Raw genomic sequence first — 113911 nt, 5'->3', positions numbered from 1 at the left:
CCCCGCCAACGGCAAGCTGGGCGACCAGAAACGCGTCGTCACCCCGGCCGAGGCGATGGCCGACGGCGCCTCGATCCTCGTCGTCGGACGCCCGATCAGCCAGTCCGACGACCCCGACCTCGCAGCGCGCGCGATCGAGGCGACGCTTTAAGGTCTGTGGGCATTCAGAGTCTATCGCCGCGATATTGTATAAAGCCGTGTTCCCCCGCCCTTCGACTGCCCGCAGGGCGGGCGCTCAGGATAAACTTCCGCCATAGGCGGAAGGCGGGGGTCGATCTTCGGCCGGTTCCATCTCGAAACCACCGCAGATGGGTCCCCGCCTTCGCGGGGACACACGATAAAGGACAGTTGCAAGATGAACCCCCACAAGCCTTAGGCCGGATCGACATTCAGCTCTGGCGGCCTGCGAATGGCGGCTTTTCGCGCCTCCGGTGGCCACGTGCCGTCAGCACGCTGCGCTGCGGGTCCCGGAAATCCACCATTTTGACCTGTGGTCGTCTTCGACTCCGGCTCGCCATCTTCCGAATGTCGATCCGTCCCACGCGTCAGTTGATAACAAGCGCCGGGGACTGAATGTTGTAGCCGACAAGCACCGGTCCATTCGGTGAAGATTTGAATGTGAAAGTTTCGACGGCGCGGCCTTTTTCGTAGATCGTCTCCATATTCAGGACCGTCAGGGTCCGCCCGTTCACGATATTGACCTGCCATCCTCGCTGCGTCGTGTTTCCCGCCTTGCCCAGCTTGCGCTGCACGGCACCAAGAAACTCCTCGAATTCTGCGACATCCGCCGAACGCTGCATTTCCTCGCCGGAAGCAAAGTAGATGTCGTCAAATTTTCCGGCATTGGCGTCGTCGTGAAATGCATCGACCGCCTTTTCCGAGGCGGCGACATCGGTGGCCATGTTCGCAGGATTGCAGGCCGTCAGGCCCAGAAACAAAAGCATCCATAATATGCGGTGCATCGCAACCTCCCCCGCGAGGCTGTACCACGACCGGCGTGCTGCCAACCATAGGTATCTGCGGTTGCCTTGATGCCATTTGCAGCCCAAAGACCCTCGCATGCCACCACTCATCAAGATCTGCGGTCTCTCGACACCCGAAGCGGTCGATGCGGCCATCGAACGGGGCGCGGCCTACATCGGGCTTGTCCATTACGAGCCGAGCCCGCGGCATGTCGACCTTCGGACCGCCGCCGAATTGCGGCGCCGTGCCGGGGCGCACGTCAAGGTGGTGCTGCTGCTCGTCAACGCCTCGCAGCAACTCACCGGGCAGGCGCTCGCCGCGGTGCGGCCCGATGTCGTCCAGTTCCATGGCACCGAGACTCCCGAATGGCTGGCGGTCGTGAAGCGGCTGGTTCCGGCGGAGATATGGAAGGCGATCGGGCTCAAGGACGCGGGGACGCTCGAACGGATCGAGAAATATCGCGGCATCGCCGACCGCATTCTGTTCGACGCCCCCGCCTCGGCGCTGCCCGGCGGCAACGGCGCGCGCTTCGACTGGTCGCTACTCGCCAACCACCGTCACACGATCGACTGGGGCATCGCCGGCGGCCTGACTCCCGACAATGTCGCCGCCGCGATCGCGGCGACGCGCGCGCCGCTCGTCGATGTCTCCTCGGGCGTCGAAAGCGCGCCCGGGGTCAAGGATCTCGACCGGATCGCCGCTTTCTGCGCGGCGGTGCGCGCCGCTCAATAAGCGTCGCTCAGCGCGAAATCCTGCCGCCGTTCGCGCCACGCGCCGCGCGTGAAATCGGGGAACTCCAGCGTCCGGTTATCCTCTGCGATCGACTGTTCGGACAGCGGCGTGATCGCGCTCCACGTCAGCGCGTCGTAAATGTCGATCGGCATCGGCGCGCCGGCCTTCAGCGCCTTGACGAAGGCGTTGAGAACGAACCAGTCCATCCCGCCATGCCCGGCCCCGACCGCCTGGTCGGCGTGACGTTTCCACAACGGATGGTCGTACTGGCCGAGCACGGTCTCCGCCGGTTCCCAGCGATGCGGTTCGGGGCTGCGGCCTTCGATGTAGAGCGATTTGGCGACGTCCATCCACAATCCGCGCGTCCCCTGCACCCGGAAACCGAGCGAATAGGGGCGCGGCAGGTTGGTATCGTGGGTCAGCCGGATCGTTTCGCCATTGGCGCAGGCGATGCTGGTCGTCACGACATCGCCCAGCGCGAAACGCACCGCCGCATTGGGGTGGTCCGCGCCGCCCTGCGCGACCACATGATCGTGCAATCCGCGCGCCTTGCTCGCATAGCTGGTCAGCCGGATGAAGCGGTTGCCGCGGTTGATATTCGTCCACATCGCGCAGGGGCCGATGCCGTGGCTGGGATAGAGATCGCCGTTGCGCCGGACGCTGTGGTCGGTGCGCCAGCGCGCCTCGGACCAGCCTTTCGCGCCGAATTCGGCGCCGCCGCCATAGGGACGGCCGGGAATGCCCGAATTGAATTTCACGTCGCGCAGATCGTGCTGATAGCCGCCTTCGAGGTGGATTATCTCGCCGAACAGGTCCTGCCGCACCATGTTCAGCACCGCCATGACGTCGCGGCGATAACAGACATTTTCCAGCAGCATATAGGGCGTGCGCGTCGCCTCATGCGCCGCCAGCACGTCCCAATGGTCCTGAAGCGTGATGCCGGCGACGACCTCGCACCCCACCGCGACGCGCGCCTCCATCGCCGCGATCGCCATCGGCTTGTGCCATTCCCACGGGGTGACGATCAGCACGCCGTCGAGCGTTCCCGGTTTCAGCATCGCGCGCCACGCCTCGGCGTCGCCGGTGAAGCTGGCGGGGCGCGGCTTTCCCGCCGCATCGAACTGCCCCTTCGCGGCTTCGAGCACGAAGGGGTCGATGTCGGCGATCGCGGTCACGTCGACGTCGTCGCGGCGCAGCAGTTCGCGCAGGTGGACGCGTCCGCGCTCGCCGGTGCCGATGACGCCGATCCGCAGCCGCGATCCGCCGCGGTCCCGCGCAATGGCCGGTGCGGCGGCCGCCGTCGCCAACGCCGCGCCGCCCGCCATCAACAATTCGCGCCGATTCATGCCCCCGCTCATCCGTCTGCCTCCTTGCCGTGACCCTCGCCGCTGTTTGAAGCGCATCGAGGCTATGGACAAGGGCGTCATAGCGCCTAAGGGACACAGCCAGCCATGACCGAAGCCGCTCCCCCCCGCTCCGCCCTATCGAACAGCCTGCGCACCGGGCCCGATGCGCGCGGTCATTTCGGCGCCTTCGGGGGCCGCTATGTCGCCGAAACGCTGATGCCGCTGATCCTCGACCTCGAACGCGAATATCGCGCCGCCCAGGCCGATCCGGCGTTCAGGGCCGAATTCGAGCATCTGCTCGAACATTATGTCGGCCGTCCGAGCCCACTCTGGCATGCCGAGCGGCTGACGGCCCATCTGGGCGGCGCAAAAATCTATCTGAAGCGCGAGGATCTGAATCACACCGGCGCGCACAAGATCAACAATTGCATCGGCCAGATCCTGCTCGCGAAACGGATGGGCAAGACGCGGATCATCGCCGAGACCGGCGCGGGGCAGCACGGCGTCGCGACCGCGACCGTCGCGGCGCTGTTCGGCCTGCCGTGCACCATCTTCATGGGCGCGGTCGACGTCGCGCGGCAGCAGCCCAACGTGTTCCGCATGAAGCTGCTCGGCGCCGAAGTGGTCGCGGTCGAATCGGGCGCGAAGACGCTGAAGGACGCGATGAACGAGGCGCTGCGGCACTGGGTCGCCAACGTCCACGACACTTTCTACATCATCGGCACCGTCGCCGGCCCGCACCCCTATCCCGAGCTCGTCCGCGATTTCCAGTCGGTGATCGGCGAGGAAGCGAAGGCGCAGATCCTGAAGGCGGAAGGGCGCCTGCCCGACATGCTGATCGCGCCCGTCGGCGGCGGGTCGAACGCGATCGGCCTTTTCCACCCCTTCCTCGACGATGCCGAGGTCGAGATCGTCGGCGTCGAGGCCGCGGGCGAAGGGCTCGACAGGAAACATGCCGCCAGCCTCGCGGGCGGCCGCCCCGGCATCCTCCACGGCAACAAGACCTATCTGTTGCAGGACGAGGACGGCCAGATCACAGAGGCGCACAGCATTTCGGCGGGCCTAGACTATCCCGGCATCGGTCCGGAGCATGCCTGGCTGCACGACATCGGCCGCGTTCGCTACGAACCCGTGACCGATGCGGAGGCGCTCGCCAGTTTCCAGAAGCTGACGAAGCTGGAAGGCATCATCCCCGCGCTGGAGTCGGCCCACGCCATCGCCGCCGCCGAACGGATCGCGCCGACGTTGGGCAAGGACAAGATCATCATCGTCAACCTGTCGGGCCGCGGCGACAAGGACATCTTCACGGTCGCGGATGCGCTGGGGGTGGCGCTCTAAAAGCCCTCTCCCCTTCAGGGGAGAGGGTTGGGAGAGGGGGACGAATGCGGGACCGAAGGCTGATCGAGTTCGCCAAGCAGATGCGCCGCGAACAGACCGAGCCCGAAACCCGCTTGTGGCTCGAACTGCGTGCGGCACGTTTTCAAGGAATCAAATTCCGCAGACAAAAGGTCATTGGTCCGTATATCGCCGATTTCTCGTCCAGAGAGCCGATGCTGGTGATAGAGATCGACGGCGACACGCATGCAGGTCGGGAGGCATATGACCGGGCCAGGACGGCTTATTTCGAAGAACAGGGTTATCGAGTGATCAGATTTACCAACCGCGACGTGTTGACGAATATGGATGGGGTTCTGGAGCAGCTTGCGTCGTTCTTGACTCCCCCTCTCCCAACCCTCTCCCCTGAAGGGGAGAGGGCTCTATGACTCGCTTCGCTTCGGCCTTTTCCAAAGGCTCCGCGCTCGTCACCTTCATCACCGCGGGCGATGGCGATACCGCCGCCAATCTCGACGCGCTGGTCGCGGGGGGCGCCGACGTGATCGAACTCGGCATGCCGTTCACCGATCCGATGGCCGACGGTCCCGCGATCCAGGCCGCCAATCTGCGCGCGCTCGGCAAGGGCACGACCACCGCCGACATCTTCGCCATCGCGGCCGCCTTTCGCTCGCGCCATCCGCAAGTGCCGCTCGTCCTGATGGGCTATGCCAACCCGATGACGATCCGCGGGCCCGAATGGTTCGCCGCCGAATGCGCGAAAGCGGGCGTCGATGGCGTCATCTGCGTCGATATCCCGTCGGAGGAGGACGCGGAACTGGGGCCCGCGCTGCGCGCCGCGGGGGTTGCCCCGATCCGCCTCGCCACGCCGACTACCGACGCGGCGCGCCTGCCCGACGTGCTGAACGGTGCGGGTGGGTTCCTCTATTATGTCTCGGTCGCGGGAATCACCGGGCTCCAGCAGGCCGCGCAGGCGAGCATCGAGGATGCCGTCGCTCGCTTGAAAGCCGCCACCGACCTGCCCGTCGCGGTCGGTTTCGGCGTCCGCACCCCCGAACAGGCCGCGCAGATCGCCAAGGTCGCCGACGGGGTCGTCGTCGGATCGGCGCTGGTCGAGATCATCGCCGCGCACGGCGATGCCGCCCCTCCGCATGTCGAGGCTTTCGCCCGCACCCTCGCCGATGCTATTCACGGCGCGAAGGAGAATGCCGCATGAGCTGGCTCGAACGCGTCCGCAACGCCCTGCCCTTCGCCGCGAAGCGCGATACGGCGGACAATCTGTGGCACAAGTGCCGCCAGTGCCAGCAGATGGTCTTCGTCAAGGAGTGGGAAGACAATCTGAACGTCTGTCCGCGCTGCGACCATCACGACCGCATCGGTGCCAAGGAACGCTTCGCGCAGCTTTTCGACGGCGGCCTGTACGAGGTTCTGCCCGCCCCCGCCGCGCCCGAAGACCCGCTCAAGTTTCGCGACACCAAGAAATATGTCGACCGCATCAAGGCGGCGCGCGCGCAGACCGGTGACCGCGATGCCTATCAGAACGGTTTCGGCCGCATCGACGGCCGCCCGGTGGTGATCGGCGTGCAGGATTTCGCCTTCATGGGCGGATCGATGGGCGTCGCGGTCGGCGAGGCCTTCGTCGCCGGGGTCGAACAGGCGATCCGGCGCGGCTGTCCCTATGTCGCGATCACCGCGGCGGGCGGCGCACGAATGCAGGAGGGCACGCTGTCGCTGATGCAGATGCCGCGCGCCACCGTCGCGCTCGCCCGCCTGCGCCGCGCCGGGCTGCCCTATATCGTCCTTCTCACCGACCCGACGACGGGCGGCGTCACCGCCAGCTATGCCATGCTCGGCGACGTGCAGATCAGCGAGCCCAACGCGCTGATCGGCTTCGCGGGGCAACGCGTGATCGAGAATACGATCCGCGAAAAACTGCCCGAAGGATTCCAGCGCGCCGAATATCTGCTCGAACATGGAATGATCGACATGGTCGTGCACCGCAAGGAGCTGCCCGCGACGCTCGGCCGCCTGATCGCCTATCTGGCGCCCGAAAAGGCGGCCTGATCCCAGGCATCCTCCTCACCTTGTCATTCCCGCGAACGCGGGAATCCATGATCCGAGGTGTCGTGACTGTATTACGTTTATATCATGGCCAGCCAAAAGAACGGCACGATCTATATTGGCGTGACCAACGACATTATCCGGCGGACCTACGAACATCGCGAGGGGCAATTGACCGGCTTCTCCCCAAAATATCGGGTGAAGCATCTCGTCCATTATGAAGAATTTCAGGACATCCGCGATGCGATACAACGCGAAAAGCGGCTCAAGAAATGGAATCGCGCGTGGAAAATCCAACTGATCGAGACGCAGAACCCCGATTGGCGCGATCTGTGGTTCGGTCTCAACCGATAGTATCGACCATGGATTCCCGCGTCCGCGGGAATGACAAAGCCGTATAATGCCCGACCACGCCCATTCCGCCGACCCCGCTGTCCAGACGCAGCTCGACCGCCTCGCCGCGCTGTCGCCGGGACGCGACATCCTCGGGCTGGAGCGCATTACCGAACTGTGTCGCCGTCTCGGCAACCCGCACGAGCACCTGCCGCGCACCTTCCACGTCGCCGGGACCAACGGCAAGGGGTCGACCTGCGCCTATCTGCGCGCGATCCTGGAGGCGAGCGGCCGCCGCGTCCACGCCTACACCAGCCCGCACCTCGTCCGCTTCAACGAGCGGCTCCGCATCGACGGCACACTGATCGACGACAGGCTGCTCGCGATGCTGCTTGAGGAGGTGCTGGACGAAGCCGCCGACCTGGAGGCGAGCTTCTTCGAGGTCACCACCGCGGTCGCCTTCCTCGCCTTTGCGCGCCATCCCGCCGACGATTGCATCCTCGAGGTCGGGCTCGGCGGACGCCTCGACGCGACCAACATCATCCCGCCGCCCGCGGTGTGCGGCATCGCCTCGCTGGGCATCGATCACGAAGCCTTCCTGCTCGCCCCCGAAGCCGGAACGCCGTCCGTCCCCGCCGAGCGGATCGCGTGGGAAAAGGCCGGGATCGTCAAGCCGGGCAGCGCGCTCGCGACGCTCGCCTATCCGCGCGCGGTACAGCGCGTCATCGCGCGCCGCGCCGAGGAGGCCGGTGTCGTTCCCTTCGCGGAGGGCGAATCCTGGTCGGTCGAGCCCGTCGGCGACGCCTTCCGCTGGACGTCGATGGACGGGACATTGGCCGGGGTGCTGCGTCCGGGCATGGCCGGGCTGCATCAGATGCGCAATGCGGGGCTGGCGATCGCGATGCTCCATATCGCGCCGGGGCCGAAGCCCGACGCGGGCACCATCGCGCGCGGCGTCGCCGGCGCCTTCTGGCCCGCGCGCCTGCAACGACTGGGGACGGGGCCGCTGACCGGGCTGCTGCCGCCGGCGACCGAGGTCTGGCTCGACGGTGCGCACAATGGCGATGCCGGCCTCCAGCTTGCGCGGCATTTCGCCAGCGAACCGCGCCGCATCCATCTGATCGCCGGCATGCTCGCCAACAAGCATCCCGAGGCGATCCTCGACCCGCTGCGCGACCGCCTCGCCTCGCTGACCGTCGTGCCGGTGCCGGGGCACGAGCATCATGATGCGGCGGCTTTCGGATCCGAAGCGCGATACGCCACGGACGTCGAAGCCGCCTTGCGCGCGCTGACGGTCGATCCGGCGCGCGATATCGTGCTGATCGCCGGCTCGCTCTATCTCGCGGGCGAAGTGCTCAGGGCGAACGGGGAACTGCCGGAATAGCTTCGGCGGAAGCGATTTCGGGGCCGTCATCCTCGGTGCTCGGCTGGCGGACCGTCTGGACGACGAAGCCACGCTTCCACAGCAACCACAGCAGGAGCATTCCGGGCGCGGCGATGACGACGGTGAACAGCCAGAAGCCAACCCAGCCCAGCGTCTCGGCCACATAGCCGCCAGGCGCAGCGAGCCACGTCCGCCCGACGGCTGCGAACGACGACAGCAGAGCGAATTGCGTCGCAGTATAGGCCAGGCTCGACAGACCGGAGAGATAGGTCACGAACACCGTGAGCCCGATCCCGCTCGTAAAATTCTCGGTCCCCACCGCTATAGCCAGCATCAGTGGCGAATGACCGACGGAGGCCAGCAGGGCGAACAACAGATTGCTGAACATCATCATCAGGCCCGAGATCAGGAGTGCCCGCCCCATGCCCAGCCACGCGATGAAGGGAGCACCGCAAGCCGACCCGATGATCAGCGCCACAAAGCCGACGCCCTTGTTGATCGCAACGAACTCGGTGTCGGTGAACCCCAGTTCGACGATCATCGGATTGAGCATCCCCTGCCCCATCGCATCGCCGACCTTGTAGATGAGCACGAAAAGCAGGATCAGGACCGCGCCATGACGCCCCAGAAATTCGCGAAAGGGGCTGATGACCGTTTCGTTGAGCCATGCACCAAAACCTTGCTCGCCCCCGCGCGCCTGTGATGGATGGAACCTCCCGGGGCCAGCCAGGAGAGCGCCGACCACGGCAGGCAGCACCGCAAGCCCGGTAAAGGCGTAAGCCGCTGCCCAACCCAGCCCAAATCCTTCGGGAGAAGCCAGCGCGATCGTGCCGACCCCGGCGATCAGATTGCCGGTGCGATAGCCGAACTGGTTCATTGCCGTGCCGTGGGGCAACTCGGCATCGCTCAAAATCTCGATACGATAGGCGTCGATGACAATGTCCTGTGTGGCCGACAGAAAAGCGACGATGATCGCCCAGATCGCGAACGGCGCCAGATTGTCGTTGGTCGGATTACTCGCCCCCAATTGCCAGATCGCGACGACCAACAGCATCTGAATCAGGAACAGCCAGCTTCGCCGCTGTCCAAAAAGGCGGGTCAGGACCGGGATGGGCAATTTATCGACCAAAGGGGCCCAAAGGAATTTCAACGTGTAGGGCGTGGTCAGGCCGATTGCGAAGCCGATCGTCGATTTTTCGATTCCGACCTTCGACAACCAGAATGCCATTGTACCCAACAGCAGTGTCAAAGGAAAACCGCTCGAAATACCCAGCAAAAAGGCGACGATCGGCATCGGCTTGCGGTAAGGCGCAAAACTCGGAACGAGATAAGCGAGGCCGACAACGGCCAACAGCACTGCGACCAATACCAGGCTATCCAGACCGAGTTGCATCGCGCGCCCTCCCTCACATGCCGACGCGGCGGCATCTCTCGCTTCAAGCCAGAGGCCTAAAGCCTTGGCGCCAAATTGGAAGCGGTGATTTGGCGGTCCGACGGATCGTGGCGGCGGCCGGTCGCCTCAGGCTGCCTCGGGCCGCCAATAGGTCTGAAGCCCGCTGATCTTGCGCGGCTTCTTCTTCTGGCAGATCATCGTCTCGATCGCGCGCAGCGCGCCGATCAGCGCGGCGGCGGCGTGCGGCTTGGCGAGGCAGGCGAGCGCGATCTCGGCGGCATCCTCGGGCGGCAGGCCGGTGACGAGCAGCACCGCAATGCCGCGATCGCGCGCAATCCGGGCGACCTCGCGCCCCGTCATGTGGCCCGCGAGATTCAGATCGAGGACGAGCGCGTCGACCCGGTCGATCGCCAGCACCTGCACCGCAGCCTCGCCCGAATCGACCGTCGCGACGACGTCGTAGCCCGCGTGTTTCAGCGTCCGTTCGTTGTCGAACGCGATCAGCGGATCGTCTTCGACGATCAGCAGGCGCTTGATGCACGACGGGCGGGACGCAAAGAGCATGAAAACTCCCTTCGATGGCGCCATGGCGCGCTCTCGCCCGTCCTGCAATATCGCTTCGGCATGCCATCGACGAAGCGATGCGTTTCCGGCTATGAGCGTGACCACAAGGCCACAGTTTCCTTCCCCCCTCAACGCCATGAAAGCCGCTTGCGTTCCGATGACGACACGCCGACCGCCCCGCTCCGCCCCTCAGCCCGCCGCACCGCGCGGCCGCCGCGCCGCGCGTTCCGCGCAACCCCGCCCCCCTGCCACCGCCGAACGCGAGGAAGAGGGGCCGCAACGGATCGCCAAGCTGCTCGCCCGCGCCGGAGTCGGCTCGCGCCGCGACGTCGAGCGGATGATCGAGGAAGGCCGCATCGCGCTGAACGGCCAGGCGATCGCGCAGCCCGCGCCGCTGCTCTCCTCGCTCGAAGGCCTGACGGTCGACGGCAATCCGGTCGCGAAGCCGGTCTCGACACGCCTCTATCGCTTCCACAAGCCGGCGGGCTGCCTCACCGCCGCGCGCGACCCCAAGGGCCGCAAGACGATCTACGACATCCTGCCCAAAGGCCTGCCGCGGCTGATGCCGGTGGGGCGGCTCGACTATAACACCGAGGGGCTGCTGCTGCTGACCAACGACGGCGAATTCAAGCGCCAGCTCGAACTGCCCTCGAGCGGGGTCGAACGCAGCTATCGCGCGCGCGCCTTTGGCGAGATCAGCCAGGCGCAGCTCGAGGAACTGGCGCTCGGCATCACCATCGACGGCATCCGCTATGGAAAGATCGACGCCAACCTCGAACGCCGCACCGGGCGCAACCAGTGGATCGAACTGACGCTGACCGAGGGCAAGAACCGCGAGGTGCGCCGCGTGCTCGAACATCTGAGCTTGCAGGTCAGCCGGCTGATCCGGACGCGCTACGGCGCCTTCTCCCTCGACGGGCTCGACAGCGGGGCGGTCGAGATCGTGCCGCGCGACGCGCTGTTCCAGTTTCGCCGGCGGATGGGCTGAGGATGCGGGTGATCGCCGGCGAGTGGCGCGGCCGCAAGCTGCTCGCGCCCCGGAACGACGCGACGCGGCCGACTGCGGACCGCACGCGCGAGACGCTGTTCTCGATGCTCGCGAGCCGCCTCGGCAGTTTCGAGGGGCTGCACGTCGCCGACCTGTTCGCGGGTTCGGGCGCGCTCGGCATCGAGGCGCTGTCGCGCGGCGCCGCGCACTGCCTGTTCGGCGAGCAGGACAGGGACGCGCTCGACGCGCTGCGGAAAAACCTCGCGACACTGGGTGCGGGGCAGCGCGCCGAGATTCGCGCCGGATCGGTCCTTTCCCTCGGTCCCGCGCCGCGCGCCTGCGACCTGCTGCTGTTCGACGCGCCCTATGGCACCGGCGCCGGCAGCGTCGCGCTCGACAAGCTGGCCCGCCTCGGCTGGGCCGGCCCCGACAGCTGGGTTTCGATCGAGACCGCCGACCGGGAAGCGGTCGATGTCCCCGGCTTCGGAATCGAGGCGGAGCGCCGCGTCGGCAAGGCGAAGCTGACCCTGCTGCGCCGCGCCTGACCATCGTTCAGCCGGCGGCGGCGCCCTGCCGGCGCACCATCAGCAGCCCGATCCAGCTGACGACCCCGGCCAGCGCCAGATAGAGGCCGACGACCTGCGTCCCGCCCCAGTCGCCGAGCGCCTGCGCGATGATCGGCGCCAGCGCGCCGCCCAATATGCCGCCGACGTTGAAGGCGACGGACGCGCCGGTGTAGCGCACCTCGACGGGGAACAGCGCGGTCAGCCAGCTGCCGAGCGGGCCATAGACCAGCCCCATGACGAACAGCGATGCCGCGAGCCCGAGGAAGATGAGCGGCCACGATTGCGACGCCAGCGACGGCCCGAACAGCAGCCCGATCAGGATCGTCGCGCCGCACCCCCAGGTCAGCACCCGCTGCGCGCTGACCGCGTCGCTCCGGTAGCCGGCATAGACGATCCCCACCGCCATGAAGAGGATCGCGCCGAGCTGGATCAGCAGGAACTGCTCCTTCGGATAGCCGAGCGCCGTCGTCCCGTGGGCCAGCGCGAAGCTGGTCGCGAGATAGAAGATCGCGAAGCAGGCGACGACCGCGAAAGTGCCCGCGAGCGTCGGGACGAGGTGGCGGCGGAACAGCTCGCCCAGCGGCACCGCGACGGGCGCCTGCCTTTCCAGTGCGTCGGCGAAGGCCGGCGTCTCACCGATCTTGAGCCGCACCCAGAGCCCGAGCCCGACGAGCACCGCCGAGACGAGAAAGGGGATGCGCCAGCCCCACGCCGCGAACTCCGCATCGCTGAGCCACAGGCCGAGCAGCAGGAACAGGCCGTTGGCGGCGATGAAGCCGACCGGCGCGCCGAGCTGCGGAAACATGCCGAAGCGCGCACGCCAGCCCGGCGGCGCATTCTCGACCGCCAGCAGCGCCGCCCCGCCCCACTCGCCGCCGAGCCCGAACCCCTGCCCGAAACGCAGGATGCACAGCAGCAGCGGCGCGACCCAGCCGACCATCGCATAGGTCGGCAGGAACGCGATCAGCAGCGTCGAGGCGCCCATCAGCATCAGCGAGGCGACGAGCGTCGACTTGCGGCCGATGCGGTCGCCGTAATGGCCGAAGACGATCGCCCCGACGGGCCGCGCCAGGAAAGCGAGCCCGAAGCTCATGAAGCTCAGCATCAACTGCGCCGAGGGTGATTCGGATGGAAAGAACAGCGGCCCGAACACCAGCGCCGCGGCGGTGCCGTAGATGTAGAAATCGTAGAATTCGACCGCGGTCCCGACGAGGCTCGCGGTCAGGATGCGCGCCTGCGCGCGATAGGGTGTCAGATCCACGGGCGGCGCCCCTTCCCTTCGTGATGGCGGGTCGCTTTGAACGGATCATGCGCTCCGGCGCAAGACCAAAGACCGTCCGCCGCGCAGCGCCGCCGCGTCCCGCCGCCTTGCACTGGACAGCATCGGCGCCGTTCCCTAATCGTTCGCGCGTGAACAGCCGCCCAGCCTCCCCGCCCGATCTTCCCCCGCCGCACCCATCGGACCCGCCCTATCTGCAGGGGCTGAACGGCCCGCAGCGGCAGGCGGTGCTGACCACCGAAGGCCCGGTGCTGATGCTCGCAGGGGCAGGCACCGGCAAGACGGCGGCGCTGACGGCGCGGCTGGCGCACATCATCGCGACGCGGCGCGCGTGGCCGTCCGAAATCCTGGCCGTCACCTTCACCAACAAGGCGGCGCGCGAGATGCGCGAGCGCATCGGCCGGATGATCGGCGACGCGGTCGAGGGGATGCCGTGGCTCGGCACCTTTCACAGCATCGCGGCGAAGATGCTGCGCCGTCACGCCGAACTGGTGGGACTGCAGAGCAATTTCACCATCCTCGACACCGACGACCAGCTTCGCGTTCTCAAGCAGCTCATCCAGACCGAAGGGCTCGACGAGAAGCGCTGGCCGGCGCGCCAGCTCGCGGGGCTGATCGACAAGTGGAAGAACCGCGGCCTGACCCCGCCCGACCTCGACGCCGCGGACCGCGAAGCCTATGCCGATGGCAAGGGGCAGCATTTCTATGCCCTTTATCAGGCGCGGCTCAAGACGCTGAACGCCTGCGATTTCGGCGACCTGCTGCTCCACATGCTGGTGATATTGAAGACGCACCGCGACGTGCTCGAACAGTATCAGCAGCGCTTCAAATATATCCTCGTCGACGAATATCAGGACACCAACGCCAGCCAGTATCTCTGGCTCCGCCTTCTCGCGCAGGCGCGCAAGAACATCTGCTGCGTCGGCGACGACGACCAGTCGATCTATTCGTGGCGCGGCGCCGAGGTGGCGAACATCCTGCGTTTCGAAAAGGATTTCCCCGGCGCGACCGTGATCCGCCTCGAACAGAATTACCGCTCGACCCCGCAGATCCTTGCCGCCGCCTCGGCGCTGATCGCCCAGAATTCGGGGCGGCTCGGCAAGACGCTGTGGACCGATCTCGACGCGGGCGACAAGGTCCGGGTGGTCGGCGTCTGGGACGGCCCCGAGGAAGCGCGGCGGATCGGCGAGGAGCTCGAAGACCTCCAGCGCCGCGGCACCAGCCTCGACCGCGCCGCCATCCTCGTCCGCGCGCAGTTCCAGACCCGCGAGTTCGAGGATCGCTTCATCGCCATCGGCCTCCCCTACCGCATCGTCGGCGGCTACCGCTTCTACGAACGCGCGGAGATTCGCGACGCGCTCGCCTATCTGCGCCTCGTCCAGTCGAGCGCCGACGACCTGGCCTTCGAACGGATCGTCAACGTGCCGAAGCGCGGGCTCGGCGACAAGGCGGTGTCGCGCATCCACCAGTTCGCCCGGATCGAGCGCACGCCGCTGTTCCATGCCGCGGCGCGGATCACCGAGACCGACGAGCTGACCCCGCAGGCGCGCCGCCAGCTCGCGAACTTCGTCGCGATGATGCGCAGCTGGCAGGCGAAGGCGAACGACCTGCCGCACCCCGAGCTGACCCAGCTGATCCTCGACGAATCGGGCTACACCGCGATGCTTCAGGCCGACCGCAGCGCCGAAGCGGCGGGGCGCCTCGAGAACCTCTCCGAACTCGTCCGCGCGATGGAGGAATATGATTCGCTTGAAGCCTTCCTCGAGCATGTCAGCCTCGTCATGGACCGCGACAACGACGACCAGACGGAGACCGTCACCATCATGACGATCCACGCCGCGAAAGGCCTCGAATTCGATCATGTCTTCCTCGCCGGATGGGAAGACGGCGTCTTTCCGTCGCAGCGCGCGATGGACGAGGGCGGCACCGCGAGCCTGGAGGAGGAGCGCCGCCTCGCCTATGTCGCGATCACCCGCGCCCGGCAGCGCGCGAGCATCTATCACGCCGCCAACCGCCGCATCTACGGCCAGTGGATGAGCAGCATTCCGAGCCGCTTCATCGCGGAGATTCCGCCCGAGTTCGTCGACAGCAAGAACAGCTTCGGCGGCGGCGCGTCGCTTTGGCGCGCCAACTGGTCGGCGCAAGGCGACCCGTTCGCGCATGTCGCGACGCAGAGCCCGGCACGCACGGCGACCCGCGGCCCGGCATGGCAGCGCGCGCTGGCCGCGTCCTCGACCATCACCCGGGCCCCTGCGCCGAGCGAAGGCGCCCCCGCCGCCTCGGTCGGCGCGAAGCCGCGCGCCGACCTGGCGATCGGCATGCGCGTGTTTCACGAGAAATTCGGTTACGGTCGGATCATCGACGTTGACGGCAACAAGCTGGAGGTCGAATTCGAGCAGGCGGGCACCAAGCGGGTCCTCGACGGCTTCGTCCGCGCCGCCTGAGGGCGTGGGCGGGACGATGGGGGACGTTCCGTCCTTCATGTATTGGATCGACACTTCGTCATTGCGAGCGAAGCGAAGCAATCCAGGGCCGTTACCGCCACTCTGGATTGCCGCGCGGCTTCGCCGCTCGCAATGACGGTTCCAGTCGATGTCATCCCGCTCTGAGGAGAGCGCCGGCAGCCGAACACATGCGGGCGAACGGGCAAAAGAGCCGGAGAATCGGGCTGGCACGGCCGGATAATGCAGGAAAGCCCCGATACCGATCGAACGACCGGCATTCTCCGACGCGACGCGCGGCGCCCGCGATCGCTCCACCAGCCTTGTTGCAAACACGCCGCGCCGCGCTATGCCGGGGTCATGACGCAGGGTGGGGACTGGATGGGACAGGCGCGCGCGGCGTTTCAGCGCGGCGACGATGCCGGCGAGATGGCGGCGCTCGAAGGCGCGATCCGCGCCGACCGGGGCAATATCCTGGCGCTGCTCGCCATGGCGGAGGCCAAGCGGCGGCGCGACGACTCGCGTGCCGCATGCAGTTTCTACCGGCTGGCGCTGAGCACGGCGGCGATCATGCCCAACGTGCCGTCCTCGCTGCACGCCGGCCTGATCCGCGGCCAGGAATTCATCGCCGAAAGCGAGAAGATGCTTGCGGCACATCTGGCGACCGAGTTGCGCGATGCAGGAATTTCGGCCGCCAGCGCGCCGCCGCGGGTCGCCGAAGCGCTGCGCCTGCTGACGGGCGAGCATGCGCTCTACCTCCAGCAACCAGCGATGTTCTATTTTCCCGGCCTGGCGCAGCGGGCCTTCTTCGATCGCGAGGAATTCGACTGGGTGCCTGCGATCGAGGCCGAAACGGCGGCGATTCGCGGCGAGCTGGAAGCGCTCATCGCCGATGCCGGCGACCGCTTCGCGCCCTATGTGACCGCGCATCCCGACCGACCGCCGCCGAACAATCCGCTGCTCGACAAACCCGACTGGGGCGCGGCCTGGCTGTGGCAGAGCGGCCGGATCGTCGACGGCATGGACCTGCTGTGCCCGCGGACGCTGGCGGCGCTCGAAGCGGCGCCGCAACCGGTCATTCCGGAACGCGCGCCGATCGCCCTCTTCTCCCGCCTCACCCCCGGCACGCATATCCAGCCGCATCACGGGCTGCTCAACACACGGCTGATCTGCCACCTGCCGCTGATCGTGCCGGAAGATTGCGCGATTCGGGTCGGCGCCGAAACGCGCGCATGGCGCGAAGGCGAACTGCTGATCTTCGACGACAGTTTCGAGCATGAGGCGTGGAATCGCGGCACGAGCGACCGCACGGTGCTGCTGTTCGAGGTCTGGCGGCCCGATATCGATGCCGACGAGCGCGAACAGCTCGCGCGAATCTTCACGGCGATCGCCGCCTATGACGAATCCGACCACGGATAAGGGAAAAGGGTCGCTGGTGGAGCCGAGGGGAATCGAACCCCTGACCTCTGCAGTGCGATTGCAGCGCTCTCCCATCTGAGCTACGGCCCCGCGACCGGGCGGCTCTTAACGAGCCTGCTTGACACTGGCAACGGCTTTTCTGACGATCTTTCGCGAAACGCGAAAATTGGGGAGATATCGAATGGCCAAGGCATGGCATCTGACCCGCCGCCCCTCCGCTTTGCCGACGATGGAACATTTCGCATTGCGCGACCTGCCCGACGATCCCTTGCAGGAGAATCAGCTGCGCGTCCGCAACCTGTGGCTGTCGGTCGACCCCTATATGCGTGGGCGGATGAACGACGCGAAAAGCTATACCGCGAGCTTCCAGATCGACCAGCCGATGACCGGCGGCGCGATCGGCGAGGTCGTCGAAAGCCGGATGGAGGGCTTCGCGCCCGGCGACCTGATCCTGCACATGGGCGGCTGGCGCGACGGCGGCGTCATCGGCCTCGACATGGCGCCGTTCAAGCTGCCTGCCGAGGCGCTGGCGGCGGGGATGGCGCCGCAGACCTTCCTGCACAACATGGGCCTGACCGGCGGCACCGCGTGGATCGGCCTGCTGCGCGTCGCGGCGGCGAAGGCCGGCGATACCGTTTTCGTGTCCGCAGCGGCGGGCGCGGTGGGATCGGCGGTGGTGCAGATCGCCAAGGCGCGCGAAATGACGGTGATCGGCGCCGCGGGCGGCGCGGAGAAATGCGCCTGGGTCCGCGAACTCGGCGCCGATGCCGCCGTCGATTACAAGGCGGGGCAGGTGCTGGACGGGCTGGCGGGGGCGCTCGAATCGCTCGGCAAGCCGGGGATCGACGTCTATTTCGACAATGTCGGCGGCGACCATCTCGACGCCGCTTTCGCGACCGCGAACGATTTCGCCCGCTTCGCCATCTGCGGGATGATCGACGTCTATAACGACGGGCATCCGCAGGAGATGAAATATCTGATCCGCGCCATCCCCGCGCGCATCCGCATGGAAGGCTTCATCTATACCGACCAGTTCTTCGATTGCATGGAGGAATTCTATGCCGACATGGGCAACCTGATCGCGAGCGGCGCGGTGACGATGCGCGAGACCGTGCGCGACGGCATCGAGTCGGCACCCGAAGCCTTCCTCGGCCTCTTCGCCGGCGCCAATATCGGAAAGATGCTCGTCCGCCTCTGACCGTCAGGTGCCGAAGCCGACCGAGAGAAAGTCCGGCATCGGGCCGTTCCAGCCATCGTCGGGACCATCGTCGTCGCGGCGAGTCGCCGCGGGAGCGGGCTTGCGGCCTGCGTCCTTCTTCGCGGCATGGCCGTCGCCGCTCCTAGGTTTCGCTTCGCTGCGCTTCGCCCGGGGTTTGCGCTCCTCTTCGCGGCGCCCTTCTTCACGGCGCCCCTCTTCACGTCTTTTGCCGTCGCGCGCGGGTCGCGCCTCTTCCTTGGGCTCGCCTGCGCTCTCGGTGCGTCCGAGGATCGCGATCTTCGAGCCGGTCAGCTTCTGGATATTGTCGATCGCCTCGTCGTCCGACGGCGTCACCAGCGTGAAGGCGCGGCCTTTCGCCCCGGCGCGGCCGGTGCGGCCGATGCGGTGGACATAATCGTCGGGATGCCAGGGCGCATCGAAGTTGAAGACGTGGCTGACGCCCTTGACGTCGAGCCCGCGCGCCGCGACGTCCGACGCGACGAGGATGTTGATGTCGCCGTTCTTGAAGCGGTCGAGTTCGGCGATGCGGCTCGACTGATCCATGTCGCCGTGAATCTCGCCCGCGCGATAGCGGTGCCGCTTCAGCGACTTGGCGAGTTCGCGCACCGTCGTCTTGCGGTTGCAGAAGATGATCGCGGTGGCGACGCCCTCTTCCTCGATCAGGTCGCGCAGCGTCTCGCGCTTGGCGCGCTCGCTGGTCTTGACGAGGAACTGGGCGATGTTCACGTTGGTGCTCGCGGGCCGCGCCACCTCGATCGTCTTGGGATTCGACAGGAATTTGTCGGCAAGCTTCTTGATCGGCGGCGGCATCGTCGCGGAGAAGAGCAGGGTCTGGCGATTCGTCGGCAGCTTGGTGCAGATATTCTCGATGTCGGGGATGAAGCCCATGTCGAGCATCCGGTCCGCCTCGTCGATAACGAGCATGTTGCAGCCGGTGAGCAGGATCTTGCCGCGCTCGAACAGGTCCATCAGGCGGCCCGGCGTCGCGATCAGCACGTCGACGCCCTTTTCGAGCGCCTTGATCTGATCGCCCATCTGCACGCCGCCGATCAGCAGCGCCATCGAAAGCTTGTGATACCGGCCGTAATTCTCGAAATTCTCGGCCACCTGCGCGGCAAGCTCGCGCGTCGGTTCGAGGATCAGCGAGCGCGGCATCAGCGCGCGGGCACGGCCCTGCGCGAGGATGTCGATCATCGGCAGCACGAAAGAGGCGGTCTTGCCGGTCCCCGTCTGGGCGATGCCGATCATGTCGCGCATCATCAGGACCGACGGGATCGCTCCCGCCTGAATCGGTGTCGGTTCGTCATAGCCCGCTTCGGTGACAGCGCGCAAAAGTTCATCGGAGAGGCCGAGGTCGGCAAATTTCATAAAGGTCAACTGTCCGGATAGGTTCGAGCGCGGCGTCCCACGCCAGCCGTCGCTGCCGCGGCCATTGGGCAAAAGGCCGGTAAAAGTCAAGGAATGCCGTTAAAAAGCCATGCGGCGGGACGGGCGCGATCAATCCTCCTCGCGCGGGACGGGCACGAGCAGCCGGAATTTGTCGATCTCGCACTTGGCGCCGGTCCGGGCGTGGATCTGGTCGCGATCCTCGCAGAGCTTTCCGTCCTTGTTCCCCTGCATGTAGAAGCCGGCATAGAAATCGAGCGCCCGGCAGCCGCGGTTGAGCTGGGCGCGCAAGAGCTGGTTCTGGCGCGTAATCAGGTCGATGCTGTCACGCTGGACCGCCTGCATTCCCATGATATTCCGCATCGGAATGCATTTCGGCGCCTTCTTTTCTTTCCACACGATCGTCGTCGGGCGGGGCGATCGCTGCGGCATCGGGCCTGCGGCGAAATTGTTGATCGGGCTGCGGCGCGCGGGCACGCGGATGATCAGTTCCTGCTCGATCACCACCTGCCAATAGGGCGCGGCGGGCGGTTCGGCGGGCGGCGGCACCAGCGACACCAGCGGCTCGGGCGGCGCGGCCGTGGGGGCGTTGGCGGCATTGGCCACCGGCGCCGCGGCGGCCATCAGCAGGGCAGCGGACGTCAGCACGGCCTTGCGACCGCTCCTGCCCCGTGCTGACCCATAATGCTTTTCACCAGTGCCTCCCGCACCCCCAAGCTGGACGGCGCCCCGCCGATCGTTCATTGCACCTTTAACCGCCATGATTGAACATCAAATGAATTGCTGTCGAGCCCCGAGGCGGAATCGTGCGCGGGCAGGCGCGGCAGCAAGCCGGACCGGGACCCGATGACACGCCCACCCTCTCCCTCGCTTCTTGCCGATCTTGCCGCGCTGCTGGGCCCCAAGGGCTTCATGACCGATCCCGAGGTTCTCGCGCCGTGGCTGACCGACTGGCGCGGCAAATATCACGGCGCCGCGGCGGCGATGCTGTCGCCCGCCACGACCGAAGAGGTGGCGGCGGCGGTGCGGCTGTGCGGCGAGGCCGGTGCCGCGATCGTGCCGCAAGGCGGCAACAGCGGCATGGTCGGCGGCGCAACTCCCGACGCGACCGGCACGCAGCTGCTGCTCAGCACCCGGCGGCTCGACCGCATCCGCGCCATCGACGCGGCGGCACGGCTGGCGGTCGTCGAGGCCGGCGTGGTGCTCGAGAATTTCCACAATGCCGTGCTCGCCCACGGGCTGCGCTTTCCGCTGACCCTCGGCGGCAAGGGGTCGGCGACGATCGGAGGGCTCGTCTCGACCAACGCCGGCGGCACGCAGGTGCTGCGCCACGGCACGATGCGCGCGCTGGTCGCGGGAATCGAGGCGGTGCTGCCCGACGGTAGCATCCTCGACGGTCTGGCGCCGCTGAAGAAGGACAACCGCGGTTACGACCTGCGCCACCTGCTGTGCGGCGCCGAGGGCACGCTGGGAATCGTGACGGCGGCCTGCCTGCGCCTCGTTCCCGTCGCGGCCGCGCGCGCCACCGCGTGGATCGGGCTCGAATCGCCCGACCAGGCACTCGTCCTGCTGCGGCGGCTCGACGCGGCGCTGGGCGACGCCCTCGAAGGGTTCGAGATCGTCCCGCACACGTGCCTCGACGCGGTGCTGCGCCATATTCCGCAGACGCGCGCGCCACTCGCCGCGCCCTGCCCCTGGTATGCGCTGATCGAACTCGCGGGCGACGATGCCGAAGCGCTCGACGCGGCGCTGCTCGCCGAACTGGCGCCGGCATTGGACGAAGGGCTCGTCCGCGATGTCGCGATCGCCAAGAACGAGCGCGAGAGCGAGGATTTCTGGCGCCTGCGCGATTCGATCTCGGAGGCGGAGCGCGCCGAGGGGCCCGCGCTCCAGCACGACATCAGCGTGCCGGTCGACCTGATGCCGACCTTCATCGCCGACAATCCGGCGCGCCTGTCCACCGCCTTTCCCGGCGCGCGCGCGCTGTCGTTCGGCCACCTCGGCGACGGCAATGTCCATCACCATGTCCAGCCGCCGGCTGGCTGCGACGGCAAGGCATGGATCGCCGAACATGGCGAGGCGGCCAGCCGGCTCGTCTATCGCCACGTCGTCGAACTGGGCGGCTCGATCTCCGCCGAACACGGCATCGGGCAGGCGAAGCGCGCCATGCTGGCGGAAATCGACAGTCCGGCGCGGCTCGCGGCGCTGCGCGGGGTCAAGGCGGGACTCGACCCGCTCGGCATCCTCAACCCGGGCAAGCTCGTCTGACGCATAAACCGCGCGTCGGCGGCAATCGGCCTCTTGCGCGGCGCGGCGCGGCCCAATAAGGCGCGAAAACCGCTTTCTTCCGCCACGCGGAAACCTGTTTCGGAGAATCATGATGGCCACGGCGCCGACCGCTTCCAATCTGCCCCTCTTCTACAAGGATCTGGTGCCGCTTTCGAGCGTCGACCACGCCGATTTCCATGCGCGCCCGCTCGACAGCGCCGATTTCCTGATCAACCAGCACGCCGTGCCGCTGACCTCCGACGAGTTCGTTTCCGCGTCGCGCCACTATCCGATCGTCTTCTCGGCCGGCGACAATCCGGTTCCGCTCGCGCTGATGGGCCTCAACGAGGGCATCAACACCTTCGTCAGCGAAGAGGGCAAGCTGATCAATCCGGTCTATGTCCCGGCCTATATCCGCCGTTATCCCTTCATGCTCGCCCGCCTGCGCCCCGACACCGACGAGCTTTCGCTCTGCTTCGATCCGACCTCGGGCGCGATCGGCAAGTTCGACGAGGGCGATGTGCTGTTCGTCGACGGCAAGCCGTCGGACGCGGTCAACAATATCCTCGAATTCTGCAAGAATTTCGAGGAAGCGGGCCAGCGCACCGGCCAGTTCGTCGAGGAACTGCAGAAGGCGGACCTGCTGATGGACGGCGAAGTCAGCATCCAGGCCGACGGCTATGAACAGCCCTTCGTCTATCGCGGCTTCAAGATGGTCGACGAAACGAAGCTGCGCGAACTGCGCGGCGATGTGCTGCGCAAGATGATGCAGAACGGCATCCTCGCGCTGATCTTCGCGCATCTCTTCTCGCTGCAACTGATGCGCGAGATCTTTGCGGAACAGGTGAAGGCCGGCAAGATGCCGGCGGTGACGGTCGCCCCGACGACCGCCTGAGGGAGAACGAGCCATGGCCACCGACGCGACGGCGGGAACCACCGCGAGCCCGCGTTACACGAAGGTGGCCATCTGGCTTCATTGGCTGATCGGCGCCGCGGTCATCGTCAACATCGGCCTTGCGATGCTGACCGAGGGCCTGCCGCGCGAAACCCACCGCGAAGCGATGGCGATCCACAAGGCGCTGGGCGTCACGGTGCTGGCGCTGACCCTGATCCGGATCGCGTGGCGGCTCGGACACCGGCCGCCGCCGCTTCCGGCAAGCGTTCCGGCATGGCAGCGCCCGCTCAGCCGGATCGTCCATTTCCTTTTCTATGCGCTGCTGATCCTGTTGCCGCTGTCGGGCTGGGTCTGGATGTCGGCGGCGGATCGGCCGATCGATTTCTTCGGCCTGTTCACCCTTCCCCCGATCGCCGCGCCGGGCAAGGCGCTCGCCGACACGATGCACGAACGGCACGAAATGCTGGGCCTGACGATGCTGGCGCTGGTGATCGTCCATGTGCTGGCGGCGCTCAAGCACCAGTTCGTCGACCGGTCGGGGGTCAACGCGCGGATGAATCCCTTTTGACAGGCACCGCTCCCCCCGCGTCAGAAGTCGATCGCCAGTCCTTTATATTCCCAGTCGCCATAGCGCACCGGGTCGCGGCCGCCCGGCTGGCTTTCCGCCGGGGCGGGTGCGGCGGCCGCGGAGGCCGGAACCGGCGTGGCGGTCCAGCCTGCCGGCGCCTTGACATGGGCCGGACGCCGGGTCGCGCGCGGCGTCCCGCCGATGATGTCCTGTTTCGCTCTATCGGTCATGCCGATCCCATAGGCCGCCTTGGCGCCGCCGCCAAGCGCGATGGCACGGAAGGAGCGCGCCGTGGCTGATGCCCGCAATCGCAGGCGGGGCCGTGCCGATGCGGGCGATCCGCCGGGCACCGCGCCGCGCCGCGCGGCCCTGCGGCTGCTCGACGCCGTGCTGCGACGCGGCGAGCCGCTCGATCTTGCCGCCCATGCCGCGACACAGGGCCTGACGCCGCCCGACCGCGCCTTTGCGATCGCGATCGTGTCGGAAGCGCTGCGCTGGCTGACCGCCATCGACACGCTGATCGACGGAGCCACCGAACAGCCGCTGCCCGAGGACGTCAAGGCGCGCGCGGTGCTGCGGATCGCGCTGGCCCAGTTGCTCGTGCTGCGCAGCCCCGCCCATGCGGTGGTGGCGACGGCGCTGCCGCTCGTCGCGGGCGGGCCCCGGCGGCTGGTCCACGCGCTGCTGTCGCGCGCGCAGAAAGAGGCATGGGAACTGCCCGACCATGCCGCCCTGCCCGCCGCCACCGCCGCGCGCTGGGCCGAGCAATGGGGGACGGACATGGTCGCGGCGGCCGCCGCCGCGTGGAGCGCGCCACCGCCCGTCGACCTGAGCTTCGCCGCCGAGCCGCCCGAACCGCTGCCCGAGGCGTTGGCGCTGGCGCCGCTGCATCGCCGCCTGCCGCGCGGCGGCGCGATCGAGGAGATCGCCGGCTATCGCGAAGGCGGCTGGTGGGTACAGGATCTGGCGGCGTCGATCCCGGCGCGCCTGCTCGGCCGCGGCGAAGGGCGAAGCGTGCTCGACCTGTGCGCCGCGCCGGGCGGCAAGACGATGCAATTCGCCGCCGCCGGGTGGCAGGTCGTGGCGGTCGATGCCAGCGCGAAGCGGCTCGAACGGCTGCGGGCCAATCTCGCGCGGACGAAGACGAATTTGCAGGCCGAGGTGGTGCAGGGCGACATCCGGCGCTGGCAACCCGACGAGCCCGCCGATGCGGTGCTGCTCGACGCCCCCTGCTCGGCGACCGGCATCTTCCGGCGCCACCCCGACGTGCTCCACCGCGTCGAGGCGGCGCAGATCACCGAAATGGCGGCGCTGCAAGCCGACCTGCTCGACCGCGCCGCGGCGTGGGTCAGGCCCGGCGGGCGGCTCGTCTATGCTACCTGCTCGCTCGAACGCGCCGAGGGCGAAGAGCGGATCGCCGCCTTTCTGGACGAGCATCCGGGGTGGGTCGTCCTGCCCGCGACGGCCGACGAACTGCCGGCGGGCGTCGAACCCGACGCGTCGGGCTTCGTCCGCACGCTACCGACGATGCTCGCTGACCGCGGCGGTCTCGACGGTTTCTTCGTCGCACGGCTGGAGGCGCCATCCTGCTGACGGCAGGGTTCAGCGTGCAGCCTATGCCCTGAAAGCCGGGTGCTCCCGCGAAGGCGGGGGGCCAGAGCGTATCGGCGTGCCTCTTCCGTCACGCTCTGGGTCCCCGCCTTCGCGGGGACACCAATTTCCACCACAAGCCCCGCAGGCTTAGAGCATCGAGCATTAAATCTGAACCGTTTGCCCCCCGCTTTCGCGGGGGCAAGCTCTGAGCTTGTCGAAGCCTGTCCTGAGCGCCTGCAAGGCAGTCGAAGGGGGCCGTTCTTTCTTCTGGCGCCGCAAGAAGAAGGACAGTGCTTCGACAAGCTCAGCACGAACGGCAGAAAGGGTGATGCAGATTTAACGCACAATTTTCTAGAACACCGCCTTCGGCGCGTCTTCCTTCATCATCGCCTGACGCACCATCGGGATCGGGGGGCCGCCGTAGGACAGGAACTGGTCGTGGAAGGCCTTCCATTTGGTCCGGTCGCCCGCCCCCCCGTTCTTGGCTGTCCAGTCCTCGCGCAGCTTGCGGATCATCAGCTTGCCCATCGTGTAGTTGAGGTAGAGCGGGTCATAGGTGCCGCGCGCCGCCTGTTGCCGGGCGTTGCCCTCATCCTGCCAGCATTGTTCCTTGAACAGCTTTTCGGAGTCGGCGACGGTCATGCCCTTGGTGTGCAGGCCGATCGCCGAAAGATAGCGGCAATCGCGCAGCAGCGCGTTCGAAAGCTGGCCGATATGCGTTTCGGGGTCGCCGTCCCCCAGCCCGGCATCCCACATCATCTCCTCGGTATAGTGCGCCCAGCCCTCGGCGAAGGCATAGCCGACGAACAACTTGCCGAAGATGCTCTCGGCGCGGTTCGAGTGGAGGAAGTTGAGGAAATGGCCCGGCCACACCTCGTGGACCGAGGTGAACATCAGGTCCTTGCGGCCCGGCACGAAATCCATCTGCGTCTGCTTGTCCCACGCGGGGTCGGGCGGCGAGATGTAATAGACCGACGGCAGGCCTTTCTCATACGGCCCGGGGATGTCGATATAGGCGCTGTTCTGCCGGTTATAGGGCGGCGATTCCTCGACCTGCGCCTGTTCGGTGCCGGGGATCGTGACGAGGTCCTTTTCGACGAGGAAGGCGCGCAGGGCGGGCAGTTGCCGCCGCGCCTCGGCGACCGGACCGTCGGCGGGCTTGTCCGCGTTCATCTTCTTCATGCAGTCGGCGATCGTCATGCCCGCGGCATAGGTCGCGCAGGCGGCCTTGAGCGCGTCCTGGTTGCGCTTGAGGTCGGCCTGGCCGATGCGTTCGAGTTCGTCGAGCGGCGTGTCGACCCCCTCGTTGGCGAGCAGCATCTTCGCGAACCGGTCAGGCCCCAGCGCCCAGCCGTCGGCGGTGCCGGGCTTCGAGCCGACATAGGCCGCAAGGTCCTTCATCGCCGCCGCCGCCTTTGCCGCCGCGTCGTCGAACTGCTTCTGGAGTTCGGGGTCCTTGACCTCTGCAAAGGCCTTCTTGGCGTCGCCGGTATAATAGTCGGCAAAGCCGCCGAAGCCCGCCGTGCCGAACTTGACGAAGGTCGCGGGCAGCGGAAGCGTCAGGTTCGCCTTGATCTGCTCCGCGGCGGCCGGGACCTTCTGCGCATAGGCGATGAACGCCTTCATCCGCGTCGCAGCGTCGGCATAGGGGCGCGAGACATAGACGTTGGGGTCGAGCGAGCCGACGTAGAAGGCCGGGTTCCGGTGCGGGAAGTCCGCGTCCTTCAGGAAGAAGAGTTGCCCCTCGGCCACATGGACCAGATAGTCGCGCTCGAATTTCTCGGCATCGGTCATCTGCGCGTCGAACGCCCTGGCGTCGGCGATCGTCTTTTCGAGATAGGCGATCTGCTTCTGGATGCCTTCGGGCGACCAGTCGGGCAGTTGCCCGTCATATTCATGCTTGCCCTGATAGACCGCGAAGTTCGGATTGAGCGGGAAATAGCCGGCGAGGAAATTGTCGCGGAACTCGGTCCAGTTCTTCGCCTGCTGCGTCGAGGCGGCCCCGTCGCCCGATGCGCCGCCCGATGCGTCGCCCGACGCGTTGCAGGCGGTCAGGACGAGGAGCGCGGCCGCCATCGCGGCCCCGCCGAGGTGGGCAAATCTGGGTTTCATGCGGGTATCTCCCTGTTTTCCGATGGCGCCTCTTCTGGCATCCGCCCCCGCGCGTGGCACCCGATAATCGACGAACGACAGCATCGCGCCTCTGGACAGCCGGGATTGCCGGGCTAGGAGCGGGACCATGGCCACCATCCCACCACCGCCCGACGAAGAGCCCGTGCTGCCGGGGGATGCCGCGGCCAAAGCCCCTTCCCCGCTGCGCTATGCCGATTACCGATATTACTGGTTCGCGCGCTTCACCGCGGTGATGGCGACGATGGCGATGGTGGTGGTCATCGGCTATCAGCTCTACGATACCGCGCGCACCGATTACGGCATGTCGATCCGCGAGGCGTCGTTCCAGCTCGGCCTGCTGGGACTGGTGCAGTTCGTGCCGCTGGCGATTCTGACCCCGGTCGCGGGCTGGGCGGCCGACCGGTTCGAGCGGCGCAGCGTCGCGATCTTTTCCAACCTGATCGACATCGGCATCGCCGCGACGCTCGGCTGGTTCACCTGGACCGGAGGGCTGACGCTGCCGCTGCTGTTCGCGCTCGCCGCGCTGCACGGCGTGGCGCGCGTCTTCTCCGGCCCGGCGATGTCGGCGATCGCGCCCAATATCGTCCCCATCGAGGTGCTGCCGCGCGCCATCGCGATGAGCAGTATCGCCTGGCAGTCGGCCGCGGTCGTCGGCCCCGCCGCGGGCGGGCTGATCTATGCCGCGCATCCGGCCTCGGTCTATGTCTTCGCGGCGGTGCTGCTCGCGCTGTCGGCGCTCACCCTCGGCCGGGTGCGCCCCGTGCTGCCGCCGCCCGCCGAGGTGCGCGGCCACCCGCTGCGCGAGATGGTCGACGGGCTGCAATTCACCTGGAAGGAGCGCTTCCTGCTCGGCACGATCACCCTCGACCTGTTCGCGGTGATCCTGTCAGGCGCCACCGCGATGCTGCCCGTCTATGCCCGCGACATCCTGCACGCCGGGTCGGAGGGGCTGGGCTTCCTGCGCGCCGCGCCCGCGATCGGGGCGGCGATCGTCGCGCTGGGGCTCGCGATCCGGCCGATCGAGCGCAACGTCGGGGTCAAGATGCTGTGGGCGGTCGCGGTGTTCGGCGCCGGCACCGTGGCGTTCGGCCTGTCGACCAACTTCGCGCTCTCGATGCTGCTGCTGATCGTCATGGGCGCGGCGGACATGTTCTCGGTCTTCGTGCGCGGCACGCTGATCCAGCTCAACACCCCCGACCATATGCGCGGCCGCGTGAGCGCCGTGTCGGGCCTCGCCATTTCGGCGTCGAACGAGCTTGGAGAGATGCGCGCGGGCGCGATGGCCGCGGTGCTCGGCCCGATCGGCGCGGTCGTCGTCGGCGGCGCGGCGGCGATCGGCGTCACCGCGATCTGGGCCTGGCTGTTCCCCGAACTGCGCCACGCGCGCACCTTCAAGCCGCAGTTCGAACCGGCGGCGCGCTGAGCGCGTCACCGCTGGTCGCAAAAGGCCCTCGCCCCGTCCAAAAGCTATTGTCTATTTATTTGGTTGAATTATGGTGAGCGCACCCGTCACCGCGGCTTCCTCTTCCCTCGATGGAGAAACCGCCATGCACAATGCCACCATCCGCTACCGGATCCTGACCATCCCCGGCCTCAACAACAGCGGGCCCACCCATTGGCAGAGCCTGTGGGAGCGCAAATTCTCCCGCTGCGAGCGCATCGACCTCGGCCGCTGGGATGCCCCGGACAAGGACGAATGGGTCGAGCGGATCGACCATGCGATCGCCGATGCCACCGACGACGAACCGATCCTGGTCGCCGCGCACAGCCTGGGTTGCCATGCCTTCGCCCACTGGTTCGCCGCCGCCGGCGGACTGGCCCGCGCGCGGCTGGCAGGGGCGCTGCTCGTCGCCCCGCCCGACCTGTCGCGCCTGCGGAACGATCACGGCCTGACCGGCTTCGCCGATGCGCCCGCCTTCACCTCGCGCGTCCCGATGACCGTCGTCGCCAGCGACAACGATCCCTATGCGAAGACCGCCCATGTGTGGCGCCTGTCGCGGCAATGGGACGCGCGCTTCGTCAACGCCGGTCCCTTCGGTCACCTCAATGCCGACTCGGGGCTCGGGGACTGGCCTTATGGACAGTATCTGCTGGCCTCGTTACAACCTGCGCCGACGCCCGCGCTGGCCGACGAAAGGCTTTGGATCCGCTCGGGAGACTGGCCGAACCGGGTCCGTCGCGATCCCCGCTTCGAACATAGGGAAAGTGCACACAGACGATGAAAGCCAATTCGATCCTCGAAACCATCGGCAACACGCCGCACATCCGCGTCGCGAAACTGTTTCCCGACGCGGAGGTGTGGATCAAGTCGGAACGCAGCAATCCCGGCGGGTCGATCAAGGATCGTATCGGGCTGGCGATGATCGAGGCGGCCGAGCGTGACGGCAGCCTGAAGCAAGGCGGCACCATCGTCGAGCCGACGTCGGGCAACACCGGCATCGGCCTGGCGATGGCCGCCGCGGTCAAGGGCTACAAGCTGATCCTCGTCATGCCCGAAAGCATGTCGATCGAGCGGCGGCGCCTGATGCTCGCCTATGGCGCGACCTTCGACCTGACGCCGCGCGAAAAGGGCATGAAGGGCGCGATCGAACGCGCGATCGAACTGGTCGAGACGACCCCCGGCGCCTGGATGCCCCAGCAGTTCGAGAACGACGCCAACGTCGAGGTTCACCTTCGCACGACGGCGCAGGAAATCCTGACCGATTTCGCCGATTCGCCGATCGACGTGCTGATCACCGGCGTCGGCACCGGCGGCCACATCACCGGCTGCGCCCAGCTGCTGAAACAGCATTGGCCGGATCTGAAGGTGTTCGCGGTCGAACCGACCGCGTCGCCCGTCATTTCGGGCGGCCAGCCGGGTCCGCATCCGATCCAGGGCCTCGGTGCCGGCTTCATCCCGCGCAACCTGCACACCGACCTGCTCGACGGCGTGATCCAGGTCGATGCGGGGGATGCCAAGCAATGGGCGCTCCGCTCCGCGGCGGAGGAAGGCCTGCTCGTCGGCATCTCCTCGGGCGCGACGCTCGCCGCGATCCACCAGAAGCTTCCCGACCTGCCCGCGGGCGCGCGCATTCTCGGTTTCAACTACGACACCGGCGAGCGCTATCTGTCGGTCCCCGATTTCCTGCCCGAAATCTAGGATCACCGCCATGCCGGGCAGCGACGAGCGCGATCCGCCGGCCTTGCGGCGCGACGGCGCGGGATGGCTGTTCGTCCTGCTGGCGGCGATCGCGATCGTCGCCGTCCTCCATGCCAGCGGGCGTGGGCCGGGCGCGGACGCCGCCGTCCGGCCGCACCCCGTCGCGCCGCCGCCCGACGTCGTGCCCGCGGTGCTGCCGACCGAACTCGCTCCCCTCACCGAGGATGATGCACGCACCGAAAACGCCCATATCCCGCTGGTGAAGAAGGGTTTCGTCGCGGCGCGACCCTTCGTCTATCCCGGCAACGGCGACAATCGCGCCCGCGCGCGCGATTGCCTTGCCTCGGCGATGCTCTACGAGGCTGGCGACGATGCCAAGGGCCAGCGCGCGGTCGGACAGGTCGTGATCAACCGCGTCCGCCACCCCGCCTTTCCCAAGTCGATCTGCGGCGTCGTGTTCCAGGGGTCGGAGCGGGCGACCGGATGCCAGTTCACCTTCACCTGCGACGGGGCGCTCGACCGCCGCTATTCCGATGCGGCGTGGACGCGCGCCCGCGCGCTCGCCGACCGGATGCTGTCGGGATCGACCGACCCCGAGGTCGGGCTCGCCACCCATTATCATACCGACTGGGTCCGCCCCTATTGGAGCGACAGCCTCGAGAAGATCGCGGTCGTCGATACGCATCTGTTCTTCCGCTGGCCGGGCTATTGGGGCACGCCCGGCGCCTTTCGCGGCGCCGTCGCGGGAAGCGACGGCCCGGTCGCCAAGCTTGCGGCGCTGTCCCCGTTCCATGCGGCGGCGCTGACCGCGCCGGTCGAACTGGCGGGCGTCGATGCCAAGGCCGAGATCGGCGAGACGCGGATCGTTCCGGGTTCCGGCGGCGGCGCGGGGCGCGACGCCCTCTATGTCCAACTCGACCACCGCGCCGCGCCCGAAAGCTTCGTGGCCACGGCGCTGCGGCTGTGCGGCGACCGGCCCTATTGCAAGTTCATGGGCTGGACCAACCCGGTGCTGAAGCCCGATTCCGACGCGATGAGCGAAATCCAACGCGCGGCGATGAGCTTTTCCTATCTGCGCGACGACAAGGCGGCGTTCGAGAAGGCGCTGTGGAACTGCACCGAATACAAGCGCGACGACAAGCGCCAGTGCATGAAGCGGTAAGGCGACTCCGTTCCATCGTCATTGCGAGCGGAACGAAGCAATCCAGAGCGGTTGCCACAAGCTCCGGATTGCCACGCGGCTTCGCCGCTCGCAATGACGAGCGGGTTCATGCCCGCCCCGGATCAGCCGTGCGGACGGATCAGATATTTCTCGCCCGTCCGCTTGGCGTTATAGGCGGCGACCGCATCGAGCGACAGCGTATCGACCAGCGAGATGTCGTGGCTGTAGTGGCTCTTGAAGGTCGTGGTCAGTTCGTCCGCGACGCGCTGGCGCATGCGGCCGACGACCTCGGCACCGGCCTTTTGCATGAAGGGGGTGAGCAGGAAGCCCGAGAGCGACCAGGAAAAACCGAAGCTGCGGTTGAGCACGGTCGGCCCCATGTCGAGCCCGCCATAGATATAGACCTGCTTGAAGCTGTCGGAGCCATAGCGGCTGTAATTGGTCATCCGCTTCACCGCCGCGGCCTCCATCGCCGACAATATCTGTCCCGCCAGCTTGCCGCCGCCGATCGCGTCGAAGCCGAGCGTCGCGCCCGTCTCGGTGATCGCGGCGATCAGCCGGTCCATGAAATCATCGTCGCTGCTGTTGACGATATGCTTCGCGCCCAGCCCCTTCAGGATTTCGACCTGCGCGGCGCTGCGCACGATGTTGACGAGCGGAATGCCGTCCTTCGCGCAGATCTTCACCAGCATCTGGCCCAGGTTCGACGCCGCCGCGGTGTGGACGATCGCGCTGTGCCCCTCCATCCGCATCGTCTCCGTGAAGGCGAGGCTGGTCAGCGGGTTGACGAAGCAGGAGGCGCCGTCCTTCGGATCGGTCCCGTCGGGCAGCGGCATGCACATCTGGACGGGCAGGCAGCGATATTCGGCGTACATCTCGCCGCCGAGCAAGGCCACCGTCCGGCCGAGCAGCGCCTGCGCCTCCGGCGAATCGCCGGCCTTGACCACAAGGCCGCAGCCTTCGTTGCCGATCGGCAGCGCGTCGCCGACGCGGCTCGCCATTGCACGCATCCCCTGCGGCGGAATGTCGGCGGTGACGACCGGCAGGCCGTCGCGGGTCGCGGCGCGTGCCGTCGTCATGTCGGCCCCGCCGAACAGCAGGCCGAGGTCCGACGGATTGATCGGCGTCGCCAGCACTTTCACCAATACCTCGTGCGCTTTGGGTTCGGGCATCGGACGCCGCTCGAAGAAGACCTCGAGTTCGCCCTCGGGCTTGACCAGCGTCAGCATGACGAGGTTGGTGGCTGGCAGGTCGGTCATCGCATATCTCCCGGTTTTCAGTTTCTCGATGCAACCGATCTAGGCGAGCGCGTGCCGGCTGGCAATGGCGACCTCACCCCTGCGCGGGTCGATATGCCGCTGCCAGTCGCAGCACCGCGTCGGCGAGTTCCTTCCGGCAGATCAGCAGGTCGGGCAGATAGGGATCGGGATTGTTGTAGCGGATCGGCGACCCGTCGACGCGGCTGACGTGCAGCCCGGCGGCGGCGGCGACCGCGGCGGGGGCGCAATTGTCCCATTCATACTGGCCGCCGGTGTGGAGGTAGATATCGGCCTGACCCTGCACTACCGCCATCGCCTTGGCGCCCGCCGATCCCATCGCGACGAGTTCGGCGCCGAGCCGCTCGGCGACGAACACCGCTTCGGCGGCGGGCCGCGTGCGGCTGACGAGCATCCGCGGCGGCGTGTTGGCGGGGATCAGGGCGATGGGAGCGCCCGACGTCAGCGTCACCCCCTGCCCCGGCAAGGCCACCGCGCCGACGCGCGCCACGCCGTCGATCGCGAGCGCGACATGCACCGCCCAGTCGCGGCGCCCCTCGCCATATTCGCGCGTGCCGTCGAGCGGATCGACGATCCAGACGCGGCGGTGCGCGAGGCGCGCGGCGTCGTCCTTCTCCTCTTCGGACAGCAGCGCGTCGTCGGGGCGCGCGGCCCGCAGTTCGCGGCACAGCAGCGCATTGGCACGCGCATCGCCCTCCGTGCCAAGCGCCTTGCCTTCGAGGCCACTATCGGCGCGCAGTTCGTCGAGCAGGCGCCCCGCCGCCGTCGCGAGCCGTTCGGCCAGCTGCTCGTCGCTTTCGGGCGCGCTCATCCCAGCAGCCGCTCGACGATCAGTTCGGCGGCCTGCTCGGGCGTCATATCGGTAGTATCGATGCGGATTTCGGGGTTTTGCGGAACCTCATAGGGGCTGTCGATACCGGTGAAATTCTTGAGCTGCCCGGCGCGCGCCTTCTTGTAGAGGCCCTTGACGTCGCGCCTCTCGGCCTCGGCGAGCGGCGTGTCGATGAAGATCTCGATGAACTCGCCCTCGGGCAGCATCGCGCGCACCATCTCGCGCTCCGCCCGGAACGGCGAGATGAAGGCGGTGATGACGATCAGCCCGGCGTCGGTCATCAGCTTCGCGACCTCGCCGACGCGACGGATATTCTCGATCCGGTCGGCCTCGGTGAAGCCGAGGTCCTTGTTGAGCCCGTGACGGACATTGTCGCCGTCGAGCAGGAAGCTGTGGCGGTTCATCCGGTGCAGCTTCTTTTCGACCAGATTGGCGATCGTCGACTTGCCCGACCCCGACAGGCCGGTGAACCACAGCAGTGCGGGCCGCTGATTCTTGAGGTCGGCGCGCATCTCGCGATCGATGTCGGTCGCCTGCCAGTGGACGTTCTGCGCGCGGCGCAGGCTGAAATGCAGCATCCCCGCCGCGACCGTCGCATTGGTCAACTTGTCGATCAGGATGAAGCCGCCGAGCGTGGGATTGTCGGCATAAGCCTCGAACACGATCGGCCTGTCGGTCGACACTTCGACGACGCCGATGCCGTTCAACTCCAGCGTCTTGGCCGCGAGGCGGTCGAGCGTGTTGACGTTGATCTCGTACTTCGGCGCCTGCACGGTCGCCGACACGCTCTGCGTCGCGAGCTTGAGCCAATAGGCGCGGCCGGGAATCATCGCCTCGTCGGCCATCCAGACGAGCGTCGCCTCGAACTGGTCGGCGGCTTCGGGCGGCGCGTCGGCGGCGGCGATCACGTCGCCGCGCGAACAGTCGATCTCGTCGGCGAGCATCAGCGTGACCGACTGGCCCGCGACGGCTTCGGAAAGGTCGCCGTCCATCGTGACGATGCGACTGACCGTCGTGGTCTTGCCGCCTGGCAGGATGCGGATCGCGTCGCCCGGCGCCACCCGACCGCTCGCGATCTGTCCCGAAAAGCCGCGGAAATCGAGGTTGGGGCGGTTCACCCATTGCACCGGCATGCGAAACGGCTTCGCCTCGTCGGCGGCACCACCGACATCGACGCTCTCCAGATGTTCGATCAGCGCCGGCCCCTTGAACCACGGGGTGTTCGGCGACAGCGCGGTGATATTGTCGCCCTTGAACCCCGAGATCGGAATGGCGGTGAAATTCGTGATCCCGATCTCGCTCGCAAAGGCGCGATAGGCGAGCGCGATGCGGTCGAACACCGCCTTGTCGTAGCCGACGAGGTCCATCTTGTTCACCGCGAGCACGATGTGCCGGATGCCGAGCAAATGCGCGAGGAAGCTGTGCCGCCGCGTCTGGGTCAGCACCCCCTTGCGCGCGTCGATCAGGATGACCGCGAGGTCGGCGGTAGAAGCGCCGGTGACCATGTTGCGCGTATATTGTTCGTGCCCCGGCGTGTCGGCGACGATGAACTTGCGCTTTTCGGTGGTGAAGAAGCGATAGGCGACGTCGATCGTGATCCCCTGCTCGCGCTCGGCGGCGAGCCCGTCGACGAGCAGCGCGAAGTCGATCTCCTGCCCCTGCGTGCCGACGCGCCGGCTGTCGGCTTCGAGCGCGGCAAGCTGATCCTCGAAGATCATCTTGCTGTCGTAGAGCAGCCGCCCGATCAGCGTCGACTTGCCGTCGTCGACCGAACCGCAAGTGATGAAGCGCAGCAGCGACTTGCGCTCGTGCTGCGCGAGATAGGCGTCGATGTCCTCGGCGATGAGGGCGTCGGTGACGTAGACGGGGTCGGTCATTGCGCGAATCCCCGAACACAATAGTCCGTTTGCCCTGAGCTTGTCGAAGGGCCGTTCTTTTCTGTTGTCGTCGAAAGAAAGGACGGGGCTTCGACAAGCTCAGCCCGAACGGACGGAGGGAAATAATGAAAGGGCAGCATCAGAAATACCCCTCCTGCTTCTTCTTCTCCATCGACGCGTCGCCGCCGTCCTTGTCGATGATGCGGCCCTGCCGTTCGCTGGTGGTGGTCAGCAGCATTTCCTGGATCACCGCGGACAGCGTCGCCGCCTCGCTTTCGACCGCGCCGGTCAGCGGATAGCAGCCGAGGGTGCGGAAGCGCACCGAGCGCTCGACCGGCACCTCGCCATCGCGCAGCGGGAAGCGGTCGTCGTCGACCATCAGCAACAGGCCGTCGCGTTCCACCGTCGGGCGCGGCGCGGCGAAATAGAGCGGCACGATCGGGATATTCTCGCGCGCGATATATTGCCAGATGTCGAGCTCGGTCCAGTTCGAGATCGGGAAGACGCGGATGCTTTCGCCTTTCGCCTTGCGGGCGTTGTAGAGGTTCCACAGCTCGGGGCGCTGCTGCTTCGGGTCCCAGCCGTGGCTTGCGGTGCGGAAAGAGAAGATGCGCTCCTTCGCCCGGCTCTTTTCCTCGTCGCGCCGCGCGCCACCGAAGGCGACGTCGAAGCCGTGGAGATCGAGCGCCTGCTTCAGGCCCTCGGTCTTCCACATATCGGTGTGGAGGGGGCCATGGTCGAACGGGTTGATCCCGCGCGCCTTCGCCTCCGGGTTCTGATAGACGATCAGTTCCATCCCGCTCTCGGCCGCCATGCGGTCGCGCAGCTCGTACATCGCGCGGAACTTCCACGTCGTGTCGACATGCATCAGCGGGAAAGGCGGCGGCGAGGGATAAAAGGCCTTGCGCGCCAGATGCAGCATCACCGCGCTATCCTTGCCCACCGAATAGAGCATCACCGGCCTGGCGGCGTCCGCCATCACCTCGCGCAGGATATGGATGCTCTCGGCCTCCAGACGGTCCAGATGGGTCAGCGTATCGATCATCCCCCGCCCTTGCCGTCCCGCTTCGCGCCGGGCAAGCTGTATGCCCTTTTCCCGGTGCAAGCCAGACTTGTGCGGCTCAACCATCGACCTTCGCCGCGCGCCAGTCGGTCGCCGCGCGCTCGATCGCGGGCAGCGCGTGCGCGAGCCGCGGCACGACATCGGCCTGCGCGCGCCACGCCGGATGGATCAGCAGGCCGAGTTCGCGGCGCAGGTCATAGCCGCCGACCCGCAGCGGCACGATGCCGTCGATCGCGAGCGACACCGGCGCGGTGGTGATGCCCACCCCCGCCGCGACCATGCGCAGGCAGCGTTCGTCGCTGTCGCTGCGCAGCGCGAAGCGCGGGCGAACGCGGTGGCGCGTGAAGAAGCGGCTGGTCGCGTCGAGCAATTCGCAGGCGCGGCGCGCGATCATCGTCTCGGGCGCCAGTTCCTCGGGGCCGACCTCCCCGCGCCCGGCCAGCGGGTGGTCGGCGGCGACGAACATCACCAGCGGTTCGTCATAGAGCGGGACGACATGCGGCCCGCGCTCGCCGGGGCGCAGCGGGACGAGCGCGATATGCAGCCGCCCGCCGTGGACGCCGGCGCGCAGGTCCGACTCGCCATTCTCGACGATCTCGATCGCGAAGTCACGCGCGAGCAGCGCCGCGACGGCCTGCAGAAACTCGCCGGGAACCGACCGGATCGTGCCGAGTTTCAACGCCGGCCGGTCGCTTTCCTCGGCGCGGCCGAAGGTGTCGGCAGCGCGAAAGCCGCGTTCGAGGTCGCGCGCGATCGGTAGGAAGCGGCCGCCCGCCTCGGTCAGGCGAATCTGGCGGCGGTTGCGGATAAACAAAGGCGCGCCGACGAGCCGTTCGAGGTCGGCGATGCCGGTCGACAGCGCCGGCTGGGTAACGCGGATGTGCTGCGCGGCGCGCGTGAAGCTGCCCGCATCGACGACGGCGAGGAACTGGCGGATGTGCGCGCGCTTTATCATAAATTTTTTTTATGCTGAAACGCATGAAGTTTCAATTTTCATATGGTGCGGCTTTGCGGCAGACTTCGCGGCGACCACGTTCGTGCGGGCCGTTCGCGCGGGCGGAGGCCCTGTTCCGCTCCCGATCGAAGGAACCCTGATGCGCGCCACCCCCGATTTCGATTTCGCGCTCGGCGAGACCGCCGACATGATCCAGGGCACCACCGCCCGCTTCGCCGACGAGGTGATCGCGCCGCTGGCCGACCGCGCCGACCGCGAGGACTGGTTCCCGCGCGCTGAACTGTGGCCCGCGATGGGCGATCTCGGCCTGCACGGGATCACCGTCGAAGAGGAATGGGGCGGGCTCGGGCTCGGCTATCTGGAGCATGTGATCGCGGTCGAGGAAGTGTCGCGGGCGTCGGGCGCCATCGGCCTGTCCTATGGCGCGCACTCGAACCTGTGCGTCAACCAGATCCGCCGCTGGGGCAATGAAGCGCAGAAGCGCAAATATCTGCCGAAGCTGATTTCGGGCGAGCATGTCGGCAGCCTCGCCATGTCGGAAGCCGGCGCGGGCAGCGACGTCGTGTCGATGAAGCTGAAGGCCGAGAAGAAAGGCGACCGCTTCATCCTCAACGGCACGAAATACTGGATCACCAACGCGGCCCATGCCGACACGCTGGTCGTTTACGCAAAGACCAGCCCCGAGGCAGGATCGCGCGGCATCACGGCCTTCCTGATCGAAAAGGACATGCCGGGTTTCGCCATCGGGCAGAAGATCGACAAGGTCGGCATGCGCGGCTCCCCCACCGCCGAACTCGTCTTCACCGATTGCGAGGTCAGCGAGGAACAGGTCATGGGGCCGGAGAATGGCGGCGTCGGCGTGCTGATGTCGGGGCTCGACTACGAGCGCGTCGTGCTGGCGGGGCTCCAGCTCGGCATCATGCAGGCGTGCCTCGACACCGTCATCCCCTATGTCCGCGAGCGCCGGCAGTTCGGCAAGCCGATCGGTTCGTTCCAGCTGATGCAGGCGAAGGTCGCCGACATGTATGTCGCGCTCCAGTCGGCGCGCTCCTATGTCTACAACGTCGCCAAGGCTTGCGATGCCGGGCAGACGACGCGCTTCGACGCGGCGGGCGCGATCCTGCTCGCGAGCGAGAGCGCGGTGAAGGTCGCGGGCGAGGCGATCCAGGCGCTCGGCGGTGCGGGTTACACCAGGGACTGGCCGGTCGAGCGCTATTGGCGCGACGCCAAGCTGCTCGACATCGGCGCGGGCACCAACGAGATACGACGCATGCTGATCGGCCGCGAACTGATCGGCGCCGGGGCGTGAGCCTGCTCTGGCTGTCGGCGGCGCTGATGGCGGCGACGGCCTTCGTCCATGGCGTCCTCGGCGAGCGGCGGCTGATCGGGCCGCTGATGATGCTCGATCAGGGCGTGATGGGCGTCGATCTGGCGCGCCGCGTCTTTCGCCTCGCCTGGCATGCGCTGTCGCTGCTGATGCTGGTATCGGCGGCGGCGGTGATCTGGCCGGGAACGCCGCGCGGGCTGATCCTGCTGATCGGCGCGGCGTGGACCGCGACCGGGCTGTTCGACGCCATCCATACGCGCGGGCGGCACATCGGCTGGCCTTTCCTCACCGCATCGGGCGCGCTCGCGCTGCTGGGGGCGGCATGAGCGAGACGATGCTCGACGCGCTGCAATATTATGGCGCCGCCGCGGCGACGATCGCGGCGCTGCTCGTCTCGCTCAACCTCGGCGAGCGGTGGAACGGCTGGGCGTTCGTCATCTTCGTGACCAGCAGCCTCGCGCTGATCGCGTGGGGCTTCCTGCAATCCGACAGCGAAGGCATCGGATGGCAGAATGTCGCGCTGCTCTGTATCAACTGCGTCGGCGTCTATCGTCACCTGATCCGCAGGAAGCCGGTTGGCAAACATGCCTCAAATGATTGACGTCATTGCGAGGAGCGGAGCGACGCAATCCAAGGCGATTACCGCACGCTCTACACCGAGCCTTAAATCTACACCGCTTGCCCTGAGCTTGTCGAAGGGCCGCTCTTTTCTTTGGCGCCGCAAAAGAAGGGCGGTGCTTCGACAAGCTCAGCACGAACGGACGATGGAGTGTCTCAGATTTAACGCACCCCGCTCTGGATTGCCGCGTCGCTTCGCTCCTCGCAATGACGGAGCTAAATCACCCCCACACGCGCACGCGCTTGTCGGGCGCGAGGTAGAGGGCATCGCCTTCCTTGACGTCGAACGCCTTGTACCACGCGTCGAGGTTGCGAACGGTCAGTGCGCGATACATGCCCGGCGCGTGGCCGTCGGTGGCGACGCGCTGGCGCAGCGCCTCGTCGCGCATCTTGGTCGCCCAGGTCTGCGCATAGGCGATGAAGAAGCGCTGGTCGCCGGTGAAGCCGTCGATCACCGGCGCGTCCTTGCCGTTCAGCGACGCATGATAGGCGTCATAGGCGGCCTGGAGCCCCGCGACGTCCGCGATATTCTCCCCCAGCGTCAGCTTGCCGTTCACCGCGAGGTCGGGAAACGGCTTGTAAGTGTCGAACTGCGCCGCGAGCGCCGCGCCCGCTTCCTCGAACTTCCTGAGGTCGGCGGCCGTCCACCAATTGCGCAGCGCGCCGGTCGAATCGAACGCCGCGCCGTTGTTGTCGAAGCTGTGGCTGATCTCGTGCCCGATCACGGCACCGATCGCCCCGTAATTATAGGCGGGATCGGCGGCCGCGTTGAAGAAGGGCGGCTGCAGGATCGCGGCGGGGAAGTTCAGCGCATTCTGCACCGGCAGGTTGACCGCGTTGACCGTCTGCGGCGTCATCCACCATTCGGCCTTGTCCATCGGCTTGCCGATCTTGGCGAGCTGGTGGACATATTCGGCCTTTTCGCCCGCGATTTCGTTCGCATAGGCGTTGTCGGCGCTGATCGTGTAACTGCCGTAATCGCGCCACGTCTCCGGGTAGCCGACGCCGACGACGATCGTCTCGACCTTCTTGATCGCTTCCTTCTTGGTTTCGGGGGCCATCCAGTCGATCGCGCCGACGCGCTTCGCGAACGCCGCCTTGATCCCCTTCACCATGTCGCCGACCTCGGCCTTCGCCGACGCCGGGAAATATTTCTCGGCATAGACGCGGCCGACCGCGTCGCCGAGATATGTGTTCAGCGCGTCGAGCGCGCGCTTGTCGCGGCTGCGCTGCTGCGGCGTGCCGAAAAGCGCCGTCCCGTAGAAAGCGAAATGCGCCGTGTCGATCGCGCTCGGCAGCACCTCGGCGTGACTGTTGATCTGGTGGAACGCCAGCCAGTCCTTCCACGCATCGAGCGGCTCCGACGCCACGAGCGCCGACAGGCCGGTGATCGCCTTCGCATGATAGGCGCCGAACTTCGCCGCCTTGTCGAGACCCGCCGCCGCGAAATAAGCGTCCCAATCGATGCCCGGCGCCTTCTTCGCGAAGTCGGCCCGCGTCCATACGTCGGCGGATCTGGTGAAATCCTCGCTGGCCTCGCGCGTCGCATGGGCGCGCGCGATCTTGACCTCGAGATCGTAGATGCGCTTCGCCTTCGCCGCGGCGTCCGGCTGCCCCGCCGCGGTCAGCAGCTTGGCAATATAGGCCTGATATTGCGTGCGCAGCGCGGCCATCTTCGGATCGGCCGACAGATAATATTCGCGCTCGGGCAGCCCGAGCCCGCCCTGCAATATATAGGGAATGACGTCGCCGGGGGTCGCGAGGCCCTGCGTCACGAAGATGCCGAACAGGTTTTCGGTGTTGAAGTCGGTCGCGTTGAGCGGATCGACGTCGGCGCGCGTCTGTTGGCCCAGCACCTTCGCCAGCGCCGCCTTGTCGCCGATCGCCGCGAAGCGCGCGAGGTCGGCCTCGACCGGCTTCATCCCCGCAGCGTCGATCGCGTCGGTGCTGACATAGGCCTTGTAGAAAGCGGCGATGCGGCCGGCGTCGCTGTCCGCATCCCCGCCCCGCTTGACGGTCGCGTCGACCAGTTCGCGCGTGCGCTTCTCGGTTTCGAGGAAAGCCGTATAGAAGGCGCCGGTCGACGAGCGGTCGGCGGGAATCTCGGTGGTCTTCTGCCAGTTGCCGTTCGCATAGGCATAGAAATCGTCGCCGGGCTTGACGCTCGTGTCCATCGCCGCCTTGCTGATGCCCAGCTCGGTGCCGACGGTGTAGCTCGCCTCCTGCTTGTCGCCGCCCTTCGAGCAGGCGACGGGCCCCGCGACGATCGCGGCGGTGGACAGGAGAAGGACGAAGACGGTTTTTCTCATGGAAGCGGCCTTGCTTGTTGGGGGTCGGTCGAGAGGCATAAGCCTGCGGCCAGCCGGTTTCAATGCCAACCAAATTCGGCCTGCGGTCCTTCCCAACCGACGAACGGCGGGATAGGCCGACACGCCTGCAAAGGAGAGAGACGAAGGTGAGCGCACCGGTTCTGGGAACGATGGTCAATGCGGACGGCGACGCATTCCGCGCCAATGCCGCGCACAACCGCGCCTTGCGCGACGCGCTTCGGGCGCGCGTCGCCGCGGCGGCACGGGGCGGGAGCGAGAAGGCGCGCGAGCGCCACACGAGCCGCGGCAAGCTGCTGCCGCGCGAACGCGTCGAGCGGCTGCTCGATCCGGGCTCGCCCTTTCTCGAGATCGGCCAGCTCGCCGCATGCGACATGTATGGCGGCGATATCGCGGGCGCCGGGATGATCGCGGGCATCGGCCGCGTCGCGGGACGGCAGGCGATGATCGTCTGCAACGACGCGACGGTGAAGGGCGGCACATACTATCCGATGACGGTCAAAAAGCATCTGCGCGCGCAGGAGATCGCCGAGGCGAACCGCCTGCCGTGCATCTACCTCGTCGACAGCGGCGGCGCGAACCTGCCGCATCAGGCCGAGGTGTTTCCCGACCGCGACCATTTCGGCCGCATCTTCTTCAACCAGGCGACGATGTCGGCGAAGCGCATCCCGCAGGTCGCCTGCGTGATGGGAAGCTGCACCGCGGGCGGCGCCTATGTCCCCGCGATGAGCGACGAGACGGTGATCGTCCGGGACCAGAGCACGATCTTCCTCGCCGGCCCGCCGCTGGTAAAGGCCGCGACGGGCGAGGAGATCAGCGCCGAGGAACTGGGCGGCGGCGACCTGCACGCGCGCAAATCGGGCGTCGTCGACCATCTCGCCGAGAATGACGAACATGCGCTGACGATCGTGCGCGATATCGTCTCGACCTTCGGCGTCGAGCAAGGCTTCGAAGTGGCGATGAAGGACCCGCGCCCGCCAAAATATGACGCCGAGGAACTGTACGGCATCATCCCGCAGGACGTGCGCGCGCCCTATGACGTGCACGAGGTGATCGCGCGCATCGTCGACGGCAGCGAGTTCCACGAATTCAAGGCCGCCTATGGCACGACGCTCGTCTGCGGCTTCGCGCATATCTGGGGCATTCCGGTCGCGATCCTCGCCAACAACGGCGTGCTGTTCAGCGAAAGCGCGGTGAAGGGCGCGCATTTCATCGAACTGGCGCAGCAGCGCCGCATCCCCCTGCTCTTCCTCCAGAACATCAGCGGTTTCATGGTCGGCGGCAAATATGAGGCCGAGGGGATCGCCAAGCATGGCGCGAAGCTCGTCACCGCGGTCGCGACCGCGACGGTGCCCAAGATCACCGTGCTGATCGGCGGCAGCTTCGGCGCGGGCAATTACGGCATGTGCGGGCGGGCCTATTCGCCCCGCTTCCTGTTCACCTGGCCCAATGCGCGGATCAGCGTGATGGGCGGCGAGCAGGCGGCGAGCGTGCTGGCGACCGTCCACCGCGACGCCGACACATGGACGCCGGAAGAAGCCGAAGCCTTCAAGGCGCCGATCCGCCAGACCTACGAGGACGAGGGGAATCCCTATTATGCGACCGCGCGATTGTGGGACGACGGCATCATCGACCCCGCCCAGACGCGCGACGTGCTGGGACTGGCTTTTGCGGCGACGCTGAACGCCCCGGTCGAGGACCGCGGGTTCGGCGTGTTCAGGATGTGATTGCTATGGCATTTCAGCCGCTCGGTTATCGATTTGAAATCACCTCCGCACTTTCGCTGGGAGAAGCGAAACGCAGGATTCGTCGGGAAAAGATGGGATGGTTCGATTCGAAAAATGGCGCGCGAGGCTGGATCATCGGTCCCTTTCTTTGCCTTTGGCAAAGCGCTTTTGACCGGCATGGACCAATGGTTTTGGGATTCATAAGACATGACGGTATAAAAACCAAAATCGTTGGACGAGCCGGTGCCGACTTGAACGGAACCGCGCTGTTCCTGTTTCTTACGCCGCTAATGGCATGGCTGACCTTTCAGATGGCCCGTTACGGACAGGGGTCGACGGGATCGTATGTGGTCATCGGTCTCCTCTTTGGTATTGGTCTGCCTTTAACCCTGTGGATCAATTCTAAGGACCGCCGCGAAGCGGACGCGCTGGTGCATTTCGTCCGTAGACAGTTGGCACCGACGGATAAGAATGTTCGGAGTTCGGCGCATTCATCGCCTACCCAATCCCGTTCCGTGCGCCTGATCGTAAACGGTATCGATCGCACTCAAGTATCCGCTGATGAATTACACGGCGCCATTGCGGCCCTATCGATCGGCGATTTCGCAGTTCTGGAGCGGGCATCTGAAGATTATATGCAGGTCCTCTCGAAAGAGAGCGAATTCATCCTGCAGAAGCGCGAGGGTAGCGCCGGGCGTCATTTCCAAGCGATCCTACCAAAAAGCGACTTCGACCAATATCAAGAATACGACGATAGCCTGGCGCAAATCACCGCCGTGATGACAGCCTATCTCCATCGACGAATCTCCAGCTCCGAACCCAACTGGATACGCATCACGCCATGATTAACTCCCTCCTCATCGCCAATCGCGGCGAGATCGCCTGCCGTATCATCCGCACCGCGCGCGAGATGGGCATCCGGACCGTTGCGGTCTATTCGGATGCCGACGCCAAGGCGCTGCATGTGCGCGAGGCCGACGAGGCCGTGCATATCGGGCCATCGCCGGCGCGCGAATCCTATCTGGTCGGCGAAAAGATCATCGCCGCCGCGAAGGCGACGGGGGCCGAGGCGATCCATCCGGGATACGGGTTCCTGTCCGAGAATGCCGAGTTCGCGCAGGCGGTCATCGACGCCGGGCTTGTGTGGGTCGGGCCGAAGCCGTCGTCGATCACCGCGATGGGACTGAAGGACGCCGCCAAGGCGTTGATGGCCGATGCCGGGGTGCCGGTGACGCCGGGCTATATGGGCGCGAACCAGGACCCCGCCTTTCTCGCCCAACAGGCAGCCGAGATCGGCTATCCCGTCCTCATCAAGGCGGTTGCGGGCGGCGGCGGCAAGGGAATGCGCAAGGTGGACTGCGCGGCGGACTTCGCCGACGCGCTCGCCTCGTGCCAGCGCGAAGCGGCGGCGTCGTTCGGCAACGCCCATGTGCTGATCGAGAAATATATCCTGACCCCGCGCCATATCGAGGTGCAGGTGTTCGGCGACACGCACGGCAATGTCGTCCACCTGTTCGAGCGCGACTGCTCGCTCCAGCGCCGCCACCAGAAGGTGATCGAGGAAGCCCCCGCCCCCGGCATGGACGACGCGACCCGGCAGCAGCTTTGCGCCGCCGCCGTGCGCGCGGCCAAGGCTGTCGATTATGTCGGCGCGGGCACGATCGAGTTCATCGCCGATGCGTCGGAAGGCCTGCGCGCCGACCGCATCTGGTTCATGGAAATGAACACGCGGTTGCAGGTCGAGCATCCGGTGACCGAGGAGATCACCGGCGTCGACCTCGTCGAATGGCAGCTTCGCGTCGCATCGGGCGAGCCGCTGCCGCTGACGCAGGACGATCTTGCGATCGACGGCTGGGCGATGGAGGCGCGCCTCTACGCCGAGGACCCGGCAAGGGGCTTCCTTCCTTCGACCGGCCCGCTCGAACTGTTTCAGCTGCCCGACCATATCGGCCGGGTCGATACCGGCGTCCATGAAGGCGCGGACGTTTCGCCCTTCTACGACCCGATGATCGCCAAGCTGATCGCGCACGGCGACGACCGCGAGGCGGCGCGCGAGACACTGTCGGAGATGCTGGAGGACAGCGCGGTCTGGCCGGTCAGGACCAACGCGGCCTTCCTGATCCGCGCGCTCGATCATCCCGATTTCGTCGCGGGAGCGATCGACACCGGGCTGATCGGCCGCGACGGCGAAGCGATGGCGGCCGCGCCGGAGCCCTCCGCCGCGGCGCTGACCAAGGCCGCGATGGCGATGGTGCCGCGTTCGTTGCAGGCAGGCTTCCGCCTCAACGCCCCCGACGTGCGTAGTGCGCCCTTCCTGCTCGACGGGAAGCGGGTTGACGTGGCGCTCCACGGACCCGGCACCGACGAACCCGCACCCGCGATGCTCGTCGCCGAAGCGGGGGCCGTATGGCAACTCACCCCGTGGCGCGTCGAGGGGGGCGCGGGCGGCGCGGCAAGCGATGGCGCGATCCTGTCGCCGATGCCCGGCAAGATCATCGCGGTCGCCGTCGCCGCCGGCGAGCCGGTGACGAAGGGACAGAAACTGCTGACGCTGGAGGCCATGAAGATGGAACACAGCCTGATCGCGCCTTTCGATGGCGTGGTCGCCGAACTCAACGCCACGCCGGGGGCGCAGGTGCAGGTCGAGGCGCTGCTCGCGCGGATCGAGCCGGCCGGATGAGCGATCTGGTCCTGCGCGATGCGACGACGGCGGACCTGCCCGCGATCCTGACGATGCTTGCAGAGGAAACGATCCCGGCGAACCGCGAAGCCGACCCGACGGACCCGCGCTACCTGGCCGCGTTCGAGGCGATCGAGGCCGACCCGAACCAGCGGCTGATCGCGGCCGAGCTGGACGACCGCGTCGTCGGAACGATGCAACTGAGCTTCCTGCCGGGGCTTTCCTTCATCGGAAGCTGGCGCGGACTGATCGAGGCGGTGCGCATCGTCGCCGACCTGCGCGGGCAAAGGCTGGGCGAACAGATGATCCTGTGGGCGGTGGACCAATGCCGCGCGCGCGATTGCAAGCTCGTCCAGCTCACTTCGTCTGCTACACGCACCGCCGCGCACCGCTTCTACGCCCGCCTTGGCTTCGTGCAGAGCCACGTCGGCATGAAATTGCACTTGAGGGACTGACAATGGCAGGACGATTTTTCGACGAATGGAGCATCGGCGACACGCTGTCGCACGATATCCGCCGCACGGTGACCGAAACCGACAATCTGCTGTTCACGACGATGACGCATAATCCGCAGCCGCTGCATCTCGATATCGAGGCGGCGAAGGCGTCGGAATTCGGGCGGATCCTCGTCAACGGCACCTTCACCTTCAGCCTGATGGTCGGCCTGTCGGTCGGCGACACGACGCTCGGCACGCTGGTCGCCAACCTCGGCTACGACAAGCTGGTGATGCCGAAGCCGGTGTTCCTCGGCGACACGCTGCGCGCGACGAGCGAGGTGATCGGCCTGCGGGAGTCCCAATCGCGGCCGAATGCGGGTATCGTCACCTTCCTCCACCGCTGCCTCAACCAGCGCGACGAGATCGTCTGCCAGTGCGAACGGTCGGCGCTGATCAAAAGGAAAGGCCCCTGATGCGTCTTCGTTCGCTCCTCTTCGTTCCCGGTGACAGGCCCGAACGCTTCGCCAAGGCGGCGGCGTCGGGGGCCGACGCGATCATCCTCGACCTCGAGGATTCGGTGTCGCCCGCGAACAAGGAGGCCGCGCGCGCCGCGGTGGCCGATTATCTGGCGGGAGAACGCGAGGTCATCACGCTCGTCCGCGTCAATCCGCTCGACGGGCACATGACCGCCGCCGACGTCGCCGCGATCGCGGCGGCGCGGCCCGATGCGATCATGCTGCCCAAGGCGGAAGGCGCACCGGCGATCGCGCAGCTCGACACGATCCTGCGCAGCGAAAGTCCGGCCGGCGCCTCGCTGCCGCCGATCCTGCCGATCGCGACCGAAACGCCCGCCGCCATCTTCACGCTCGGCAGCTATCGCGAGGTCGGCGCGCGGCTGATCGGCCTGACCTGGGGCGCCGAGGACCTGCCCGCCGCAATCGGCGCGGCGACCAGCCGCGAGGCCGACGGCGATTATACCGACCCCTATCGCGTCGCGCGCGCGCTGACCCTGTTCGCGGCGCACGGCGCCAGGGTCGCGGCGATCGACACGGTGTTTCCCGCGATCAGCGACGCGGACGGGCTGGCGGCCTATGCGGCGCGCGCGCGGCGCGACGGTTTCACCGGCATGATGGCGATCCACCCGGCGCAGGTGGCGCCGATCAACGCCGCCTTCACCCCTTCCGCCGAAGAGGTCGCGCGCGCGCAGGCGATCGTCGATGCCTTCGCGGCCAATCCCGGCACGGGCGTGCTGCAACTCGGCGGCAAGATGGTCGACGCGCCGCACCTGAAACAGGCGCGGCATATCCTGTCGCTGGCCGACTGACCCACGGCTTTCCTTCATCGCGAAGCGAGGGGGCAGGAAGCGCGGCTATCCTAACCTTCGTCCTGCTGAACCTGTTTCGGCATCCATGGCCCGCGCTCTCGCCCGTCGCCCCTTTTGGACAGGTGCCGTTCCCCGGCGAAAGCCGGGGTCCATATGGCATGGCGCTGCTCCGCGTGGGCCCCGGCTTTCGCCGGGGAACAAGCCCTTCCGTGAAAGGGAGCACCTCTGTCTGAAGGATATGTACGCCAAACAAGTTCAGGGTGACAAAAGGTCAGAAGCGTGCCGACCGAGGGGGAGGTTGCTTCGTCGCCACGCTCCTCGCGATGACGATCGTCTATTTGAACGGCCGGTGGCGCTTCATCCACGCCTTGCCGCGGTGCCAGCTTTTGCGGAGGCCGCGCTCGGTCAGGCTTTCGAACATGGCGTCGGGGCTCGTCGGGTCGAGCAATTCGTTCTCGGCGATATATTCGTCGAGCGGGCCGGGCGCGATCAGGTCGAGCCATTCGAGCGAGCGGCCGTCGCCGCGCAGCGCCTCGACGGTCTCGATCAACGATCCGGTGCGGTCGAAGGCGCGCGCGACGTCGTCGCGTTCGACGCCCAGATGCTCGGCGATCAGCGATTCGCGCAGGCGCCGGATCGTCGGCCCGACGTCGCGATTGGCGGGTAGCGCGGCGTCGATCGTCACGTCGCATTCGCTGTCGAGCCCCATCGAGCGATTGTTGAGGTTGGCCGATCCGACACGGATCAGCCGGTCGTCGACGATCGCGGTCTTGGCATGGACATAGATGGGATCGCCGCCCTCGGTATGCGGAACATAGATGCGCAGCCGGTCGCCGTGCTTCGCCTTGGCGATCTCGCGCACCAGCTTCGCGCGCGCGGCATCCATCGCCATCTGTTCGAGCCAGCCGTCGGCCTGTTTCGGCATCACCAGCACGAATTCGGGCGGATCTTCCTCGTTCAGCCGCTCGGCGATCGCGGCGGCGATCTTGCCGCAGGTGAAATACTGATTCTCGAAATAGATGAAGCGCTTCGCACCCGCGATGAGGTCGAGATAGAGCTGCTCGATTTCGCGTATCTCGGGATAGCCGTCATATTCGGCGCGGGTGCGCGAGATGGCGACATCGACGTCGCGGAAATCGGGTTCCAGCCCCTCGGGCCACGGCTCGCCCGCGCCGCTCAGGTCGCGTAGCGGCTTGTTCGTCGCGCGCTGCCAGCGTTCGTTGCCGAGTTCGGCCAGCGCCTCGCCGACGGGTCCGGCGAGGATCATCGTCGAATCGTGCCAGGGCATATAGGGCTTGCCGTCGGGGGTCGTGCGGTGTGGGTCGGCGTCGGCGTGCGCGCGCGTGTCCCAGCGCCGTGCGCCGACATCGATGCCGCCGCACACCGCGAGATGATCGTCGAACACCGCGACTTTCTGATGATGGCTGCATCCCACGGGATGCGCGCTGTCGAGCCGGAAGCTGATCGATCGCGTCACCTTCCAGCGCAGCACCATCGTGAAGATGCTCGGCATCGCGAGCTGCTTGAGGCCGCCGAAATTCCAGCGCAATATGTCGATGTCGCGGTCGGGGCAGTTTTTCGCCAGCCGCAACATGTAATGGCCGAGCGCCTCGCCGCTGCCGTCGTCATCGGGGGTCAGCGCGATCCGCGGGTCGAAATCCCAGCCGATCAGCAGGATGCGCTCCTTCGCATCGGCCATCAGCCGCGCGAGCAAGGCGTAATAATCGGCGGCATCGACGATCATCCGCGCCCTGCGCGCCCGCGCGATACGCCAGCAATTGCGCCCCTCGGCGACGATCGGGGTCAGGTCGGCCGCGCTCATCGCCATCGCCACGCACGACGGCGGCAATGGTTGCGCGCGCCCATCGTCAGGCCCCGACGAACTGCTCCGGCGTCAGCGCCATCATCGCTTCGCTGCCCGCCTCGATCTTGCGGCGCAGCGCCCCCGCGTCGGGGATGAAGCGTTCGCCGAAATGGCGCGCCGTGACCAGCTTGGCTTCGAGGAAAGTGGTGTCGCCGCGGCCTTCGTCCAGTGCCTTCTGTGCCGCCTCAGCGATGCGCAGCCACATCAGCCCCAGAGCGACGATCCCCATGATGTGCATATAGTGATGCGCGCCCGCGCCGACATTGTTGGGGTTGGCCATGCCGTTCTGCATGAACCACATCGTCGCGGCCTTGAGTTCGCCGTTCGCCTTTTCGAGGCGCCCGGCGAGGTCGGCAAGCGGCCCGTCCTTCGCCGCGGCGCATTCGGCGTCGACGATTCCGAAGAAGGCCTGTACCGCCCGCCCGCCGTTCTGCGCGAGCTTGCGGCCGACGAGGTCCATCGCCTGCACCCCGTTGGCGCCTTCGTAGATCATCGTGATGCGGGCATCGCGGACATATTGGGACATGCCCTGTTCCTCGATGTAGCCGTGCCCGCCGAACACCTGCTGCGCGTTGACCGCGACGTCGAATCCCTTGTCGGTGCCATAGCCCTTGATCACCGGGGTCAGCAGGCTGATCAGGTCGTCGGCCTGCTGGCGCTCCGCCTCGCTCTCGGCGGCGTGCGACAGGTCGACCTGCAGGGCGCCCCACAGGCAGAGCGCGCGCAGGCCCTCGACCACCGCCTTGCCATCCATCAGCATGCGGCGCACGTCGGGATGGACGAACAGCGGATCGGCCTTTTCCTGCGGGTCCTGCGGGCCGGTGAGCGCGCGGCCCTGGCGCCGGTCCTGCGCATATTGCACGGCGTTCTGGAACGCGATGTCGGCCTGTCCCAGTCCCTGGATGCCGACGCCGAGGCGCGCCGCGTTCATCATCACGAACATCGCGGCGAGCCCCTTGTTCTCTTCGCCGACCATCCAGCCCTTCGCGCCGTCGTAGTTCATCACGCAGGTCGCGTTGGCGTGGATGCCCATCTTGTGTTCGATCGAACCGCACGACAACGTGTTGCGCTCGCCCAGCGCGCCGTCCTCATCGACGAGGAACTTGGGCACGATGAACAGCGAGATGCCCTTGACGCTGTCGGGCGCATCGGGGGTCTTGGCGAGGACGAGGTGGACGATATTGTCGGTCAGGTCGTGCTCGCCCGACGAGATGAAGATCTTGGTCCCGGTGATGCCGTAGCTGCCGTCGCCGTTCGGCACCGCGCGGGTGCGGATCAGGCCGAGGTCGGTGCCGCAATGCGGCTCGGTCAGGTTCATGGTCCCGCCCCACTCGCCCGAGATCATCTTCGGGACATAGACGGCCTTCTGCTCATCCGATCCCTTGACGAGGATCGCCGCGACCGCCGCCTGCGTCAGCCCCGGATACATGGCGAAGGCCTGGTTCGCCGCCATGCGATATTCCTCGACCGGAAAGCCGACGACGTGGGGAAGCCCCTGCCCGCCGAACGCCTCCGGCTGGGTCAGCAACGTCCAGCCGGCCTCGCAATAGGCCTTGTACGCGTCCTTGAACCCTTCGGGCGTCGTCACGCTGCCATCCTCGTGACGCGTGCAACCCTGCTGATCGCCCGAATAGTTGATCGGGAAAAGCACTTCCTCGCAGAATCGTCCGGCCTCGGTCAGCACCGCTTCGACCATGTCGGGGGTCGCGTTGGCGAAACCGGGAAGCCCGGCATAGCGTTCGATGCCGAGCACCTCATTCAACAGGAACAGCGAATCCTTCACGGGGGCGCGATAGACGGGCATGGGTCATCTTTCCGAAAGTCAGGTTGGCAACAATGTCCGTCCCGGGGAGGGTTTCAGTCGGCCTTTTCGCCTTGATCGACCTTTTTCACCGTATCAATGAAGCGCGTCAACTCCTCGACCGCGCTGTCGATGTCGTCACGCTGACGACGCAACAGCGAGATGCGCTCCTGGCATTTCTCGATCGTCACCTGTCGCTGCAGCCTGCGGCCGTCGCCGACGTCGTATAGGTCGATCATCTCGCGGATGTCGGCGAGGCTGAAGCCGGTACGCTTGGCGCGCAAGATCCACGCCAGCCGCGCGCGGTCGCGCTTCGAATAGATGCGCGACAATCCCTTGCGCGACGGACTGATGAGTCCTTCGTCCTCGTAAAAGCGCAGCGCGCGCGCGGTCACGCCGAATTCGGTAGAAAGATCGGTAATGCTATATTGCTCACGCCCCAGATGATCGGGCGTGTCGATATGGGCGTGGCCGTATTCTTCGGTCATGCGGGCAAGACTAGTTTCCGTTGACGTGAACGTCAAGGGCAGCAGGCGGGGTGGAGAGCCCACGAGTCAGCGATCGCACGGCCGGAACCTGTTGCCGTCTTTTCCGGCGATCTGCAAGCGTCTCGCATCCTCTTCCGACCAGCTCGCGCGCGGGAGGCGGAGACCGGCGAGCGAAGCGCGCTCGGGGCAGAGATTGTCGCATTGCGGCGGCAGGCGTCCGGGAAGGGCCAACTCGTCATCCTCCTCGCGCACCGCCACGTCGCACCCCGGCGTCCCGGCGAACGACAGGCGCCACCGCCCCTCGCCTTCCGCCGCGCGCACGAGCGTTCCCTTCGTCGTGCAGGAAAGGCCCGGACCGAAGGCGGCGGTGAGCGCGAACCGCCACCGCCCCGGTCCGTCGGGCACCACGCACATCGCGTCGCGGCCCAGATCGTGGGCGCGCTCGAACACGCCGGCGGGCTCGCTCGCCTCGGCCCGGACGATACCGCGTTCGCGCGCCGCCCGTTCGAGCGGGTTGCGCGTGTCGATCGCGGCCTCCCCGTCCCCCGGCGGCGGCGAGCCGCATCCGGCAAGCAGTGCCAGCGCGCCGAACAGCAGGCCGTCAGCCCTGCGCATCGTCGTCCAGAAAGGTCAGGCCGCCGTCGGCCTCGACCCGGCGATAGAAGCACGACCGGCGCCCGGTGTGGCACGCGGGTCCCGCCGGACGCACGCGAAGCAGCAGCGCGTCCTGATCGCAATCGACACGCATCTCGACGACCGTCAGCCCGTTGCCCGAGGTTTCGCCCTTGCGCCAGAGCGCCTGCCGCGACCGCGACCAGAAATGCGCCTGCCCGGTCGCGCGCGTCCGCGCGATCGCCTCCTCGTTCATATGCGCGACCATCAGCAGGGTCGAACGATCGGCATCGACGACGATCGCGGTCAGGAGGCCTGCGGCGTCGAAGCGCGGCAGGAAACGGTCGGTTGCATCGCGGGACAGGTCCATGAAACGGCGCTTTAGAGCAGGATCGGCGGGGCTGTCACCCCACCGCGGCCCGTCCGGACGGCCGGAAGGCGAAATGAGGGGGCGACATTTGCCATTGCCGCTCCTATATGCGCGGCAGTCCCAGCCCCCTGCCCCCGGATTGACATGCTGACGACCCATCCTTTCGACGACGACAAGCTCCGCGAGGAGTGCGGCGTCTTTGGCATCCATGGCGCCGACAGCGCCGCCGCGGTCGCCGCGCTCGGCCTGCACGCGCTGCAGCATCGCGGACAGGAAGCCGCCGGCATCACCGCCTTCGACGGCCGCGATTTCCATACCCACCGCGCGATGGGCCATGTCGCGGGCAATTTCGACCGCGACGACATCATCCGCCAGCTTTCGGGTGCCGCGGCGATCGGCCATGTCCGCTATTCGACGACGGGCGAGACGGCGCTGCGCAACGTCCAGCCGCTGTTCGCGGAGCTTGCCACGGGCGGCTTCGCGATCGCGCACAACGGCAATATCTCCAACGCCATGGCGCTGCGCAAACAGCTCGTGCGGCGCGGCGCGATCTTCCAGTCGACCAGCGACACGGAGGTGATCATCCACCTCGTCGCCACCTCGAGCTATCGCACCCTGCTCGACCGCTTCATCGACGCGCTGAAGCAGGTCGAGGGCGCCTATTCGCTGATCGTGCTGACGGCGGAAGGCATGATCGGCTGCCGGGACCCGCTCGGCATCCGGCCGCTCGTCATCGGCCGGCTGAACGACGCCTATATCTTCGCGTCGGAAACGGTGGCGCTCGACGTCGTCGGCGCCGAATTCGTCCGCACGGTCGAGCCGGGCGAACTGGTGATCGTACGCGACGGCGAACTCATCTCGCACCACCCCTTCGCCAGCCATCCGGCGCGGCCCTGCATCTTCGAATATGTCTATTTCTCGCGCCCCGACTCGATCGTGGACGGCACCAGCGTCTATTCGGTGCGCAAGGCGATCGGCGCGGAACTGGCGCGCGAGAATCCGGTCGATGCCGACCTCGTCATCCCGGTTCCCGATTCGGGCACGCCCGCCGCGATCGGCTATGCGCAGGAGTCGGGCATTCCCTTCGAACTCGGCATCATCCGATCACACTATGTCGGGCGCACCTTCATCCAGCCGAGCGACAAGGTCCGCCACCTCGGCGTCAAGCTGAAGCACAACGCCAACCGCGCGCTGATCAACGGCAAGCGGGTCGTGCTGATCGACGATTCGATCGTGCGCGGCACCACCAGCCTCAAGATCGTGCAGATGATGCGCGATGCCGGCGCCGCCGAGGTCCATATGCGCATCGCGAGCCCGCCGACCTCGCACAGCTGCTTCTATGGCGTCGACACGCCCGAGCGCGCAAAGCTGCTCGCCGCGCAGATGACGGTTGGACAGATGGCGAATTTCATCAATGCCGACAGCCTGGCCTTCCTGACCATCGACGGCCTGTATCGCGCGCTCGGCGAAGCGCGGCGCACCGACGCCTGCCCGCAATATTGCGACGCCTGCTTCACGGGCGATTATCCGACCACGCTGACCGACTTCGACGAGAACAGCCTGGAAGATCAATTTTCACTGCTTGCCGAGCGGGTTGTCTGACGAAATGACCAAAACATCCGAAGAACTGGCGGGGCAGGTCGCGCTCGTCACCGGCGCGAGCCGCGGCATCGGCGAGGCGATCGCCTATTCGCTCGCGCAGCGCGGCGCGCATGTCGTGATCACCGCGCGCACCGCGGGCGGGCTCGAGGAGCTGGAGGATCGCATCCATGCCGCGGGCGGCAGCGCGACGATCGCGCCGCTCGACCTGACCGACGGCGACAGCATCGCGCGGCTGGCGAGCGCGATGGCCGAACGCTGGCAGCAGGTCGACATGCTGGTGATGAACGCCGCGATGCTCGGCACATTGACCCCCGTCGCCGCGATCGACGGCAAGGAATTCAACCGGCTGCTGACGCTGAACCTGATCGCGCAGCAGGCGCTGATCGCCAATTTCGACCCGTTGCTGCGCCGGTCGGCGAACGGCCGGCTGCTCGCGCTGTCGACCGGCGTCGCGCGGAACCCGCGCGCCTATTGGGGCGCCTATGCGGCGTCCAAGGCGGCGTTCGAGACGCTGGTGACCTGCTATGGCGCCGAAATGCGCAACATCTCGACCGTGCGCACCGCGATCCTCGACCCCGGCGGCACGCGCACCCAGATGCGCGCCCGCGCCTATCCCGGCGAGGACCCGCAGAGCATCAAGGACCCGGCGGCGGTCGGCGAATATGTCGCGCAGCTGATGATCGAGGGCTTCGACAGCACCGCCTACCATACGCTTCCCAAGGTGATGGAAGAGGCTTAACGCGATCTTTGCTTTCCTGTGGCAACAGGCTTGCTCGACAGGACCAATTCGCAAAGGCATCGGGAATGAGCAGCAACATCCTGCGTTCGGCGATCGCGGCCGTGGCCGGCATCGTCATCGCCTTCGGCCTGATCTGGCTCGCCCAATATGCGGGCAGCGAATTGTCGCCCGATGTCTATGATCCGCAGACCGGCGAAGTGCTGATCCCGGTCGGTTCGACCGTCGCGCTTCTCGTCGGCTGGTTCGTCGGCACCTTCGCCGGCGGCTGGGTCGCGATGCGCGTGTCGGGCGGCGCGGGCGCGGGATGGATCGTCGCGGGCGCGGTGATCGGCGCCGGCGTCTATCGCGCGGTCACGCTCGCCGATGCCTGGTGGATCATGCTGCTCGGCATCTTGATCCCGATCGCCGCCGCATGGGCCGCGCAACGCGCCACCGCCGTCGCGGCGCCCTGATCCGCGGCCCCGGTGAGCGCCGGGAATACAGCATGACGCCTTGGAAGGAATCGTCATTGCGAGCGGAGCGAAGCAATCCAGGGCGGTTTACGCCTGCTCTGGATTGCTTCGCTCCGCTCGCAATGAAGGAGAAGTTTCCGCGCCTTCGCGTGGATGCTGATGAAGGTCCCGGTTTTCGCTGGCAACGTGATTTTCGCGGGATGGCTATTGGCCTTCCCGGTCCACCGCCGCCTGCACCTGCTTGTAGAAAGCCTCGCGCGCCGCGCCGACGCCCTCGGGGTCGGTCGCGGTCGGCCAGTTGCCGTTCGACGCGATCACCAGCCGCCGCTTCGGGTCGATGAAGATGCCCTGGCCGAAGATGCCCTGCGCGGCGAAGCTGCCGTCGTCGTTGGTCCACCATTGATAGCCATAGCCGCGCCCCGGCATGTCGATATCGGCCTGCTTCGTCGTCGCGGCGGCAAGCCAGTCGTCGGGCAGCACCTTCTGCCCGCCCGCGACGCCCCCGCCGAGGATGAACTTGCCGAAGCGCGCATAGTCGCGCAGGCTCGCCGACAGGCAGCAGCCGCTGATCTCGTGCCCCGTCGGGCCGAGCATCCACACGGCGTTCTGCTCCATCCCGAACGGCCGCCAGACCTTTTCGGACAGATAGGCCGACAGCGTCTTGCCGGTCGCGCTCGATACGAGCACCCCGATCAGATTGGTCTCGCCGGTCTTGTAGACCCACTTCGACCCCGCGGGCGCTTCGCGCGGCAAGGTCTTCATATAGCTGACCGTTATATCCTCGCCCGGGACCGGCTGTTGCAGGTTGAACTGCGCGACGTCGGATTTGGGATCGGTATAATCCTCGTTCCATTTGACGCCCGACGTCATGGTCAGCAGCTGACGGACGCTGACGTCGTCATAGGCCGAACCTTTCAGCCCCGGGATATAGGCGGTGACCTTGTCGTCGAGGCTCTTGATGAAGCCGTCCTTCACCGCGGCGCCGACCAGCGTCGAGGTGAAGCTCTTGGCTACCGAAAAGCTCGTCCAGCGCCCATCGGCGGCATAGCCGAGCGCATATTTCTCGAGGCGTATCTTCCCGTCCTGGACGATGATCAGCCCGGCGTTGCGCTGCCCCGCCATATAGGCATCGACGTCGACGCCGAGGTCGATCGGCGCGCCCTGCGGCAGCGGATGGACCGGGCCGCCCGCCTCGACCGTGTGGACGACCACCTTCGGGACCGTCTCCATCGTGCGAAAGGCGAGGTCACGCTGGTCCTGGCTCCAAAACAGCACGTTCAGATCCTCCGGCAATTGGGTTGTCGTCTGGGCCGATGCGGGGGCGCTCCCCACGGCCGCCGCGGCGCAAAGCAGCGCCGCCATCACAAATCGTCGCAAATCCGTCTCCCCTTCTTCCTGTTTTTCAGCCCGCCTTTTCGAGCGTGACCTGCGCGACGTCGATGCCGCCGCCACGGAAACCGCCCTCGCAATATTGCAGATAATAGCGCCACAGGCCGACGAAGCGGTCGTCGAAACCGGCGGGCAGGCGCCCGTCGCCGACCGCCGCGTCGAAGCGCGCGCGCCATTCGCGCAGCGTTTCGGCATAGTCGCCGCCGAACCGCCGGACGTCGCGCCACGCAAGCCCGCGCGCTTCGGCGAGTGCCTGGAAGCGGCTTTCCGAGATCAGGCAGCCGCCGGGAAAGATGTGGGCCTGGATGAAATCGCTGCTCGCGGCATAGCGCTCGAACAGCGCGTCGTTGATCGCGATGTACTGGATCGCGGCCTTCCCCCCGGGCCGCAACAGCCGCGCGATCGTGTCGAGATAGGCGGGCCAATAGGCCTGCCCCACCGCCTCGACCATCTCGACGCTCGCGATCGCATCGAACGCGCCGGTCATGTCGCGATAGTCGCACAGAGCGATGCGCGAGCGGTCCGACAGGTCGACCGCGGCGAGCCGCGCGGCGGCGACCTCCGCCTGCGCCGGCGACAGCGTGATGCCGGTGTAGAGGACGTCGTGCCGCTCGACCGCGCGCTCGGCCAGCGCGCCCCAGCCGCAACCGATCTCGAGCAGGCGGCTGCCCGACCGCAGGTCGAGCCGGTCGAGGATCGCATCGACCTTCGCCGCCTGCGCCTCCTCCAGCGTCTGCGCGGCGTCGGTGAACAGCGCGCTCGAATAGTTCAGCCCCGCGTCGAGCCACAGGCGGTAGAAATCATTGCCGAGATCGTAATGCGCGAGGATGTTGCGGCGCGCGCCGCGGCGGCTGTTGCGGTTGAGGAAATGCGCGGCGCGGTTGATCCAGCGCCATGGTCCACGCGCGCGCGCCGCCCGGCCCAGCGACTCCGCGTTGCGCATGAACAGGTCGAACAGCGGCACCGGGTCGACCGACGACCATTCGCCGCGATCCCATGCGCGATACCAGCCCACCGAGCCCGAGAGCGCGAGGCGCGCCAGCGCGGACCAGCTCTGCACATGGACGACCGCGACCGGTCCCTTGCCGCGGCCGCCGAGCATGCGGACGCTGCCGTCGGGCAGATGCCCCTCGATCGCGCCATGGTCGAGCCCCGCGTCGATGCGGTCGAGCTGGCGGTGAAAGAAGGCGGCAGGCGCGTGCCGGATCAGCCGCGCCGCGAGCCCGCCGGAGCGGAACGAACGCTCCGCCCCCAGCAGCCTCTCGCCGCGCGCCTTCCTGACATGCGTGTTCATAGACCTTGTGTGCCGCAAAGCAGCGCGCAAGACAATCGCCTGTCGCGCGGCGCCATGACGTCAGGGTCCGGCACCGCGCGCACGGCGGAACCCTAAAGGTCGGGTCCGCCTTCCTTCACCGTCCAGGTCTGCCCCTTCTTGAGCAGCCCCTGGAGGTCGGCCGTCTTGCCCGCGGCCGCCGCCTCGTTCTGGCGCCAGACATCGGCCTCGAAGGTCGGGCGCGGGTCGTCGTAAAGGACGCCGAGCGCCATCGGGAACTCGCCGAAGCGCATTTCGACCAGCATGTGCGCGACGCTGCGGTTGGTGACGTCGTGGACGATCACCCCCGCCGCCTGCCAGTCGCCGTCGGCCACGTCGACGACCTTGAGCGTCAGCGCCGCATGGTCGAGCGCGATCCCCTTGGCGCCCTTGGCGAACAGCATCGGCTCGCCATGCTTCAGCCAGAGCTGGCGGTCCTCCGCCCCCTTGGGCGCGGCGAAATCCTCGAACACGTCCTTGTTATAGACGATACAGTTCTGAAAAATCTCGATAAAGGCGGCGCCCTTGTGGGCGTGCGCGGCCTTCAGCACGTTCGGCAGCTCCTTCGACACGTCGAAGCCGCGCGCGACGAAGCGCGCCCCCGCGCCGAGCGCGAAGGCACAGGGCTGCGCCGGGCGGTCGATCGAACCGAAGGGGGTCGAGGGACTGTTCGTCCCGACGCGGCTGGTCGGCGAATATTGCCCCTTGGTCAGGCCGTAAATCTCGTTGTTGAACAACATGATCTGGCAGTCGAGATTGCGGCGGATGACGTGCATCGTGTGATTGCCGCCGATCGACAGCCCGTCGCCGTCGCCGGTGATGATCCACACGTCGAGGTCCGGGTTGGCGAGCTTCAGCCCCGTCGCGAACGCCGGCGCGCGGCCGTGGATCGTGTGGAAGCCATAGCTTTCGACATAATAGGGAAAACGCGACGAACAGCCGATACCGCTGATGAACACCGTATTTTCCGGCACCGCGCCGATGTCGGGCAGCGTGCGCTGCACCGCCTTCAGGATCGCATAGTCGCCGCAGCCGGGACACCAGCGAACCTCCTGATCGGTCTCCCAGTCCTTGAGCGTCGTGGTGCGGGCGATGGTGGTCATCTCGTTCATGCTGTTTCCTCTCGGGGCAACGACGCTTTCGCGTCAGCCCAGCGCCTTCTCGATGGCGGCTTCGATCTCGGCGATGCGGAAGGGCTGGCCCGAAACCTTGTTCACCGGTTTCGCGTCGACCAGATACTGGTCGCGGAGCACCGTCTTGAGCTGGCCCGTGTTCATCTCCGGCACGATGACCCGGTCGTAGCTCTTGAGCAGCGCACCCAGATTGGCGGGCAGCGGCCAGATGTGGCGGATATGGATGTGGCTGACGTCCGCCCCTTCGGCGCGCTTGCGGCGCACCGCCTGGTGGATCGGGCCATAGGTCGATCCCCAGCCGACGACCGCGAGCCGGCCGCCCTCGGCGCCGAGTTCGACGATCTGGTCGGGAACCTTGACCCCGTCGATCTTCGTCTTGCGCAGGTCGGTCATCGCCTGATGGTTGGCGGGCTGATAGTTGAGGTGGCCGGTGTCGACCTCCTTCTCGATCCCGCCGATGCGATGGAGCAGGCCGGGCGTTCCCGGCTTCACCCACGGGCGCGCCAGCTTTTCGTCGCGGCCATAGGGCTTGAATCCGCCCTCCGGCACTTCGGTCAGGAACTCGACCGGGAACGCCTCGTAAGCGGTCAGGTCGGGGACCTTCCACGGTTCGGCGGCATTGGCGATGTAGCCGTCGGTCAGCAGCATCACCGGCGTCATATATTGCGTCGCGATGCGGCACGCCTCGATCGCGCATTCGAAGGCGTCGCCCGGCGAGCGCGCGGCGATCACCGGCATCGGCGCGTCGCCGTTGCGGCCATAGACCGCCTGATAGAGGTCGGATTGCTCGGTCTTGGTCGGCAGGCCGGTCGAGGGGCCGCCGCGCTGCGAATTGACGATGACCAGCGGCAGCTCGGTCATGATCGCGAGCCCCATCGCCTCGCCCTTGAGCGCGATACCCGGCCCCGACGAACTGGTCACGCCGAGCGAACCGCCATAGCTGGCACCGATCGCCGAGCAGATGGCGGCGATTTCGTCCTCGGCCTGAAAGGTCGTGACGTCATATTCCTTGAGCCGCGACAGATGGTGGAGGATCGCCGACGCAGGCGTGATCGGATAGCCGCCGAAGAACATCGGCAGCTTCGCAAGCTGCGCGCCCGCAACGAGGCCGAGCGCGATCGCCTCGGCCCCCGTCAGCGTGCGATAGAGGCCCGGTGCGACGGGCGCCGGCGCAACGTGATGCTGCTTGAGCGGCCCCGACAGCTCGGCCGTCTCGCCGAAGGCGTGGCCCGCGTTGAGCGCCGCGATATTGGCGTCGGCGAGATTGGGGTCCTTGGCGAACTTCGCCTTGAGCCATTCGATCAGCGGCTGGCGGTCGCGGTCGAACATCCAGAGCGCCAGCCCCAGCGTCCACATGTTCTTGCAGCGCAGCGCTTCCTTGTTGCCGAGCCCGAAGGGCTTGACCGCGTCCATCGTCGCCTGGCTGATGTTGAGCTTGAGGAGCTGCCATTTGGCGAGGCTGCCGTCCTCGAGCGGGTTCGCGTCATATTTCGCCTTGGCGAGGTTGCGGTCGTTGAACTCGCCCTCGTCGGCGATGATCAGCCCGCCGGGCTTAAGCTGGGGGACATTGGTCTTGAGCGCCGCGGGGTTCATCGCGACGAGCACGTCGGGCGCGTCGCCCGCGGTCGTGATCTCGCTCGACCCGAAATTGATCTGGAAAGCCGAAACGCCGAACAGCGTGCCCTGCGGCGCGCGGATCTCGGCGGGAAAGTCGGGGAAAGTCGCCAGATCGTTTCCGGCCAGCGCGGTCGAAAGCGTGAACTGCCCCCCGGTGAGCTGCATGCCGTCGCCCGAGTCGCCCGCGAAACGCACCACCACCGCATCGGAAAGGGAGGACTCGGGTGCTGCCGCCTCGTCCGCTACCGCTGTCGCCATTCTATCTTCTGCCTTCAAAACCTGCGAACCGTGATTCGGCCTAGGCTCGTCCGCGCCAAGCCGCAATTGAGAAAAAATTGTCGGCGGCCAAGCAGCCGCGCACCCGCCATTCCAAAACCAGTTGTCAAATGCCATTGAATTATCCGCGGCGATGCCGAATAGCTTGCGCAGACAACAGCAAGGGATCGACAGGATGACCGACGGCACCACCCCCTATGTCCGCCCCGATGTGGCGGGTTTTCTCGCCTTCCTGAACGCGCAGGAGGGCCCGAAGATGGAGGAACTGCCGCCGGAGGGCGCGCGCGGGATGATGCGCGCGATGGGGCAGCTTGCCGACGTCCCGCGCGGCGCCATCGCCAAGGTCGAGGATCGCACCATCCCGGGGCCGGCGGGCGCGATTCCGATCCGCATCTACGACGACCGGCCCGACCGCGAAGCGGGGCCGGTGATGGTCTTCTATCACGGCGGCGGCTTCGTGATCGGCGATCTCGAAACCCACGATCCCTATTGCGCGGAGGCGGCGCGCATCCTCGACATGCCGGTGATCGCGGTCGATTACCGCCTGGCTCCGGAACACCCCTTCCCCGCCGCGCCCGAGGATTGCGAAGCCGCGACGCGCTGGGTCGCCGACAATTTTCCCTGCACCGGCCTGGTCCTGTCGGGCGACAGCGCGGGCGGCAACCTGACCATCGTCACGGCGCTGTCGCTGCGCGACCGGCCGGCGTCGAAGCCGGTGATCGCCATCCATCCCATCTATCCGGCCGTGTCGACCCACAACGACTGGCAGAGCTACCGCGATTTCAAGGAAGGCCATTTGCTGACCGAAGCCGGCATGACCTGGTTCGGCGACCAATATCAGTGGGTCGAGGACGATTACCGCGCCGCGCCGCTGAACTTCCCTGCCGAAGGCCTGCCGCCGACGCTGCTCGTCACCGCGGGCCTCGACCCGCTGCGCGACCAGGGCCGCGCCTATGCCGCCAAGCTGATCGAAGCGGGCGTGCCCACGACCTATCGCGAGGCGGCGGGCACCATCCACGGCTATATCTGCCTTTCGCAGGGCGTTCCCAGCGCCAGGGACGATATTCGCGGCAACCTGACCGTCCTCAAGGCGATCGTGGCCGAACAGACGGCATGAGCGACACCGGCGCCCTGCCCTATCGCCCCTGCGCGGGGGTGATGCTGGCCAATCGGACCGGCCGCATCTTCGTCGGCCAGCGGATCGATTCGAGCGCCGACGCCTGGCAGATGCCGCAGGGCGGCATCGACCCCGGCGAGGACGCCGAAGCCGCGGCGCTGCGCGAGCTGGAGGAGGAAACGGGCGTCCACGCGGGGCTGGTCGACATCATCGCGCGCAGCCGGACCGAGCATCTCTACGACCTTCCCGACGATCTGATCGGCACGGTGTGGGGCGGCCGCTATCGCGGGCAGCGCCAGAACTGGTTCCTGATGCGCTTCATGGGCGAGGATGCCGACGTCCATATCGTCACCCCCCATCAGGAATTCCGCGCGTGGCGCTGGGCAGAACTCGACGAGCTCGAAAGGCTGATCGTCCCGTTCAAGCGCGCGCTCTATCGCGCCGTGGTCGAGGAGTTCCGCCCGCTCGTTTAGATTCTGTGGGGATACGGTTTCGGCGCGGTTTCTCTTTTCCTCATCCTGAGCTTGCTTGGCCTATATGCACCCATCAGGCAGATAAGGTCTGTTCCCCGGCGAAAGCCGGGGCCCAGATGGCACAGCGCTGCCGCGCGTGGATCCCGGCTTTCGCCGGGGAACGGTTGTTCCTTGCCGGAAAGGATCTTCACCAACTGCTTCAGGATCCGTATCCGCCCTCCGCTAAACGGCGCCCATCTCAATCCGTTCGTGTCGAGCGTAGTCGAGACACCCATCGGCCTTGCGCTACACCGATTAGGTGTTTCGACTTCGCTCGACACGAACGGGACGGTGACTCGGATAGGATGCGCCAAGCGCACACCCCACGGATTGCACACCAGGCTTACAATCGCCGGCCGCTTGCGATAGGCGCCGCCGCATGCGCGACGCGCCCTCCCATGTTCCCGAGCCGCTGGCGCTCTATGCCATCGGGCTCGGGTCGAACCGTCGCCATGCGCGCCATGGCGATCCGCGGCGGGTGCTGCTGGCCGCGCTCGCCGCGATGGAGAGCGTCGGGATCGAGCCGGTCGACGCGAGTCCGATCATCGCCAGCGCACCGCTCGGCCCGTCGCGGCGGCGTTACGCCAATGCGGTCGCGCTCGTCGCGTCGCCGCTCAGCCCGCCCGAAATGCTCGATCGACTGAAGGCGATCGAGGCGGCCTTCGGGCGCCGCAAGGGCCAGCGCTGGAGCGCGCGGACGCTCGACCTCGATATCCTGCTCTGGTCGGGCGGAGCGTGGAGCGACGCGGCGCTGACCATCCCGCATCCGGAGATGGCGCGGCGCCTTTTCGTGCTGCGTCCCCTGACGACGATCGCGCCGCACTGGCGCCATCCGCTGGCGCAGCACAGCATCCGCCAATTGCTGCGAAGACTCGAACGCCCGAGGCCCATCGACGGCAAGACACAGGCGCACGCGGCCGGCGGACGGTCGGGGGACTAGGCTCCGGAAGGTGAGCCGTTCGGAGCGGGCGCGACGATGGTCGGGTCCAGCGGCACTTCCCTGGGTGTCGCATAGCCCTGATAACGGATCGCGTGCAGATCGGTCAGGCACTCTGCAACCTGGGCCCAGAAATCGGCTTCGGCGATCTCGCCGGACGCCCTGAGCTGCTCGATCTTGCCGGCGATGATCCGCGGCGCATCGTCGCCATAACGGCTTTCGAACGCGAGCGCCTGGCCCCACAGATCATGATCGGCATTGGCTCCCATATCGCGACTCCATTGTCTATGCCTGTGGGCTGCAAGGACGATATGGACCGCTCGCAATGGCTTCCATAACAAAGGTTAGGAACGCACGCGCGGTGCGAGCCCGTCAGTTTCGCGCTGCGCGCTATCGGCCGAAAGCAGACTTTCGAGCGCGAGCGCATCGCCCAGCGCGGCGAAGGACGCTGTATTGTCGAAGATGCACCACGCCGGCGCCGTCGATCCCGCCTGCCCGAGCTGCGCGCCATAGGATTTCAGCCGATCGGCCCCATAGGGCGAATGATAGATGACGGGCGACCCGTGCAGCCGCCAATAGGAAAAGCCGCGCCATCCGCCGGGCATCGCCGCCGCAGGAACCCGGGCGGGGTCGGCGGCGACCCGCGCGACCCGCAGGCCGGCAAGCAGGGCGTCGGCCTCGGCCGCGAACCAGCTTGCATGCCGCGGTTCGCACACCACGCGAGCCGCAGTCGCCGCGGTGAGTTGGTCAAGGAAGGTGCCGGCAATAGCGGCATCGAAGACGAGCTTCGGCGACATCTGAACGAGCAGCACGCCCAGCTTGTCGCCAAGGCCGGCCGTCTCGTCGAGCAGCTTCGCAATCGGGTCGCCGCAATCGACCAGCGACCTTTCATGGGTGATCGCACGCGGCACCTTGACCGAAAAACAAAAATCGCGCGGCACGATGGCGCCCCATCGCGACCATGTCTCGGGACGATGGGATCGGTAGAAGGATGAATTGACCTCCACGCACGAAAGCCGCGCGGCATAGCGTTCGAGCGCGAAGCCTTCGTGCGGAAAGCCATCGGCATAACGCGCCGCGATGCTCCAGCCCGCCGTTCCGATCCTGACCGACATGTGTCTCCCAACGCCCTTGCAGCGCGGGCGTTCCGGTGTCGGCCGCCCTCGTCGAAGGCTTTATCCCGCCCGTTCCCTTCGGGCGAATTTCCGAACCGCGACGCAAAGCGCGATGGTCAGCGCAATCGCGGCGAGGTCGGCATACCAGTCGCCGATGTCGCTGTCGCGGTGCAGCGTCGGCACCGCCTGCACGAATTCGATCAACGCGCCAAGTGACGCCAGTGCCGCGAGGACCCAAAACCAGCGGACGGCGGGATAGGCCAGGAAGAACAGCAGGGTCAGCACCACGAAAGCCAGCATATGCTGCGATTTGTCGCTTTCGATCAGCATGGGGGGTTGCGGAGACCATGCGAACCAGAGCGTGACGAGCAGCGCCAGCCAGAAGAAGAGCCTGAACAATCGATCCATACGGCTGCCCTATACCGCATCAGGACCATGTGCGTGCAAGCACTTCCGCCCTCGCGTCCATCTCGCCGGGTTCGCTTTCGCCGACCAGCGCGTAGGACATGTCACCGCGCCGCCAGTAGGCTACCGACTGCGCGCCCTCGCGGATCGCGTCGGGCTGTTCGGGCGCGCCATTCTTCCGGCGCTGTAGGAAGATGGAAAGCCGGTCGCCCTCCTGCGTCTGCACCGCCATCAGCAGCGCCGGGCCCCGCTCCGTCGGAAAGAGCTGCACGTCGGTGACCGTCCAGTCCTCCGGAACCGCAGGCACGGCGATGTTGGTCGCGCGGCGGATTTCCTGCGCGTTGAAGCGCGGCGCCTCGACCTGCGAATCCATCGCCGCGCGCAAAAGGGCGACGCGGTGCGAGGTCAGCGCATCGTCGACATAGGCAGGCGGCGTGCGGATGACGACCGTCAGCACCAGCGCCGCCATTCCTGCGGCCGCCAGCCCGCCCAGCGGCGCCCAGAGCCGGCGCCGCGCGGGTGCGGCGGAGAAAAGCGAGCGCGCCACCTCGATCAGATGCGCCGGCACCGGCTGCCGGCCACGCGCGAGGAGTTGCAACGCGCTGCGCCGCCCCATGTCGCCAAGGACCGCCGCCGCCTTTTCGGGATGGCGGCGCAGATAGTCCTCGACCGCGAAGCGGCCTTCGACATCGAGCTCGCCGTCGATATAGGCATCGATCTCCATATCGCTCGGTCCGTCAGTCACCCCGCCCTCCCACGATGCGCAGCGCGGTCGTCGGGACCGGCTGCTCGTCCAGTTCGCGAAGCGCCGTGCGCGCCCGGGCGAGCCGCGACATCACCGTCCCGACCGGAACATCCAGCAGGTCGGCGCATTCCTGATAGCTCAGTCCCTCAACCGCGGTCAGGTGCAGCACCGCGCGCTGATGCTCGGGCAGCGCCGCGAAGCAGCGCGCGATATCGGTCAGCCGGGCGTGATGTTCCTGCGCCGCGTCCGAATGGGCGACCAGCGTCTCGGCGAAGCGGTCGTCGCGCCGTCGCTCGGCCGCCCGCCGCCGGAGCCCGGAAACGAAGACGTTGTGAACGATCGCGAGCAGCCAGCGCCGGCGGCTCCGGCCCCGCTCGTAACCGGCATCGCGCTCGATCGCGCGAACGACGGCGTCCTGCACCACGTCGTCGGCGTCGTGGTGATCGCGGGCCAGCGCGCGGGCATAGCGTCGCATCGCGGCCAGCTCGCCGGCGATATCGTCGTCTTCATGGCGATCGGTCATCGCGGGCTCATATGCACCAAAAGCACCGGTTTCGCCATCGTCAGGCGACTTTCGCCAAGGCCGGAACGGATTCGCGGCGCGCGACGCGCTCATAGACGCGCGCGACCTCCGCCAGTATCTCTTTCCAGCGGAAGCGGTCGGCGGCGTCGCTCGCCGCGCGGCCCAGCAGGCGAAGACGGACCGGTTCGCCGATGAGCCGCGCCGCTGCGGCCGCATAGGCCCCGGCGTCGCGCGCCGGCACCAGCAGGCCGGTCCGTTCGTGATCGATCAGCGCCGACGCGCTCGCGACATCGGCCGACACCACGCCGAGGCCGGACGCCATCGCCTCCAGATTGACGTTTCCGAAGGCTTCGGTGACGCTGGGGTTGATGAGAAGATCGGCGCTGGCCACCGCATGGCCCAGTTCGCTTCCTTCGAGCAGGCCCATGAAGGTCGCGTTGGGCAAACGGCGTGCGATCCAGTCGCGCGCCGGACCGTCGCCGACGATCATCGGGCGCACCGCCAACCCCTGCGACCGCAGTCGGGCGATCGTCTCGGCGAACAGGCCGAGCCCCTTTTCGAGCACCAGCCGGCCGAAGAACAGCGGCACGATCTCGTCCGGCTTGTAGCCCAGCCGGGCACGCAGCGCCTCGCTCCGCAGCGCCGGATGAAACATCGCGCGGTCGACCCCGCGCGACCATATCGAGACCTTCCGGTCGCCGAAGCGGCTGGCCATCTCGTCGCGGATCGGCGGCGTCGGCGCGAGGATGTGATCGCTGTCGCCGTAGAAGCGCGCCAGATAATCGACGACGGGCCGCCGAAGGAAGCCGAGGCGATAATAGTCGAGATAGGTTTCGAACCGGGTGTGCAGGCTCGCCACCACCGGGATGCCGGCGGCCCGCGCATACTTCTGGGCCTGCCGACCGAGAATGTCGGGCGCGGACAGGTGGACGATGTCGGGTGCAAAAGCCTCCATGTCCGCGCGGGCCGAGCGCGTGAAGCCGAGCGCGAGCCGATATTCGGGCCGCCCGGGAATGCAGGCCGAGCGGACCGACACGACGTCGCCGACCGAAGCGAAAGCCTTTTGCGGAGCCGTCGGCGAATAGATGCGCACCTGCGCGCCAGCCTGGCGCAGAAGATGGTCCACCAGCCGGTTCAGGGCGCGGTTGGCGCCATCGCGAACGCAATCATAATTTCCGGAAAACAAGGCGATTCGCAAAGGGGCGGTCCGCGTGGACCGGGGCTGGACAAGCAAGGGAGAGGAACGTGATAAAATGCCGGACATGACAGGCATACGCCTGTCGCGGCCCGGTTATTCCATCGGCTCGCGCCCGATCTACGGAGCGCCGGTTCCCTCCCGGTCGATCAGCCCGGTGTCGAGCAGCGGCGCGGCGTCGATATCCGCGGCGCCCAGAAGCGCCGCCAGCCGCTCGGTGCTCGCGAGGATCATCGCCTGCTCCCACGACGGCAGCGCGGCGAAGCGGTGCGCGAAGATTTCCTGCAGCGCATCCGGCGCATCGGCGAGCCGCTGCCGGCCCTCCGCGGTCGCATCCAGGAATATCTGCCGCTTGTCCCGCTCGCTGCGCCGCCGCGTCACGAGGCCGAGGGCGACGAGCCGGTCGGTGATGGCCGTGATCGTGGCGTGGCTGAACTGGAGCCGCTGGGCGATCGTTCCCGGCGTGACCTCTTCCCGCGCCTCGACCTCGCGCAGGACGAGCAGTTGCGACGGGGTCAGGCCGGTCGCCGCCGCCAGCTTGCGGCTCCCACGATCGGTCGCGCGCAGGATACGCCGCAAGGCCTTCAGGGTCGCATTCGCAATCTCGGTCTGCATGCGCCCCTGTTAGCGGCACGGAGGGGCGGCACCAATCCCATTCTTCCCGATGAATGCGGGTAAATATATTTCGCTTTATGAACCATTTTTCCCCGCAGGGGTTGATCGCTTCTCAATAATGCGTATGTTTTTGCACATCCCACTCGCAATTTTTCATGCGACTCCGAAATATATTTCAGGAGATGAACGATACTGGATCAACGCCAGAATAATGAATCCTTGCCCTTGAGGCCTGTGTCGGACGCGGCGCCGGCATCGATGCCGGGTCTGCAACTGCGCAAACCGGTTGCCGAAGACGGACCGGCAATCACCGCCCTGATCGCGCGCTGTCCACCGCTCGATCGCAATTCCGCCTATTGCAACCTCATCCAGTGCGCGCATTTCGCCGATCAGTGCATCGTGGCGGAAAAGGACGGCCGGATCGTCGGCTGGGTGTCCGGCCACCACCCGCCGTCCGACCCGCACGCCTTTTTCGTGTGGCAGGTGGCGGTCGCGGTCGAGGGGCGCGGGAAAGGACTCGCCAGCCGGATGATCGGGGCATTGTTCGCCCGCCCCGCGCAGCAGGACGCAACGCACCTGACGACGACCGTCACCGACGACAATGATGCCTCGTGGGCGCTCTTTCGCGGCCTCGCGCGCGCCTGGGACGCGCCGTTCGAGCGTAGCGTCCTGTTCGACAACCAGACCCATTTCGCCGGTGCGCACGCCACCGAATATCAGGCCCGCATCGGCCCGATCGATCGCAGCAAGTTTCAGCAAGCACAGGGATAATCATGACCATGACACCTCAACCGTCCGGCGCGATTCCGGACAGGAGCATCTATGAGCGCCGTGAATCGGGGGTCCGCAGCTATGCCCGGTCGATGCCGCGCCAGTTCGGCAAGGCGGCGGGCGTGTGGATGCACGACAATCGCGGCGGCCGCTATCTCGATTTCCTGTCGGGCTGCTCGACGCTCAACTATGGGCACAACCATCCGATCCTGAAGCAGGCGCTGCTCGACTATATCGCCGACGACGGCATCGCCCACGGCCTCGACCTTCACACCGACGCGAAGGCGGCCTTCCTCGAAACCTATGAGGCGCTGATCCTGAAGCCGCGCGGGCTCGACTATCGCGCGATGTTCACGGGCCCGACCGGCACTAACGCGGTCGAGGCGGCGATCAAGCTCGCGCGCAAGGTCACGGGGCGCGAGATGGTCGTCGCCTTCACCAACGGCTTTCACGGCATGACGCTGGGCGCGCTCGCCTGCACCGGCAATGCCGCGAAGCGCGGCGGCGCGGGCGTGCCGCTGTCCCATGTCAGCCACGAACCCTATGACGGCTATCACGGGCCCGAAGTCGATACCGCCGACCTGCTCGCGCAGCGGCTCGCCGACCCGTCGAGCGGCCTCGACGCCCCTGCCGCGATCCTCGTCGAAACGGCGCAGGGCGAAGGCGGCCTCAACACCGCATCGCCTGAATGGCTGCGCCGCATCGCCGCGCTGGCGAAAGCGCATGGCGCGCTGCTGATCGTCGACGATATCCAGGCCGGCTGTGGACGAACCGGCTCCTTCTTCAGCTTTGAAGGGATGGGTTTCACGCCCGACATCGTCACGCAGGCCAAGTCGCTGTCGGGCATGGGGCTGCCCTTCGCGCTGACGCTGTTCCGGCCCGAACTCGACCAATGGTCGCCGGGCGAGCATAACGGCACCTTTCGCGGCAACAACCACGCCTTCGTCACCGCCACCGCCGCGCTGCGCCATTTCTGGAGCGACGGGGCCTTCACGGCGGATATCGCGCGACGCGGCGACCTGCTCGCGGCGCGGCTCGATGCGATGGCCGCCGAGCATGGCTTCGAGACCCGCGGTCGCGGCATGATGCGCGGCATCAATGTCGGATCGGGCGAGCTTGCCGACGCGGTGACCGCCGCCTGTTTCGATGCAGGTCTGATCATCGAGACCAGCGGCGCGCACGGCGAGGTCATCAAGATCCTCGCCCCGCTTATCATCGACGACGCGCTGCTCGCGGGCGGCCTCGACATTCTCGAAACGAGCCTGCGCGAGGCGATGGCCGACGATTTCGCCGTCGCCGCCGAATAACCAACAGGAGATACACCATGCTCATCCGCAATCTCGGCGATATCCGCAAATCGGATCGCAACGTCCGCTCGAACGGCTGGGTCAGCGCCCGCCTGCTGCTCAAGGACGACGATATGGGCTTTTCCTTCCACGTCACGACGATGTTCGCCGGCGAGGAATTGAAGATGCACTATCAAAACCACCTCGAAGCCGTGCTCGTCCTCAAGGGCACCGGGACGATCGAGGATCTCGCGACCGGCGAAATCCACAGGCTGCAGCCCGGCGTCATGTATGCGCTCAACGACCATGACCGGCACGTCGTGCGGCCCGAGACCGACATATTGACCGCGTGCGTCTTCAACCCGCCGGTCACCGGCAAGGAAGTGCATGACGAGAACGGTGCCTATCCGGCCGAGGCCGATCTCGTCGCCGCCGACTGAGTCCATCCATCATCAGCAGGGGGACGTCCCGTGAAAGACCTCTACCCATCGCGGCACGCGGCGAGCGCCGAACTGCTGCCGCGTCTCGACCCCGTCGTCCATGGCGACTGGAACCCGGATGCGCCGGTTAGCGAGGCGCAGGCCGCCCGGTTCGACCGCGACGGCTATCTCGTTCTCGAAGGCGTCTTCTCGGACGCTGAGGTCGCGCATCTGCAGGCGGCGGCGAGCAAGCTGCTCGCCGATCCCGCCGCGCTCGACGCGGAGACGATCGTCGCCGAGCCGCAGAGCCGTGAAATCCGCTCGATCTTCGAGATTCACCGCCAGAGCGACGCGATGGCGCGGCTCGCGTCCGACGCGCGGCTCGCCAACGTCGCGCGCTTCCTGCTCGGCGACGAGGTTTACATCCACCAGTCGCGCCTCAACTATAAACCGGGTTTCAAGGGCAAGGAATTCTATTGGCACAGCGATTTCGAGACGTGGCATGTCGAGGACGGCATGCCGCGGATGCGCGCGCTGTCGATGTCGGTGCTGCTCGCCGAGAATACGCCGCACAACGGGCCGCTGATGGTCATTCCGGGGTCGCACCGATCCTATCTGACCTGCGTCGGCGAGACGCCCGAAGACCATTATCTGAGTTCGCTCAGGAAACAGGAATATGGCGTGCCCGACGAGGATCACCTCGCCGAACTGGCGCACGATCATGGCATTGTCGCGCCGACCGGCAAGCCCGGCACCGTCATCCTGTTCGATTGCAACCTGATGCACGGATCGAACGGCAACATCACGCCCTTCCCCCGCGCCAACGCCTTCCTCGTCTATAATGCGGTCAGCAACCGGCTGGAAAAGCCGTTCGGCGTCGACAAGCCGCGGCCGTGGTTCCTGGCCCATCGCGGCGAGCCCGAGCCGCTGACGGTCGCGTCGGGCCCGCTCGTCGAAGCGGTGCCGGCATGAGGAGGCATCATAGCGTCGAGAAGGTCGGCGGCACCTCGATGGCCGCGACCGCGACCCTGTTCGACAATGTGCTGATCGCGGGACGTTCGGGCGGCGACCTTTATAACCGCATCTTCGTCGTCTCCGCCTATGCCGGGATGACCGACCTGCTGCTCGAGAACAAGAAGAGCGGCGAACCCGGCGTCTATGGCCATTTCGTCGACGACGACGATGCCGGGGCATGGCGCGCGGCGATGGAGCGGGTGCGCGCGGCGATGCGCGCGCGCAATGCGGAGATGTTCGCGCGGCCCGAAAGCCGTGCCGAAGCCGACCGCTTCGTCGATGCGCGGGTCGATGCCGTCGCCGCCTGCCTCGACGATCTCGCGCGGCTGCGCAGCCATGGGCGATTCAGCCTGAAGGACCAGTTCGTGACGGTGCGCGAACTGCTCGCCGGGATCGGCGAGGCACACAGCGCGCACAGCACCGCGCTGCTGCTCTGCGACCGCGACGTCAACGCGCGCTTCGTCGACCTGACGCTGTGGGACGAGGACGACGTGCGCAGCCTCGACGCGCGGATCGAAGAGGCGTTCGCGGCGATCGACCTGCGCACCACCCTGCCGATCGTCACCGGCTATGCCGGCTGCGAGGGCGGCATGGTGCGGCGCTATGCGCGTGGCTACACCGAAATGACCTTTTCGCGCATTGCCGTCCTGACCGGCGCGCGCGAGGCGATCATCCACAAGGAGTTTCACCTGTCGAGCGCCGACCCGAAGCTGGTCGGCGAGCGGTGGGCGCGCAAGATCGGCCGCACCAATTACGACGTCGCCGACCAGCTCGCCAATCTGGGCATGGAGGCGATCCATCCGGGCGCGGGGCGCGGACTGCGCCAGTCGGGCATTCCGCTGCGCGTCCGCAACAGTTTCGACCGCGAGGATGCGGGGACGCTCGTCACCGGCGACTATGTCTCCGACGTCCCGCGGGTCGAGATCGTTACCGGCCTGCGCCAGATGCAGGCGCTGCAATTCTTCGAGCAGGACATGGTCGGGGTGAAGGGGTATGATGCCGCGATCCTTGCCGCGCTGACCCGCCACAAGCTGTGGATCGTCAGCAAATCGTCGAACGCCAACACCATCACCCATTATCTGTCGGCGAATGCCGCCGCGGTGAACCGGGCAGCCGCCGAATTGCAGGACCAATATCCCGACGCGTCGATCACCGCGCAGCCGGTCGCGATGGTGTCGGTGATCGGCAGCGACATCTCGCGCCCCGGCCTCGTCACCGAGGCGCTGCGCGCGCTCGACGCGGCGGGGGTGTCGATGATCGCGATGCAGCACCAGATACGCAACGTCGACGTGCAGTTCCTCGTCGCGCCGCACGATTTCGATACCGCGGTGCGCGCACTGCACAAGGTGTTGGTCGAGGATGGGGCGCTGGTCGAGAACGAGGCGGCGCCGGCGGAGGATCGGCGCGCCGCCTGACGCGCCGCCCATGCTCGCCTCGATCCGCCCGGTCCGCAGCCTGCTGATCGCCATCTTCGTGATGATGGCGGGCAGCGGCTTTCTGTCGACGCTGATCGGCCTGCGGCTCGAACGCGAGGGTAGCGGAACGATGGTCATCGGCCTCGTCGCGACCGCCTATTTCGGCGGGCTGGTGATCGGTGCGCTGCGCGCCGGGGGCGTGGTGCGGGGGGTGGGGCATATCCGGTCCTTTGCGGCGTTCGTTGCGTTGCTTTCGGCCAGCACCCTTGCCTATGCGCTGGTCCAGCAGCCCCTGTTGTGGGGCGTGTTGCGCCTGATCGACGGCGTCTGCGTCGCGGGGGTCTTCGTCTGCCTCGAAAGCTGGCTCAACGACCGCGCCGAGCCCGATACGCGCGGCACGGTGCTCGCGTCCTACATGGTCGCCCTCTATTCGGGACAGGCGATCGGCCAGTTGCTGCTCCGTTCGGGCAGCACGGCGCCGCAGGTGCCGTTCGAACTCGCCTCGATCCTGATCTCGCTCGCGATCATCCCGATCTGCCTGACGCGCAGCACCGCCCCGGCGCTGACGGAAGCCGCGTCGCTGCCGCTCCGCCGCCTGTTCGCCGCTTCGCCGCTCGGCGTCGTCGGCGCCGGGATCACCGGACTGCTGCTCGGCGCCTTCTACGGCCTCGCCGCCATCTATGCGCGGCGGCTCGGGCTCAGCCTCGCAGCGACCGCGACCTTCATGATGGTCGTGATTCTCGGCGGGGTGGCGCTGCAATGGCCGCTCGGGCACCTGTCCGACCGCTACGACCGCCGCCGCGTGATCGTCGGCGGCTTCGCGCTGACGCTGGCGGTCAGCGTCGCGCTGGCGATGCAGCCGTCGGGCACACTGCTGCTCGCGCTCGGCTTCGCCTTCGGCGGGCTCGGTTTCGCGCTCTATCCGCTCAGCGTCGCGCACGCCAACGACCGGCTGCTGCCTTCGGAGCGCGTGACCGCGAGCGGGCAACTCGTCCTCCTCTATTCGGTCGGCGCCGCGCTCGGCCCGATCGGCGGCGCGGCGGCGATGACGCTTGCGGGCGCTGGCGGCCTTTTCCTCTTCATCGCGCTCGCAGCCGGCGCGATGCTCGTCTTCGGGCTCTGGCGCCTCGCGGTGACCGACGCGGTGCCGGGCGAGGCGCAGCAGGATTTCCAGATCCTGCCGCGCACGACCCCGACCGCCGCGCTGCTCGATCCCGCCGCAGACCCGCAACAACAGGTGATGACATGACCACGCAAACCCTCGCGCAACCCGCCTGCGCGCCATCCAGCGCCGATCCCTCGACGCTGCGCCGCGCGATCGCCGCCTCGGCGCTGGGCAATGCGACCGAATGGTTCGACTACGGCATCTATGCCTATGGCGTCACCTATATCTCGGCAGCGCTGTTCCCGGGCGATACCGACGAGGCGATATTGTTCGCGCTCGCGACCTTCGCCATCTCCTTTCTCGTGCGGCCGCTGGGCGGCCTGTTCTGGGGGCCGCTCGGCGACCGGATCGGGCGCAAGTCGGTGCTCGCGCTCACCATCCTGATGATGGCGGGCGCGACGCTGTGCGTCGGGCTGATCCCCTCCTATGACCGCATCGGATTCTGGGCGCCGACGCTGCTGATCGTCCTGCGCATGATCCAGGGCTTTTCGACCGGCGGCGAATATGGCGGCGCGGCGACCTTCATGGCCGAATATGCGCCCGACGACCGCCGCGGCTTTTTCGGCAGCTTCCTCGAATTCGGCACGCTCGCGGGCTTCTCGCTCGGCGCTTCGCTGATGCTGATCTTCTCGCTGACGCTCGGCGACGCGGCGATGCACGACTGGGGCTGGCGCATCCCCTTCCTGATCGCCGCGCCCCTGGGGCTGATCGGCACCTATCTGCGCTCGCGGATGGAAGACACGCCGATCTTCCTGGAGGAATGCGTCGTTGCCGAAGCACGGCAAGCCCCCGGCCTGCGCACGCTGATGCGCGATCACTGGCGCCCGCTGCTCGTCGTCGGCGGGCTCGTCGTCGCGCTGAACGTCGTCAACTATACGCTGCTCAGCTATATGCCCACCTATCTCCAGCGGCGCATCGGCCTGTCGCCCGACGAGGCGCTGATCGTGCCGATCGTCGGCATGTTCTTCATGATGCTGTTCCTGCCCTTCGCTGGCGCGCTGTCGGATCGCGTCGGGCGGCGGCCGATGTGGCGCGTCTCGCTGATCGGCCTGCTGGTCGGCGTGGTGCCGCTCTACATGCTGATGGGCACGGGCCTTGCTGGTGCGACCATCGCCTTCATCCTGCTCGGCCTGCTTTACGTCCCGCAGCTCGCGACCATCTCGGCCACCTTTCCCGCGCTGTTCCCGACCCCGGTGCGCTTCGCGGGCTTCGCTATCGCCTATAATGTCTCGACCTCGATCTTCGGCGGAACCGCTCCGGCGATCGGCAGCGCGCTGATCGGCTGGACGGGCGACCAGCTCATGCCCGCCTATTACATGATCCTGTCGTGCCTGATCGGCCTCGTCGCGCTGCGCTTCATGCCCGAGACGGCGGGCAGCTCGCTGCGCGACGATCCGTTCGCGCAACCGGTATCGGTCATCGACCGCTAGCTCCATCGCGGATCGGCCGAGCCTGCCGCGATGCTCCATTCCCGAGGCAAATCTCAAGCCAGCGATGCATCGTTCGTTGACGCAGTGCGTTGCACCGCAGGGCGCATCCGCCCCGACAGTGAAGGATATGGCGATGAAACGGCTACGCCAGATGTTCCCCGCCCCGCTCCTGACCCTGATCGCCGGGCTGATCGTCGCGGTCATCGCGCTGGTCCTGCTGATCGGCGGCGTCTGGCTCGCCGCGCTCGGCGGATCGGCCTATTATCTGGCGACCGGCGTCGCGATGCTCGCCGCCGGCCTGCTGCTGATGCGCGGGCGGTTGCTCGGCGGCTGGATCTATGTCGCCGTCGTCTTCTTCACCCTGCTCTGGGCCTTCTGGGAGGTCGGGGGCAATGGCTGGGCGCTGGTGCCGCGGGTCGTCGCGCCGGTCGTGCTGCTGGTCCTCGTCCTGTTCGCGATGGCCGCGCTGTCGGTCCGCCCGCACCGCTGGCGGCTCGCGCTGGCGAGCAGCGCCGTAGCCGTTCTGCTCTGCGCGGCGGGTGGCGCGATGCTCGGCTGGCTCAACAGCGCGCGGCCGCTGCAGCCGCTTCCCACGCCACGCTGGGCGATGGCCGATCCCGCGCCGATGCAGGCCGGTGCCGACTGGCCCGCCTATGGCGGCACCTACAGCGCGCGGCGCTATTCGCCGCTGGCCCAGATCACCCCGGCCAATGTCGGCAAGCTGAAGCGCGCGTGGACGATCCACACCGGCGACCTGCCCTCGTCGAAGCGGGTGCGCGGCACCTATGGCGCGGAGAATACGCCGCTGAAGGTCGCCGACAGCCTGTATGTCTGCACGCCGAAGAATATCGTCCTGTCGCTGGACCCCGCGACCGGTAAGCAGCGCTGGCGGTTCGACCCCAAGGTGTCCGACGATGCGATCCCCTATACCGCCGCCTGCCGCGGCGTGAGCTATTATGCCGTGCCCGGCGCCGCCGCCGGACAGGCGTGCGCGCGGCGGATCATCTTCGGCACGCTCGACGCGCGGCTGTTCGCGCTCGACGCCGCGACGGGGCGGCCGTGTCAGGATTTCGGCGCCAACGGCCAGGTCGATACCAAGATCGGCATGGGCGACACGCCGCCGGGCTATGTCTCGATCAACTCGCCGCCGACCATCGTGCGCGGCGTGGTGGTCACCGGGCACCAGGTGCTCGACGGGCAGGACCGCTGGGCGCCATCGGGCGTGATCCGCGGCTTCGACGCGGTGACCGGCAAGCTCCAATGGGCGTGGGACATGATGCACCCCGACTGGGACGGCTATCCTCCGCCGGGACAGACATGGGCGCGCGGCACGCCGAACATGTGGACGATCGCATCGGGCGACGAGCAGCTCGGCCTCGTCTATCTGCCGATGGGCAACGCCGCCGCCGATTATTATTCGAGCCTGCGCCGCCCGGCCGAGAACGACTATGCAACCTCGCTCGTCGCGCTCGACGTGACGACGGGCAAGCCGCGCTGGCGCTTTCAGGCGGTGAAGAAGGACGTCTGGGACTATGACTTCGGCGCGCAGGCGACGCTGATCGACTATCGGAGCGCGGGCGGGACGGTCCCCGCGCTGGTTCTGCCGTCGAAGCAGGGCGACGTCTATGTACTCGACCGGCGCACCGGCCAGCCGTTGACCCCGGTCGGCACGATCAAGGCGCCCGGCGGCGGGGTCGAGCCCGCCGAGCGGTCGCCGACGCAGATCGTGTCGCTGTGGCATACGCTGCGCAAGCCGGACCTGACCGAGCGCGACATGTGGGGCATGTCGCCGATCGATCAGATGATCTGCCGCATCCAGTTCCGCAAGGCGAGCTACAAGGGTTTCTTCACGCCGCCGACGAGCAACGGCCGCTCGATCGAATATCCGGGTTATAATGGCGGCACCGACTGGGGCGGCGTCGCGGTCGATCCGGTGCGCGGCGTGATCGTCGCCAACTATAACGACATGCCCAACTATGTCCGCCTCGTCCCCCGCGCCGAGGCCGACAGGAAGGGCTGGGCACCGCGCGACCAGGCCCGCGGCGAGATCGGCGGTCCCGAAGGCGCCGGCGATCCGCAGGCCGGCACGCCCTATGCGATCGACGTCAATGCGGGCTGGCGCCTGCCCTTCACCGGCATGCTGTGCAAGCAGCCGCCCTATGGCGGCATCCGCGCGATCGATATCGCGACCGGCAAGACGATCTGGGACCGCCCGCTGGGCACCGCGCGCACCAACGGGCCGTTCGGCATCCCGTCGATGCTGCCGGTGACGATCGGGACGCCGAACAACGGCGGCGCGGTGGTCACCGCGAGCGGGCTGATCTTCATCGCCGCCGCGACCGACAATCTGATCCGCGCGATCGATCTCGCCACCGGCAAGACCGTCTGGTCCGACGTGCTGCCCGCGGGCGGACAGGCGACTCCGATGACCTATGAAGCGAACGGCAGGCAATATGTCGTCATCTATGCCGGCGGCCATCATTTCATGGAGACGCCGATCGGCGACGAGGTCGTCGCCTACGCCTTGCCGTAATCCGCCGCCATGGCCGACGGTCCGCGCATCGGGCACATCAAGGCGAACATCGTCCTTTACGGGGCATTGTTCGCCAACCTCGGCATCGCCGCCGCGAAGTTCGTCGCGGCGGCGATCAGCGGTTCGTCGTCGATGCTGTCCGAAGGAGTGCACTCGCTCGTCGACAGCGGCAACCAGCTTCTGCTCCTTTACGGCCAGGCGCGGGCGAAGCAGGCGCCCGACGATCAACATCCCTTCGGCTATGGCCGCGAACTCTATTTCTGGGCGTTCGTCGTCGCGATCCTGATCTTTGCGGTCGGTGCGGGCATTTCGATCTATGAGGGCTGGACGCATATCGCCGCGCCCGAACCGCTGCGCGACCCGACGATCAACTATATCGTCCTCGCGATCGCCTTCGTGCTCGAAGGCGCATCTTGGACGATCGCGGTGCGCCAGTTCGATGCCGGCCGCAACGGGCTGGGCTGGTGGCAGGCGATCCGGCGGTCGAAGGACCCCGCCGGCTTCATCGTGCTGTTCGAGGACAGCGCGGCGCTGGCCGGGCTGGTCATCGCGGCGGCCGGCGTCTGGCTGAGTCACGCGACGGGCGACGCGCGGATCGACGGGGTAGCCTCGATCCTGATCGGCCTGATCCTGGCGGCGGTCGCCGCGCTGCTCGCGCGCGAATCGAAGGAGCTTCTGATCGGCGAAGCGGCCGATCCGGCGCGGATCGCGATGATCTGGCGGATCGTCGAGCGGCGGCGCGAGATCAGCGCCGTCAACCATGTCCGTACCATCCACACGGCGCCCGATGCGATCTTCGTGGCGGTCAGCGCCGATTTCGAGGATGCGCTGACGATGGGCGACGGCGAGCGCCTGATCGAAGAGATCGAAGCCGAACTGAAGGCCGCGTCACCCGAAATCAGTTCGATCTACATCCGCCCCGAAAAGCGCCGCGATGCGGTCCTTCAGCCGCGCCCCAAGGCCTGAACCCGGCGGTCGGCGTGTCCGCTATCTGGCCAGTTGCAGTTCCGCCCGATAGGCGTCCACCGTCCAATCGCGGCCAAGGAAATTCCTGGCGAGTTGATTCATCGAAGCCGACCCGCCGGGAGCGAGGATGAGATCGCGGTAGCGCTTCGCCGTGGCCGGATCGCGCAGGCCATGTTTGCGGAATTCGCTCAGCAGGTCGCTCGAAAGCGCCTTGGACCATTGATAGGTGTAATAGGAAGCGCCGTAGCCGGTGAGATGGCCGAAAGCGGCATAGCCATGCGTGCCTTCGGGATCGGGAGCGAGAGCGTAGCGATTATAAGCCGCGTCATAGACCGCGGCCAGATCGCGATCCTTGGGAACGCCCGAATAGAAAGCGAGCGAGGCGCCGGCATAGCCGAGCTGCATCATCGTCCCGAACGCTTCCCCAAAACGGCGGCTGACGTTCATCTTCTCCACCAGAGCGGCCGGGATCGGTTCGCCCGCGGCGTTGGTCGCGAACCGCTTCAACGTGTCGTAATCCCACACCCATTCCTCGAGCAGCTGCGATGGCGCCTCGATGACGTCATTCTCCAGCTCCATCGGATTTTGCGCCGCATAATCCTGCCCGCCGGCGAAGATCCAGTGCAGCAGATGCCCGAATTCGTGGAGGAAAGTGACGACGTCGCTATGCTCCATCAGGCCGTTCGGCACGTTAAGCTCCAGCACCGCGGCGGGCAGCACGCGATTTTTGATGCCGAATCGCAGCGGAGCCATCTGGGCATGGGTGAACTTGCCGTCGCGCGGATGCATGTCGAGGTAGAAGCGGCCGATCACCGACCCGTCCTGCACCATTTCGAACGCGCCGACATCGGGATGCCAGACCTCGGTTGCCCACGGCCGGATTTCGACGCCGAACAAATCGCGCGTCAGGTCGAAAATGCCGGCCTGGACCTTGTCGAACGCGAAATATTGACGGACCTGCTCCGGATCGACCGCATAATCCTCCTTGCGGATGAGCCGCAGGGCGTAACTGCTGTTCCAGGAGCCGAGCGAGGCGAGTGACGGATCGTCCTTGTGCAGCCGGGCCAGCATCCGCCCCGCCTCGGCCTCGCCGATCGGCCGGGCCACACGATCGATCTCGTCGAGAAAAGATTGCACTCGTCCGGGATTTTCCGCCATGCGATTGGCGAAGTCGTAGCCCGCGAAATCGGAATAGCCCAGCAGGCCGGCGAATTGGGCCCGATCGTCGATGAGCCGCCGCAGCACCGCGTCGTTGGTCGGATAGGCGCGGTCCGCGAAGGCCGTCATCACGCGCTTCCGCACGTCCGCGCGGTCGGCATAGCGCAACAGCGGCATGACGTCGGGATAGCTCATGCCGATCTGCACCAGCCCGTCCGCGCCGGCCGGGCGCGCCGCTAGCCAGTCCTGCGGCATACCCGCAAGCTCTTCGGGGGTCGCCGTGACGGTGCGGGTGTCGGCAGAGATATTCCCCTCGAACTCGATCGATGCGGCGGTGATGCCATTCTGAAGCTCGCCGATGCGCGCCCGCGTCGCCGCGTCCTTGTCGACGCCCAGGCGGCGGTAGGAATCGAGCTGGCGGTCCACCATATAGCGCAGGGCGGGCGAAATATCCGCCTGTCCGACCGTCAGCAGGCGTTCATAGATCGGCCGGGACATGCCCAGATCGACCAGCACCGCGCTGGCGCGCTGAAAACAGTCCTCGGCCGCCTTGCGGATCGCCGCATCGGGGTTCGTATCCTTGATGACGCCCGGTTCGGTGTAGGCGGTGGTGAAAGCAAGATTATAAAGGTCGTCATAGGCGGCGAGCAAATCCAGCGGCTCGGTCGACAGCGGCATCGCCTCGACGCGCGCGCGCAGGCTCGCCAGCGCATCGAGACGGGTGTCGCATTGCGCGGCAACCTCGGCGGCGCTCTTCGGCGCCACGCTGACGGCTCCGATGATGCGGTCCGACCCGGGTTGATACTCCGCGCCGAGCGCCGGCATCGCCGTTCCGCTGAGCAGGAGTGGAAACGCAAACGAACGCAGCATCGACATGATGGTCTTCCCCCTTGAGATGGCTTCGATGCGGGTCCGCTCCATCGACCGTCGCCGTCCGCCCGTATCTCCCTTCTGGCTCGCTAGCGCACTCCGGCCGGGCTGGCGCTGGAAATTTTTGCGTATATTTTCCAATCCATAGTTCCTAAACGCTTTTTCGCTCAATAGACGTCGATTATCGCAAAGTAAGAGCGTGAACGCAGCCAGCTCCACCAAAACCCATGACCCCCATTTCAAGGTCGATTATTGGTCCGCGGAATCGATCCTTCGCCATCCGGATTTCCCGCACGCGCGCAGAGCCTATTTCGACAAGGTTCTGGCACTCTACGGCGACGATCCGTTCCTCAACAAATTGCTGATGGAGGCGGTGCGGATCGTGGTCTTTGCCGTAGCCATCTGCATGGAGGCCGGATATCGTCCGAACGATCGGGACACATGGCCGACGATCGGCAACCTCAAAAAGGCGCTGGCGCTGTTCGGCCTCGCCAGCCCGCGGCGGATCGAACAGATCGTGGGGAGGCTGGTGCAGACCGATTTCCTCGAAAGCCGTGTCTCGCCACTGGACCGGCGCGCGCGCCTGCTGATCCCGACCGCCAGGATGCTGACGCACGATCAGGACTGGCTGATCGCGCATTACGCGCCGCTGGCTGTGCTGTTCGGCGAAAGTGATTATGCCCTTCCGCTGAAGGGGGACAAGGCGTTCCAGCGGGCGCAGCGGCAGGTTGCGACCGGCATATTTGTGCAATCGGCGATGGTCCTGCTCCGCAATCCCGACATCCTGCTCTTCCTCGTTCACGACGCCGGCATTTTCGTGTTGATCGAGCTCGCGAGGGAGGCGCTGAACCGCGAGACGCCGACCGCCGATCTGTCGCTGGCGCAGCTTGGCCGTCGCTTCGCGGTCTCGCGCACGCACGTCCGCCAACTCCTGTCGGCGGCCGAGGAGCGGGAACTGGTCAAAATCGATCAGGTCCGCCGGCAGATCACACTGCGGCCCCGCCTGCTGACAAGCCTGGACCGCTTCATTGCCGAAGGCATGTCGAACCACGATCTGACCGGAGCAGCAGCCAAACGGCAATTGGAGCCGGGTAAGACTTAGTCGCAAATATTATAGCCCAAACCTCTCCCTCGGCGGCGGGTTATCGTCATCCAAAACATCTGCCTGAGGATCAGCGTGCAATAGGCACCCCCTTCGTGGGGTGATCGGCGTGCAAAAAGACCCCCTTCATCCCGGGTCTATAGTCGGCCGACTGGTTTTGATCAGTTGGCGAGAACGGGATGTTGATCGTGGAGACAGTGGTTCGGATTCGGCGTGAGCATGCAGCGGGGAAGGCGATCAAGGCGATCGCGCGCGACCTTCGTTTGTCGCGGAAGGTAGTCCGCAAGGCGATCCGGTCGCCGGAGGCGGCGTTCAACTATCAGCGCAAAGTCCAGCCGCTGCCGCGGATTGGTCCTTATCAGGATCGTCTCGATGCGCTGCTCGAGGAGAACGAGGGTTGCGGCCGCCGCGATCGGCTACGGATGACGCGTATCCATGACCTGCTGGTGCGCGAGGGGTTCGATGGATCCTATGATGCGGTGCGCCGCTATGCGGCGCGCTGGCGTGCTGCGCGGCGGAAGGATGCGGGCGAAGGCGCACCGGCGTTCATCCCGATGACCTTCCAGCCGGGAGAGGCCTACCAGTTCGACTGGAGCCACGAGGATGTGGAGATCGCCGGCAAGCCGATGCGGGTGAAGGTGGCGCATATGCGCCTCTGCGCCTCGCGCGCACCCTATGTCCGGGCCTATCCGCGCGAGGGCCAGGAGATGCTGTTCGATGCCCATGCCCGGGCGTTCGCGTTCTTCGGCGGTGTGCCGCGACGCGGTATCTACGATAATATGAAGACGGCGGTGACGGCCGTGTTCACCGGCAAGGAGCGTGTGTTCAACCGCCGCTTCCTGATCATGACCGATCATTACATGGTCGAGCCGACCGCCTGCTCGCCGGCGGCGGGATGGGAGAAGGGCCAGGTCGAGCAGCAGGTCCAGACGATCCGAGGCCGCTTCTTCCAGCCGCGGCTCCGGTTCGCCAGCCTGGCCGAGCTCAACGGGTGGCTGGAGGCCGAGTGCCGACGCTGGGCCGAGCATCATGCCCATCCCGAACGCGGGGATATGACCGTCGCCGAGGCGTTGGATATGGAGCGACCGGCCCTGCAGCCGATCCTGACGCCGTTCGACGGCTTCCATGAGAGCGAGCATGCCGTCACCGGCACTTGCCTCATCAGCTTCGATCGCAACCGCTACTCGGTCATGTCGACGGCCGCACGCCGGACTGTTCAGGTGCGCTCCTACGCCGATCGCATCGTCATACGCTGCGGGGATGCGATCGTCGGGGAGCATGAGCGCCACTTCGGTCGGAACCGCACGATATACGATCCCTGGCATTATCTGCCGGTCCTCGCGCACAAGCCCGGTGCGCTGCGGAACGGCGCACCGTTCCAGGACTGGGATCTGCCGCCCGCCCTGCACCGATTACGGCGAAGGCTGGGCACCGGGGACGAGGCGGATCGCAGGTTCGTGCGGGTCCTCTCGGCGGTGCTCACCGATGGCCTGGAGCTGGTCGAGGCTGCCGTGCGCGAAGCGCTGGCGAGCGGAACGGCCAGCGACGAGCTGATCCTCAACATCCTCTCCCGGCGCCGCGAGCCGGCGACGCCCCACAGCATCGTCACTTCGGAAGACCGGATGCTGCAGCATCCTCCGCTCGCCGACTGTGCCCGCTACGATCTGCTGCGAGGCTATGATGCAGCGGCATGATATGATCGACACGATGCGCGGCCTCGGACTCAAGGGCATGGCGGCGGCGTTCGACGAGGCGGTCACCACCGGCCTCCAGCGCAAGCGCACCACCATGGAGATACTGACCGATCTGCTCCGCGCCGAGGCGACCCATCGGGATGCAGCCTCCATCCGCTATCGGATGACAGCTGCGAGGCTGCCCGTGGTGAAGGACCTGGAGCGGTTCAGCTTCGAGGGCACGCCGATCAATGAGGAGATGATCCGCTCCCTTCACGACGGCTCCTTCCTCCCGCCTCGCCGCAATATCGTGCTGGTTGGCGGCACGGGGACAGGCAAGACCCACCTCGCCATCGCGATCACCGCCAATGTCGTGCGAAGGGGCGCTCGCGCCCGCTACTTCAACACCGTCGATCTGGTGACACGCCTCGAAGAGGAGACCCGGATCGGCAAGGGGGGCACCCTGGCGGCGCAGCTGTCGCGGCTCGACCTGATCGTGCTCGACGAGCTCGGTTATCTGCCGTTCGCCCGCTCCGGAGGGCAGTTGCTGTTCCACCTCATCAGCAAGCTTTATGAGCGCACCAGCGTCATCATCACCACCAACCTCGCCTTCGGCGAGTGGCCTACCGTCTTCGGTGATCCCAAGATGACTACGGCGCTGCTCGACCGCGTCACCCACCACTGCGATATCATCGAGACGGGCAACGACAGCTGGCGCTTCAAAAACCGCAGCTGACCGCCACCTTCGGCGCCTTCAAAAATCTATCTTGCGCTGCGCGCGCCTCCGGTCGGGCTACGCCCGCCCTCCGCCGCACGCAGCGCAAGGCGATCCTCAACTAACCAACATCATATCCGAAAAGGGGGTCCCTCTTCGACGCCGATAGGGGGTCCCTTTTGAACGCCGTTTGACACTGCGGCGCTCAAAAGCCGCTGCTCAGCAGCTCTCATCGCTGCCAATTTGGGTCTATTTTTCTCCGGAATGGAGCGGTTCCGTGGAGATTCCAGTGCCAGAATGGGGCATATTCCAGACTGACATCATGTTGGGGGAAAACATGGAAGAGTCGAAGGCTTGTGGGCAGTTAACGAGCTCGTCCGTCGATGATCGCGTGCGGGCGATCGAAGCGCAAATACTCCAGCTGCTATCCATTTTGCCGCCAGAACTGGTCCAGAACGCGCAACAAAACAGCGCGGCTTTAGCTGCAAATCAGGCGCCAGCCGTCACCGCATTCGATCCGGCGATGCTCAAGCGCACCAATGCTCCGCAAACATCATTTCCTGCAGGCCGTGCCAGGATGGTTCGCCGCGAGATTCGCCGGAGGGTTCAGCGAGAGCGGCATTTTCCCGCGGACCTGTTCGCTGACCCGGCGTGGGATATCCTGCTCGATCTCTACGCCTCACACTATGAGCGAAGAACGGTGTCCGTATCGAGCCTATGTATCGCTGCGCACGTGCCGGCCACGACGGCGCTGCGCTGGATCAAGACCATGTGCGATCAAGGTCTGCTCATTCGCGAAAGCGATCCGAACGATGGCCGCCGCATATTCATTTCCCTGACGGAAGAATCGCGATGTCGCCTGGATGCCTATTTCGAAGATCTCGAAGGCTGACGGGTACGCCGCTCAATTACCGAAGAAGCGGTTTTGAAGTTTCTGAATGTCCGTCTCGCTGGTCACTTCGCCCAGCCGTTCGGTCAATAGCTCGATCGCAGAATTCAGTTCGATCGCAGCCATGCGCTCGCCGAGGCGATCGAGTTCCGCCAGCTCGGAACGTAGTCTGTCGCGAACGGCGCGGATGGCCTCTTCCTTCTTCGCTGTCATGAGCCTCAACCCCCGTCGCCTCAGCGTCATCTGGCGTGCAGGCGAGGCGCGTCGCCATAGCAAAGGACGCACCCGGGGGGAATATGTCAGATTCGATAGCCGGGGAAAGCCCAGCGCACCATCGACAGTTGAACATCACCATCGACCAGTCGTGCCTCGACAATGCCGTCTTCGACAAGGACCGCCACAACGCGAATAACTGTCGTACGCGCGAATGCCGTCGCATAGGCAACATCGCTGAGCATGCAATTATCCGACCTTATGCAATTCAGGATGGTCGAAGATTTGAGGATATATTCCGGCGGCCGATAATCGGGTCGGTGGATCGGCATGAACTGCCTCCCTCACATATTTGCGGGCTTGCCCTTCCCGGTATCGGACGACTCATGCTGCCTATGCCACAGAGCAGCCATCAGGATGACGAGCATAGAAGGATAGGCCCAGAAGCCCTGCCCAGCGGAATAGACGCGGGGCACAATTTCGGGCGCAACCAGCTTCACGACGTGGGTCACACAGGTGACCAACTGGAAGGCCGGCAAGCACAATGTCCAATACCGGCGGCTGAGCAGCGCATGGCCAGTGAAAACCGCAAGCACGAACAAGTCGACACCCATGACGAGCACGCTGAAGACATCGTAACGCGAGCCCGAGATCACAAGGCCGGCGACCGTGAGGGCGTTGGCACTGATTGCAGTTAGAACCGCAAAACTCGATTCCCGCTCCCCAATGCGTAGGACGACGATCGCCACGAGCATAAGCGCGCTGACATAGATGGCCCCCCAGATCATCGACGTGCGGGTAATCCGAACACTGATTGTCTAGGGGGCCGGTGCATCATGCCGCCTTCGCGGAGGCCATATCGCGGTTGGCACGCGCCTTAGCGGGAAGCAGCTTTCCAGCATCGCCATAGCCCACGACGATGTTTTTCAGCCCCACCTTGTCCTTGATGCTCGCGAGCTCATTGTGGAGCGCGACGACGCTGGACCGTCCACTGAGCATTGCCGCTATCGCACCCTGAAGGTGAGCGAAAGCTCCGTCGCTCGCAACGGCCGAGAGCTTCGCGGCCGCCTGTGCCTCTGGCATCGACGACGTGAGCACACCGATCTTGAGAATGGCGTTGTCGATGGCATTCTCGACGTCGTGCACTTCCTTCGCCAGCTTCTGGGCGATTTCCAGTCTTTCCTTGAGCATTGCTATCTCCCCTAATCCCCGCCGATAGACAGGGACCTCTTCAGGATGACGCCAGCATTCTCGAAAGCCCGATCGCACCATTCACCAAAAGGCCGAAGGCGAAGGCAAAAGCCAACGCAATGGCGGAAATGATCAGCAGGCGCTCGCCAATCGATAGTCTGTTTTCGCCCCCGAAGAATTTGGCGATCGGATTGTTAGGCTCGAACCAGCCGCGGTCGCGACCGGAATCCCCTTGGGTTTCCAGTTGTCGATGTCGATGCTTTTCGAGATCGCCGGAGCCGTCACCTTCCTCCGCCGACGACGCTTTGTCGCCTGTCAAGCGATGGTCGAGAAGGCCCAAGTTTTCATATGCCAAATTGGCCTCAGGGGATGTTACCGTAACCTGTTCCTGATTTCCGCTGGGTTCCTTGATCATATTCGCGGCTACGAAGCGCGATCGCGTGCCGAGTTTCTGGCAAGCGGATTTCAGCCGGGCATCAACGGTGTGTGGCGATATGCCGACAGTCCGCGCAATCTGCTTCGACCCCATGCCCTCGGCGACCATTCGCAGGCAAATCAGTTCGCCTTCGGTCAATCGCGCCCTGCCCAGCTTAGGATGTTCATCCTCTTGCGCCATTCTGTTCCCGTGTCCCCCGCACAGAGGCATAATGGCGTGTTCGACAGGCTACAATCAAGTCTTGGTTTTTCTGGAGTAAACTATGATCAACAGTGCCTCAGCGCGACCACTCCGTCGGTCTTGTCGGGACGATCAGCGACGGCGTTGTAGAGATCGTCTGCTCTGCTACGATCCGGACCATTCGCCTCGTCGTGAGAAATGCACTAAGCATCGAAACTATGGTGAGCCCTGCTGGGTTCGAACCAGCGACCTACTGATTAAAAGTCAGTTGCTCTACCGACTGAGCTAAGGGCCCGTTGCCATTCGCGGCACCGCCCGGCAGCGGGCGGAACCCTTTTGCTGCGAAGCGAGCGGCCCGCTATCATGGCCTAACCCTCCGTGCAATAATATTGTTCAATATCCTTTACGGGCACGCCGGCATTTCTCCCCGTCGATGTATGAGGAAGTTTCCCCGGCGACGGGAAATCCCTATTAGCGTTTGACCGATATACAGGATTCCGCTCCCACGGATCGGCGGGCGAATGGAGATGCGATGAAGGTTCTTCTGACGGGCGGCGCGGGCTATATCGGCAGCCATTGCGCAGTCGCCTTGATCGCTGCGGGGTATCAGGTCGTCTGTTTCGACAATCTGTCGAACAGCAGGCCGCAAGTTGTCGAGCAGGTCGAAAGTATCACCGGCGCGCGCATTCCGCTGGTCGTCGGCGACATTCGCGACCGGGAGGCCGTTCGCCGCGCCCTGACCGATCATGCCATCGAGGCCGTCGTGCATTTCGCCGGGCTGAAAGCGGTCGGGGAATCGGTCGAAAAGCCGATGCTCTATTACGATAACAATGTGCGCGGGACGCTGGTCCTCGTCGAAGCGATGGCCGAATGCGGTGTCCGCCGCCTCGTCTTCTCATCGAGCGCGACCGTGTACGGCCAGCCGCAATATCTGCCGCTCGACGAGGCCCACCCGACATCGGCAACCAACCCTTACGGCCGGACCAAGCTGATGATTGAGGAGATGCTGGGCGACATCGCCGCCGCCGATCCCGGCTGGCGCATCGGCGTGCTGCGCTATTTCAACCCGGTCGGGGCACATGACAGCGCGTTGATCGGCGAGGATCCGAACGGCGCCCCCAACAATCTGATGCCCTTCATCAGTCGTGTCGCCGCGGGCCGGCTACCCGAACTGTCGGTGTTCGGCGATGATTACGATACCGCCGACGGCACCGGCGTGCGCGATTATGTGCATATCGTCGACCTGGCCGAAGGGCATGTCGCGGCGCTGGCAGCGTTGACGACCATCGACCGGCCGCTCTCGATCTGGAACCTCGGCACCGGGCAGGGCTATTCGGTCCTCGACATGATCCGCAGCTTCGAGCGCGTGAACGCCGTCTCGATCCCCTATCGCATCGCGCCGCGCCGCCCGGGCGACGTGGCGACCTGCTACGCCAGCCCGGCCAAGGCGCGCGACGAACTGGGCTGGCAAGCGAGCCGCGGGCTCGACGCCATGTGCGCATCGGCCTGGCAGTTCGAGCGCATGCTGGCGACGCGCAATAGCGGTTAGCCGATCCAGCCAGCGGTCTGGGCAAGAACCCACAGCCCTATGATCAGGAACAGGCCAGCGGCGACCAGCCGCACCTTGGCGAGGTCGATACGCTTCAACAGCTCGTGGCCGAGGAAGATGGCGGGAACATTGGCGATCATCATGCCGAGTGTCGTGCCCGCCGTCACGCTGACAACGTCGTGAAAGCGCGCACCCAGGGCGATGGTGGCAATCTGCGTCTTGTCCCCCATCTCAACGAGAAAGAAGGCGACCAGTGTCGTCAGGAAGGCGCCGAAACGCGGCCGCGGCGCCTCTTCGTCGTCGAGCTTGTCGGGGATCAGCGTCCACGCCGCCATGGCGATGAAAGAGAAGCCGACCGCGTAGCGAAAGATCGGACTGTCGAGGAAAGCGGCCGCCTGCGCACCGACCAGTGCGGCGAGCGCGTGATTGGCCAGTGTCGCGACCAAGATGCCGAATATGATCGGCAGCGGACGCCGAAAGCGCGTCGCAAGCAGCATGGCGAGAAGCTGGGTTTTGTCGCCGATCTCGGCCAGCGCGACCACGGCGGTCGAAGTGAACAGGGCTTCCATGAAAAGACACTCCGGGGCCGGGCGGCGCAGCGAACTCCAACGGTCATCGTACCCCGCCGCCCAGCCCGGACGTGGGGTCGATGCCATTGGTCTCGCCCAAGCGGTGTCCCGCTTCCATCGCGCCACGACCTCTCGGCCGAGTATGTTGACGCGGTGGCCCGTCGGATCGACGGCTGGCTACTCCCCAGATGACGGCGGCGGGGTAGCCGCCTTGTCGTCGGTTGGCAAGGCGGAACCGCCCCCTTCCGTTTCGCCCGCTGCGCGGGCGGCTTTTTCGGAGGCCGCCACGGCGGCATCCATGGCTTTCGCGCGCGCCTCTATTTCGCTGGCGGCCGCGTCATAGCGGGTGTCGAAATCGGGCTCCCGGTCGCAGGCCGCGAGCAGAAGGATCGGCAGGATCATGAGGGCGCGAGCCATCAATAATCCTTGCGATAGCGGATGCTGAGGTTCGACTGCCCCGAACCGCCGGCTTGGCTGAGCAGCGACAGGGCGCGGGTCAGGCTGATCTCCAGCTGGGTCGCGGTATAGCCGCGCGCGTCGGTGATCACCTCCAGATAGATGTCCTTCGAAATATATTGTCCCGCGGCGAGCGCGGTGCCGCGCCCGACGGTGTCGTCGGGGCCGAGCACGCGCAACCGGTCGATTCCCGTCGCCGATCGCAGGGCTCCGAGCGGGCTGAGCCCTCCCCCGCCGCCACGCAGCGTGTTGAGCGAAGCCGCGAGCTGGACGGCCTGCAAGGGCGACAGCGTGGTGATCGAGTCGCCGAACAGGATGCGCGAGAGGATTTCGTCCTGCGGCAGGCCGGGAACGCTGGAGAACGTCACCTGCGGATTCATCGCGCGGCCCGAAACATTGACGTTCACCGTCACCGTCTCGATCGTGTCGGTGGCGAGAAGCTGGATCGACGGGTCATAGGCATCGCCGGTCGGGAAGGTCACCTTTCCTTCCTCCAGGTCGAAGGAGCGCCCGGCGAAGCCCAGCGTACCGCGTACCAGTTCGATGTCGCCGGTCACGCGCGGCGCCTGCGTCGTGCCCTTGAGCGTGATGTCGGCCTGCCATTCGGACTCGAGTCCCATGCCGCTGACATAGACCTCGTCGCCCGCGCGCAGGCGGATATCGAGACGGATCAGGTCGAACAGGCTGCCGCCTGCTGCCGCGAGCCCGTCGCCACTGATACGGCGCCGGCCCGCCGGGGGCTTGCGGCGCACACCGGTCAGCACCGGGACGCTCGCCGCCCCTTCGCGTACGATGCGATAGCGGGTTTCGGGGAGGCGCAGGTCCCCCGACAGCAGCGCGGTCTGGCCCGCGACCTTGTCGAGCGTCAGATTGCCCGTTGCCCGCGCCGCGATATTGTCGCTGCGCGCGAGACGCGCATTGTCGAGCGTCGCCTCGACATGCATCGGGTAGCCGTCGGCCGCGGCGAGGCTGACGAACCCCTTGGCCTTGACGGTGCCGTCACCCGCGGTCGCGGCAAGATCGTCGATTTCGAGACGATTGCCGGTGAAGCGGCCGTTGACCACCATGTTGGTCAGACGCGTGCCATAGGTCTGGTTCTCATAGACCATGTCCTTGCCGCGTATGACGCCGTTGAGGCAGGGGTCGGCGACGCGGCAGCTGAAATCGGCGGCGACGGCGATTGGACCGGAAACCCCCTGATCGGCGGGGCCGAAGAAGGAATAGAGCGTATCCGCCGGACCGTTGTAGCGCAGCCCGCCGCCGAGCGGCGCCGCCTGCAACCGCGTCGTCCACGGGCCGACCTCTGGCCCGAGCGGCCGCAGCGAGGCTTGCAGGCGTCCGATCACGGTGCCGCGCTTGCGCATCACCGCCCGCGCCTCCCCACCATCGGGGAGCAGTTTGCCGACGAAGTTGACGTCGACCGGCTGGCTCACCGATGCGGCGCTGGTACGGGTGAAGTCGTTGATCGTCAGCCGGGCATCGGCGCGCGGAAAGGCGTCGGCATTCGCCTGCGCGAAGTCGAGACTGCCGGTCGCGTGCCCGCCCAGCCCCATATCCGGGTAGATGGCGTTGAGCAGCGCCATGTTGACGCGGTCGAGCCGACTCTGGAGCATGATGCCCTCTCCAAAGCGTCCCGCGACACGCGCGCTGCTGCCGCGTCCGAGGTCGATCGTCGTCGGCAACAGTTCATAGCCGTCCTTGCCCGGCACGATGCGCGCGGGAGACACAGTCCGGAAATTGACGCCGGTCGCACGGCCCTGGACCGAGGCGCGCCACAGCTCGGGCTGAAGGTCCGCATTGGCGGCGATGCGGAACGGCACGCCGCTCGTCCCCTCGACAAGCGCCTGCGCCTTGCCGCGGCCATCGCGATAATCGATCTTCACGCGCCCGACCGCGATGTCGAATTCGCGGATGCGCGTGTCGGCGAGCTGAATATCGGCGATCACGCGCGGCTGGTCATAGAGGGTAACGTCTGCGTCGACGATCGCCGAGCCGACCGCAAGCCGCGCCGGTCCGGGCAGAACGACATTGTTCGCGCGCAAATTGACCGATGCCGCCTGATATTTGCCGTCGGCGCTCAGCCGGACGATTCCGCCAAGTCCCTGCCCTGCCGCGTCGAGCTGGCCGGTGAATGGTCCCGCCGCGCTCTGGACAAGGCGGCCCGTCATGCCGATGCCCGACAGATCGGCGCGTTCGACGTCGATCGTCAGCGGCCCGGCGGCGGTGAGCAGCACGACATCGGCCGACAGCGGGCCATAATCGGTCGTGCCCTTCGCGGCGAGGCGATAGCCCTTCGGCGCTCCCGTGATCCGCGCTTCGAGGTCGGCGAGACCGATGCCCAGACCGGGGCGCTTCGCGGTCAGCGTCGCGCGCGGGTCGCTGATCGTTCCGGCAAGCTGGAGACCGAGCGGGCCATATTGGCGCGAATCGGCGCGCGCGCTGAGTTGGACGCGCCCGTCGGGGGCGTAGCTTCCCTGCCCGCTGACGACTCTCAGCAGCGGCGACGTCAGCCGCAGGTTGGCGAAACGGACGACGCCATCGGTGCCATAACGCACGTCGCTGGTCGCCACCGCATTGCCGCCGAGCAAGTCGCGCACGCCCGAATTGAAGAGCCGCGTCGAGCGCGCACGCACCCGGCCCGCAATTTCGAAACCGCCGCCGGGCGCGGTCTTGAGGTCGGCATCGGTGTCGATATCGAAGATACCGACGCTTTCGATCCGGTAATCGTTGACCCGCCCGTCGATCGCGCCGGTGTAGAAGCCGCGGTTCATGTCGGCGACGATGATGGCCTTGGCATCGATGCGCGGCGACCGTAGGCGCAGATTGTCGCTGAGGATGCGCCCGTCCGCATAGGCGAGATCGCCGTCGAGCCGTACCGAAACGAGCGTTCCTCCGGCAACCGTGTCGAGCCCGCGGATGCGCGCGGCGCGCCCGGCGACGGGAACCACGATCTGGTCTGCATCGACGCGCGCCTTGCCCGAGAGATTCAGCGATTCGACGACGATGTCGTTGACGGCCAACGCCTTGGCGCTCGCCTGATAATCGACGGTCGGCAGCGCGAAGGCGCCATCGAGCCGCGCTGTCGCGCGCACGTCGTTGCCGCGTACCGCCGGCGCCAACGCGCCTGGCCGCAACAGCACGAACGCGAGTTGCAAGGCCTCATAGCGATTGGCGCCGAGATCGACGCCGCCGCTGATCCCCAGCCGAAACGCCTCGGATGCGACGCGTGCATCGAGATCGGCCTTGCGCTCGGCCAGGCGCGCCGTCACGTCGAGGTCGGTCTGCGCCCCCAGCAGCGATGCGGCCGGGCCGTCGAACAGGCGCGAAGCCTGCGTCGCCCCTTTCGCCGCGAACGTGCCGTCGCGCGCCGACAGAGCGATGCGCGCCAGCGGCCCCGTGCCGAGATCGGCGGTCAGATTGCCATTCCACGCCTTCCAGTCGCCGCGCCCATCGAGCCGTGCGACGAGCGGCTCATCGAACCCGCCCATCGCCGCGAGCACGCCGCCTCGCGGCGCGGTGAGGTCGAGCGTCATCGCCAGCCGGTTCTTGTCCGGAACCGCGTCGAGCAGCAGCTTCAGCGCATCGCCCTTGCCATTCGCCCCGATCGTCTCTGCATCGGCCTGCACCAGCGCGCGCCGGTCGGCGATCGCGATCTTGCCGGCGAGCCGGGCTTCCTGCCGTTCTCCCGCCACGGCGGGGGCAAAGACGATGCGATCGACCGACAGGCGCCCGACATCGATATCGATGTCGGGCAGCAGCGGCTCGCCGGTGTCGGGAACCGGCTTGAACTCGGGCAGGCGCTGAACCGTGATGATCCTGGCCGTCGCCGACCGGACGTCGACATGGTTCGCCAGATAAGCGAAGGGCCTCCAGTCGATCCGCAATTCGGGCGAGGTCAGAAAACGCCCCTTGGGGTCGGACAACGAAAAATCGCGCACGATCATCTGGCCGTAGAGCGATCCGTCGAGCCGGCCGATGCCGATCTTCATTCCGTTTTCGAATTCATATTTCTCGATCTGGGTGACCACGAAGCGTCGGCCTGCGTCGCTGTTCAGCCCCACGAGGAATAACGCCAGCAGCGCGATAATCCCGAACAGTGCGATGCCGACCCCGCGCGCGATGCGCCACGGCCGGCTCATACGCGTCCTTGCCGACCCGGGCTCAACAGGCGCAGCTTCCTCCGCCATCAGAACGCCTGACCGATCGAGACATAAACGCTGATCCGCGCTTCACCCGGCTGACGGTTAATCGGTGTCGCGACGTCGAGCCGCATCGGTCCGAAATTGGTGTAATAACGCGCACCGATTCCGGCGCCGAAACGCATGTCGGAAAAGGTCGGGGTCGAGCCGCGATAGACCTGTCCAGCGTCGACGAAGCCGACGACACCGAAATTGCCGAAACGATAGCGCGCCTCGACCGCCGCCTCGTTGAGGCTGCGACCGCCTATCGGATCATTATTCGGATCCTTGGGACCAAGCTCCTGATAGCCAAAGCCACGCACCGATCCGCCGCCGCCGGCATAGAAGCGCCGCGACGGTGCCAGCCGCTCGCGCGCCGCGCCCATGATCGAACCCACGCGCACCCGCCCGGCGAGCACGATGCTATCGGTCACGGGATAATAGCCGCTCGCGTCGACACGCACGCGCGCATAGGGAGAGAAATGCCCGCGCATGGAGCCTTCGGGCTGGACGAGCGCGGTGATACGGAAACCCTTGGTCGGATCGAGCAGGCTGTCCGTCCGGTCCATCCCGATCTGCCCGGTCAGGCCGAATATCGTGTAGAAATCGCGGTGGCGGGCGCCCCGCGTGAAATCATAATCATCCTCGCTCGTCGCGATCAGCTCGGCACCATAGGCATAGGTCCATCGCTTCTGCCACAACGGCGTCGAATCATAGCTCCAGCGCACGCCGACCCGCCCGGTCAGTGCCTCGAAGGCATTATAGTCGCTGCGCGTCGCCTCGGCGACCAGCTCAAAAGTCTTGTCGCGTCGCCCGGCGTTCGAACGGCGAAACGTGACGCCCAGCCCCTGCTCCTGCGTCCCGGCAACGCCGCGCACGATCAGCGCGCCTTCGGGCGGGAAAAGGTTGCGATGCATCCAGCTCCCCTCCAGCCGTATGCCCTCGCCGGTTCCATAGCCCGCGCTCGCCGCCAGCGTACGCGGCGGGCCGGCCTGTTGCGTCACCATCATCGTCACATATTCTGTGTCGTCGCCGGCGCTTTCGCCGGTCCGTTGCGGTTCGACCGCCACCGTCGAAAAGAGGCCCGTGGCGACCATCGCCTGGCGGAGATCATCGACCATCCGGCTGTCGTAAAGATCGCCGCGTTCAAAGCGCGAAAGCACCGCGACATGCTGGGCATCGAAAGCCAGGTCGCCGGTCGTCTCGAAACCACCGAACCGCGCCCGCGGACCGATGTCGACTGGCAGGGTATAGGCGCCTTCGCCAGTCGCGCCGTCGAGCAATATGTCGCGCTGCTCGACCGTAGCGAAGGGATAGCCTTCCTGCGGCAATTTGAGCGCGAGCGCCGCTTCCGCCCCCTGCACCCGCTCGGCGACGATGGGTTCGCCGATCTTCAATGGGAAATTATCGTCGATCAGTCGCGGCGGTACCGTCGGGTCGGCCGTGATCGTGATTTCCGAGAATGTATAGCGAGCGCCCGGGGTCACATCGATCACCGCTTTCAGCGGATCGCCCTTTTCGCGTCCGCTGCGGTCGATCCGCGTATCGACCACGGCATCGTAATAGCCTTCCGATGCAAGGATGCGCTGCATCAGTTCGGCATCGGTGGACAGGCGCGCGCGGATCATGGCACCATTCGCAGCCTCGCCGTCGCCATCGTAGAGCGCCGAAAGGTCGTGAAACAGGTCGGCCAGATCGATGTCGGTGGATTCGTCCGCCGGGGCCAAGCCGTTGACCTCCACCCTGTATGCGATCTTCACATCGTCGCGATCGGGCTCTGATTCGGCGAATTGCACGGGTTCGACGTTGAAGCTGTCGAGCGGGGGAAGCGGCGCGGCGAGTTCGCTGTCGCTGATCGGAGCAGCGCCAATGGCTTCGACGCTGTCGCCGTCCGCCAGCGCCGGCACGGGCGTGCCATCGACTTGCGGCACGTCGGCGGTGGTGGTGGTCTCAGCCGGCGTTCCGGCTTCCTTCGCCTTCGCCGCCTCGACCTGCCGGCGCTCGAATTCCGCAATCGATTCGAGCGGCTTGTCGAGCTCGGGCTCGTCCTCAGCGCCGATCGGCGGAATCGCGGACTTGAACTCATCGTCGGGGATGATTGGCGCGACCTCGGGCAATTGCGCCTCGGGCGGCGGCGGGGTCGGCACGGCGATATCGGGCAGCAGTTCGGCGTCGGTGGTCTGCTGCGTCACGGTCGGCACGACCGCAGGAGGCGCGACGTCGGCCTGTTGAGCGGCCGCAACGCTCGTCCAGGCGAGGCCGAACAGCGATGCGGTCAGGATCAACTGCCGTCGACGCCGCATCAGCGGCGCGGCGTCAAATTCGCAAGATTTATCAATATGACGCATCATGTCCCGACCGATGCGCACTTGTGGCTCGCGAGGCGTGGCTGTGCAACCCGAATCTCCCCTGTTTCCAAGCCAACTCTCCGGCAATGGGACAGTTCCCGGCGATGCGGCGGTTTGAGGGGCGGCGATGCGAGGGAAAGGCGTCAGCTGTCGGCGCCGAACAGGTCGCGGCTGTATACCTTGTCCGCGACATCGGCGAGTTCGTCGGTCACCCGGTTGGCGATAATGATGTCGGCCTCGGCCTTGAAAGCATCGAGATCGCGCACGACGCGCGAATTGAACAACCGATCCTCCTCGATCAGCGGTTCGTGGACGATCACCTCGATCCCCTTGGCCTTGACCCGCTTCATCACGCCCAAAATGCTGCTGGCGCGAAAATTGTCCGATCCCGCCTTCATGGCGAGCCGGTGGATGCCGACGACGCGCGGGTTCCGCTTGATGATCTCCGCCGCGATGAAATCCTTGCGCGTCGTGTTCGAGGCAACGATCGCGGCAATCAGATTCTGCGGCACCTCCCTGTAGTTCGCCAGCATCTGCTTGGTGTCCTTGGGCAGGCAATAGCCGCCATAGCCGAAGGACGGATTGTTGTAGAAACTGCCGATCCGGGGATCGAGGCACACCCCTCCGATCACCTGCCGCGAATCGACGCCGTGGGTCGCCGCATAGGTGTCGAGTTCGTTGAAGAAGGCGACGCGCATCGCGAGATAGGTATTGGCGAACAGCTTGATTGCCTCGGCCTCGGTATTGCCGGTGTGGAGGATCGGGGACCCGGGCTTGAGCGAAGCCTCGAGCAGCATCCGGGCGAAGGTCTCGGCGCGCGGGTGCGTATCGCCAACGATAATCCGCGACGGGTGGAGATTGTCGTAGAGCGCGCGCCCTTCGCGCAGGAATTCGGGCGAAAAGACGATGTTGTCCGACCCCGTCTCGGCGCGCATCCGGTCGGTGAAACCGACCGGCACGGTCGACTTGACGATGACCAGTGCGTTCGGCGCCATTTTGAGCGCATCGGCAATCACCGCCTCAACCGTGCTCGTGTTGAAATAATTGGTGTCGGGGTCGTAATCGGTCGGCGTCGCGACGATGACGAAATCGGCGCCGTCATAGGCAAGCGCCCGGTCGGTCGTCGCGAGGAGGTCGAGCGGCCTGTTCGCCAGATAATCCTCGATCTCGGGATCGGCGATCGGCGAGGTCTTCGCGTTGATCATCTCGACTTTACGCGCGTCGATATCGAGTGCAACCACGCGATTGCGCTGGGCGAGCAGCACGGCATTGGAGATGCCGACATAACCGGTTCCGACGACGGTGATCTTGGGGGGCGACGCCTGTTCGGCACTGGCTGGGGGCAATGGTCTATCCTCTGATGAGTGTCGGCGCGTCCCTAGCAACTGCGCCGCGCGCGCTCAACCGGAACGGCGGCGTCAGGTGCCGCAGAAGGTTTTATAGGGGCCAAATTCGGCAGGCGCCGACCCCTCGAACAGCGTCCATTCGGGGCGCCGGACGTAGGGATTGCGTACCACCTCCAGCAATTCGAACCAGGCGGTGAGGTCGCCCGCCTCGGCCGCGCCCAGCGCCGCTTCGACCAGATGGTTGCGCGGGATATAGAGCGGATTCACCGCATCCATCGCATCAGCGCGATTCAGCGGCGCGTCGGTCTCGCGCGCCAGCCGCGCCCACCAGTCGGCGATCCACGGCACCATCGCTTCGGCATCGGGCAATTGCGCCTCGAGCTCCGATCCGTCGCCACGCAGCATCATCGCGAGGCCGCGGAAGAACAGGGCAAAATCGACCTGGTGGCGTTCGAGTTCGGCAAAGAGCACGTCGAACAGCGCAACATCGCCGTCCTGCGCTTCGGTCAGCCCCAGCTTTCTGCGCAACCGCCCATGCCAGACCGCCGCAAAGCGGCCTGGCACCTCGGCCACCAACGCCTTCGCCGTATCGACATCGGCCGCATCGACCGAATGGATCGCGGGAAGCAACGCTTCGGCAAAGCGCGCCATATTCCAGTGCATGATCTGCGGCTGGCGGCCATAGGCATAGCGGCCATTGGCGTCGATCGAACTAAAGACGGTGTTCGCGGCGAAGCGGTCCATGAAGGCACAGGGACCATAGTCGATCGTCTCGCCCGAAATCGCGACATTGTCGGTGTTCATCACCCCGTGAATGAAGCCGACGCCCAGCCAGTGCGCGACGAGATCGCATTGCAGCCCGATCACCCGGTCGAGAAGGGCAAGATGCGGATTGGGCGCCTCGACAAGGTCGGGGAAATGGCGGCGGATGCTGTAGTCCGATAGCTGGACGACATGATCGGCGCCGAAATGCGCAGCGAAGAACTGGAAGGTGCCGACACGGATGTGGCTGCTCGCGATGCGGGTCAGCACCGCGCCGGGGTGCGCCTGCTCGCGCTGCACCCGTTCGCCGGTCGCGACCGCGGCCAGCGCACGCGTCGTCGGCACGCCCATCGCCGCCATCGCTTCGGAGACGAGAAATTCGCGCAACACCGGGCCGATCGCGGCCTTGCCGTCGCCGTTGCGCGAGAAAGGCGTCGGTCCCGATCCCTTGAGCTGCACGTCGAAGCGCGCGCCATCGGGCGCGACGATTTCGCCAAGCAGCAGCGCGCGGCCGTCGCCGAGTTGCTGCGAGAAATGCCCGAACTGATGCCCGGCATAAGCGAGCGCCAGAGGGTTTGCGCCATCGGGCAGTTCCTGACCCGAAAAGAGACGCGCGATCACCTCGTCGCCCGCGCCGGCACCGTCGATCCCGAGCCGGCTCGCAAGGGCATGATTGAAAGCGAGCAGCTTCGGCGCCGCGGGCTTCGCGGCTTCCGCGGGGGCGTAGAAGCCTTCCATGGCGTAATGAAAACTATTGTCGAATGCGAGATTCATTGTGTTGTATGTCGAGCGTTGGCGTCACGAATGCAAGTGTTCCGCGCCACGATCCATTGTTCCCGGCGCAGGGACATACTGATCATTAGGCAGTCCATTTTTGGTCGTTATGAAAGCTGAAACGCGGGGCAGCGATCGTAGCGTCGCAGGGTAGGCCATCGAAGTCTGACAGGCGACAGTATCCGGCCGTGTGCTAACAAATTTGCTTGTATCTAAAGCGACGTCCACAGGCGCTATATAGGCTACGCAAAACACGTGAAGAATTATGTCAGGCCTGAATAATGGCATATGCGTTTATAGCCGTCGTCAAGCTGACAGTCCGACCTCGATGGCGCGCAGCAGGGCAAAAGGGATCAATACAGCTTCTGTTCGAAGAGTCCCTAAGACACAATATCGTTGGATGGGATTCGGGAATTTAATCGGCATTCATGCCGCAGTGAAAAGGCAGATATATGACGATAGGTCGCCGAGAATCTTTTATCCTGGCCGCCGGCGCGGCGACAGCGTCCATGCTCAATCACCGCGCGGAAACCGGTCCCGTACCTCCCTCGAAAAGCGCTGTCACCAATTCCTCGAATCGCGCATTGTCGACTGCGCTCGCAGCATCTGACGGCGCTAACTCTATCGGCTTTGCGCAGGCCGGTACCGGCGTCACGGCCCGTACCCTTCAAGACAAGGTTCGAGAAACGATAAGCGTACAGGATTTCGGTGCCGTCGGCGACGGCGTCGTAGACGACACCCTCGCACTCCAAAAGGCGTTCGCGAGCGGCGTGGGCGCAATTTTCCTCCCGCGCGGAACTTATATCATCGGCAGCATAAACGGTGAAAACATCCATCTTTATGGTCCCGGCACCCTTAGAAAGAAACCCGGGACCAAAGGCGTACTGCTCAATCTAACTGGATACAACCGCATTGAAGGAATCACTCTCGATTATGACTGGAAGAATGCAGCGCAATCGCTCCCCTATTTCAACAATATCACGCTGCAACAAATCGGAGGAACGCTCACCCTCTGCGGCGTTGCCTTCCGGCGCTCTTTCGCTTCCGCAGTCTTCATCTCGGGGGCATCGCTCTCGACCGACATGAACTGTTCCTTCATCGAAGGCGCTCCCCACAATGGCCTGTCAGGCGGAAAGGAACGCGTAACCTATTATATCACCTGCATCGCCACTGAGAACACGAGGAATCAGATCATTAGTATCAATGGCGGATACTTCCATGGGACTAGTATAGACCCTGAAAATTTGCACCTCAATCCTACCGGAATTTTCATAACGGCATCAGGGGTCGATGGAGTCCGGTTCAAAACCATTAACATTAGTAACCCTATTCTTATAGGTTGCTCCACCAACGCTGGCGGAAATGTGACTGGTGCCATCGACATCTATAATGGCGCGGAAAACATCATCATCTCTGGCGCAACGATACGCTATTTCACCTATGCAGGCATCAAGGTGCAGAACAGCAGTCGCTTTTCCATATCAGGGAACATGATCACCGACGGGGCAGTTCCCTCGCGTGCCGTCACTCCGCACGCTGTTGGCATCACAACAACCGAAAAAAACCGATCGTCGAAAGCAGAGCAGCATTTCGGCCAAATCTCCGGTAATATTGTGGAAGGATGCCACTATGCCGGCATTCTCAACAACTGCGACTGGGTCGCCATCTCCGCGAACATATTGAGCCGGGTGACGCCAGCAAAGATTTGCGCAGGCATTATGAACGACGGCAGCAATGTCACTATTATCGGCAACGCCGGAACGAGTATTGCCGGCACGTTCATTACCAGCGCTGGTGATCATGTCAGGATGACGGCGAACAATTTCGACAGTGGGGTCGATGGCCGAGCCAACGGCATCTTTTTTAGAGGCCATGACGTCGCGATCAGCGACAACAGCTTCGTCTCGGGCGAGGCGTCTGAAGGATCAGGAATTCGCACCAACGGCCCTGCGTCGCACATTCAGATCGGTGGGAACTACGCCGAGAACTTCCCCTACGGCGTCGATCTCAGAACCACCGGAGGTGCTGTACGCGACGTCGTCATTTCGCCTAATCATTTCGCAGGCATCGCGATTGAAGAATATAATATCGCTAAAAGCGTAACTAATGCGGCACGCGTCCTGACGCAGCCATGGTAGCAACATGAGGTGGTCCCGCCTATTTGGACAGTTTGGCGGCTAAGTTAAGCTAATCCCGGTTGTCGTTCATGCCGCCTGTTTGATCATCAGATCATGGGGGGCATGCCCCCCATGATCTGATTGCCCGATCCGCCGATAGGCCTCTGCCGGGGTTCTCCCGGCAAGGCCCGAGTGGGGACGCTGGGTGTTGTAATAGGTGATCCACCGGCCAAGACCAGCCCGCAACTCGGAGCCGGTCTCGAAGGCGTGCAGATACACGCATTCGTATTTCAGCGATCGCCAGAGGCGCTCGATGAAGACATTATCCATCCATCGGCCCCGACCGTCCATGCTGATGCGGACCTCGGCCTCGCGCAGCACACTGGTGAAGGCGAAGCTGGTAAACTGGCTACCCTGATCGGTGTTGAAGATTTCCGGCCTGCCGTAGCGGGTCAGAGCCTCCTCCAGCGCCGCGACGCAGAAGCCGGCATCCATCGTGTTCGACAGCCGCCAGGCCAGTACCTTTCGGGTGGCCCAGTCCATGATCGCGACCAGGTAAAGGAAGCCCCGACGCATGGGGATGTACGTCACGTCGGCGCACCACACATGGTTGGGCCGCTCGATTGCCAGCGGGCGCAGCAGATAAGGATAGACCCTATGCTGCGGGTGCGGATCGCTCGTGCGAGGCCTCTGGTAGATCGGCGACAGACCCATCTTCGCCATCAGCCGCCGCACCCGTCGTCGCCCAACGTCATGACCATTACGGCGCAGATGCCGGACCATCTGCCGGCTGCCGTACCACGGCATGTCGAGGAACGCCGCGTCGATCACTCGCATCAGCGCCAGCGCCTCCTCGGTCTCCGGCACCGGCGCGTAATAATAGCTCGACCGGCTGATCGACAGCAGCCGGCATTGCGCCGCGATCGACAGGCGATGGTGAGCAGGCTCGATCATCGATCGCCTCCGTGCCACGCTCATCGACCGGAGGCTTTCGCTAAAAAATCCCGCTCGACCAGCAACTGCCCGATCTTGGCGTGCAGCTTGTCCACCTCCGCGTCGCTCGCTGCCCTGGACGCTTCGCCCCCACCGGAAAATGTGCCCGCCATCCCCGCGATGGCCTGCCGCTTCCACGACGCAATCATCGTGTGGTGAACGCCATGCTTTGCGGCCAGCTCCGTCAGCGTCAGCTCGCCACGGATCGCTTCCAGCGACACCTTCGCCTTGAAATCTGCGCTGTAGCGCTTCCTCGTCGTCTTCATCCCGTACCATTCCTTCAGGTCGGGACTAGCTTAACACCCTGTCCAGAAAACCGGCACCACCTCTGAGTTTCCTGGCCCTGAACGGGCTGGAGAGCGCTGCTACTATGATAGTCTCGGGTGATGATCCTGTGAGCAAAGGCGCGCATCGGTTTGAGGTGTTCACGGGCGCCGGCAAGCGGCGGGATTGGCCGCCGGAAGTGAAGGCCTCGATTGTCGCGGAGTGTTATACCGGCCGCGAAGGCGTCAGTGCCGTGGCGCGTCGGCATGGACTGGATCCCTCGCAAGTTTACGCGTGGCGGCGGGATTTGCGCAAGCAGCTCGAGGCCGAGGGGGTAATCGTACCGCCGACGGAACCGGGAGCGCCGTCGTTTGTGCCCGCCGTGGTCGAACCGAGCGTGGCGGCGGATACTGTTGCCAAGCGTCGCCCTCGTCGCCGACGCCGCGCGACCGAAGCCGCCGTAGAGTTGGAGATCGATGGTGTCGCTGTGAAGATCGGCCGCGGCGCTGACGCGGGCACGATTACCGCGGTGATCGAAGCGCTCAGGACGCCCCGGTGATCGGACCTGGCGCCGGGGCGCGCGTGATGGTGGCGACACGACCTGTGGATTTTCGCAAGGGTGCGGATTCGCTCGCGGCGCTGGTCGGCGCCGAGTACGGCGGCGATCCCTATTCGGGGGTGATCTACGTGTTCCGGGCCAAGCGCGCAGACCGGATCAAGCTGGTGTGGTGGGACGGCACCGGCCTGTGCCTGATGGCCAAGAAGCTGGAGAGCGGCGGGTTCAAGTGGCCGGGCATCCAGGACGGCGTGATGCGCGTGACGGCGGCGCAACTTGGCGCTTTGCTGGAAGGTCTGGACTGGCGCCGGGTGCATGGCGGACGTCGCCCCATTGCCCCGCAGATTGCTGGTTGACGGGGCTTTCATGTGCTGATTCACTGCCTTCATGCTTATGGAAGCGGACCTTCCCGATGACGTTCAAGCGCTCCGTGCGCTCGTCCTCGAACAGGCCCGCGAGATCGACGCGCTGAAGGTTTTCAAGGCTGAGATTGAACGCCTGAAGGCGATCATCGACGCCTTGCAGCGTCATCGTTTCGGGCGCCGGTCGGAGCAGCTCGATCCCGATCAGTTTGAGCTGGCCCTGGAAGAAGTCGAGACGGCCTTGGCCGAGGCAGAACATGCCAGGGATAATGCAAGCCGGGCACCGGCCGAGCGGCTGCGCAAGGCCAACCGGGGCTCGCTGCCGGCCCATCTCGAGCGGATCGAGCAGGTTGTCGATATCGACGACAAGGCTTGCCCATGCTGTGGCGGCGCACTCCACCAGATCGGCGAGGACGTGGCTGAGCGGCTCGATGTCGTACCCACGACCTTCCGCGTTCTTGTCACCCGCCGGCCGCGCTACGGTTGCCGTTCCTGCGAGAGCGCGGTCGTGCAGGCTCCAGCACCGGCACGGATCGTCGAGGGCGGCATTCCGACCGAAGCGCTGATCGCGCAGGTGCTGGTCGCCAAGTATGCCGATCACCTGCCGCTCTACCGCCAGGCGCAGATCTACGCCCGGCAGGGTATCCAGCTTGATCGATCCACCCTGGCCGACTGGGTGGGGCGGGCAGCCTGGTATCTGCGGCCACTGCGCGATCATATTCTCGAGCGATTGCGACGATCACAGCGGCTGTTCGCCGATGAGACGACTGCGCCGGTGCTCGATCCGGGGCGTGGGCGGACCAAGACCGGCCAGCTATGGGCCTATGCCCGCGACGACCGACCTTGGGGCGCCGATGATCCGCCGATGGTCGCCTATGTCTATGCGGCCGATCGCAGGGGCGAACGGGCAGAAGCGCATCTCGGCGATTTTGCAGGTATCCTGCAGGTCGATGGCTATGGCGGCTATGCCGCGCTCGCCAGGCGTCGTCAGCAGATCAGCCTTGCCTTTTGCTGGGCACACGTCCGGCGCAAGTTCTACGAGCTGGCCGACAGCTCTCCGGTGGCAACGGAAGTGCTGCGTCGCGTCGCCTTGATCTATGCCATCGAAGATGAGGTGCGAGGATCATCGGCGGAGCAACGCCGGGCTGTACGCCACGACCGCAGCCGCATCATCGTCGATGACCTTCGCCAATATCTCGATGCCCGCAATCGCCAGGTCAGCGCCAAGAGCAAGATCGGCGAAGCGATCCGCTATGCGCTCAACCGCTGGGATGGCCTGTCACGCTTCCTGGACGATGGTCGCATCGACCTCGACAGCAACACCGTCGAACGCTCTATCCGCCCCCTCGCGCTCAATCGGAAGAATGCGCTGTTCGCCGGCTCCGATGAAGGCGGCGACAACTGGGCGGTGATCGCCACGCTCATCGAGAACTGCAAACTCTCCGGCACCAACCCGAATATCTGGCTGACCGAAACCCTCACCAGCCTGGCCAATGGTCATCCCGCAAACAGCGTCGGCGACCTCATGCCATGGAGTGCCGTGGGCTGAAAACACCGCTTACCCTTGACTGGCGCGCTTCGCTCGACATCAACGCCATGTGTGCTTCGTCCTGGCGCTGGCAATCGGAAAATCCGCTGGGATATGACGGCGACTGACGCCGTAGTCAGTCGAACAGCGCCTGCAATTGCAGCAGATAGGCGCTTGCCGTCTCGCTGCCCTCCTCGGTCGCCCATAGTGCGGACTCCTTTGCGGCCCACGGATCGAACGGCCCAGCCTTCACCTCGAACAATATTGCCGTGTCGCTGAGTGCCACAACCGTATGCCATTCGTCAGGCTCGACAACGATCGCACTGCAATCGGCTCCCGCCCCGAAACGAACAAGCCACGTGACGGCGCCGCTGTCGTCGAAACCGATGCACCCCATCGCACCTTGAAGCGCGATCAGTGTTTCGGGCTTGGGGTCGGCGGAGTGACGATGCGGCCGGATATAGCTGTCGCCCCAAAGATAATTGACGAGGCGCTGGCATGGATCGGCATGACTTGCGTGCAGGTTGAAATGCTGACGCCGACGTGGCGAGGCGGCAGCCCGCCGACCAAGATCGTCGAGAAAGACGCGATCGAGGGCCTTCACCGACCGCCGACCGACTGCACGATCTGCTCCACCGCCGCTCGCGCAGAAAAGAGGGCTTCGGAAAGACCGATGCAACGCCCGCGTATGGAATCGTTGCGAACCTCCCGCTCCATCATCGCCGCGGCGAGATTGGGTAGATCGCGCCCCCGGGGCTCAACCGACACCCGGCCCACTCCGTTATCCTCGACCAGTGCTTTCAAATCGTTCCCGTCATTGATACTCGCCAGAACAGGTAGCCCCGCCTGCATGTAAGTTAAGAATTTCCCTGGAATATTGTGGGTCTTATGCCGGCTGTCGAGGCTGATCATCCCAACGTGGCACTGGCGGTAGAGTGCCGGTATCTCTTCGGGCGCAATTTCGTCACAAAACAGTGTATTGCGAAGCCCCTGCGCTACCGCCGCGTCACGCAAACGCTGCGCTTCGCTTCCGCGACCGACGAACAGGAAACCCGCATCATCGCGATCACGCATCGCGATCGCAAGATCGAGCAATTTGTCCATCTGCTGCGCGATGCCCATGTTGCCAGCGTAGACAAAGATACGGCGACCACCGAGGGCCGTGGTACCAAGGTCGATCGAGCAGGGCTCATCCGACGCCTTACTAAGCCAGTTATGCAACACCTCGACGCGGCGTCCCGGATGACGGATCCGAAAATCATCGAAGAACTCTAGATTGCCCGACGTCTGGACGCCGATCACGTCAGCCGATCGATATTGGTATCCGGCAATGGCATCGAGCAAATGAAAAGCCGGACCGCGCGATATCAGCCCCATATCCGCAGCCCATTGCGGAAAGATGTCGCGGATGATCAGATAGGATGGACAGTCGTTGCGACGCTTCAGCCAGCGAACGATCGGCCCCAGAAAAATCGTCGGCGAGTACCAAATAATAGCCTCATAGCTGTGGTCCACAATCGGCGATTGCTTCAGGTTGTGCATCATCGCGAACGGCATCCGAAACTCGTTCGCCATTCGGCGGACATATCCGATGTCCTTCGTCGGCGGCGATCCGAGCCGAGCTACGGTGATGCCGTCGGCCTTGTCGATCCGATATGCTGTATCGAGATCCGGGCTCGCGACGAGCACCGTCGTCTCATGTCCCTGCCGCGCGAATTCGCGCGACAGATCACGAAGCTGGACCGCACCCGACGAACGGAGAGGCGGATAGGCGTCGGCAATGATCGCAATGCGCATGACCGGTCAATACTTCTTCCACACGACACGGTTCACATAATCGACATAGCTGTGGATGACGCGGACGACCTTGTCGGACACGTTGGGCATCGAATAGTCCCCAACGAGACGGATTAGCCGATCATCCCCCCGCGGCTGGTCAGCAATAACTGCCAATCCCTGCATCACGCGCTCGTGCGACAGGCCAACCATCATTGCCGCCGCTTCCTCCATCCCCTCAGGTCGTTCGTGCGCCTCGCGGATGTTGAGCGCGGGGAAGTTCAGGATCGAAGCTTCCTCATTGATCGTCCCGCTGTCCGACAGCACTGCACGCGCCGCCATCTGGAGGTGGTTGTAATCCGAAAAGCTCAGCGGCTTGAGCAGACGGATTTTCTCACTGAAGCTGATGCCGGCAACGTCAATTCGTTTTTGCGTACGCGGATGCGTCGAGACGATCACGGGAAGGTCGAATTGCGTGACGATTGCATTCAATATCTCGACGAAGCGGCCGAAACTTGCGTCAGGCTCGATATTCTCCTCGCGATGTGCGCTGACGAGAAAATACTCGCCGGCCCGCAACCCCAGCCGTTTGAGCACGTCCGAAGCCGCGATCTTAGGTCGGTAATGCGCCAGCACCTCGAACATCGGACTACCTGTCTTTATCACACGGTCGGGCGGCAGCCCCTCGCGCAGCAGATATTCGCGCGCAATGTCGCTGTATGTCATATTGATATCGGCAGTGTGGTCGACGATGCGACGATTGATTTCCTCGGGCACGCGCTGGTCGAAACAGCGATTGCCTGCTTCCATATGAAAGGTCGGAATCTTGCGCCGCTTTGCCGGAATTACCGCCGTGCAGCTGTTAGTGTCGCCCAGCACAAGCAGGGCATCGGGCTTTTCGATCTCGAGCAGCTTGTCGACAGCTATGATCACCCGCCCGATCGTTTCTGCCCCGCTAGCGCCCGCAGCCCCAAGAAAATGATCGGGCTTACGGATACCCAGGTCGTCAAAAAAAATGCCATTCAGCTCATAATCGTAATTCTGGCCGGTGTGGACCAGCGTATGATCGCAATAGCGATCGAGCTTCGCGAGGACACGGGACAGGCGGATGATTTCCGGTCGCGTCCCAACGACGGTCATCACTTTCAGCTTGCTCATGTCTCAAACGCTCCAAGCAATGGTATCAGGCCGACTGCGGTCGAAAATCTCGTTCGCCCACAGCATGACAACCATTTCGTCGCTACCGATATTGGTGATGTCATGACTCCAGCCGGGCACCGTTTCGACGATTTGCGGCACGTCGCCGCAGGTCTCGATCGAATGATATTCATCGGTCAATATGTGCCGAAAGCCGAAACGCGCTCGGCCTCTGATGACTAGGAATTTTTCGGTCTTGCTGTGGTGATAATGTCCGCCGCGCGTGATCCCTGGATGCGCTGTAAAGAAAGAGAATTGACCGCTGTCGGGCGTTTTCAGCATTTCCACGAAAACGCCACGAGAATCGCCGTGGACCGGCACCCCATAGCTAAAATCATCGGTCGGCAGATAGCTGACATAGGTCGAATAGAGCGCTCGGACGAGTCCGGTTCCGACACGTTCCGTCATGAGCGTATCGCGACTGGCGCGGAAGCTGTGGATGAGGTCGGCGACCTCGCCGACCGTGGTTGAGTAAACTGGGTCGACCATCCCCCAGACAAGTCCCGGGCTGTGGCTGCGCAGAGTCTCGATAATCCGGTCGGCGACGTCATCGACATAGACGAGCGACAGCGGTACGGCGGAATCGTCGACGCGGATCGCCTCGCCTCGCGCAATATTATGACAGAAGGTCGCGACCGCCGAATTGTAATTGGGGCGGCACCATTTGCCGAACACGTTGGGCAGGCGAAAAATGGTGCAAGACTGCCCCGGCATGTCGGCAAGACGCGCGACGGCATCCTCCCCGGCGCGCTTGCTAACACCATAGGGATTGGGACGCTCCGCCTGGATCGACGAGGTGAAGATCAGCGGAATTGGTCGCCCCGCGGCACGCACTGCTTCGCACAGCCGCGCGGTCAGATCGCCGTTCACGACCATGAAGGCAGCGAGCTCGGCAGGCCGGTTTTCTCCGGCTAGATGCACGATCGCATCAGCAACCGAGACCCTCGTCGGCAGGTTCGCGGGATCGTCGTCCCGCGTGAAGCTGTCGACCGTAAAATCCTTTTCCTCCGCCAGACGTACCAGCAATGTCTTGCCGATGAAACCGTTGGCGCCGGTGACTAATATCTTCATGTCATTCCTCGGGCGGGATGCTCTGGCCTCCGGTCATCGCCTGTATGAAAGGAAGCTTGAGCAGCAGCGAGGTCATCCCGTCGACATCGAGCCGCGTCGTATTGTGCGAATTATAGTCTTCGGCATTCGAAATGCCTTTCTCGCCCTGCTCGACATATTTTCCGTAATTTAGATCGCGCAGATCGGGAGGCACCCGGAAATAATCACCCAAATCCTCAGCCGCTGCCATTTCTTCGCGGCTCAGCAGAACCTCGAACAGCTTTTCCCCGTGCCGCGTCCCGATCTCGTGAATAGAATGCGCCGGCACGTCGGCAAGCTTGCACATCGCCTCGGCCAGCGTCGCGATGGTTGCCGCCGGCGCCTTCTGAACGAAGATGTCGCCTGGATTACCATTCTGGAACGCATAAAGGACGAGCTCAACCGCATCGTCAAGTGTCATCATGAAGCGCGTCATGTTCGGATCGGTGATCGTGATAGGCATGCCGACGCGAATCTGGTCGGCGAACAGCGGGATCACCGACCCGCGAGAAGCCATGACATTGCCGTAGCGCGTCGCGCAGATTGTAGTCCTGTTGCTGCTCCGCGACTTAGCCACAGCGACCTTTTCCATCATCGCCTTGGAAATACCCATCGCGTTGATCGGATAGACCGCCTTGTCAGTGCTGAGGCAGATCACGCGCCGCACGCCGCTGCTGATCGCGGCTTCCAGCACATTTTCGGTGCCCAGCACATTGGTCTTCACCGCTTCAAGCGGATGGAACTCGCACGATGGAACTTGCTTCAGCGCGGCGGCGTGAAAGATGAAGTCGGCGCCGCGGGCGACATTCACCACCGAACCATAATCGCGCACGTCGCCGATATGGAATTTCAGCTTCGGATGATTGTAGCGCTTCCGCATGTCATCCTGCTTCTTCTCGTCGCGGCTGAAGATACGGATTTCGGCGATGTCAGAATCGAGGAAGCGGCGCAGCACGGCGTTGCCAAACGAGCCTGTCCCTCCGGTGACCAGCAAAGTACGACCTGAAAACAAATTACCCGTCATTCTGAACTCCGTGATCGCGTTTCGGGCGCTGGATCAAAAGTCACGTTGCGCTGAGATGAATGGGGTTGATCAGCACCGCAGACATTCTCTGCTATGCATGAACAGACCATCCTTTGCCACCGATGCACGCCAGAATATTGTCGCGTGGGCCTTAGCCGCAGCCCGCGTGCCTGCCAAGCTACTTTCAGGCCGTCCCTGCTGGTCTCAGAATGAAGCTGTCGCGGCGAATTGTCTTGATCAGCAGCAGACGCAGTGGCGGCTTAATTTGCTCTTCCGCGCCGATCCGTACCGCTTCGGGAACGAAGCCGGCCTCGCGGAACAGTGCCATCCACTCTTCATGGGCCCGGAAGCGGACGCCGACGCCGAAGGTATTGGCACGAAAGGCCGGGATGAACCGCGCCGCGAAACCTGCCAGCGCCGATAATATCCGGCTCGCAGTGATCGCATAAATCAGCCGCCCACTAACGGTGCCCAGAAAGGACTGATATATATATTCATTGACGAAAATCGGCGTCTCGTGATCCCGCCAAGCCATGAGAGCCCCCTTCTGCAGGGCCCGTGTCTGCGCTTCGCCGCGCGCGACCAGATGATGCAAAATCAGGTTAAAGCAGACACAGCCTTCATCCCCGATGACTGGGGGATTCAAGGCATCGCCGACTTGCGCGGGCACCCCTCGCTCCGAACATCGCGCGATGGATTCCGGATCCATGTCGATTACGCGCACTGGATTGCCATGTTCGGCGCGGATCCGTTCGGCAAAATAGCCGACCCCTCCCCCGATATCGACGATCACGCCATCAAGCGGCGCAACGAGCGCACTAAAGTCGCGCGCCTGATCCTGCACGAATACGTCATGATAGAATTCGGCAATCTGGTCTTGCGAAAGTTTCTGCTGCGTATCCACGGTCATCGCTGGGAGGCGTCCTTATAGAAAAGGCAGGGTCGCCCCGTAGGGCCTTACATAGAAAAGCTATATCGGGAAAGGAAATGAAAAGCACAGGACATGATAAGCCTCTTCAAACAAGGCGTTTCATTCCCGTTGCGTCGAGAGGCTCCCTCAAACAGCAACTGCCGCTTCACTAAACAGCTGGCGATTAGATTCGACCGCCATATCGATCCGCAACATCCGCTCGCGGTATTTCGCCAGCCGCTCGGCGATGCCCACCGTCTGCATAATTGCGGCTTCAGCCTCAATTGCTGCAACAAAGGCAGCAGGGTCTGACAGCGGCAAATCATATCCCACCCCTTCGCCTTCCAATCCACGCCACGGTGTCTGGTCAGACAGCAACAGACGAAGTCCTGCTTCCAGCGCCTCGGCAATCACATGACCGTAATTTTCACCTAACGTCGGCAGAAAGAACAGGTCGTGAGCCGCCAGCGCGTGAGCAACCTGCGTCGGCTCCAGCGGTCCAGCATCGTTGACCCGAACATGCGACGGCAGCGCATCAATGACGGCAGCACAGCGATCCCAATAAGTCGCATCTTCATGCGGCCCATAGATGGTAAAATCCACCGGCGTGCGGACTCGCTCTAGCACGTTCAGTGCAAACAACAGATTCTTCTTCGGTGAAATTCGTGACAAAAATACAATGCGCAGCGGCAGACCAGGCGCACGGGCGACGCGCTCGATATCCTGTTTCGGCCGAGGCAAATTAGGGATCAGCCGGACATCGGCGCCCCGGATCACACGACTTATATCTTCAACCTCAGGCAGCGCGGTCGCCTGCCAGATCAGATCGCGATGCAGCCCGATTGTGCGAGTCACCGCCATGAACAAGCGCTTCTTTGCCGCCCGGAGTCGCAGCGCGCCTTCGGAGAACTCCCCACGGGGAGCCAACAACACACGCTTGCGCGGCGAAACGCCAAGGTACTGAGCTAGCAAAGGGATGGAAGAGAAATGCGGATCGAAAAAACTGTTGAGGTACAATAGATCATGCGGCGTCTCACGCAGAATACGGGCGATCGAAGAGAATCCGCGCTGGTTAGGGCGCAGATACATCACTTGCGCCTTGCCAATCTGATGCCACACCAAAGGCCGCACGCCCGGATAGGGCAACGCGTCGCCTAAGTCGCGATCAGCCGCGACGATGCGAAAATTGAATTCGCCTCCCAGCCGATCGATGAGATTGGCGATGCTTTGTATCGGTCCCCCACCCTTATAACCGGGAAGATAGGCGGAAACAAAGATCAATATTGATGGCGCATCCATGCTAGAAACCCTATAGTGAAAATGCGAATTGCTATAATCACTATTAATGTGTACTGAATTAATTGCGATTAATATATATAATTACAATAAGATAAAATAGCATAAATTTTACAAATAAACCCATATCCACGACATATGCGAAGATTCATCGATGTGCATTCCTTTTCATAAGGAATGCCGCCGCCGGTTGGCCTATTGCTTAGATACCCACGTGTCCGATGTCGAAGCAGGCTTCTGACGCCACCAGATTGACGGAATAATGAATAAAAACAGATAGAAAGCTAGAAATCCATTGGTCAATCCCGGCATAACGGACGCGATACCACCGCGATTGAGGTTGTGCAGGAAAATGACGGCTACATATATCGAAAGAATTCGATAATAGGGTACTCGCTCACAGATACGAGCAAACATCGCCGCCAAGAAACCACAAAAGAGGCCGTGGACCCAGAAAAAGATCGGTCCGAACAGATAGTAGCTTTCCGCGAGTAAGCCTGTCAGCGAGACATAAAAGCCCGGATCGCCAGGTTGGCGACCAATTACCAGTGTTGAGATTTCATAGTTGACCAGCGCTACGGGTAAACCCTGCCTCAGAAAATCGGGGATCGGAAGTGTCGCAATCCAGGTCAAATAACTCGGCATATTCACGTGCTGGCCACTTTCAATCACTAGCGTGCCGCCCTGTGAAAGAAAGCTAGTCTCTTCGCGCAGAACATTCAGCGCTCCATCGAAAACCCCCGAACCCTGATAATAGCCGCCCATACGAGCAACCGAATATTGTCCGAGTAGATAGAGAATCATGGGCAAACTGATCAGCGCGCCGATCATCAGGAATGGGCGCCACTCCTTTCGCTCCTGCCAGGTGATGAGGCTGATGATCAGCAAATCGGACACCACGGTGCCACGCGCTATATAGGCTACATCGATATATTCCATGTACCTGATGACAAAGATCACGGTG

At 65.4% G+C, this 113911-nt stretch carries 106 protein-coding genes, 2 tRNA genes and 1 riboswitch (2 of these 109 cut by a window edge); of the genes, 54 read left to right on the top strand and 54 right to left on the bottom strand.

Translation table 11 applies throughout. From position 1 onward, the window contains the following. Positions 1 to 151, top strand: the 3' portion of a protein-coding gene (gene pyrF, locus C3E99_RS07595; protein WP_067183738.1) for an orotidine-5'-phosphate decarboxylase. Its footprint begins 524 nt before the window's first position; only the last 151 of its 675 coding nucleotides appear in the window; its start codon lies beyond the left edge, outside the window; its stop codon occupies positions 149 to 151. Between the two features lie 394 nt (positions 152 to 545). Here pyrF and C3E99_RS07590 read toward each other — a convergent pair whose 3' ends face one another. Next, positions 546 to 944: a hypothetical protein gene (locus C3E99_RS07590; protein WP_076075438.1), complete on the bottom strand. Its 399-nt coding sequence runs from the start codon at positions 942 to 944 to the stop codon at positions 546 to 548. A gap of 115 nt (positions 945 to 1059) precedes the next feature. Here C3E99_RS07590 and C3E99_RS07585 point away from each other — a divergent pair, with 115 nt between their 5' ends. After that, the gene (locus C3E99_RS07585) at positions 1060 to 1695 is read left to right on the top strand and encodes a phosphoribosylanthranilate isomerase (protein WP_076075440.1); all 636 of its coding nucleotides are present in this window, start codon (positions 1060 to 1062) and stop codon (positions 1693 to 1695) included. Here C3E99_RS07585 and C3E99_RS07580 read toward each other — a convergent pair. Then, positions 1689 to 3053, bottom strand: a complete 1365-nt coding sequence (locus tag C3E99_RS07580) for a Gfo/Idh/MocA family protein (RefSeq protein ID WP_199775078.1) — start codon at positions 3051 to 3053, stop codon at positions 1689 to 1691. The two genes, C3E99_RS07585 and C3E99_RS07580, sit on opposite strands and share 7 nt — an antisense overlap. Positions 3054 to 3146: 93 nt before the next feature. Between C3E99_RS07580 and trpB the strand changes: the two genes are divergently transcribed. From trpB to C3E99_RS07550, 6 genes are all read left to right on the top strand, one after another. Continuing rightward, the gene (gene trpB, locus C3E99_RS07575) at positions 3147 to 4379 is read left to right on the top strand and encodes a tryptophan synthase subunit beta (RefSeq protein ID WP_067108989.1); all 1233 of its coding nucleotides are present in this window, start codon (positions 3147 to 3149) and stop codon (positions 4377 to 4379) included. A 44-nt stretch (positions 4380 to 4423) separates the two neighbouring features. Continuing rightward, positions 4424 to 4804, top strand: a complete 381-nt coding sequence (locus C3E99_RS07570; RefSeq protein ID WP_076075443.1) for an endonuclease domain-containing protein — start codon at positions 4424 to 4426, stop codon at positions 4802 to 4804. Beyond that, positions 4801 to 5589: a tryptophan synthase subunit alpha gene (gene trpA / locus C3E99_RS07565; RefSeq protein WP_076075444.1), complete on the top strand. Its 789-nt coding sequence runs from the start codon at positions 4801 to 4803 to the stop codon at positions 5587 to 5589. Before C3E99_RS07570 ends, trpA begins: the two co-directional genes overlap by 4 nt. Then, positions 5586 to 6437, top strand: a complete 852-nt coding sequence (gene accD, locus C3E99_RS07560) for an acetyl-CoA carboxylase, carboxyltransferase subunit beta (protein WP_067108995.1) — start codon at positions 5586 to 5588, stop codon at positions 6435 to 6437. The genes trpA and accD overlap by 4 nt, the downstream gene beginning before the upstream one ends. Before the next feature lie 66 nt (positions 6438 to 6503). After that, on the top strand, positions 6504 to 6788 hold the full coding sequence (locus C3E99_RS07555) for a GIY-YIG nuclease family protein (protein WP_076075447.1): 285 nt from the start codon (positions 6504 to 6506) through the stop codon (positions 6786 to 6788). Between the two features lie 46 nt (positions 6789 to 6834). Next, positions 6835 to 8151: a bifunctional folylpolyglutamate synthase/dihydrofolate synthase gene (locus C3E99_RS07550; RefSeq protein WP_104959646.1), complete on the top strand. Its 1317-nt coding sequence runs from the start codon at positions 6835 to 6837 to the stop codon at positions 8149 to 8151. On the opposite strand, the gene C3E99_RS07545 is transcribed toward C3E99_RS07550, so the two are convergent. Continuing rightward, a complete protein-coding gene (locus C3E99_RS07545; protein ID WP_104959645.1) occupies positions 8123 to 9544 on the bottom strand; it encodes an AmpG family muropeptide MFS transporter in 1422 nt (473 codons plus the stop codon). The two genes, C3E99_RS07550 and C3E99_RS07545, sit on opposite strands and share 29 nt — an antisense overlap. A gap of 126 nt (positions 9545 to 9670) precedes the next feature. Further along, complete coding sequence (locus C3E99_RS07540) at positions 9671 to 10108, bottom strand: response regulator (RefSeq protein WP_076075464.1); 438 nt, start codon at positions 10106 to 10108, stop codon at positions 9671 to 9673. Between the two features lie 157 nt (positions 10109 to 10265). Here C3E99_RS07540 and C3E99_RS07535 point away from each other — a divergent pair, with 157 nt between their 5' ends. Together C3E99_RS07535 and rsmD are read left to right on the top strand one after the other, a co-directional pair. Next, positions 10266 to 11096, top strand: coding sequence for a pseudouridine synthase (locus C3E99_RS07535; protein WP_067109001.1), 831 nt, complete (start codon positions 10266 to 10268; stop codon positions 11094 to 11096). A 2-nt stretch (positions 11097 to 11098) separates the two neighbouring features. Beyond that, positions 11099 to 11641 carry a 16S rRNA (guanine(966)-N(2))-methyltransferase RsmD gene (rsmD, locus tag C3E99_RS07530; protein ID WP_067109005.1) on the top strand — a complete coding sequence of 181 codons (543 nt, stop codon included), beginning with the start codon at positions 11099 to 11101 and terminating at the stop codon, positions 11639 to 11641. A 7-nt stretch (positions 11642 to 11648) separates the two neighbouring features. Here rsmD and C3E99_RS07525 read toward each other — a convergent pair whose 3' ends face one another. Then, positions 11649 to 12917, bottom strand: a complete 1269-nt coding sequence (locus C3E99_RS07525; RefSeq protein WP_234002668.1) for an MFS transporter — start codon at positions 12915 to 12917, stop codon at positions 11649 to 11651. Between the two features lie 155 nt (positions 12918 to 13072). Here C3E99_RS07525 and C3E99_RS07520 point away from each other — a divergent pair, with 155 nt between their 5' ends. Continuing rightward, complete coding sequence (locus C3E99_RS07520; protein WP_104959644.1) at positions 13073 to 15385, top strand: ATP-dependent helicase; 2313 nt, start codon at positions 13073 to 13075, stop codon at positions 15383 to 15385. Positions 15386 to 15742: 357 nt separating this feature from the next. Next, a complete protein-coding gene (locus C3E99_RS07515) occupies positions 15743 to 16801 on the top strand; it encodes an aspartyl/asparaginyl beta-hydroxylase domain-containing protein (protein ID WP_083675216.1) in 1059 nt (352 codons plus the stop codon). A 14-nt stretch (positions 16802 to 16815) separates the two neighbouring features. Here the strand turns inward: C3E99_RS07515 and C3E99_RS07510 are convergent. Then, a tRNA-Ala gene (locus C3E99_RS07510) sits at positions 16816 to 16891 on the bottom strand. Positions 16892 to 16982: 91 nt separating this feature from the next. Between C3E99_RS07510 and C3E99_RS07505 the strand changes: the two genes are divergently transcribed. After that, the gene (locus C3E99_RS07505) at positions 16983 to 17999 is read left to right on the top strand and encodes an NADP-dependent oxidoreductase (RefSeq protein WP_104959643.1); all 1017 of its coding nucleotides are present in this window, start codon (positions 16983 to 16985) and stop codon (positions 17997 to 17999) included. Between the two features lie 3 nt (positions 18000 to 18002). Here the strand turns inward: C3E99_RS07505 and C3E99_RS07500 are convergent, their stop codons facing one another. Together C3E99_RS07500 and C3E99_RS07495 are read right to left on the bottom strand one after the other, a co-directional pair. Then, positions 18003 to 19388 carry a DEAD/DEAH box helicase gene (locus C3E99_RS07500; RefSeq protein ID WP_104959642.1) on the bottom strand — a complete coding sequence of 462 codons (1386 nt, stop codon included), beginning with the start codon at positions 19386 to 19388 and terminating at the stop codon, positions 18003 to 18005. Positions 19389 to 19517: 129 nt separating this feature from the next. Further along, positions 19518 to 20054, bottom strand: coding sequence for a hypothetical protein (locus C3E99_RS07495; RefSeq protein ID WP_104959641.1), 537 nt, complete (start codon positions 20052 to 20054; stop codon positions 19518 to 19520). Positions 20055 to 20252: 198 nt separating this feature from the next. Between C3E99_RS07495 and C3E99_RS07490 the strand changes: the two genes are divergently transcribed. The 3 genes from C3E99_RS07490 to C3E99_RS07480 all read left to right on the top strand — a co-directional run bounded on the left by C3E99_RS07490 (position 20253) and on the right by C3E99_RS07480 (position 23137). After that, on the top strand, positions 20253 to 21674 hold the full coding sequence (locus C3E99_RS07490) for an FAD-binding oxidoreductase (protein ID WP_076077851.1): 1422 nt from the start codon (positions 20253 to 20255) through the stop codon (positions 21672 to 21674). A 112-nt stretch (positions 21675 to 21786) separates the two neighbouring features. Further along, positions 21787 to 22569 (top strand): SapC family protein, encoded by a 783-nt coding sequence (locus tag C3E99_RS07485; RefSeq protein WP_067113017.1) that lies wholly within the window; start codon positions 21787 to 21789, stop codon positions 22567 to 22569. A 13-nt stretch (positions 22570 to 22582) separates the two neighbouring features. Next, a complete protein-coding gene (locus tag C3E99_RS07480) occupies positions 22583 to 23137 on the top strand; it encodes a cytochrome b (protein ID WP_067113015.1) in 555 nt (184 codons plus the stop codon). Between the two features lie 20 nt (positions 23138 to 23157). Here the strand turns inward: C3E99_RS07480 and C3E99_RS07475 are convergent, their stop codons facing one another. After that, the gene (locus C3E99_RS07475; protein WP_076075478.1) at positions 23158 to 23367 is read right to left on the bottom strand and encodes a DUF1674 domain-containing protein; all 210 of its coding nucleotides are present in this window, start codon (positions 23365 to 23367) and stop codon (positions 23158 to 23160) included. Between the two features lie 61 nt (positions 23368 to 23428). Here C3E99_RS07475 and C3E99_RS07470 point away from each other — a divergent pair, with 61 nt between their 5' ends. Further along, positions 23429 to 24730: an RsmB/NOP family class I SAM-dependent RNA methyltransferase gene (locus C3E99_RS07470; RefSeq protein ID WP_234002640.1), complete on the top strand. Its 1302-nt coding sequence runs from the start codon at positions 23429 to 23431 to the stop codon at positions 24728 to 24730. A gap of 351 nt (positions 24731 to 25081) precedes the next feature. On the opposite strand, the gene C3E99_RS07465 is transcribed toward C3E99_RS07470, so the two are convergent. Beyond that, entirely contained in the window at positions 25082 to 26842 is a 1761-nt protein-coding gene (locus C3E99_RS07465) for a DUF885 domain-containing protein (protein WP_234002639.1), read from the bottom strand. 127 nt (positions 26843 to 26969) lie between these two features. On the opposite strand from C3E99_RS07465, the gene C3E99_RS07460 reads away from it, so the two are divergent. The 4 genes from C3E99_RS07460 to C3E99_RS07445 all read left to right on the top strand — a co-directional run bounded on the left by C3E99_RS07460 (position 26970) and on the right by C3E99_RS07445 (position 31164). Further along, on the top strand, positions 26970 to 28286 hold the full coding sequence (locus tag C3E99_RS07460) for an MFS transporter (protein ID WP_083675089.1): 1317 nt from the start codon (positions 26970 to 26972) through the stop codon (positions 28284 to 28286). 124 nt (positions 28287 to 28410) lie between these two features. Beyond that, positions 28411 to 29085 carry an RBBP9/YdeN family alpha/beta hydrolase gene (locus tag C3E99_RS07455; RefSeq protein WP_076075486.1) on the top strand — a complete coding sequence of 225 codons (675 nt, stop codon included), beginning with the start codon at positions 28411 to 28413 and terminating at the stop codon, positions 29083 to 29085. Next, positions 29082 to 30002 (top strand): cysteine synthase A, encoded by a 921-nt coding sequence (gene cysK, locus C3E99_RS07450; RefSeq protein WP_076075488.1) that lies wholly within the window; start codon positions 29082 to 29084, stop codon positions 30000 to 30002. Before C3E99_RS07455 ends, cysK begins: the two co-directional genes overlap by 4 nt. Positions 30003 to 30012: 10 nt before the next feature. Further along, positions 30013 to 31164, top strand: a complete 1152-nt coding sequence (locus C3E99_RS07445; protein ID WP_104959639.1) for a cell wall hydrolase — start codon at positions 30013 to 30015, stop codon at positions 31162 to 31164. Positions 31165 to 31286: 122 nt separating this feature from the next. On the opposite strand, the gene C3E99_RS07440 is transcribed toward C3E99_RS07445, so the two are convergent. From C3E99_RS07440 to C3E99_RS07420, 5 genes are all read right to left on the bottom strand, one after another. Continuing rightward, positions 31287 to 32423, bottom strand: coding sequence for a zinc-binding dehydrogenase (locus C3E99_RS07440; protein WP_076075494.1), 1137 nt, complete (start codon positions 32421 to 32423; stop codon positions 31287 to 31289). A 73-nt stretch (positions 32424 to 32496) separates the two neighbouring features. Further along, on the bottom strand, positions 32497 to 33252 hold the full coding sequence (locus tag C3E99_RS07435; protein ID WP_076075497.1) for a 3'(2'),5'-bisphosphate nucleotidase CysQ: 756 nt from the start codon (positions 33250 to 33252) through the stop codon (positions 32497 to 32499). Then, positions 33249 to 35150: a sulfate adenylyltransferase subunit CysN gene (gene cysN / locus C3E99_RS07430; protein ID WP_076075499.1), complete on the bottom strand. Its 1902-nt coding sequence runs from the start codon at positions 35148 to 35150 to the stop codon at positions 33249 to 33251. The genes C3E99_RS07435 and cysN overlap by 4 nt, the downstream gene beginning before the upstream one ends. A 139-nt stretch (positions 35151 to 35289) precedes the next feature. Beyond that, positions 35290 to 36195, bottom strand: coding sequence for a sulfate adenylyltransferase subunit CysD (gene cysD, locus C3E99_RS07425; protein WP_067109884.1), 906 nt, complete (start codon positions 36193 to 36195; stop codon positions 35290 to 35292). A gap of 76 nt (positions 36196 to 36271) precedes the next feature. Beyond that, a complete protein-coding gene (locus C3E99_RS07420) occupies positions 36272 to 37168 on the bottom strand; it encodes a LysR family transcriptional regulator (protein ID WP_076075501.1) in 897 nt (298 codons plus the stop codon). A 139-nt stretch (positions 37169 to 37307) separates the two neighbouring features. On the opposite strand from C3E99_RS07420, the gene C3E99_RS07415 reads away from it, so the two are divergent. The 3 genes from C3E99_RS07415 to C3E99_RS07405 are packed head-to-tail and all read left to right on the top strand — an operon-like array spanning position 37308 to position 39096. After that, positions 37308 to 38477 carry an isovaleryl-CoA dehydrogenase gene (locus C3E99_RS07415; RefSeq protein WP_076075503.1) on the top strand — a complete coding sequence of 390 codons (1170 nt, stop codon included), beginning with the start codon at positions 37308 to 37310 and terminating at the stop codon, positions 38475 to 38477. Further along, positions 38474 to 38821, top strand: coding sequence for a hypothetical protein (locus C3E99_RS07410; protein ID WP_234002638.1), 348 nt, complete (start codon positions 38474 to 38476; stop codon positions 38819 to 38821). The genes C3E99_RS07415 and C3E99_RS07410 overlap by 4 nt, the downstream gene beginning before the upstream one ends. After that, complete coding sequence (locus C3E99_RS07405) at positions 38818 to 39096, top strand: hypothetical protein (protein ID WP_067109894.1); 279 nt, start codon at positions 38818 to 38820, stop codon at positions 39094 to 39096. Before C3E99_RS07410 ends, C3E99_RS07405 begins: the two co-directional genes overlap by 4 nt. A gap of 238 nt (positions 39097 to 39334) precedes the next feature. Here C3E99_RS07405 and C3E99_RS07400 read toward each other — a convergent pair whose 3' ends face one another. Continuing rightward, a complete protein-coding gene (locus C3E99_RS07400) occupies positions 39335 to 41422 on the bottom strand; it encodes a M13 family metallopeptidase (protein WP_076075504.1) in 2088 nt (695 codons plus the stop codon). 146 nt (positions 41423 to 41568) lie between these two features. On the opposite strand from C3E99_RS07400, the gene C3E99_RS07395 reads away from it, so the two are divergent. Genes C3E99_RS07395 through C3E99_RS07370 form a run of 6 tightly spaced genes read left to right on the top strand, consistent with a single transcriptional unit; the run spans position 41569 to position 47608 of the window. Then, on the top strand, positions 41569 to 43167 hold the full coding sequence (locus C3E99_RS07395; protein WP_076075506.1) for a carboxyl transferase domain-containing protein: 1599 nt from the start codon (positions 41569 to 41571) through the stop codon (positions 43165 to 43167). A 5-nt stretch (positions 43168 to 43172) separates the two neighbouring features. Next, positions 43173 to 44012 (top strand): hypothetical protein, encoded by an 840-nt coding sequence (locus C3E99_RS07390; protein ID WP_158682193.1) that lies wholly within the window; start codon positions 43173 to 43175, stop codon positions 44010 to 44012. Further along, a complete protein-coding gene (locus C3E99_RS07385) occupies positions 44009 to 45847 on the top strand; it encodes an acetyl/propionyl/methylcrotonyl-CoA carboxylase subunit alpha (RefSeq protein ID WP_104959636.1) in 1839 nt (612 codons plus the stop codon). Before C3E99_RS07390 ends, C3E99_RS07385 begins: the two co-directional genes overlap by 4 nt. Beyond that, entirely contained in the window at positions 45844 to 46302 is a 459-nt protein-coding gene (locus C3E99_RS07380; protein ID WP_076075509.1) for a GNAT family N-acetyltransferase, read from the top strand. The genes C3E99_RS07385 and C3E99_RS07380 overlap by 4 nt, the downstream gene beginning before the upstream one ends. Positions 46303 to 46304: 2 nt before the next feature. Further along, positions 46305 to 46757: a MaoC family dehydratase gene (locus tag C3E99_RS07375; RefSeq protein WP_067109911.1), complete on the top strand. Its 453-nt coding sequence runs from the start codon at positions 46305 to 46307 to the stop codon at positions 46755 to 46757. Next, complete coding sequence (locus C3E99_RS07370) at positions 46757 to 47608, top strand: HpcH/HpaI aldolase/citrate lyase family protein (protein WP_076075511.1); 852 nt, start codon at positions 46757 to 46759, stop codon at positions 47606 to 47608. Before C3E99_RS07375 ends, C3E99_RS07370 begins: the two co-directional genes overlap by 1 nt. A 334-nt stretch (positions 47609 to 47942) precedes the next feature. Here the strand turns inward: C3E99_RS07370 and C3E99_RS07365 are convergent, their stop codons facing one another. From C3E99_RS07365 to hisI, 5 genes are all read right to left on the bottom strand, one after another. Next, positions 47943 to 49430: a phospholipase D-like domain-containing protein gene (locus C3E99_RS07365; RefSeq protein WP_076077859.1), complete on the bottom strand. Its 1488-nt coding sequence runs from the start codon at positions 49428 to 49430 to the stop codon at positions 47943 to 47945. 46 nt (positions 49431 to 49476) lie between these two features. Beyond that, positions 49477 to 51276: an acyl-CoA dehydrogenase C-terminal domain-containing protein gene (locus C3E99_RS07360; RefSeq protein WP_104959635.1), complete on the bottom strand. Its 1800-nt coding sequence runs from the start codon at positions 51274 to 51276 to the stop codon at positions 49477 to 49479. Between the two features lie 53 nt (positions 51277 to 51329). Then, positions 51330 to 51761: a MerR family transcriptional regulator gene (locus C3E99_RS07355; RefSeq protein ID WP_067109923.1), complete on the bottom strand. Its 432-nt coding sequence runs from the start codon at positions 51759 to 51761 to the stop codon at positions 51330 to 51332. Between the two features lie 66 nt (positions 51762 to 51827). Beyond that, the gene (locus C3E99_RS07350; protein WP_076075514.1) at positions 51828 to 52376 is read right to left on the bottom strand and encodes a hypothetical protein; all 549 of its coding nucleotides are present in this window, start codon (positions 52374 to 52376) and stop codon (positions 51828 to 51830) included. Then, the gene (gene hisI / locus C3E99_RS07345; RefSeq protein ID WP_076075516.1) at positions 52363 to 52743 is read right to left on the bottom strand and encodes a phosphoribosyl-AMP cyclohydrolase; all 381 of its coding nucleotides are present in this window, start codon (positions 52741 to 52743) and stop codon (positions 52363 to 52365) included. Before hisI ends, C3E99_RS07350 begins: the two co-directional genes overlap by 14 nt. A 144-nt stretch (positions 52744 to 52887) precedes the next feature. Between hisI and purF the strand changes: the two genes are divergently transcribed. The 3 genes from purF (at position 52888) to C3E99_RS07330 (ending at position 55536) form a co-directional block, all read left to right on the top strand. Continuing rightward, complete coding sequence (gene purF, locus C3E99_RS07340) at positions 52888 to 54345, top strand: amidophosphoribosyltransferase (protein ID WP_076075518.1); 1458 nt, start codon at positions 52888 to 52890, stop codon at positions 54343 to 54345. A gap of 4 nt (positions 54346 to 54349) precedes the next feature. Then, positions 54350 to 55084, top strand: a complete 735-nt coding sequence (locus tag C3E99_RS07335; protein ID WP_076075521.1) for an SDR family NAD(P)-dependent oxidoreductase — start codon at positions 54350 to 54352, stop codon at positions 55082 to 55084. A 65-nt stretch (positions 55085 to 55149) separates the two neighbouring features. Then, complete coding sequence (locus C3E99_RS07330; protein WP_076075524.1) at positions 55150 to 55536, top strand: hypothetical protein; 387 nt, start codon at positions 55150 to 55152, stop codon at positions 55534 to 55536. A 204-nt stretch (positions 55537 to 55740) separates the two neighbouring features. Here C3E99_RS07330 and C3E99_RS07325 read toward each other — a convergent pair whose 3' ends face one another. The 4 genes from C3E99_RS07325 to C3E99_RS07310 form a co-directional block, all read right to left on the bottom strand. After that, entirely contained in the window at positions 55741 to 56898 is a 1158-nt protein-coding gene (locus tag C3E99_RS07325) for a serine hydrolase domain-containing protein (protein WP_104959634.1), read from the bottom strand. A gap of 40 nt (positions 56899 to 56938) precedes the next feature. Next, the gene (locus tag C3E99_RS07320) at positions 56939 to 58219 is read right to left on the bottom strand and encodes an SAM-dependent methyltransferase (protein ID WP_076075526.1); all 1281 of its coding nucleotides are present in this window, start codon (positions 58217 to 58219) and stop codon (positions 56939 to 56941) included. 92 nt (positions 58220 to 58311) lie between these two features. After that, positions 58312 to 59349, bottom strand: coding sequence for a 2-oxoacid:ferredoxin oxidoreductase subunit beta (locus C3E99_RS07315; RefSeq protein WP_076075529.1), 1038 nt, complete (start codon positions 59347 to 59349; stop codon positions 58312 to 58314). A gap of 33 nt (positions 59350 to 59382) precedes the next feature. Next, positions 59383 to 61245: a 2-oxoacid:acceptor oxidoreductase subunit alpha gene (locus tag C3E99_RS07310; RefSeq protein ID WP_076075531.1), complete on the bottom strand. Its 1863-nt coding sequence runs from the start codon at positions 61243 to 61245 to the stop codon at positions 59383 to 59385. 193 nt (positions 61246 to 61438) lie between these two features. Here C3E99_RS07310 and C3E99_RS07305 point away from each other — a divergent pair, with 193 nt between their 5' ends. From C3E99_RS07305 to folK, 3 genes are all read left to right on the top strand, one after another. Further along, the gene (locus tag C3E99_RS07305; RefSeq protein ID WP_067109953.1) at positions 61439 to 62380 is read left to right on the top strand and encodes an alpha/beta hydrolase; all 942 of its coding nucleotides are present in this window, start codon (positions 61439 to 61441) and stop codon (positions 62378 to 62380) included. After that, the gene (locus C3E99_RS07300; RefSeq protein WP_076075534.1) at positions 62377 to 62853 is read left to right on the top strand and encodes an RNA pyrophosphohydrolase; all 477 of its coding nucleotides are present in this window, start codon (positions 62377 to 62379) and stop codon (positions 62851 to 62853) included. The genes C3E99_RS07305 and C3E99_RS07300 overlap by 4 nt, the downstream gene beginning before the upstream one ends. Positions 62854 to 63271: 418 nt before the next feature. Continuing rightward, the gene (gene folK / locus C3E99_RS07295; protein WP_082797147.1) at positions 63272 to 63832 is read left to right on the top strand and encodes a 2-amino-4-hydroxy-6-hydroxymethyldihydropteridine diphosphokinase; all 561 of its coding nucleotides are present in this window, start codon (positions 63272 to 63274) and stop codon (positions 63830 to 63832) included. Here folK and C3E99_RS07290 read toward each other — a convergent pair. The 7 genes from C3E99_RS07290 to C3E99_RS07260 all read right to left on the bottom strand — a co-directional run bounded on the left by C3E99_RS07290 (position 63829) and on the right by C3E99_RS07260 (position 68427). After that, positions 63829 to 64098: a DUF6961 family protein gene (locus C3E99_RS07290; protein WP_067110861.1), complete on the bottom strand. Its 270-nt coding sequence runs from the start codon at positions 64096 to 64098 to the stop codon at positions 63829 to 63831. The two genes, folK and C3E99_RS07290, sit on opposite strands and share 4 nt — an antisense overlap. Positions 64099 to 64173: 75 nt before the next feature. Continuing rightward, positions 64174 to 64944: a DUF72 domain-containing protein gene (locus C3E99_RS07285; RefSeq protein ID WP_104959633.1), complete on the bottom strand. Its 771-nt coding sequence runs from the start codon at positions 64942 to 64944 to the stop codon at positions 64174 to 64176. A 60-nt stretch (positions 64945 to 65004) separates the two neighbouring features. Next, positions 65005 to 65352 (bottom strand): hypothetical protein, encoded by a 348-nt coding sequence (locus C3E99_RS07280; RefSeq protein WP_076075541.1) that lies wholly within the window; start codon positions 65350 to 65352, stop codon positions 65005 to 65007. 19 nt (positions 65353 to 65371) lie between these two features. Beyond that, positions 65372 to 66094, bottom strand: a complete 723-nt coding sequence (locus tag C3E99_RS07275) for an anti-sigma factor family protein (protein WP_067110871.1) — start codon at positions 66092 to 66094, stop codon at positions 65372 to 65374. After that, positions 66087 to 66617, bottom strand: a complete 531-nt coding sequence (locus tag C3E99_RS07270; protein ID WP_067110925.1) for a sigma-70 family RNA polymerase sigma factor — start codon at positions 66615 to 66617, stop codon at positions 66087 to 66089. The genes C3E99_RS07275 and C3E99_RS07270 overlap by 8 nt, the downstream gene beginning before the upstream one ends. A 40-nt stretch (positions 66618 to 66657) precedes the next feature. Continuing rightward, entirely contained in the window at positions 66658 to 67881 is a 1224-nt protein-coding gene (locus C3E99_RS07265) for a glycosyltransferase family 4 protein (RefSeq protein WP_442800481.1), read from the bottom strand. Between the two features lie 51 nt (positions 67882 to 67932). Then, on the bottom strand, positions 67933 to 68427 hold the full coding sequence (locus C3E99_RS07260) for a MarR family winged helix-turn-helix transcriptional regulator (RefSeq protein ID WP_067110876.1): 495 nt from the start codon (positions 68425 to 68427) through the stop codon (positions 67933 to 67935). Between the two features lie 258 nt (positions 68428 to 68685). On the opposite strand from C3E99_RS07260, the gene ectA reads away from it, so the two are divergent. The 9 genes from ectA to C3E99_RS07215 all read left to right on the top strand — a co-directional run bounded on the left by ectA (position 68686) and on the right by C3E99_RS07215 (position 79426). After that, entirely contained in the window at positions 68686 to 69198 is a 513-nt protein-coding gene (gene ectA, locus C3E99_RS07255) for a diaminobutyrate acetyltransferase (protein ID WP_067110928.1), read from the top strand. A gap of 2 nt (positions 69199 to 69200) precedes the next feature. Further along, positions 69201 to 70505 (top strand): diaminobutyrate--2-oxoglutarate transaminase, encoded by a 1305-nt coding sequence (gene ectB, locus C3E99_RS07250; protein ID WP_174521666.1) that lies wholly within the window; start codon positions 69201 to 69203, stop codon positions 70503 to 70505. A 17-nt stretch (positions 70506 to 70522) separates the two neighbouring features. Then, complete coding sequence (locus C3E99_RS07245; RefSeq protein ID WP_067110882.1) at positions 70523 to 70924, top strand: ectoine synthase; 402 nt, start codon at positions 70523 to 70525, stop codon at positions 70922 to 70924. Between the two features lie 30 nt (positions 70925 to 70954). Further along, a complete protein-coding gene (gene thpD, locus C3E99_RS07240; RefSeq protein ID WP_076075546.1) occupies positions 70955 to 71875 on the top strand; it encodes an ectoine hydroxylase in 921 nt (306 codons plus the stop codon). Next, positions 71872 to 73332, top strand: coding sequence for an aspartate kinase (locus C3E99_RS07235; RefSeq protein WP_076075547.1), 1461 nt, complete (start codon positions 71872 to 71874; stop codon positions 73330 to 73332). Before thpD ends, C3E99_RS07235 begins: the two co-directional genes overlap by 4 nt. Before the next feature lie 10 nt (positions 73333 to 73342). Next, positions 73343 to 74581: an MFS transporter gene (locus C3E99_RS07230; protein ID WP_076075549.1), complete on the top strand. Its 1239-nt coding sequence runs from the start codon at positions 73343 to 73345 to the stop codon at positions 74579 to 74581. After that, positions 74578 to 75927, top strand: coding sequence for an MFS transporter (locus C3E99_RS07225; RefSeq protein WP_076075550.1), 1350 nt, complete (start codon positions 74578 to 74580; stop codon positions 75925 to 75927). Before C3E99_RS07230 ends, C3E99_RS07225 begins: the two co-directional genes overlap by 4 nt. Before the next feature lie 151 nt (positions 75928 to 76078). Then, positions 76079 to 78460 (top strand): membrane-bound PQQ-dependent dehydrogenase, glucose/quinate/shikimate family, encoded by a 2382-nt coding sequence (locus C3E99_RS07220; RefSeq protein ID WP_076077865.1) that lies wholly within the window; start codon positions 76079 to 76081, stop codon positions 78458 to 78460. A gap of 9 nt (positions 78461 to 78469) precedes the next feature. Further along, on the top strand, positions 78470 to 79426 hold the full coding sequence (locus C3E99_RS07215) for a cation diffusion facilitator family transporter (protein WP_076075552.1): 957 nt from the start codon (positions 78470 to 78472) through the stop codon (positions 79424 to 79426). 21 nt (positions 79427 to 79447) lie between these two features. Here the strand turns inward: C3E99_RS07215 and C3E99_RS07210 are convergent, their stop codons facing one another. Continuing rightward, positions 79448 to 81673 carry a M3 family metallopeptidase gene (locus C3E99_RS07210; RefSeq protein WP_158682191.1) on the bottom strand — a complete coding sequence of 742 codons (2226 nt, stop codon included), beginning with the start codon at positions 81671 to 81673 and terminating at the stop codon, positions 79448 to 79450. Here C3E99_RS07210 and C3E99_RS07205 point away from each other — a divergent pair. The 4 genes from C3E99_RS07205 (at position 81654) to C3E99_RS07190 (ending at position 85836) form a co-directional block, all read left to right on the top strand. Further along, on the top strand, positions 81654 to 82556 hold the full coding sequence (locus tag C3E99_RS07205; RefSeq protein ID WP_104959631.1) for a hypothetical protein: 903 nt from the start codon (positions 81654 to 81656) through the stop codon (positions 82554 to 82556). The two genes, C3E99_RS07210 and C3E99_RS07205, sit on opposite strands and share 20 nt — an antisense overlap. 179 nt (positions 82557 to 82735) lie before the next feature. Continuing rightward, a complete protein-coding gene (istA, locus tag C3E99_RS07200; protein ID WP_104959630.1) occupies positions 82736 to 84250 on the top strand; it encodes an IS21 family transposase in 1515 nt (504 codons plus the stop codon). Continuing rightward, positions 84237 to 84965, top strand: a complete 729-nt coding sequence (istB, locus tag C3E99_RS07195) for an IS21-like element helper ATPase IstB (protein WP_096362194.1) — start codon at positions 84237 to 84239, stop codon at positions 84963 to 84965. The genes istA and istB overlap by 14 nt, the downstream gene beginning before the upstream one ends. Before the next feature lie 256 nt (positions 84966 to 85221). Next, positions 85222 to 85836 carry a winged helix DNA-binding protein gene (locus C3E99_RS07190; RefSeq protein WP_234002634.1) on the top strand — a complete coding sequence of 205 codons (615 nt, stop codon included), beginning with the start codon at positions 85222 to 85224 and terminating at the stop codon, positions 85834 to 85836. Between the two features lie 12 nt (positions 85837 to 85848). Here C3E99_RS07190 and C3E99_RS07185 read toward each other — a convergent pair whose 3' ends face one another. The 6 genes from C3E99_RS07185 to C3E99_RS07160 all read right to left on the bottom strand — a co-directional run bounded on the left by C3E99_RS07185 (position 85849) and on the right by C3E99_RS07160 (position 88148). Then, positions 85849 to 86046, bottom strand: a complete 198-nt coding sequence (locus C3E99_RS07185) for a hypothetical protein (RefSeq protein WP_104959629.1) — start codon at positions 86044 to 86046, stop codon at positions 85849 to 85851. Between the two features lie 86 nt (positions 86047 to 86132). Continuing rightward, on the bottom strand, positions 86133 to 86378 hold the full coding sequence (locus C3E99_RS07180; RefSeq protein WP_104959628.1) for a helix-turn-helix domain-containing protein: 246 nt from the start codon (positions 86376 to 86378) through the stop codon (positions 86133 to 86135). 12 nt (positions 86379 to 86390) lie between these two features. Then, the gene (locus C3E99_RS07175) at positions 86391 to 86834 is read right to left on the bottom strand and encodes a hypothetical protein (RefSeq protein ID WP_104959627.1); all 444 of its coding nucleotides are present in this window, start codon (positions 86832 to 86834) and stop codon (positions 86391 to 86393) included. A gap of 46 nt (positions 86835 to 86880) precedes the next feature. Further along, positions 86881 to 87237 carry a hypothetical protein gene (locus tag C3E99_RS07170; protein ID WP_104959626.1) on the bottom strand — a complete coding sequence of 119 codons (357 nt, stop codon included), beginning with the start codon at positions 87235 to 87237 and terminating at the stop codon, positions 86881 to 86883. A gap of 40 nt (positions 87238 to 87277) precedes the next feature. Beyond that, a complete protein-coding gene (locus tag C3E99_RS07165; protein WP_158682189.1) occupies positions 87278 to 87853 on the bottom strand; it encodes a helix-turn-helix domain-containing protein in 576 nt (191 codons plus the stop codon). Between the two features lie 219 nt (positions 87854 to 88072). Further along, positions 88073 to 88148 (bottom strand) — tRNA-Lys (locus tag C3E99_RS07160). A 237-nt stretch (positions 88149 to 88385) separates the two neighbouring features. Between C3E99_RS07160 and galE the strand changes: the two genes are divergently transcribed. Further along, complete coding sequence (galE, locus tag C3E99_RS07155) at positions 88386 to 89402, top strand: UDP-glucose 4-epimerase GalE (protein WP_104959624.1); 1017 nt, start codon at positions 88386 to 88388, stop codon at positions 89400 to 89402. On the opposite strand, the gene C3E99_RS07150 is transcribed toward galE, so the two are convergent. The 6 genes from C3E99_RS07150 to C3E99_RS07125 all read right to left on the bottom strand — a co-directional run bounded on the left by C3E99_RS07150 (position 89399) and on the right by C3E99_RS07125 (position 99835). Then, the gene (locus C3E99_RS07150; RefSeq protein WP_076075561.1) at positions 89399 to 89971 is read right to left on the bottom strand and encodes a TMEM165/GDT1 family protein; all 573 of its coding nucleotides are present in this window, start codon (positions 89969 to 89971) and stop codon (positions 89399 to 89401) included. The two genes, galE and C3E99_RS07150, sit on opposite strands and share 4 nt — an antisense overlap. Positions 89972 to 90069: 98 nt before the next feature. Then, positions 90070 to 90172, bottom strand: a riboswitch (yybP-ykoY riboswitch). After that, positions 90149 to 90388 (bottom strand): hypothetical protein, encoded by a 240-nt coding sequence (locus C3E99_RS07145; protein WP_076075563.1) that lies wholly within the window; start codon positions 90386 to 90388, stop codon positions 90149 to 90151. Its footprint overlaps the riboswitch before it by 24 nt. Continuing rightward, positions 90388 to 94566 carry a translocation/assembly module TamB domain-containing protein gene (locus tag C3E99_RS07140; protein ID WP_104959623.1) on the bottom strand — a complete coding sequence of 1393 codons (4179 nt, stop codon included), beginning with the start codon at positions 94564 to 94566 and terminating at the stop codon, positions 90388 to 90390. The genes C3E99_RS07145 and C3E99_RS07140 overlap by 1 nt, the downstream gene beginning before the upstream one ends. A 47-nt stretch (positions 94567 to 94613) precedes the next feature. Beyond that, positions 94614 to 96908, bottom strand: coding sequence for an autotransporter assembly complex protein TamA (locus C3E99_RS07135; RefSeq protein ID WP_104960340.1), 2295 nt, complete (start codon positions 96906 to 96908; stop codon positions 94614 to 94616). 188 nt (positions 96909 to 97096) lie between these two features. Continuing rightward, positions 97097 to 98299: a nucleotide sugar dehydrogenase gene (locus C3E99_RS07130; RefSeq protein WP_104959622.1), complete on the bottom strand. Its 1203-nt coding sequence runs from the start codon at positions 98297 to 98299 to the stop codon at positions 97097 to 97099. Positions 98300 to 98371: 72 nt separating this feature from the next. Next, positions 98372 to 99835 (bottom strand): protein adenylyltransferase SelO, encoded by a 1464-nt coding sequence (locus C3E99_RS07125; RefSeq protein ID WP_104959621.1) that lies wholly within the window; start codon positions 99833 to 99835, stop codon positions 98372 to 98374. Positions 99836 to 100287: 452 nt separating this feature from the next. Here C3E99_RS07125 and C3E99_RS07120 point away from each other — a divergent pair, with 452 nt between their 5' ends. Then, the gene (locus C3E99_RS07120) at positions 100288 to 101973 is read left to right on the top strand and encodes a glycosyl hydrolase family 28-related protein (RefSeq protein ID WP_104959620.1); all 1686 of its coding nucleotides are present in this window, start codon (positions 100288 to 100290) and stop codon (positions 101971 to 101973) included. A gap of 66 nt (positions 101974 to 102039) precedes the next feature. On the opposite strand, the gene C3E99_RS07115 is transcribed toward C3E99_RS07120, so the two are convergent. After that, a protein-coding gene (locus C3E99_RS07115) for an IS3 family transposase (RefSeq protein ID WP_104959619.1) occupies positions 102040 to 103211 on the bottom strand; the annotation gives its coding sequence in 2 pieces (ribosomal slippage) (positions 102040 to 102947 and positions 102947 to 103211; 1173 coding nt in all). A gap of 128 nt (positions 103212 to 103339) precedes the next feature. On the opposite strand from C3E99_RS07115, the gene tnpA reads away from it, so the two are divergent. Genes tnpA through tnpC form a run of 3 tightly spaced genes read left to right on the top strand, consistent with a single transcriptional unit; the run spans position 103340 to position 105676 of the window. Further along, entirely contained in the window at positions 103340 to 103768 is a 429-nt protein-coding gene (gene tnpA / locus C3E99_RS07110; protein WP_234002633.1) for an IS66-like element accessory protein TnpA, read from the top strand. A gap of 26 nt (positions 103769 to 103794) precedes the next feature. Beyond that, the gene (gene tnpB / locus C3E99_RS07105) at positions 103795 to 104121 is read left to right on the top strand and encodes an IS66 family insertion sequence element accessory protein TnpB (RefSeq protein ID WP_104960339.1); all 327 of its coding nucleotides are present in this window, start codon (positions 103795 to 103797) and stop codon (positions 104119 to 104121) included. Between the two features lie 31 nt (positions 104122 to 104152). Beyond that, complete coding sequence (tnpC, locus tag C3E99_RS07100; RefSeq protein WP_104959617.1) at positions 104153 to 105676, top strand: IS66 family transposase; 1524 nt, start codon at positions 104153 to 104155, stop codon at positions 105674 to 105676. A 115-nt stretch (positions 105677 to 105791) separates the two neighbouring features. Here the strand turns inward: tnpC and C3E99_RS07095 are convergent, their stop codons facing one another. The 8 genes from C3E99_RS07095 to C3E99_RS07055 all read right to left on the bottom strand — a co-directional run. Then, complete coding sequence (locus tag C3E99_RS07095) at positions 105792 to 106259, bottom strand: WbuC family cupin fold metalloprotein (protein WP_104959616.1); 468 nt, start codon at positions 106257 to 106259, stop codon at positions 105792 to 105794. Next, positions 106256 to 107452 carry a glycosyltransferase family 4 protein gene (locus tag C3E99_RS07090; protein WP_104959615.1) on the bottom strand — a complete coding sequence of 399 codons (1197 nt, stop codon included), beginning with the start codon at positions 107450 to 107452 and terminating at the stop codon, positions 106256 to 106258. Before C3E99_RS07090 ends, C3E99_RS07095 begins: the two co-directional genes overlap by 4 nt. A 6-nt stretch (positions 107453 to 107458) precedes the next feature. Then, positions 107459 to 108589, bottom strand: a complete 1131-nt coding sequence (gene wecB, locus C3E99_RS07085; protein WP_104959614.1) for a non-hydrolyzing UDP-N-acetylglucosamine 2-epimerase — start codon at positions 108587 to 108589, stop codon at positions 107459 to 107461. 3 nt (positions 108590 to 108592) lie between these two features. Further along, on the bottom strand, positions 108593 to 109699 hold the full coding sequence (gene wbjC, locus C3E99_RS07080; RefSeq protein ID WP_104959613.1) for a UDP-2-acetamido-2,6-beta-L-arabino-hexul-4-ose reductase: 1107 nt from the start codon (positions 109697 to 109699) through the stop codon (positions 108593 to 108595). Position 109700: 1 nt separating this feature from the next. Next, positions 109701 to 110741 carry a polysaccharide biosynthesis protein gene (locus C3E99_RS07075; RefSeq protein ID WP_324787709.1) on the bottom strand — a complete coding sequence of 347 codons (1041 nt, stop codon included), beginning with the start codon at positions 110739 to 110741 and terminating at the stop codon, positions 109701 to 109703. A 184-nt stretch (positions 110742 to 110925) separates the two neighbouring features. Beyond that, complete coding sequence (locus C3E99_RS19695) at positions 110926 to 111651, bottom strand: class I SAM-dependent methyltransferase (RefSeq protein WP_158682188.1); 726 nt, start codon at positions 111649 to 111651, stop codon at positions 110926 to 110928. Positions 111652 to 111798: 147 nt separating this feature from the next. Continuing rightward, complete coding sequence (locus tag C3E99_RS07060) at positions 111799 to 112950, bottom strand: glycosyltransferase (protein ID WP_104959610.1); 1152 nt, start codon at positions 112948 to 112950, stop codon at positions 111799 to 111801. Between the two features lie 192 nt (positions 112951 to 113142). Then, positions 113143 to 113911: the 3' portion of a hypothetical protein gene (locus C3E99_RS07055; protein WP_104959609.1), read on the bottom strand. 548 nt of this gene lie beyond the right edge of the window; only the last 769 of its 1317 coding nucleotides appear in the window; the start codon falls outside the window, past its right edge — the gene reads right to left on this strand; the stop codon is at positions 113143 to 113145.

Origin of the sequence: Sphingopyxis sp. MG (genome assembly GCF_002953155.1) — a bacterium.
Lineage (GTDB): Bacteria > Pseudomonadota > Alphaproteobacteria > Sphingomonadales > Sphingomonadaceae > Sphingopyxis > Sphingopyxis granuli.
The sequence above is the reverse complement of the archived record's forward strand: the minus strand, read 5'-3'. Positions and strand labels throughout refer to the sequence as shown.

Bases quoted from the DNA above. Each gene is read 5' to 3' on its own strand.
- C3E99_RS07215 (WP_076075552.1), top strand. From the start codon at position 78,470: ATGGCCGACGGTCCGCGCATCGGGCACATCAAGGCGAACATCGTCCTT.
- galE (WP_104959624.1), top strand. From the start codon at position 88,386: ATGAAGGTTCTTCTGACGGGCGGCGCGGGCTATATCGGCAGCCATTGC.
- C3E99_RS07355 (WP_067109923.1), bottom strand. From the start codon at position 51,761: ATGACCGAAGAATACGGCCACGCCCATATCGACACGCCCGATCATCTG.
- C3E99_RS07125 (WP_104959621.1), bottom strand. From the start codon at position 99,835: ATGAATCTCGCATTCGACAATAGTTTTCATTACGCCATGGAAGGCTTC.
- C3E99_RS07320 (WP_076075526.1), bottom strand. From the start codon at position 58,219: ATGAACACGCATGTCAGGAAGGCGCGCGGCGAGAGGCTGCTGGGGGCG.
- C3E99_RS07285 (WP_104959633.1), bottom strand. From the start codon at position 64,944: ATGTCGGTCAGGATCGGAACGGCGGGCTGGAGCATCGCGGCGCGTTAT.
- C3E99_RS07270 (WP_067110925.1), bottom strand. From the start codon at position 66,617: ATGACCGATCGCCATGAAGACGACGATATCGCCGGCGAGCTGGCCGCG.
- C3E99_RS07260 (WP_067110876.1), bottom strand. From the start codon at position 68,427: ATGCAGACCGAGATTGCGAATGCGACCCTGAAGGCCTTGCGGCGTATC.
- C3E99_RS07390 (WP_158682193.1), top strand. From the start codon at position 43,173: ATGGCATTTCAGCCGCTCGGTTATCGATTTGAAATCACCTCCGCACTT.
- C3E99_RS07365 (WP_076077859.1), bottom strand. From the start codon at position 49,430: ATGAGCGCGGCCGACCTGACCCCGATCGTCGCCGAGGGGCGCAATTGC.
- folK (WP_082797147.1), top strand. From the start codon at position 63,272: ATGCGCGACGCGCCCTCCCATGTTCCCGAGCCGCTGGCGCTCTATGCC.
- wecB (WP_104959614.1), bottom strand. From the start codon at position 108,589: ATGAGCAAGCTGAAAGTGATGACCGTCGTTGGGACGCGACCGGAAATC.
- C3E99_RS07485 (WP_067113017.1), top strand. From the start codon at position 21,787: ATGGCCACGGCGCCGACCGCTTCCAATCTGCCCCTCTTCTACAAGGAT.
- C3E99_RS07435 (WP_076075497.1), bottom strand. From the start codon at position 33,252: ATGAGCGCGCCCGAAAGCGACGAGCAGCTGGCCGAACGGCTCGCGACG.
- C3E99_RS07185 (WP_104959629.1), bottom strand. From the start codon at position 86,046: ATGACAGCGAAGAAGGAAGAGGCCATCCGCGCCGTTCGCGACAGACTA.
- C3E99_RS07400 (WP_076075504.1), bottom strand. From the start codon at position 41,422: ATGAGAAAAACCGTCTTCGTCCTTCTCCTGTCCACCGCCGCGATCGTC.
- C3E99_RS07300 (WP_076075534.1), top strand. From the start codon at position 62,377: ATGAGCGACACCGGCGCCCTGCCCTATCGCCCCTGCGCGGGGGTGATG.
- C3E99_RS07475 (WP_076075478.1), bottom strand. From the start codon at position 23,367: ATGACCGATAGAGCGAAACAGGACATCATCGGCGGGACGCCGCGCGCG.
- C3E99_RS07445 (WP_104959639.1), top strand. From the start codon at position 30,013: ATGCCGGGCAGCGACGAGCGCGATCCGCCGGCCTTGCGGCGCGACGGC.
- C3E99_RS07385 (WP_104959636.1), top strand. From the start codon at position 44,009: ATGATTAACTCCCTCCTCATCGCCAATCGCGGCGAGATCGCCTGCCGT.
- C3E99_RS07535 (WP_067109001.1), top strand. From the start codon at position 10,266: ATGACGACACGCCGACCGCCCCGCTCCGCCCCTCAGCCCGCCGCACCG.
- C3E99_RS07350 (WP_076075514.1), bottom strand. From the start codon at position 52,376: ATGCGCAGGGCTGACGGCCTGCTGTTCGGCGCGCTGGCACTGCTTGCC.
- C3E99_RS07480 (WP_067113015.1), top strand. From the start codon at position 22,583: ATGGCCACCGACGCGACGGCGGGAACCACCGCGAGCCCGCGTTACACG.
- C3E99_RS07505 (WP_104959643.1), top strand. From the start codon at position 16,983: ATGGCCAAGGCATGGCATCTGACCCGCCGCCCCTCCGCTTTGCCGACG.
- C3E99_RS07545 (WP_104959645.1), bottom strand. From the start codon at position 9,544: ATGCAACTCGGTCTGGATAGCCTGGTATTGGTCGCAGTGCTGTTGGCC.
- wbjC (WP_104959613.1), bottom strand. From the start codon at position 109,699: ATGAAGATATTAGTCACCGGCGCCAACGGTTTCATCGGCAAGACATTG.
- C3E99_RS07165 (WP_158682189.1), bottom strand. From the start codon at position 87,853: ATGGCGCAAGAGGATGAACATCCTAAGCTGGGCAGGGCGCGATTGACC.
- C3E99_RS07330 (WP_076075524.1), top strand. From the start codon at position 55,150: ATGAGCAGCAACATCCTGCGTTCGGCGATCGCGGCCGTGGCCGGCATC.
- C3E99_RS07460 (WP_083675089.1), top strand. From the start codon at position 26,970: ATGGCCACCATCCCACCACCGCCCGACGAAGAGCCCGTGCTGCCGGGG.
- C3E99_RS07225 (WP_076075550.1), top strand. From the start codon at position 74,578: ATGACCACGCAAACCCTCGCGCAACCCGCCTGCGCGCCATCCAGCGCC.
- tnpC (WP_104959617.1), top strand. From the start codon at position 104,153: ATGCTTATGGAAGCGGACCTTCCCGATGACGTTCAAGCGCTCCGTGCG.
- ectB (WP_174521666.1), top strand. From the start codon at position 69,201: ATGACCATGACACCTCAACCGTCCGGCGCGATTCCGGACAGGAGCATC.
- cysD (WP_067109884.1), bottom strand. From the start codon at position 36,195: ATGATCGATACGCTGACCCATCTGGACCGTCTGGAGGCCGAGAGCATC.
- C3E99_RS07515 (WP_083675216.1), top strand. From the start codon at position 15,743: ATGACGCAGGGTGGGGACTGGATGGGACAGGCGCGCGCGGCGTTTCAG.
- C3E99_RS07140 (WP_104959623.1), bottom strand. From the start codon at position 94,566: ATGAGCCGGCCGTGGCGCATCGCGCGCGGGGTCGGCATCGCACTGTTC.
- C3E99_RS07175 (WP_104959627.1), bottom strand. From the start codon at position 86,834: ATGATCTGGGGGGCCATCTATGTCAGCGCGCTTATGCTCGTGGCGATC.
- purF (WP_076075518.1), top strand. From the start codon at position 52,888: ATGCTGACGACCCATCCTTTCGACGACGACAAGCTCCGCGAGGAGTGC.
- C3E99_RS07310 (WP_076075531.1), bottom strand. From the start codon at position 61,245: ATGGCGACAGCGGTAGCGGACGAGGCGGCAGCACCCGAGTCCTCCCTT.
- C3E99_RS07440 (WP_076075494.1), bottom strand. From the start codon at position 32,423: ATGACCGACCTGCCAGCCACCAACCTCGTCATGCTGACGCTGGTCAAG.
- C3E99_RS07580 (WP_199775078.1), bottom strand. From the start codon at position 3,053: ATGAGCGGGGGCATGAATCGGCGCGAATTGTTGATGGCGGGCGGCGCG.
- C3E99_RS07150 (WP_076075561.1), bottom strand. From the start codon at position 89,971: ATGGAAGCCCTGTTCACTTCGACCGCCGTGGTCGCGCTGGCCGAGATC.
- accD (WP_067108995.1), top strand. From the start codon at position 5,586: ATGAGCTGGCTCGAACGCGTCCGCAACGCCCTGCCCTTCGCCGCGAAG.
- C3E99_RS07585 (WP_076075440.1), top strand. From the start codon at position 1,060: ATGCCACCACTCATCAAGATCTGCGGTCTCTCGACACCCGAAGCGGTC.
- C3E99_RS07550 (WP_104959646.1), top strand. From the start codon at position 6,835: ATGCCCGACCACGCCCATTCCGCCGACCCCGCTGTCCAGACGCAGCTC.
- C3E99_RS07180 (WP_104959628.1), bottom strand. From the start codon at position 86,378: ATGCCGATCCACCGACCCGATTATCGGCCGCCGGAATATATCCTCAAA.
- C3E99_RS07590 (WP_076075438.1), bottom strand. From the start codon at position 944: ATGCTTTTGTTTCTGGGCCTGACGGCCTGCAATCCTGCGAACATGGCC.
- C3E99_RS07245 (WP_067110882.1), top strand. From the start codon at position 70,523: ATGCTCATCCGCAATCTCGGCGATATCCGCAAATCGGATCGCAACGTC.
- C3E99_RS07325 (WP_104959634.1), bottom strand. From the start codon at position 56,898: ATGGCGGCGCTGCTTTGCGCCGCGGCGGCCGTGGGGAGCGCCCCCGCA.
- C3E99_RS07145 (WP_076075563.1), bottom strand. From the start codon at position 90,388: ATGGCTCGCGCCCTCATGATCCTGCCGATCCTTCTGCTCGCGGCCTGC.
- istA (WP_104959630.1), top strand. From the start codon at position 82,736: ATGTTGATCGTGGAGACAGTGGTTCGGATTCGGCGTGAGCATGCAGCG.
- C3E99_RS07120 (WP_104959620.1), top strand. From the start codon at position 100,288: ATGACGATAGGTCGCCGAGAATCTTTTATCCTGGCCGCCGGCGCGGCG.
- C3E99_RS07265 (WP_442800481.1), bottom strand. From the start codon at position 67,881: ATGTCCGGCATTTTATCACGTTCCTCTCCCTTGCTTGTCCAGCCCCGG.
- C3E99_RS07455 (WP_076075486.1), top strand. From the start codon at position 28,411: ATGCACAATGCCACCATCCGCTACCGGATCCTGACCATCCCCGGCCTC.
- trpA (WP_076075444.1), top strand. From the start codon at position 4,801: ATGACTCGCTTCGCTTCGGCCTTTTCCAAAGGCTCCGCGCTCGTCACC.
- C3E99_RS07540 (WP_076075464.1), bottom strand. From the start codon at position 10,108: ATGCTCTTTGCGTCCCGCCCGTCGTGCATCAAGCGCCTGCTGATCGTC.
- tnpB (WP_104960339.1), top strand. From the start codon at position 103,795: ATGGTGGCGACACGACCTGTGGATTTTCGCAAGGGTGCGGATTCGCTC.
- C3E99_RS07415 (WP_076075503.1), top strand. From the start codon at position 37,308: ATGCGCGCCACCCCCGATTTCGATTTCGCGCTCGGCGAGACCGCCGAC.
- C3E99_RS07170 (WP_104959626.1), bottom strand. From the start codon at position 87,237: ATGCTCAAGGAAAGACTGGAAATCGCCCAGAAGCTGGCGAAGGAAGTG.
- C3E99_RS07135 (WP_104960340.1), bottom strand. From the start codon at position 96,908: ATGCGGCGTCGACGGCAGTTGATCCTGACCGCATCGCTGTTCGGCCTC.
- cysK (WP_076075488.1), top strand. From the start codon at position 29,082: ATGAAAGCCAATTCGATCCTCGAAACCATCGGCAACACGCCGCACATC.
- C3E99_RS07465 (WP_234002639.1), bottom strand. From the start codon at position 26,842: ATGAAACCCAGATTTGCCCACCTCGGCGGGGCCGCGATGGCGGCCGCG.
- C3E99_RS07360 (WP_104959635.1), bottom strand. From the start codon at position 51,276: ATGCCCGTCTATCGCGCCCCCGTGAAGGATTCGCTGTTCCTGTTGAAT.
- rsmD (WP_067109005.1), top strand. From the start codon at position 11,099: ATGCGGGTGATCGCCGGCGAGTGGCGCGGCCGCAAGCTGCTCGCGCCC.
- trpB (WP_067108989.1), top strand. From the start codon at position 3,147: ATGACCGAAGCCGCTCCCCCCCGCTCCGCCCTATCGAACAGCCTGCGC.
- C3E99_RS07500 (WP_104959642.1), bottom strand. From the start codon at position 19,388: ATGAAATTTGCCGACCTCGGCCTCTCCGATGAACTTTTGCGCGCTGTC.
- C3E99_RS07490 (WP_076077851.1), top strand. From the start codon at position 20,253: ATGACACGCCCACCCTCTCCCTCGCTTCTTGCCGATCTTGCCGCGCTG.
- C3E99_RS07335 (WP_076075521.1), top strand. From the start codon at position 54,350: ATGACCAAAACATCCGAAGAACTGGCGGGGCAGGTCGCGCTCGTCACC.
- istB (WP_096362194.1), top strand. From the start codon at position 84,237: ATGCAGCGGCATGATATGATCGACACGATGCGCGGCCTCGGACTCAAG.
- C3E99_RS07420 (WP_076075501.1), bottom strand. From the start codon at position 37,168: ATGATAAAGCGCGCGCACATCCGCCAGTTCCTCGCCGTCGTCGATGCG.
- C3E99_RS07570 (WP_076075443.1), top strand. From the start codon at position 4,424: ATGCGGGACCGAAGGCTGATCGAGTTCGCCAAGCAGATGCGCCGCGAA.
- C3E99_RS19695 (WP_158682188.1), bottom strand. From the start codon at position 111,651: ATGACCGTGGATACGCAGCAGAAACTTTCGCAAGACCAGATTGCCGAA.
- C3E99_RS07370 (WP_076075511.1), top strand. From the start codon at position 46,757: ATGCGTCTTCGTTCGCTCCTCTTCGTTCCCGGTGACAGGCCCGAACGC.
- hisI (WP_076075516.1), bottom strand. From the start codon at position 52,743: ATGGACCTGTCCCGCGATGCAACCGACCGTTTCCTGCCGCGCTTCGAC.
- C3E99_RS07230 (WP_076075549.1), top strand. From the start codon at position 73,343: ATGCTCGCCTCGATCCGCCCGGTCCGCAGCCTGCTGATCGCCATCTTC.
- C3E99_RS07220 (WP_076077865.1), top strand. From the start codon at position 76,079: ATGTTCCCCGCCCCGCTCCTGACCCTGATCGCCGGGCTGATCGTCGCG.
- cysN (WP_076075499.1), bottom strand. From the start codon at position 35,150: ATGACCGACCCCGTCTACGTCACCGACGCCCTCATCGCCGAGGACATC.
- C3E99_RS07090 (WP_104959615.1), bottom strand. From the start codon at position 107,452: ATGCGCATTGCGATCATTGCCGACGCCTATCCGCCTCTCCGTTCGTCG.
- C3E99_RS07380 (WP_076075509.1), top strand. From the start codon at position 45,844: ATGAGCGATCTGGTCCTGCGCGATGCGACGACGGCGGACCTGCCCGCG.
- C3E99_RS07060 (WP_104959610.1), bottom strand. From the start codon at position 112,950: ATGGATGCGCCATCAATATTGATCTTTGTTTCCGCCTATCTTCCCGGT.
- C3E99_RS07305 (WP_067109953.1), top strand. From the start codon at position 61,439: ATGACCGACGGCACCACCCCCTATGTCCGCCCCGATGTGGCGGGTTTT.
- C3E99_RS07315 (WP_076075529.1), bottom strand. From the start codon at position 59,349: ATGAACGAGATGACCACCATCGCCCGCACCACGACGCTCAAGGACTGG.
- C3E99_RS07075 (WP_324787709.1), bottom strand. From the start codon at position 110,741: ATGACGGGTAATTTGTTTTCAGGTCGTACTTTGCTGGTCACCGGAGGG.
- C3E99_RS07375 (WP_067109911.1), top strand. From the start codon at position 46,305: ATGGCAGGACGATTTTTCGACGAATGGAGCATCGGCGACACGCTGTCG.
- C3E99_RS07290 (WP_067110861.1), bottom strand. From the start codon at position 64,098: ATGGGAGCCAATGCCGATCATGATCTGTGGGGCCAGGCGCTCGCGTTC.
- C3E99_RS07235 (WP_076075547.1), top strand. From the start codon at position 71,872: ATGAGGAGGCATCATAGCGTCGAGAAGGTCGGCGGCACCTCGATGGCC.
- C3E99_RS07280 (WP_076075541.1), bottom strand. From the start codon at position 65,352: ATGGATCGATTGTTCAGGCTCTTCTTCTGGCTGGCGCTGCTCGTCACG.
- ectA (WP_067110928.1), top strand. From the start codon at position 68,686: ATGCCGGGTCTGCAACTGCGCAAACCGGTTGCCGAAGACGGACCGGCA.
- C3E99_RS07405 (WP_067109894.1), top strand. From the start codon at position 38,818: ATGAGCGAGACGATGCTCGACGCGCTGCAATATTATGGCGCCGCCGCG.